At 59.5% G+C, this 115,343-nt stretch carries 90 protein-coding genes (1 of these 90 running past the window's edge); 48 read left to right on the forward strand and 42 right to left on the reverse strand.

Annotated features, from left to right (window positions below; all coding sequences use genetic code 11):
* Positions 1-119: 119 nt before the first annotated feature.
* Positions 120-3,233 (forward strand): hypothetical protein, encoded by a 3,114-nt coding sequence (locus HDF16_RS19995; RefSeq protein ID WP_184220904.1) that lies wholly within the window; start codon positions 120-122, stop codon positions 3,231-3,233.
* 32 nt (positions 3,234-3,265) lie between these two features.
* A complete protein-coding gene (locus tag HDF16_RS20000; protein ID WP_184220907.1) occupies positions 3,266-3,523 on the forward strand; it encodes a hypothetical protein in 258 nt (85 codons plus the stop codon).
* 375 nt (positions 3,524-3,898) lie between these two features.
* On the opposite strand, the gene HDF16_RS20005 is transcribed toward HDF16_RS20000, so the two are convergent.
* The 6 genes from HDF16_RS20005 to HDF16_RS20030 all read right to left on the reverse strand — a co-directional run bounded on the left by HDF16_RS20005 (position 3,899) and on the right by HDF16_RS20030 (position 11,857).
* Entirely contained in the window at positions 3,899-5,176 is a 1,278-nt protein-coding gene (locus HDF16_RS20005) for an MFS transporter (RefSeq protein WP_184220910.1), read from the reverse strand.
* Complete coding sequence (locus tag HDF16_RS20010) at positions 5,169-5,822, reverse strand: carboxymuconolactone decarboxylase family protein (protein ID WP_184220913.1); 654 nt, start codon at positions 5,820-5,822, stop codon at positions 5,169-5,171. The genes HDF16_RS20005 and HDF16_RS20010 overlap by 8 nt, the downstream gene beginning before the upstream one ends.
* Before the next feature lie 117 nt (positions 5,823-5,939).
* The gene (locus HDF16_RS20015) at positions 5,940-9,086 is read right to left on the reverse strand and encodes a TonB-dependent receptor (RefSeq protein WP_246409458.1); all 3,147 of its coding nucleotides are present in this window, start codon (positions 9,084-9,086) and stop codon (positions 5,940-5,942) included.
* Positions 9,087-9,398: 312 nt separating this feature from the next.
* Positions 9,399-9,953 carry a carboxymuconolactone decarboxylase family protein gene (locus HDF16_RS20020; protein ID WP_184220919.1) on the reverse strand — a complete coding sequence of 185 codons (555 nt, stop codon included), beginning with the start codon at positions 9,951-9,953 and terminating at the stop codon, positions 9,399-9,401.
* Between the two features lies 1 nt (position 9,954).
* Entirely contained in the window at positions 9,955-10,536 is a 582-nt protein-coding gene (locus tag HDF16_RS20025; RefSeq protein ID WP_184220922.1) for a carboxymuconolactone decarboxylase family protein, read from the reverse strand.
* Positions 10,537-10,579: 43 nt separating this feature from the next.
* A complete protein-coding gene (locus tag HDF16_RS20030) occupies positions 10,580-11,857 on the reverse strand; it encodes an MFS transporter (protein ID WP_184220925.1) in 1,278 nt (425 codons plus the stop codon).
* Positions 11,858-12,204: 347 nt separating this feature from the next.
* Between HDF16_RS20030 and HDF16_RS20035 the strand changes: the two genes are divergently transcribed.
* Entirely contained in the window at positions 12,205-13,194 is a 990-nt protein-coding gene (locus tag HDF16_RS20035; RefSeq protein ID WP_184220928.1) for a 4Fe-4S dicluster domain-containing protein, read from the forward strand.
* Positions 13,195-13,198: 4 nt separating this feature from the next.
* Here the strand turns inward: HDF16_RS20035 and HDF16_RS20040 are convergent, their stop codons facing one another.
* The 4 genes from HDF16_RS20040 to HDF16_RS20055 all read right to left on the reverse strand — a co-directional run bounded on the left by HDF16_RS20040 (position 13,199) and on the right by HDF16_RS20055 (position 18,441).
* The gene (locus HDF16_RS20040) at positions 13,199-15,727 is read right to left on the reverse strand and encodes an ABC transporter permease (protein WP_184220931.1); all 2,529 of its coding nucleotides are present in this window, start codon (positions 15,725-15,727) and stop codon (positions 13,199-13,201) included.
* 14 nt (positions 15,728-15,741) lie between these two features.
* Positions 15,742-16,068: a PadR family transcriptional regulator gene (locus tag HDF16_RS20045; protein WP_184221434.1), complete on the reverse strand. Its 327-nt coding sequence runs from the start codon at positions 16,066-16,068 to the stop codon at positions 15,742-15,744.
* A gap of 292 nt (positions 16,069-16,360) precedes the next feature.
* Positions 16,361-17,770, reverse strand: coding sequence for a sensor histidine kinase (locus tag HDF16_RS20050; protein WP_184220934.1), 1,410 nt, complete (start codon positions 17,768-17,770; stop codon positions 16,361-16,363).
* Positions 17,767-18,441, reverse strand: coding sequence for a response regulator transcription factor (locus tag HDF16_RS20055; protein WP_184220937.1), 675 nt, complete (start codon positions 18,439-18,441; stop codon positions 17,767-17,769). The genes HDF16_RS20050 and HDF16_RS20055 overlap by 4 nt, the downstream gene beginning before the upstream one ends.
* Before the next feature lie 133 nt (positions 18,442-18,574).
* Here HDF16_RS20055 and HDF16_RS20060 point away from each other — a divergent pair, with 133 nt between their 5' ends.
* From HDF16_RS20060 to HDF16_RS20075, 4 genes are all read left to right on the forward strand, one after another.
* On the forward strand, positions 18,575-19,699 hold the full coding sequence (locus HDF16_RS20060) for a YncE family protein (protein WP_246409461.1): 1,125 nt from the start codon (positions 18,575-18,577) through the stop codon (positions 19,697-19,699).
* Positions 19,700-19,759: 60 nt separating this feature from the next.
* Positions 19,760-20,236 (forward strand): hypothetical protein, encoded by a 477-nt coding sequence (locus HDF16_RS20065; protein WP_184220941.1) that lies wholly within the window; start codon positions 19,760-19,762, stop codon positions 20,234-20,236.
* 31 nt (positions 20,237-20,267) lie between these two features.
* Positions 20,268-23,264: a TonB-dependent receptor gene (locus HDF16_RS20070; protein WP_184220944.1), complete on the forward strand. Its 2,997-nt coding sequence runs from the start codon at positions 20,268-20,270 to the stop codon at positions 23,262-23,264.
* Positions 23,265-23,368: 104 nt separating this feature from the next.
* On the forward strand, positions 23,369-24,367 hold the full coding sequence (locus tag HDF16_RS20075; RefSeq protein ID WP_184220946.1) for a hypothetical protein: 999 nt from the start codon (positions 23,369-23,371) through the stop codon (positions 24,365-24,367).
* Between the two features lie 74 nt (positions 24,368-24,441).
* Here the strand turns inward: HDF16_RS20075 and HDF16_RS20080 are convergent, their stop codons facing one another.
* Complete coding sequence (locus HDF16_RS20080) at positions 24,442-26,067, reverse strand: alkaline phosphatase family protein (RefSeq protein ID WP_184220948.1); 1,626 nt, start codon at positions 26,065-26,067, stop codon at positions 24,442-24,444.
* 261 nt (positions 26,068-26,328) lie between these two features.
* The gene (locus HDF16_RS20085; protein WP_184220950.1) at positions 26,329-28,923 is read right to left on the reverse strand and encodes a TonB-dependent receptor; all 2,595 of its coding nucleotides are present in this window, start codon (positions 28,921-28,923) and stop codon (positions 26,329-26,331) included.
* A gap of 549 nt (positions 28,924-29,472) precedes the next feature.
* Between HDF16_RS20085 and HDF16_RS20090 the strand changes: the two genes are divergently transcribed.
* Positions 29,473-30,072 (forward strand): flagellar basal body-associated protein FliL, encoded by a 600-nt coding sequence (locus HDF16_RS20090; protein WP_184220952.1) that lies wholly within the window; start codon positions 29,473-29,475, stop codon positions 30,070-30,072.
* Positions 30,073-30,113: 41 nt separating this feature from the next.
* Here HDF16_RS20090 and HDF16_RS20095 read toward each other — a convergent pair whose 3' ends face one another.
* The 4 genes from HDF16_RS20095 to HDF16_RS20110 form a co-directional block, all read right to left on the reverse strand.
* Positions 30,114-31,538 carry a sensor histidine kinase gene (locus tag HDF16_RS20095; RefSeq protein WP_246409464.1) on the reverse strand — a complete coding sequence of 475 codons (1,425 nt, stop codon included), beginning with the start codon at positions 31,536-31,538 and terminating at the stop codon, positions 30,114-30,116.
* A gap of 7 nt (positions 31,539-31,545) precedes the next feature.
* The gene (locus tag HDF16_RS20100) at positions 31,546-32,220 is read right to left on the reverse strand and encodes a response regulator transcription factor (RefSeq protein WP_184220956.1); all 675 of its coding nucleotides are present in this window, start codon (positions 32,218-32,220) and stop codon (positions 31,546-31,548) included.
* 146 nt (positions 32,221-32,366) lie between these two features.
* Positions 32,367-33,842, reverse strand: coding sequence for an ATP-binding protein (locus HDF16_RS20105; protein ID WP_184220958.1), 1,476 nt, complete (start codon positions 33,840-33,842; stop codon positions 32,367-32,369).
* Positions 33,823-34,500 carry a winged helix-turn-helix domain-containing protein gene (locus HDF16_RS20110; RefSeq protein WP_184220960.1) on the reverse strand — a complete coding sequence of 226 codons (678 nt, stop codon included), beginning with the start codon at positions 34,498-34,500 and terminating at the stop codon, positions 33,823-33,825. Before HDF16_RS20110 ends, HDF16_RS20105 begins: the two co-directional genes overlap by 20 nt.
* 303 nt (positions 34,501-34,803) lie before the next feature.
* Between HDF16_RS20110 and HDF16_RS20115 the strand changes: the two genes are divergently transcribed.
* The 3 genes from HDF16_RS20115 to HDF16_RS20125 are packed head-to-tail and all read left to right on the forward strand — an operon-like array spanning position 34,804 to position 37,197.
* On the forward strand, positions 34,804-35,853 hold the full coding sequence (locus tag HDF16_RS20115; RefSeq protein WP_184220962.1) for a type III polyketide synthase: 1,050 nt from the start codon (positions 34,804-34,806) through the stop codon (positions 35,851-35,853).
* On the forward strand, positions 35,843-36,556 hold the full coding sequence (locus HDF16_RS20120; protein ID WP_184220964.1) for a methyltransferase domain-containing protein: 714 nt from the start codon (positions 35,843-35,845) through the stop codon (positions 36,554-36,556). Before HDF16_RS20115 ends, HDF16_RS20120 begins: the two co-directional genes overlap by 11 nt.
* Complete coding sequence (locus HDF16_RS20125; protein WP_184220965.1) at positions 36,556-37,197, forward strand: DUF2306 domain-containing protein; 642 nt, start codon at positions 36,556-36,558, stop codon at positions 37,195-37,197. Before HDF16_RS20120 ends, HDF16_RS20125 begins: the two co-directional genes overlap by 1 nt.
* A gap of 48 nt (positions 37,198-37,245) precedes the next feature.
* On the opposite strand, the gene HDF16_RS20130 is transcribed toward HDF16_RS20125, so the two are convergent.
* Positions 37,246-38,025, reverse strand: coding sequence for a hypothetical protein (locus tag HDF16_RS20130; RefSeq protein WP_184220967.1), 780 nt, complete (start codon positions 38,023-38,025; stop codon positions 37,246-37,248).
* Positions 38,026-38,159: 134 nt separating this feature from the next.
* Here HDF16_RS20130 and HDF16_RS20135 point away from each other — a divergent pair, with 134 nt between their 5' ends.
* The 4 genes from HDF16_RS20135 (at position 38,160) to HDF16_RS20150 (ending at position 43,054) form a co-directional block, all read left to right on the forward strand.
* Positions 38,160-39,320, forward strand: coding sequence for an NAD(P)/FAD-dependent oxidoreductase (locus HDF16_RS20135; RefSeq protein WP_184220970.1), 1,161 nt, complete (start codon positions 38,160-38,162; stop codon positions 39,318-39,320).
* Between the two features lie 55 nt (positions 39,321-39,375).
* Entirely contained in the window at positions 39,376-39,939 is a 564-nt protein-coding gene (locus tag HDF16_RS20140; RefSeq protein WP_184220972.1) for a YceI family protein, read from the forward strand.
* A 344-nt stretch (positions 39,940-40,283) separates the two neighbouring features.
* Positions 40,284-41,345: a c-type cytochrome gene (locus tag HDF16_RS20145; RefSeq protein WP_246409542.1), complete on the forward strand. Its 1,062-nt coding sequence runs from the start codon at positions 40,284-40,286 to the stop codon at positions 41,343-41,345.
* Entirely contained in the window at positions 41,342-43,054 is a 1,713-nt protein-coding gene (locus HDF16_RS20150) for a hypothetical protein (protein ID WP_184220976.1), read from the forward strand. Before HDF16_RS20145 ends, HDF16_RS20150 begins: the two co-directional genes overlap by 4 nt.
* Before the next feature lie 198 nt (positions 43,055-43,252).
* Here HDF16_RS20150 and HDF16_RS20155 read toward each other — a convergent pair whose 3' ends face one another.
* Positions 43,253-44,080, reverse strand: a complete 828-nt coding sequence (locus tag HDF16_RS20155; RefSeq protein WP_221312963.1) for a class I SAM-dependent methyltransferase — start codon at positions 44,078-44,080, stop codon at positions 43,253-43,255.
* A 395-nt stretch (positions 44,081-44,475) separates the two neighbouring features.
* On the opposite strand from HDF16_RS20155, the gene HDF16_RS20160 reads away from it, so the two are divergent.
* A complete protein-coding gene (locus tag HDF16_RS20160; protein WP_184220980.1) occupies positions 44,476-45,045 on the forward strand; it encodes a c-type cytochrome in 570 nt (189 codons plus the stop codon).
* Positions 45,046-45,101: 56 nt separating this feature from the next.
* Here HDF16_RS20160 and HDF16_RS20165 read toward each other — a convergent pair whose 3' ends face one another.
* Entirely contained in the window at positions 45,102-45,446 is a 345-nt protein-coding gene (locus HDF16_RS20165) for a PadR family transcriptional regulator (protein WP_184220982.1), read from the reverse strand.
* Between the two features lie 98 nt (positions 45,447-45,544).
* Between HDF16_RS20165 and HDF16_RS20170 the strand changes: the two genes are divergently transcribed.
* Complete coding sequence (locus tag HDF16_RS20170; protein WP_184220984.1) at positions 45,545-46,426, forward strand: transporter; 882 nt, start codon at positions 45,545-45,547, stop codon at positions 46,424-46,426.
* Positions 46,427-46,619: 193 nt separating this feature from the next.
* Here HDF16_RS20170 and HDF16_RS20175 read toward each other — a convergent pair whose 3' ends face one another.
* Positions 46,620-47,030, reverse strand: coding sequence for an arsenate reductase ArsC (locus HDF16_RS20175; RefSeq protein ID WP_184220986.1), 411 nt, complete (start codon positions 47,028-47,030; stop codon positions 46,620-46,622).
* A 14-nt stretch (positions 47,031-47,044) separates the two neighbouring features.
* Positions 47,045-47,941, reverse strand: a complete 897-nt coding sequence (arsM, locus tag HDF16_RS20180) for an arsenite methyltransferase (RefSeq protein WP_184220988.1) — start codon at positions 47,939-47,941, stop codon at positions 47,045-47,047.
* Positions 47,942-48,012: 71 nt separating this feature from the next.
* Between arsM and HDF16_RS20185 the strand changes: the two genes are divergently transcribed.
* On the forward strand, positions 48,013-48,423 hold the full coding sequence (locus tag HDF16_RS20185) for an ArsR/SmtB family transcription factor (RefSeq protein ID WP_184220990.1): 411 nt from the start codon (positions 48,013-48,015) through the stop codon (positions 48,421-48,423).
* Positions 48,423-49,541 carry an ACR3 family arsenite efflux transporter gene (gene arsB, locus HDF16_RS20190; RefSeq protein WP_184220992.1) on the forward strand — a complete coding sequence of 373 codons (1,119 nt, stop codon included), beginning with the start codon at positions 48,423-48,425 and terminating at the stop codon, positions 49,539-49,541. The genes HDF16_RS20185 and arsB overlap by 1 nt, the downstream gene beginning before the upstream one ends.
* 161 nt (positions 49,542-49,702) lie before the next feature.
* Here arsB and HDF16_RS20195 read toward each other — a convergent pair whose 3' ends face one another.
* Positions 49,703-51,097, reverse strand: a complete 1,395-nt coding sequence (locus HDF16_RS20195; RefSeq protein ID WP_184220994.1) for a DUF1501 domain-containing protein — start codon at positions 51,095-51,097, stop codon at positions 49,703-49,705.
* A gap of 30 nt (positions 51,098-51,127) precedes the next feature.
* Entirely contained in the window at positions 51,128-54,244 is a 3,117-nt protein-coding gene (locus HDF16_RS20200; protein ID WP_184220996.1) for a PSD1 and planctomycete cytochrome C domain-containing protein, read from the reverse strand.
* Positions 54,245-55,156: 912 nt separating this feature from the next.
* On the opposite strand from HDF16_RS20200, the gene HDF16_RS20205 reads away from it, so the two are divergent.
* A complete protein-coding gene (locus tag HDF16_RS20205; protein ID WP_184220998.1) occupies positions 55,157-58,495 on the forward strand; it encodes a TonB-dependent receptor in 3,339 nt (1,112 codons plus the stop codon).
* 131 nt (positions 58,496-58,626) lie between these two features.
* On the opposite strand, the gene HDF16_RS20210 is transcribed toward HDF16_RS20205, so the two are convergent.
* The 5 genes from HDF16_RS20210 to HDF16_RS30285 form a co-directional block, all read right to left on the reverse strand.
* Positions 58,627-59,934, reverse strand: coding sequence for a DUF1501 domain-containing protein (locus HDF16_RS20210; RefSeq protein WP_184221000.1), 1,308 nt, complete (start codon positions 59,932-59,934; stop codon positions 58,627-58,629).
* An 86-nt stretch (positions 59,935-60,020) separates the two neighbouring features.
* Positions 60,021-62,225: an alpha-ketoacid dehydrogenase subunit alpha/beta gene (locus tag HDF16_RS20215; RefSeq protein ID WP_184221002.1), complete on the reverse strand. Its 2,205-nt coding sequence runs from the start codon at positions 62,223-62,225 to the stop codon at positions 60,021-60,023.
* Positions 62,226-62,422: 197 nt separating this feature from the next.
* Entirely contained in the window at positions 62,423-63,379 is a 957-nt protein-coding gene (locus HDF16_RS20220; RefSeq protein WP_184221004.1) for a hypothetical protein, read from the reverse strand.
* Positions 63,380-63,637: 258 nt separating this feature from the next.
* Positions 63,638-63,970: a hypothetical protein gene (locus HDF16_RS20225; RefSeq protein ID WP_184221006.1), complete on the reverse strand. Its 333-nt coding sequence runs from the start codon at positions 63,968-63,970 to the stop codon at positions 63,638-63,640.
* Positions 63,971-63,999: 29 nt separating this feature from the next.
* Positions 64,000-64,386, reverse strand: coding sequence for a hypothetical protein (locus HDF16_RS30285; RefSeq protein ID WP_221312964.1), 387 nt, complete (start codon positions 64,384-64,386; stop codon positions 64,000-64,002).
* Positions 64,387-64,556: 170 nt separating this feature from the next.
* Between HDF16_RS30285 and HDF16_RS20235 the strand changes: the two genes are divergently transcribed.
* Positions 64,557-65,519, forward strand: a complete 963-nt coding sequence (locus tag HDF16_RS20235) for a mechanosensitive ion channel family protein (RefSeq protein WP_246409467.1) — start codon at positions 64,557-64,559, stop codon at positions 65,517-65,519.
* Positions 65,520-65,528: 9 nt separating this feature from the next.
* Here the strand turns inward: HDF16_RS20235 and HDF16_RS20240 are convergent, their stop codons facing one another.
* Together HDF16_RS20240 and HDF16_RS20245 are read right to left on the reverse strand one after the other, a co-directional pair.
* Positions 65,529-67,646: a thioredoxin domain-containing protein gene (locus tag HDF16_RS20240; protein WP_184221009.1), complete on the reverse strand. Its 2,118-nt coding sequence runs from the start codon at positions 67,644-67,646 to the stop codon at positions 65,529-65,531.
* 84 nt (positions 67,647-67,730) lie between these two features.
* Positions 67,731-69,830 (reverse strand): TolC family protein, encoded by a 2,100-nt coding sequence (locus HDF16_RS20245; RefSeq protein WP_184221011.1) that lies wholly within the window; start codon positions 69,828-69,830, stop codon positions 67,731-67,733.
* 384 nt (positions 69,831-70,214) lie between these two features.
* On the opposite strand from HDF16_RS20245, the gene HDF16_RS20250 reads away from it, so the two are divergent.
* The 4 genes from HDF16_RS20250 to HDF16_RS20265 are packed head-to-tail and all read left to right on the forward strand — an operon-like array spanning position 70,215 to position 76,127.
* Complete coding sequence (locus HDF16_RS20250) at positions 70,215-72,245, forward strand: hypothetical protein (protein WP_221312965.1); 2,031 nt, start codon at positions 70,215-70,217, stop codon at positions 72,243-72,245.
* 12 nt (positions 72,246-72,257) lie between these two features.
* A complete protein-coding gene (gene truA, locus HDF16_RS20255; protein ID WP_184221015.1) occupies positions 72,258-73,070 on the forward strand; it encodes a tRNA pseudouridine(38-40) synthase TruA in 813 nt (270 codons plus the stop codon).
* Entirely contained in the window at positions 73,070-74,335 is a 1,266-nt protein-coding gene (locus HDF16_RS20260) for a M20/M25/M40 family metallo-hydrolase (protein WP_184221017.1), read from the forward strand. Before truA ends, HDF16_RS20260 begins: the two co-directional genes overlap by 1 nt.
* Before the next feature lie 13 nt (positions 74,336-74,348).
* Positions 74,349-76,127, forward strand: coding sequence for an amidohydrolase (locus HDF16_RS20265; RefSeq protein WP_348641368.1), 1,779 nt, complete (start codon positions 74,349-74,351; stop codon positions 76,125-76,127).
* A gap of 260 nt (positions 76,128-76,387) precedes the next feature.
* Here the strand turns inward: HDF16_RS20265 and HDF16_RS20270 are convergent, their stop codons facing one another.
* Complete coding sequence (locus tag HDF16_RS20270) at positions 76,388-78,262, reverse strand: hypothetical protein (protein ID WP_184221021.1); 1,875 nt, start codon at positions 78,260-78,262, stop codon at positions 76,388-76,390.
* A gap of 352 nt (positions 78,263-78,614) precedes the next feature.
* Here HDF16_RS20270 and HDF16_RS20275 point away from each other — a divergent pair, with 352 nt between their 5' ends.
* Positions 78,615-80,840 carry a glycoside hydrolase family 20 zincin-like fold domain-containing protein gene (locus tag HDF16_RS20275; RefSeq protein WP_184221023.1) on the forward strand — a complete coding sequence of 742 codons (2,226 nt, stop codon included), beginning with the start codon at positions 78,615-78,617 and terminating at the stop codon, positions 80,838-80,840.
* A 67-nt stretch (positions 80,841-80,907) separates the two neighbouring features.
* Complete coding sequence (gene nagA, locus HDF16_RS20280; protein WP_184221026.1) at positions 80,908-82,068, forward strand: N-acetylglucosamine-6-phosphate deacetylase; 1,161 nt, start codon at positions 80,908-80,910, stop codon at positions 82,066-82,068.
* A 48-nt stretch (positions 82,069-82,116) separates the two neighbouring features.
* Here the strand turns inward: nagA and HDF16_RS20285 are convergent, their stop codons facing one another.
* Positions 82,117-83,070, reverse strand: a complete 954-nt coding sequence (locus HDF16_RS20285) for an oxidoreductase (RefSeq protein ID WP_184221028.1) — start codon at positions 83,068-83,070, stop codon at positions 82,117-82,119.
* A gap of 75 nt (positions 83,071-83,145) precedes the next feature.
* On the opposite strand from HDF16_RS20285, the gene HDF16_RS20290 reads away from it, so the two are divergent.
* Complete coding sequence (locus tag HDF16_RS20290) at positions 83,146-83,568, forward strand: winged helix-turn-helix transcriptional regulator (RefSeq protein WP_184221030.1); 423 nt, start codon at positions 83,146-83,148, stop codon at positions 83,566-83,568.
* Between the two features lie 27 nt (positions 83,569-83,595).
* On the opposite strand, the gene HDF16_RS20295 is transcribed toward HDF16_RS20290, so the two are convergent.
* From HDF16_RS20295 to HDF16_RS20305, 3 genes are all read right to left on the reverse strand, one after another.
* Positions 83,596-85,179: a glycoside hydrolase family 43 protein gene (locus HDF16_RS20295; protein WP_221312966.1), complete on the reverse strand. Its 1,584-nt coding sequence runs from the start codon at positions 85,177-85,179 to the stop codon at positions 83,596-83,598.
* Positions 85,180-85,307: 128 nt separating this feature from the next.
* The gene (locus HDF16_RS20300) at positions 85,308-86,048 is read right to left on the reverse strand and encodes a DNA alkylation repair protein (protein WP_184221034.1); all 741 of its coding nucleotides are present in this window, start codon (positions 86,046-86,048) and stop codon (positions 85,308-85,310) included.
* A 71-nt stretch (positions 86,049-86,119) separates the two neighbouring features.
* Positions 86,120-86,944, reverse strand: coding sequence for a class I SAM-dependent methyltransferase (locus HDF16_RS20305; protein ID WP_184221036.1), 825 nt, complete (start codon positions 86,942-86,944; stop codon positions 86,120-86,122).
* Positions 86,945-87,087: 143 nt separating this feature from the next.
* Here HDF16_RS20305 and HDF16_RS20310 point away from each other — a divergent pair, with 143 nt between their 5' ends.
* From HDF16_RS20310 to HDF16_RS20335, 6 genes are all read left to right on the forward strand, one after another.
* On the forward strand, positions 87,088-88,170 hold the full coding sequence (locus HDF16_RS20310; RefSeq protein WP_348641369.1) for an acyltransferase family protein: 1,083 nt from the start codon (positions 87,088-87,090) through the stop codon (positions 88,168-88,170).
* A 68-nt stretch (positions 88,171-88,238) separates the two neighbouring features.
* Complete coding sequence (locus HDF16_RS20315) at positions 88,239-89,579, forward strand: Hsp70 family protein (protein WP_184221040.1); 1,341 nt, start codon at positions 88,239-88,241, stop codon at positions 89,577-89,579.
* Positions 89,580-89,673: 94 nt separating this feature from the next.
* Positions 89,674-90,195: an LptE family protein gene (gene lptE, locus HDF16_RS20320; RefSeq protein ID WP_184221042.1), complete on the forward strand. Its 522-nt coding sequence runs from the start codon at positions 89,674-89,676 to the stop codon at positions 90,193-90,195.
* Complete coding sequence (gene holA, locus HDF16_RS20325) at positions 90,195-91,361, forward strand: DNA polymerase III subunit delta (RefSeq protein WP_184221044.1); 1,167 nt, start codon at positions 90,195-90,197, stop codon at positions 91,359-91,361. Before lptE ends, holA begins: the two co-directional genes overlap by 1 nt.
* Positions 91,362-91,471: 110 nt before the next feature.
* Positions 91,472-91,762: a preprotein translocase subunit SecG gene (secG, locus tag HDF16_RS20330; protein WP_184221046.1), complete on the forward strand. Its 291-nt coding sequence runs from the start codon at positions 91,472-91,474 to the stop codon at positions 91,760-91,762.
* 58 nt (positions 91,763-91,820) lie between these two features.
* The gene (locus HDF16_RS20335) at positions 91,821-92,453 is read left to right on the forward strand and encodes an MBL fold metallo-hydrolase (RefSeq protein WP_184221048.1); all 633 of its coding nucleotides are present in this window, start codon (positions 91,821-91,823) and stop codon (positions 92,451-92,453) included.
* Between the two features lie 39 nt (positions 92,454-92,492).
* On the opposite strand, the gene HDF16_RS20340 is transcribed toward HDF16_RS20335, so the two are convergent.
* Positions 92,493-93,698 carry an aminotransferase class I/II-fold pyridoxal phosphate-dependent enzyme gene (locus HDF16_RS20340; RefSeq protein ID WP_184221050.1) on the reverse strand — a complete coding sequence of 402 codons (1,206 nt, stop codon included), beginning with the start codon at positions 93,696-93,698 and terminating at the stop codon, positions 92,493-92,495.
* Positions 93,699-93,791: 93 nt separating this feature from the next.
* On the opposite strand from HDF16_RS20340, the gene HDF16_RS20345 reads away from it, so the two are divergent.
* Positions 93,792-94,421: an HAD-IA family hydrolase gene (locus tag HDF16_RS20345; RefSeq protein WP_184221052.1), complete on the forward strand. Its 630-nt coding sequence runs from the start codon at positions 93,792-93,794 to the stop codon at positions 94,419-94,421.
* Positions 94,422-94,481: 60 nt separating this feature from the next.
* On the opposite strand, the gene ribB is transcribed toward HDF16_RS20345, so the two are convergent.
* Complete coding sequence (gene ribB, locus HDF16_RS20350; RefSeq protein WP_184221054.1) at positions 94,482-95,651, reverse strand: 3,4-dihydroxy-2-butanone-4-phosphate synthase; 1,170 nt, start codon at positions 95,649-95,651, stop codon at positions 94,482-94,484.
* A gap of 105 nt (positions 95,652-95,756) precedes the next feature.
* Complete coding sequence (locus HDF16_RS20355) at positions 95,757-95,984, reverse strand: hypothetical protein (protein ID WP_020713518.1); 228 nt, start codon at positions 95,982-95,984, stop codon at positions 95,757-95,759.
* Positions 95,985-96,185: 201 nt separating this feature from the next.
* On the opposite strand from HDF16_RS20355, the gene HDF16_RS20360 reads away from it, so the two are divergent.
* On the forward strand, positions 96,186-97,772 hold the full coding sequence (locus tag HDF16_RS20360; protein WP_184221056.1) for a tannase/feruloyl esterase family alpha/beta hydrolase: 1,587 nt from the start codon (positions 96,186-96,188) through the stop codon (positions 97,770-97,772).
* Between the two features lie 53 nt (positions 97,773-97,825).
* Here HDF16_RS20360 and HDF16_RS20365 read toward each other — a convergent pair whose 3' ends face one another.
* Positions 97,826-99,370, reverse strand: coding sequence for a sensor domain-containing diguanylate cyclase (locus HDF16_RS20365; RefSeq protein ID WP_348641380.1), 1,545 nt, complete (start codon positions 99,368-99,370; stop codon positions 97,826-97,828).
* Between the two features lie 201 nt (positions 99,371-99,571).
* On the opposite strand from HDF16_RS20365, the gene HDF16_RS20370 reads away from it, so the two are divergent.
* Together HDF16_RS20370 and HDF16_RS20375 are read left to right on the forward strand one after the other, a co-directional pair.
* A complete protein-coding gene (locus HDF16_RS20370; protein WP_184221058.1) occupies positions 99,572-102,025 on the forward strand; it encodes a RecQ family ATP-dependent DNA helicase in 2,454 nt (817 codons plus the stop codon).
* 20 nt (positions 102,026-102,045) lie between these two features.
* Positions 102,046-102,522, forward strand: a complete 477-nt coding sequence (locus HDF16_RS20375) for a PaaI family thioesterase (protein WP_348641381.1) — start codon at positions 102,046-102,048, stop codon at positions 102,520-102,522.
* A gap of 79 nt (positions 102,523-102,601) precedes the next feature.
* Here the strand turns inward: HDF16_RS20375 and HDF16_RS20380 are convergent, their stop codons facing one another.
* Positions 102,602-103,318 carry a glycosyltransferase gene (locus tag HDF16_RS20380; protein WP_184221059.1) on the reverse strand — a complete coding sequence of 239 codons (717 nt, stop codon included), beginning with the start codon at positions 103,316-103,318 and terminating at the stop codon, positions 102,602-102,604.
* Positions 103,319-103,543: 225 nt separating this feature from the next.
* Between HDF16_RS20380 and pdxS the strand changes: the two genes are divergently transcribed.
* The 8 genes from pdxS to HDF16_RS20420 all read left to right on the forward strand — a co-directional run bounded on the left by pdxS (position 103,544) and on the right by HDF16_RS20420 (position 111,805).
* A complete protein-coding gene (pdxS, locus tag HDF16_RS20385; protein WP_184221060.1) occupies positions 103,544-104,557 on the forward strand; it encodes a pyridoxal 5'-phosphate synthase lyase subunit PdxS in 1,014 nt (337 codons plus the stop codon).
* Positions 104,558-104,849: 292 nt separating this feature from the next.
* Positions 104,850-105,803, forward strand: a complete 954-nt coding sequence (locus HDF16_RS20390; RefSeq protein ID WP_184221061.1) for a transcriptional regulator — start codon at positions 104,850-104,852, stop codon at positions 105,801-105,803.
* Between the two features lie 122 nt (positions 105,804-105,925).
* Positions 105,926-106,855 (forward strand): metallophosphoesterase family protein, encoded by a 930-nt coding sequence (locus HDF16_RS20395; RefSeq protein ID WP_184221062.1) that lies wholly within the window; start codon positions 105,926-105,928, stop codon positions 106,853-106,855.
* Between the two features lie 46 nt (positions 106,856-106,901).
* Complete coding sequence (gene pdxT / locus HDF16_RS20400) at positions 106,902-107,489, forward strand: pyridoxal 5'-phosphate synthase glutaminase subunit PdxT (RefSeq protein WP_184221064.1); 588 nt, start codon at positions 106,902-106,904, stop codon at positions 107,487-107,489.
* Between the two features lie 362 nt (positions 107,490-107,851).
* Positions 107,852-108,331, forward strand: coding sequence for a DUF4440 domain-containing protein (locus HDF16_RS20405; protein ID WP_221312967.1), 480 nt, complete (start codon positions 107,852-107,854; stop codon positions 108,329-108,331).
* Between the two features lie 87 nt (positions 108,332-108,418).
* Positions 108,419-109,186, forward strand: a complete 768-nt coding sequence (locus tag HDF16_RS20410) for a cytochrome c oxidase subunit II (protein ID WP_348641370.1) — start codon at positions 108,419-108,421, stop codon at positions 109,184-109,186.
* Positions 109,150-110,976 carry a cytochrome c oxidase subunit I gene (locus HDF16_RS20415; protein ID WP_348641371.1) on the forward strand — a complete coding sequence of 609 codons (1,827 nt, stop codon included), beginning with the start codon at positions 109,150-109,152 and terminating at the stop codon, positions 110,974-110,976. Before HDF16_RS20410 ends, HDF16_RS20415 begins: the two co-directional genes overlap by 37 nt.
* A 34-nt stretch (positions 110,977-111,010) precedes the next feature.
* On the forward strand, positions 111,011-111,805 hold the full coding sequence (locus HDF16_RS20420) for a cytochrome c oxidase subunit 3 (RefSeq protein ID WP_184221068.1): 795 nt from the start codon (positions 111,011-111,013) through the stop codon (positions 111,803-111,805).
* Between the two features lie 277 nt (positions 111,806-112,082).
* Here HDF16_RS20420 and HDF16_RS20430 read toward each other — a convergent pair whose 3' ends face one another.
* Complete coding sequence (locus HDF16_RS20430) at positions 112,083-112,673, reverse strand: NADPH-dependent FMN reductase (RefSeq protein WP_184221072.1); 591 nt, start codon at positions 112,671-112,673, stop codon at positions 112,083-112,085.
* A gap of 94 nt (positions 112,674-112,767) precedes the next feature.
* On the reverse strand, positions 112,768-114,744 hold the full coding sequence (locus HDF16_RS20435) for a CCA tRNA nucleotidyltransferase (protein WP_184221074.1): 1,977 nt from the start codon (positions 114,742-114,744) through the stop codon (positions 112,768-112,770).
* A gap of 169 nt (positions 114,745-114,913) precedes the next feature.
* Here HDF16_RS20435 and HDF16_RS31285 point away from each other — a divergent pair, with 169 nt between their 5' ends.
* Together HDF16_RS31285 and HDF16_RS20440 are read left to right on the forward strand one after the other, a co-directional pair.
* Positions 114,914-115,039: a hypothetical protein gene (locus HDF16_RS31285; RefSeq protein WP_281383527.1), complete on the forward strand. Its 126-nt coding sequence runs from the start codon at positions 114,914-114,916 to the stop codon at positions 115,037-115,039.
* Positions 115,032-115,343, forward strand: the 5' portion of a protein-coding gene (locus HDF16_RS20440; protein ID WP_184221076.1) for a DUF6982 domain-containing protein. 267 nt of this gene lie beyond the right edge of the window; 312 of the gene's 579 nt are visible here — the first part of the coding sequence; its start codon is at positions 115,032-115,034; its stop codon lies beyond the right edge, outside the window. Before HDF16_RS31285 ends, HDF16_RS20440 begins: the two co-directional genes overlap by 8 nt.

Below are 115,343 nucleotides of genomic sequence, written 5' to 3' on the forward strand. Positions count from 1 at the left end.
GCAGAAAGACCATGACGTCTCTCTTGTCTCATACACACCACCTCTCAAGAAATGATCTAAATCAGATGGTGTTGCATCGACCGGTTGAGACCGCCACGGCTTATGGAAGGAACTCAATCATGGCATTGACTAACGGTAGTTTGACCGACATCGGTTTTGGACCAGGATTCACCACGAACTTTCAGGTGCAGTACGAGGCCACACTGCCCAATGTGGCTGCTGCGATCGCCAATGCGGATGCGCTGCTTGGAGTTCTGGAGAACGAGTTCAACGTGACGACGAGCTGGTTCGCCACGCCTGCGGGAAAGTTTGGCACCGGCAATCGCCAGGTTGTGGATCTGAATTTGAATGCCACTGCTACGAGCTTTCCAGGCGCCAATAACAGCGGCTATGGAAATCCCATCAATTGCGACGCGCAAAACGGCGTCGGCGTAGGTGCCTCGATCGCAGCGGGCCGGACCGAGATGGTCTTTATGAACGAATGGGTCGAGGTGCTAATGGGCGTAGCCGGCAACTGGAACGCCGGAGACAGTAACGGCGAGGGGCTCTCTCAATATTGCGGCATCGTTCGCTTTCAGGCAGGCCACTATAACTACTACACCTCATGGGTCGATCAGTGGTTGAATCAGAGCCCGCGCCCTGACTGGGTGAACCAGACCTTCACTGGAAACTCAACGACCAGGGGGGATGCGGACCCGATCAGCTTTGGCTGCGCGCTATGCTTCATCTACTACCTGAACGTGCAGCTTGGGTTCACCATCAACCAGATCATTGCGGCGCACGGATCGACGATGGCGGACACGTACCAGAAGCTCACCGGTGATTCGGGCGATCCGTTTCCGTTCTTTGCGGCGTTGATGGAGAAGAATTTCCCGACGGGCACACCGGCGACGATCCCAGGACCCGTCACCGATAACCCATTCCCTCTGGGACTGTTACAGTTCTGGGCGAATAAACCCACCTTTGGCAAGGACGAGGTCAAAGACCTGCTGAAGACAAAGGGCGGCGTGTGGACCAACGCCTTCTGGCTGATCGTGGATGGGTTCAGCAAGAACTCCTTCAACTCGCTGGGCGTTACGGCGTCCACTTTGACAGGAGCGTTCGCAAATCTGGCCGGAGTGACAATCACGCAAAATAGTGGAGGGATCATATTCCAGAACGCGGCGAACCCGGCGTCACCGCAGATGATCCGGATCCCTTATGACGTTCACTTCACGCAAGCTGCGGCTGACTCGGACTTTCCAGCAACGGGCAACCAAATGTATGACCTGAACGCTTTCCTCACGATTGGAGGCACCAAAGTTCCAGGATCGGACGCAGCAATCGAGTTCGAGCTGGTCGCTGGAGCGGACCCATACTTTTCGAATATCAATACCAATCCCGGCGATCCGACTGCGAACAACGACTTCTACCTGAGCCAGGATCTGCGCGTCTTCACCGCGATACCAGGGCTCATCAATCGCCCTGTCCTGGGCGGGCCGAGCTTCAGCAGCGACAGCGTGGCGGGGGCGTACAGCTATGTACAGAGCCTGCTGACCTTCTTGAACGATTCGAGCAATCACTTCACCGACGGCACACGCGATCCATTCTCTGATGGCACCATTCCGCAACAGGATGGCGCACTCGAGAACTTCTCTTCCGTTGCTCCGGAGACAGTCCAGATCTTCGGCTCTCCCTTTCCTGGGCCGCTAACAGTCAACACCTACAAAAACTATCCCTTCGCGATTGCCCGGGTGCGGCTGCAGGGCACCGCAGGCCCGTCCGGCGCGGCAGACGGCGTGAAGGTCTTCTTCCGCATCTGGTCTACCGAGACGGTGGATGCGGATTATCAACCTGGATCGACCTATCCGTTTCTTCCCGACGGCGCCGGTTTACCTGGTTCACCACTGGTGGGCAGCGATCACATCACCTTGCCAATGTTTGCCAGTGGCAACCTGAACGCAAACTCGGACTACGCGCCGGGCGGACCGAATACTCGGAACATGGTGATCCCCACGGCTCCTCCCGGAGAGGACCTGGTGTGGGCCTACTATGGCTGCTTCCTGAACATCTTCGACAGCGGAAACGTCATCGACGGCAAGTCAATTCAAGAGTGGTTGAACGGAACCCACCACTGCCTGGTGGCACAGATCGCTTATGACCAGGCACCCATCTTGATTGGCGCGACGCCCTCGGGCTCGGACAAGCTCGCGCAGCGCAACCTGCAGCTTACTTTAGTCGATAATCCGGGTCCGGCATCCGCGCATCGCGTGCCGCAGACGTTCGACATCCGGCCCAGCACCGGAGGCATTCACCTCGCAGAACCAGACGAGTTGATGATCGATTGGGGAGCGGTTCCGGTCGGCAGCGTCGCCTCGATCTACTGGCCGCAGGTGATGGCGTCAACCGTCATCGGCCTCGCTTCGTCAATCTACAGCAGCCACAGCCTCACAGCCGCGGACACGCACACCATTCAAACGAAGATCACAGGCGGCGTGACCTACGTGCCCATTCCCTCTGGGACTGGCGAGAACTTCGCAGGCCTCATCACTCTCGACGTCCCGATGGTCGTCAAGAAGGGACAGGAGTTCAATGTTGTGATTCGCAGGATCTCTACGCGTGAGATCAACCCTCCAGTCGTTATCAACGTGCGAACCCATTCCCTGCCATCGACCGTTGAGAAGAATGGCAAGGCGGGTCAAGTGGTCAAGTCCGCCGCCGTGGCGCACGATACTTCCAATCCTCCCCCCGTATCGAAGAAGACTTACCGCTACGTTGTGGGAACATTCACAATAAAGATTCCGGTCACCACTGGCGAGGTGATGCTTCGTCCGGAAGAAAACACGCTGGCAATCATGAAGTGGCGTCTCGAAAAGATGGCGCCGGCCAACCGCTGGTATCCAGTGCTCCAGCGCTACATCTCCTATATCGCAGGACGCGTGGATGGCCTAGGCGGCAACTCGAGCAGCATTCCTCCCAACGTAAATGGTGTGCCCGTGAAAAAACAGCTCCAGGAACCGGAACACCGCCACGAGTTCAAGGGGAAGGTGTGCGAGATAATCTATAACTGCTTCGGGGACTTCGAGGGGTTCGTTCTGAGCGAGTGCTGCTCGGGCAGCCGCACCTTCAAGACGTGCGAGCGCGGGTTCGAGGCGGTGGTCCTCCGCGCCTGCCGCGAGAGGCTGCTGCTTTCCGTCTTCGTCGAAGGCAAGCCGCAGGAGAGAATCTGCGAGCTCGTCGTCCGCTGCTCCTGATTACAGGAGCCAGAACAATACTCGCGATCGGCTTGACGCCTGCTCATGTCGACCTCCAGAGCGGCCATAGCTTTGTAGTCCATCTTCGTTACCTGAATGGCATGACGCCGGACACCATAAGAGATACGGTGGCCGGCGTTTCGGCAACTGGAGTCTTTCCTGGAGATATTGTGTCAGTGTCGGGCTCGAACGCCTATGTTGGCTTTACGGCTGGCACCGGTGGGACGACTGCCAGGCAGAACATCCTCAAGTGGACCTTCACCGGCGGCATGGGGCGCAGTCAAAACTAGGATGTTGCCCGATCAATTGATACCCTTCTGTGCACTTGTCCAGACCATTTATTTTGGTCCCCTTGGGAATACCGAAGCTATCGGAAGAAGACAGAATGCGGCGGCCAGGATACAGCGGTTGGAGTTCATAAAAAACTTGGCTAATCCTCTCACGCCTGAGCAGCGTGAAGTTGGCTGTAGCACAGAGCACAGAGCACAGAACACAGAACACAGAACACAGAACATTGCGTTGGATCATCTTCGCTGCGGAACGGAAGGTTAGAGAGCCCATACTCATCGGCCGATGAAGATGAATACACCGACTCGTAAAGTGAGGGCTACAGGTCGCCATCCCATCCGTCGTCCCCATACAAATCAGCTAGTTCTGCCTTCGATCTACGACGGCAGAACTTCGACCCCTTGTTTAAATTCCGTAGCCGCGCTCTTGGCTACGCTCTTTCTGCGTGGCAGCATCAGGCTTACGCCGGCAGCGGCGAAAGCGATCGATGCGAGAAGAGCGATAGAACTGGAGTGATAGGCTCCAGTGGCGTCGTACATGTGGCCAACGAACATAGGTCCAGTGGCTCCGCCGATGGCGTAAGCCGTCCACGTCAGCCCATAGAGGACGGAGAAATTCTTTCGACCGACATAGTGCGCAAGAAGGTAGGGTAGAACGTCTGCTTCGCTGCCCAGGCCGACACCAAGCAGGGTGGCCCCTAGTAACGAAACGGCAGGAGATCCGGCGAAGGCGAGAATCAAGGTCCCGACCGCTGCCAGTACGAGAATCATTGTTTGTATTCGTTGGGGCGAGAATCGATCAATGAGAAAGCCGACGCCCAGTCTTCCGAGAATGCCGGCGCCCCCTCGCACCGACAAGGCCAGTGCGGCGCTTTGCGGCGTGACACCATGATCCGTAAGAATGGCGGCGAGGTTTGTGACCAACCCGTTTTCACTGAAGGCGGATAGTACCGTGATGCCACAGAGGACCCAGAACGCCGTGCTCGCGAAAGCCCCCTTCACACTGACACCTGAGACAGCAGGTTCATCCTGGGGCAGGACCGCAGCCGGACGATTGCGGACGAGAAGGGCGGTCAGTGGCAGTCCGAGGAGTGCTATCCCACCTAGCAGGAGATACGCGCTACGCCAGCCGTGATGTGCAATCGTCCATTGCGTGGCGGGTGGAATCAGGATCGAGCCGACGCCACTGCCGGTCAAGATCAAAGCCAGCGCGAAACCGCGGCGTTTCTGAAACCAAGTAAGAATCGTGCGCGTGTAAGCGAACTGAGCGGTCCCGTTCGCAACCAATCCGAGCATGAAGAAAGTGAAGTAGAACTGGCTGATGCTTCCACTCAAGCGGCTAAGCGAAGCGAGAGCGAGGGCGAACACGAGTATGCACGGCAGGATGATGCGCCGGGGAGGAAAGCGGTCCAGCAGCATACCTATAAAGGGAGACACGAGTGCAACGGTGATGGCAGCGATCGCGAAGGTGCCATCGAGCGCCTCCCGCTTCCAGCCGAAGGCGGTATGCAAAGGATTCAGGAAGAGGCTGAAGGTGTACGGCACGATCGGAGAGAAGCTTGTCATGACGCCGGCAAACGCGGCGGTCGCCACACTCCAGCCGGGATAGTGGATCGTACTTTCATCGTTCGTCGTGGCAAGGCTCGTCTCAGGCATGGGAGTCACCGTTTACCTCCTGCTGTGGTCGCTCGAATTGCTTCAGCAACTCCTGCGAAGGCAAACCGAACGCATTCACAACGCGGTTGAACGTTGCGAAGAGAGCGGTCACGTGAATCGCTTCGGCAATCTGCAGATCGGTCCAACCAGCCAATCGCATCGCTTCCATATCCGAGGGAGCGATGGATTGCGATTCCTCCGTGATCTTCTTCACGAACTGAAGCAGCGTGCGCTCTTCCGCCGTGATCGAACGGGACTCGGGATCGCAGGCGAGCACAGCGTCGAGCGCGGGCGCGGAGCCGCCCTGCACGCGGAAGGAATAGGCGTGGCTATCTGTACAGTAGCTGCAGTTGTTGATTGCGGAGACAAAAGTGGAGATCATCTCCTTGTGTTGTCGGCCGAGAACGCCATCTACAAAGAGCATCGACTTCGCCAGACCCATCATGTGAACCAGCAGCGGCGGGTGCGTGGCAAAGCACTGCAGAATGCCAGGAACTTGAGGGCGGCCAAAGTCTTCGCGAAATTGCTGATACAGGCCCTTGATCTCAGGGGAGGCGTTCGCCTCATCTACGACGTCTAGATTCGCAGCTTGAACCAGGTGCGGTTCTTCGCGCGGTGCAGGTGCTTGGTCTTGAGAGATAGGCATAGTTGTTCGGACACGATGTGATTCGCGGACACGGAAATGCTACGCAGCCCGATTGGCAATGTCCTCAATCTTTAGGTGGACTCACGTTCGGAAAGCGAGAGTGAGGTAGCGGCGAAATCAAAACTTCAACTTGATCGAAAGCTGAAACTGCCGGGCCGCTCCCGCAAAAGTGGGCGAGCCGAAGGTTGGATTGGCTGGGCTGGTTACGCCGTCGCCGTAGCGCTTCGGAGTGGCACCGCCGAACTCTCCCGCGCCGTAAACCTGGTCGACGTCCTGCACGTTGACGCGGTTCAAGACATTCAACGCCTCGGCGCTGGCGTTCAGTTTGAAGCGCTCGCTGAATGAGAAGAGTCGCTGGAGGCGAAGATCGGTGTCATAGTACGGGGCACCCTGATACGTGTTTCGTCCGATGTTGCCGACACGGTCGTTGAAGGGGAAGCCGTCACCATTGATATCGGAGCCGGCAAGGATGCTGTAGGCCTGCGCGCTCTGCAATGTATTGAGCATGGAGAACTGGATGCCGCGTAAGGGCGCACTCCAGGTCTCGGGAGTCTCTGCGAGAGCTGTAACGACGAGGCGGTGGCGCACGTCGTTGTCGCTGACAGAGCGATCGAGCTGCGGCTGCAGGTAGTCCTGCGGCTCGTCCTGAAGTTGATTTTCAGTCGCGAGGTCGATCGATTTTCCATAGACATAATTGGTGAGCACGCTGAAGTGCTGGCTGAACTCCTTACGCAGCGTGACCGAGCCTCCGTGATAAATCGACCATCCCGACGGCGTGGCGTAGAGAACGAAACCAAAACGAGAGTCAGCCGGTGTGAACTTCTGGCGTCCGTCGGAGAGAAAGCCTGCGGGGGCACCATTGATGCTGTTTGAACTATTGAGATGGATGGCGTGTACATAGTGATATCCAAGCGTCAGAAACCACTTTCCGCCAAGTTCGTTTTCTACTTCGAGGTTCGCCTGTTCGGCGTAGCTTGAGGGAAACTTCCGCACCGTAAAGCCGAGGGGAAACTCCTTGAGGATGCCTGGCGCGGGATAGATGCCGTTGTGGGTGAAGTTGCGGAATGCCGCGCCTGCGAGAACCGGGCCAGCAGTTCCGACCATGCCCGCCGGCCCGAAACCGACCAGGTCCCGCGTTGGATTGGCAAAGGTTGGCAGCAGAGGTTGATTCATCGTGGTGAATGGCGATGCACCATGCCATCCGTTCACCAGGCTGCTGTATTCAAGCGAGCCAGTATAGAGTCCGAAGCTGGAACGGACAGCACCTTTTCCGTTACGGAATCCATACGCAAGGCCGACGCGAGGCTGGACATTGCCGTAGTTCGTCGGGTTGATGGCACCCACGATCTTGAGATCACTCGCCGACGGCAGGAGATCGACGTCGTAGCGCAGCCCGGCGGAGAGCACCAGGTTCTGTTTGACCTTCCACTGATCCTGCACGTAGAGACCTACAAGTTTGTGCCAGAAGGCTACCTGGTCTGCGGCTTGATGGGCCGGACCGTCCGGGCCGTCGAAGAAGCCATTCGTGAAGGGGAGATTTCGCTGCGGCACCTGCTGGCCAAAGTCAGCCTTGGTCTGCTGGAAGAGAAACTGGACGGCGGTTCCGGGACCGAAGGCTGCGAAGGGGCCAGTACCGAAGAAGCTCTGGGGACTGAAGATGCCGACACCTGGCGTGAAGTAGGGAGTCTCTGCACTGAACCAGCCAGGCTCCAACTCTGCGCCAAACTTAAGTGTGTGCTCACCGCGTGTATACGCCATCGCTTCTTTGGCCTGGAAGTGATGCTCGCTGTAATAGTCGACGCCCCCGAGGAAACCGCCACTGTAGAGCGTGTCCGCGACGTTAAGCGCTGGCTCGAATCCCGCCCCGACAGGGTTCATGTAGAAGATGCGGCGGCCGAAGTTCACCGAACTCTCGGAGGTCCAATGATTGCCGACGATGTGGAAGAAGTTTGCGTAGGCCGTCTGATCGTGGACGCGGTTGTCGCGATAGCTCGAGGGCAAGCCCTGGCCGGGTGAAGCGGCAGGGGTGTTGCCATTGTGAACGTCCGCGAAGAGATAACCGACGGACAGCGTGCTGCGCTGGTTCAGCACGTCGGTGAACTTTCCGAAGGCGTTGTTGTAGTCGCCGATCTGGAGGATGGAGCCGAGGTTCTCCGGCGAAAGACCGAGGCTGGTCTTGATCTGATTGATGCTTGGCGTGCCGGGTCCGAGGCAGCCTGCGATGTCGATGCACTTCAGAATGAAGCGAGAGTAGATCGGCGATTGTGCACGACGCTGGCCCTCGTAGCCGAGGAAGTAGAAGGCCTTGTCCTTGCGAAGCGGGCCGCCGACTGTGGCTCCGAACTGGTTGAAGCGGAGCGTGTCGAAGCCGGGGGCGGAGAGCAGGTTGTTGGCATTCGCGACGCTATTGCGGATGTATTCGTAGACCGATCCGTGGAGATCGTTGGTGCCGGATTTGGTTATCGTGTTGACTGCCGCGCCCAGGCTGAGACCTGAACCAGCCGCATCGGGCCCGTTGACGACGCGGAATTCCTGCACCCAATCGAGCGATGGGCTGACGCGCTGCACGCCGGAGACGAGGGTCGTATAGTCCACGCCGTCGAGCCCGTAAAAGACGCTATGGGTTTCGCGCAGGCCGGCAAAGCTAACCTCAAGCACTGTCTCTTGAAACGCCGATTGTGCGCCGGTGCTGGAGTTACGTCCGACTGTGGCGGTCGGAGTAAGCAGGACGAAGTCGATGAAGTCTCGGTCAGAGATAGGGAGGTCAGAGATCTGTTTCGGCTCGATGACCTGGCTGCCTTCGATCCGTTCCTGGTCCACACCCTGAGCTGTGTCCTGAACTTCAACCTGCTCGGTGTTCGTGCGGATGCGCAGCGACACCTGGAGATCAGCAACCTGCCCGAGAGTCAAAGTAAGCGGAGCTTGATACGACGCGAACGAGTCCGCATCGATGGTGACAGAGTATTGACCTGCGGAGAGGCCGGGGATCGAAACGGTCCCGTGCTGGTCTGAGGCTTCGTTGCGGACGACGCCCGTATCGGAGTTGCGAATAGTGACCTTTGCCTGCGCCACGGTGCTTCCCTGCGGATCGGCAACTGTAATACGTACAGTCGCGAACTGTTGAGCACATACGGATGCCAGGGATAAGAAGAAGAATGCCAAACCAGAAAAAACCGTGAGCAGCACTTTGTTGGAAAAAGGAATAGAAACTTGTTCCGTAATCGATAGGCGAAGGACACGAACAGAAGCAGAGAGCGAGGTCATACACGTTCCTTGGCAGAGTTGGATAAGAAGAATTGAGCTTCTTTTCGTAGGCCTGAATTATGCGGAACGAACGGATACTGCGCCTCAGCTATTCGGATGATGCAAAGTCAAACTCTTGATGGATATCGAGCCGCATAACCCAGCATCTCGCCGAGTTACTAAATTAAAGAGCCACCACCGCTTCCGTTGATTTTGCGGATGCGGCGATGGCAAATTTCACTGCCGAGCTATGTCGCTCCCGATTAGCAGCGGTAGCTCTATAAGCAACTCTATAAGTTACAGATCGATAGCTTACCTCATTACATCTTTGATTTAGTGCGTCGCAGGCTGACGATAGCCGTGCTCCGCGAGCTGCTTGCCCATCGCTTCATACATCTCCGGCTCGCGAGGCTGGAGGGTGGCGAGACCATCGACGTAGCGGTTGTACATGCAGAAGGCGGCGGCAATGAGAACCGTGTCATGAACTTCAAGGTCGGTTGCGCCTTCCGCACGAGCCGCTGCAATGTGTTCGGGACTGACTGTCTTCGGATCACCTTGCACGTGGGCCGCGATGATCAGCAGCGCCTTCAGCTTGTCAGAGACATCGGCTGTAGCGGGATCAGTACACACCGAGGCGACGAGCTCCGGACTGCCTCCAACGTGACTCGCAGCGGCAGCGCCATGGCTGGTCTTGCAGAAGAAGCAGTTGTTGCGCGAGGAGACATAGCTCGCAATCAACTCTCTGTCGCGCGAGCTGAGACTGCCATTCGCTCCCGGCTCAAAGAGGAGGATGTGAGCGAGATCGCGCATGGGCTTTGCGGTCTCAGGACGAAAGGCGAACGCTGCAGCGATGCCGGGAAGATGGCTGGGAAGATCGATATGCGGCATATTATCTGCTCACCAATTCTGCAGGCTCAGGCGCCACAACGTTGGTGAGGTTCGCGGCGACGTAGCCATTGCGCGCAACCATCTTGCCGCGCTCGCGATAGAGTGCGGGATCCTGAGGCTGGAAGGTAGCGAGACCATCGACGTAGCGGTTGTACATGCAGAAGGCAGCAGCGATCAGGACGGTGTCGTGGATCTCAATGTCCGTGGCGCCTTCATTGCGGGCGGCCTGAACATCCTCGGCGGTCACGTTCTTGCCATCCTGCTGCACCTTGCCTGCGATGTTCAGCAGAGCCTTAAGCTTGGGAGAGACGGATGCGGCGTGGAAGTCCTGCTTCACACTTTTCACGAGCTCTTCGTCATCATCGAGATGTGCCGCCGCAATGGCGCCATGGATCGACTGACAGTAGTGGCAATTGTTCTGCGAGGAGACATAGGTTGCGATGAGTTCCCGCTCGCCCTGGGTAAGGGAGTTGGGATGGCGCAGCAGGACTTCAACCAGCTCGTTGAGCGGCTTGGATGTCTCGGGGCGGAAGGCCATGGGGCCACGGATTCCTGGCAGGTTGGGAAGTTCGATGTGGGGCATGGTGTCTCCTTTGAGGATCGGTGAAATGGTGAGGGGAAGTCTTCTACATCGAAAGGTCGGTGGCGGCACCAGTTAGCAAAACCGAGGATGACGCGCGGGAATCCTCCGCGTATCTCGGAAGAAGGAGCTGAAGGAAAGCCGCCACGAACAAGGGTGCTGAAAGTAGAAGAACGGTGGATGGAACGTAGGATCCCGCGCGATCGAAGGCGCGTCCCATGAGCACAGGACCGAAGGCCGCACCGACTGCGTAGGCGGTCCAGCTGAGACCATACAGCGTTGAAAACCGCGATCTGCCGAAATACTTCGCGATAAGGTAAGGGACCACGTCGGCCTCGCTTCCAGCACCAAAGCCTATCAGGAACGCTCCGAGGATGCCCATCGGGGCAGACGTTGCATACGCGACGGTGACAATTCCCGCAGCCGCAATCAGCAAGACTGTCAGCGAGACCATGGGCGCAAAGACGCGGTCGAGCAGATGGCCGGTGATGAGGCGGCCAACGATGCCCGACAACCCAAGCATCGAAAGGGCCAGGGCCGCGCTGGCCGGCGTTACGGAGCGTCCGGTAAGGAGAGCGGCAAGATGCGCGATCGTACCGTTGAGACTGAGAGCGGACAGAAGCACAGGGATTGCAATCAACCAGAAGGTACTTGTCTTCAACACGCCGCTGATAGTGGTCAAGCTAGCTGACTCTGTAGCCACGGCTTCAGCGGCGGGATTATTGCGAACCAGCCACGCGGTCAGGGGAAGGCCGAGCAGGGCGACTACTCCCAGAACGAGATAGGCATCGTGCCAGCCATATGCCCCGATCACATGCTGTGCGAGCATGGGCAGCAGGATCGAGCCGGTTCCACTTCCCGCCAGAACAACGGCCAGCGCCAGGCCGCGCCGGCGGTCGAACCATGTCAGAACCGCGCGGGAGTAGGCCAGCTGAGCCGTTCCGTTGCCCACTACACCAAGGACTACATACGTGGCGTAGAACTGCCCGATGTGTCCTTTGAGCAGCGAGAGCGAGGCTATGCCAACGGCGAAGATCGCGATGCAGGGCAGAATGATCCGCCGTGGTGGCAAGCGATCCAGCAGCGACCCGAGGAACGGAGAACACGCTGCCACGGTCAATGCCGCAAGAGCAAAGCCCCGGGAGATGGCCTCGCGCTTCCATCCAAATGCGAGCTGCAACGGCGATAAAAAGAGGCTGAAGGTGTACGGCACAATGGCGGCAAAGCTGACCATAACACCGACGAAGGCGGCCATCGTGACACGCCAACCTGTATAGCTCAGCGAGCTTTCGTTCGCGATGGACGTGGGTGGGTGCGTGGGCATGGTCGCTCGGCGGTCACGGAAGAAGGACCAGCAGCAATCCAAAGAGCATCGAATGCTCTTCCTGGTTACGTGTCTGGTCTTCGCAGTGACAGCCAGAGCGTACGTGTTCGGTCAGGCGTTGACCTCAATACGAGGGAGGGTTTTGATCTCATGCTTTCGATGGAGCTATCGCGCTCGGCCAGAGAACTCTCTTAGTTCATTCGACAGGACGAAGGCGATGTACATACAACAAACTCCGGAGTTCCGCGGAATCGGTTGCCAGCTATATCAACCTTTCGGTCGATGCGAGGCTTGTTGCCTCTACCTAAAATGGGCTCGCTCCCGAACTCTTCACGCAGGTCAATTCAATGCCAGATCAGCCGAATCCACGACGTCCAAAACGAGGTACCTACAGCCCGAAACCCGAGACCCTGGAGCTACTGCGCGTCTCTGGAAATCCCATCAACGGGTTGGGCGAGAAGACGCCGCGTCGGCCGTCGCCTTTCTTCTGGCATCCTCCGGACCAACATCCCTATGGCGACCTTCAGGTCGTCGCCCGACAGAGTTCTCGGGCATGCCCTGATTCGGGCCCGGCCTTCATGGCCGCCTATAGTTATCCGGAACTGATCCCGGTCGCTGAGGAGCAGAATCCCGCATCCGCCGAACAGCTTTCGGCTGAGGCGACCGACTTTGCTCTTTCGCACGAAGCAGACGCGGTGGGCATCGCGGCAATGGACCCGCTCTATGTCTTTGAAGGCTACACCGTTGAGGAACCCTGGGTCATCGTGCTCGGACTGGCGCACAACTACGAGCGCTTGAAGGAAGTTCCTTCGGACGAAACGAACGGCGTTGGTGTGGTGGACATTGGCGATCAATATGCCAAGGGCACGCGGTCTTCCTATGCTCTGGCCAACTGGATTCGCTCGCAGGGATACACTGCCGATCCTTACCCCGGACCTTCAGCGAGTGCGCTGGTTCTTATCCCGCCGGCGATCGCTGCCGGTCTGGGCGAACTGGGCAAGCATGGGTCATTAATCAATTCGAAGTTTGGATCAGGCGTGCGTCTGGCGGGAGTTACTACCAACATGCCGCTGGTGGCCACCGGCCCAAGTCGCTTCGGCGCAGATGAGTTCTGCGCCACCTGCCAGGTATGCACGCGCGCGTGTCCGCCCGGTGCGATCTCGGAAGAGAAGCAGATGGTCCGCGGTGTGGAGCGCTGGTATGTGAACTTCGACAAGTGCATTCCCTACTTCGCCGAGACCGCATCGTGCGGAATCTGCATTGCGGAGTGTCCCTGGACTCGTCCGGATGTGCGGCCCAAGCTGCTTACCACGATGGCTCGCCGAATGGCGGTTTAGCTGGCTACTGGTCATGGTGAAGCGCTTTTGCGATGTCGAGACGAAGTGAGCGCCGTGCCGGGAGCACGGTCGCGATCATCACGATGAGCAGAAGGAGCAATGTGGCGGAAGCATAACTTGCGGGATCGAGGTTGCTGATTCCGTAGAGGGTGCTTCGCAGGGCGCTCGAAGCAGTAGCTGCGATGGCGACCCCGGCCAACAATCCCAGTGCCACCGGCCATGCGAACTGGCTAAGGATTGCACGCAGGACTTGTCTCCGGGTCGCTCCGAGAGCGAGTCGGATGGCAATCTCCTTTGCGCGCTGCGAGGCGGTGTAGGCTACCAGGCCGACGATGCCCACACCTGCGAGCAGAACGGCGATGAGACCAACCAGACTGACCGCGGCGGCAATTCGTTCCACATTCGCGACGTTCTCCTGAAACAGGCTTTCGAGCGGGCGGATCTCCGGGAAGACCCGAAGATCGAGGCTCTGCGAGATAGATTTGATTGCGGGATACATCGCGGAGGCGGTTCCGACAGCCTTGAGCACGATCGACATTTGCGGCATATCGTCGTTCTGAGCTGGCCAGTACTGCTCGGTCGCGTCGCTATCGCTGAGGGCGTTGACGCGTGCATTGCCGACGACGCCGACGACGATATCGCGCGGGGTGGAAGACGGTTCGTCCGACGGCACTGGCTTGCCTATGGGATCGGCTCCATGCCAGATGCGGTTGGCGAGCGACTCGCTGACGATGGTCACATGTTGTTCTCCGAAGTGAAAGGTCCGTCCGAGGAGAAACGGGATATTCATGGTCTGGAAGTAGGCCGGCTCGACGGAGTTGGGGAAGATGTTGACATGCTTTCCCTGAATCTCGGTACCGATACGTGCGACGCTATGCCCCATGGGCGGAAGCTTGACGAGTGCAACGGAAAGAACGCCAGGGCGCTCGCGGAGTCGTGACTCCATCTGCGCGAGGTAAGCTCGGGCGGCGGTTGGCGTGTACCCATGCTGCGCCAGTTGCGGGTCGATGGAGAGGACGCTCTGATAACCGAAGCCGGGTGAAGTATAGAGCGTATGGTGCATGGCACGGACGAGCAAACCCGCGACGATGAGCAGGACGCAACTAGCGGTCACCTGTGCCGCGATAAGAACCTGTCGGGCGATGGGCTTGCGATGCTTCTGACGTGCGATTTGAAGAGCGGGAGCGAAGCCGAAGAAGACTGCGGCGAGGACTGCGATGACGAAAGAGAAGCCGAAGACTCTCCAGTCAGGGGTGGCTGAGAGCCATGCGGGGGCGTCGGTGAACGTGAGCGTCACGCGCATCACGGCGATGCTGAGCACGAGGCCGACCAATGATCCAAGAGACGCCAACAGGAGGCTTTCGGTGAGAAGTTGCCGCAGGATGCGCTGTCTGCTGGCACCGATGGCAACACGGATTCCGATCTCATGCTCGCGGGTGACGCCGCGCGCGAGGAGAAGACCACCGAGATTGGCGCAGGTGACGGCGAGGATCAGGAGTGTGAGGACAGAGATCATCGCTACTACCTGATACATGTCCGGCTGCATGACCTGAAGGTGTCCGGCAGGAAAAGAGAGGAGGAACTCGTTCTCCCAAACGTTCTTGGGATCAAGCAAACGAAGCTGATTTGTGAGGCTGAGAAGTTCCTGTTCAGCGGCCTTCGCTTTGGTGCCGGGTGCGAGACGAGCCCACATGCGAACGGCGTCGGCTTCAGGGTCGGAGAGGAGCTTGCTGCCTTCGATGAGATAGGGCTGTTGCAGGATGGGTACCCATAGCTCAGCCCTATCCGCACCCAGGCTAGCGAAGGCGTCTGGCAATACGCCAGCGACGGTGACGGACTTGCCGTTCAAATGCAGGACGCGGCCAACAACGGCCGGATCCGCATTGAGTCGCTGCTGCCAGAACCTGTAACTGAGGACGGCGATGGGAGGAGCGGAGGAGTTGTCGTCGAGCACAGGATCGAAGAGTCTGCCGAGGGCGGGATGGGTGCCCAGTTCGGAGAAGTAGTTTGCGGACGCGAAGCTGAGATGGGCAGGCTGAATGTCCGTTTCCAGGGTGACGGGAGGAACCCCCATGATGGCCATCACGGCGCTTAGCGTGTGGGAGTGTTGGCGGTAGAAGTCGATGTGCGTGTAGGGCATCTCTCCGCCAATGCGGGTCGGGGAGCGGCGCTGCAGCATGATGAGCGAGGCAGGATCGCGCACGGGAAGTGGCTCGAGGGCGACCATGTTGAAGAGAGTGAAGGCGGTTATGTTGACCCCGATACCGAGCGACAACACGAGAACAGCGGTGAGCGCGAATCCAGGAGAGCGGCGAAGGATACGCGCGGCGTAGCTAAGGTCCTGGATGAGACGCTCGATCCATGTCCATCCCCAGGCCTCGCGGGCATCTTCGCGCAGCCGCGTGATGTTGCCGAAGTCACGTTTGTGATCGCTGCCCATCATCTCGCGGTGGAGGAGCATCTCCGCTTCGAGTTCGCGGTCGCGGTCCCTGCGGTGCAAAAGATAGTTCAGACGACGAAAGAGTTCACCCATGATGGATCTCACTTTCAAGCAGTACGGAGGATGGTCTGAATGGCTTCAGTGACGCGGTCGAAATCAGCCTGCTGTGCCTGCAGTTGCTTCCTTCCAGCGGTGGTGAGCGAGTAAAACCGGACCTTGCGATTGGTCTCGGAGACGCCCCACTCCGCTGTGACCCAACCCTTGAGCAACATCTTTTGCAGGGTCGGGTAAAGAACACCTTCTTCGACCTGGAGGGTCTCACTTGAAAGAACGTGGATGCGCTGGGCAACAGCATAACCATGCAGCGAGCCTGAACGGAGGACGCGCAGAATGAGCAGGATCAAAGCGCCGCTAGGCATGCTTAGCGTAGGCATAGATTTCATAGGGGTAATGATGCTAGGCCTTGCGGTAGATGTCAAGCGGAAACGGATTTGCATATCGCGACGGCGGCGCTTCCACGGCGCTGCAGCTCTCTAAGGGATCGTGTTTTCGATGGCTCCAGTCAGCCGTCACCGACCTCTACCGGACGCGTAGTCTTCACCAATTGAGAGCGGAGCGTGCATTCCTCTCACTGGGTCAAGCACCCTTAGTCATTTCGGATCGTCAACTTGAGCTAAGCAGAGTCACCCTGTGGATGCTTTCCAATCTCTAGCGAACCGAGCCTACTCATCCGTGCAGCGCGAGCGCGGCCGTTCGATCGAATGAGACGGTGAATGTACTTCCCTGCTTCGCGTTTGGCGTAACGGCGATCGCCGAGTGATGCGCTTCAGCAATCCACTTGGCAATCGCTAGCCCCAACCCGCTTCCACCCTGGTCGCGATTTCGCGATGCATCGGCGCGATAAAAGCGGTGGAAGATATTCGAAAGCTCTGTCGGCGGGATTCCGATCCCGGTATCGCGAACTTCGATAGCCACGCGATCTCCATCCGGTCTAAGCACCGCCGTGATCGCGCCCCCTTCGTCCGTATATTTCATCGCATTATCCAGAAGAATATTGATCAACCTGCGCAACAAGGAGGCGTCGCCGCGAATCTCCGCATGGCTGTCTATAGTCAGGGTGAGTTGTTGCCGCTTCATCTCCGCCCGAGCCTGCAGATGCCCACAACACTCAGCCAGCAGTATCGAAAGATCAACCTCGCCCCACTCGATCTTCTGCTTCGCGATATCCGATCGCGAAGCAGCGAGCAGATCGTCCAGCAGCGTCGCAGTGGACTGGCATTCGCTCAGGATCGTCTCCAGCGACTCGCGATACTCTGTGCTGCTTCGCTCTCGCCGCAATGCAAGCTGACTTGTGCTGAGCATCACCGTGATCGCTGTCCGCAGGTCATGGGAGATGTCGCTGGTGAACTGCGTCAGCCGCTGCACGGCCTCCTCCAGGCGTTCGAGCAAATCGTTCCATGTCTCTGCCAGCCGCTGCAGCTCGTCGCCAGTATGAGGAACTGGAAGACGATGGTTCAGGTCCCGAAGGCTGATCAGGTGGGCGGAACGAGTAATCCTGTCCACCGGCTCCAGCGCCCGATGACTGAGCATGAACCCGCCCGCAATGGAGGCCACGAACATCAAAGGCAGGAAGATTAGGTAAGACGTCTCCACCATGCGGAGGATGTCGTAGTGCTCGTCGACGGCTCCCGCCATGATGAGGCGGTACGGTCTTCCATGCAGCTTTACCACCTGCTGTAAAGTCCGGTACTGATGTTGCCGTAGAGGCACTATGCGAAACTGCGGGCGTTCGCTGTATTCCTCCGTAAACATAATGGGTGCCTCTTTGCCCAGTGCGGGATAGATAGCTCTCCCCTGCATATCCTGAACTTCGAGAATGTCCGTGTCTGAGTTCGCCTTCATGAAGTGGCCAAGCTCATACCCCAGCTCAACATGGGGGGCCGGTTCATCTTCGAGGTAATGCACCAGCCGCGCTTCGCGGCGTTCCATCGTGGTCTGACGTGAACTTGCCAGCGCATGCAGAAGGTACACATACGAGAAGCTGCCAAGCGCCGCCATCGAAACCATGCTCAGGAAGACGTACCACAGGCAAAGTCTCACGCGGAGTGAACGCAGGTTGATTCGCGGCGTCCTCATGATGCGGCGTGCAGCGCGTAACCCTGCGCGCGTACGGTCCGGATCAGGCTGCGTTGGCCCTGAACGTTTATCTTGCTGCGCAGACTATGCATGTAGAAGTCGATGCTGTTGTCGCTCACTTCAGCGTCGAAGCCCCACCCGGCTTCGATCAGTTCATTGCGTGAGACAACCTGCTGCGGGCGACGCATCAACAGCTCCAGAATCATGAACTCCTTACGGGTGAGAGGAATCTCGTCTTCTCCGCGAAGGAGACGCTTTTGCCCGCGATCCAATACCAGACCTCCGACCTTCAATTGATCAAGTAGTGGCACCTGGCCTCGTCGACCCATGGCACGCACGCGCGCCAGAAGCACTTCGAGTTGAAATGGTTTGGTCAGATAATCGTCTGCTCCAAGATCAAGGCCATGGACGATCTCCGGCATGCTGTCGCGTGCGGTCAACATCAGGATCGGCACGCTGCACTTGGCCTGGCGTGTCTGCTTCAGGATCTGGAAACCGTCGCAGCCAGGCAGCATCACGTCTAGCACGATCACCTCAAAATACTGACTCTGGATCAGCTCCAGCCCTTCGTCCCCGCGATGACACAGGAAAACATTGTGCCCGTCTTCGGTAAGCCCCTGCTCGAGAACGCGGGCGATTCGCTTGTCGTCTTCGATGACCAAAAGTTTCATGTCTATTCATATTCCAAAGCTCATGTGAATAGAGGAAATACACATCGTGAACAATTCGTGACTTAGCCCTCTTCCTCAGCTTGCTCTAAGGAATGACCGCTTCAATCGATTCATACCAAGGATTCGAGACGACATGGCGAGCCTCTCAGAGGCCTCTTACGGCTCGCCGCCGCAACATCAACCAACAGGATTGGGAGCAGAGATGCACATGAAGATGAAGAAGCTATTCGTGGCGGGTCAAGCCGCCGGTATCGCAACACTGCTGACATGCACGGCCGCCGCCTTCGCGCAGCAGGCCCCGATCACACTAACGCAGAACGTCAGTCTTCCAGGAATCGTCGGAGATTTTGATTTTCTTGCCGTCGATCTGAAGCGTGATCACTTGTTCGCCGCCGCAGAAGAGCATCACTCCCTTGAGCTCTTCGAGGCCAGCACCGGCAAGCACCTCCAGAGCATTCCCGGCGTAAAAACTCCGCACACGCTTGCGTATGTTGCCGATCGCGACGAGCTCTTCATCGCGGATGGAGGCGACTCCTCATGCATCATTCTCTCTGGCGCAGACTTCCACCAGATCGAGCGCATTCCGCTCATCGATGGGTCCGTTACCGGCAAGACCGACTCGCCCGATGCCGGCTACTACGACGCCAGGCGCCGCATCTTCTTCGTCGGCAACGGCGGCAAGTCAGCCGACCTCCCATACTCCGAAATCACGGAGATCAGCGTCGACACACACAAGATCGTCGGCAAGGTCCGCGTCGAAGCGAACAATATCGAAGCCATGATGGCTGACGATTCCCATGATCTTCTCTATGCCAACATGCGCGATCAGAAGAAGATCGCCGTCGTCGATCTGAAGAAGAACGAAGTGATCGATACCTGGACCACGCCCGACCTCAATCTCAACACCGCGCTGGCACTTGACGGCCCCAGCAACCGCCTCTTTATCGTGGGCCGCAAGCCTGGTCTCTTCTATGCATTCGACACCACGAACGGCAAGGTGGTCGCCCAGGTTCCAGTCACCGATATCGCGGACGGCATGACCTGGGACCCCAAGATGAAGCGGGTCTACATTCTGGCTTCGCAAGGACTGACAGTTCTTCACCAGGACGACAAGGACCACTACACCGTTCTCTCCAGGATTCCCACCAACGGAGGCAAGACTGGCCTTCTTGTGCCTCAGCTCAAGCAGCTCTTCGTCATCCATCCTCAGACCAAGATTGATGACGCTGGACTTCTCGTCTATCGCCTGAACCCCTAGCTCACTTGGAGCCTGAGGCCGCGCGCCTCAGGCTTCCAGCCCTGCCTTAAAGGAGAACTCATGTTCGCTACGCCTCTCATCGTCACCGCTCTTCTGTTTGCCGCTCAGACTCCGGCACTTCCAGCTAACTATATCCACGTCGATGCCCCAGCCGCGCAACGCATGATCGTTGCGGAGAAGAACAAGCACTCCGAGATCGGCAAGCTTGGCCTTCACGCTACACCGCCGGCTGCAACCGACAACGTCATCATTGCCAGCGACAATCCAACGAAGATCGGCAAGAAGTCTTCCGCGCCCGACATGGAACATCTCGCCACGGGCAAGCCCTTCGTCGTGCGCATTGAAAAGGAAAAGATCTTCGACCTACTCCTCCCCATCACCGACAGCAAGGGCGGCGATCTGAACGGCGGGTTCGTCGTGATGGAAGTGCCTTTCGATAAGGCGACCGATGAAGAGCAGGCACTCAAGATCGGCATCGCGATTCGCGACGAGCTGCAGAGTGAGATTTCCAGTAAAGCAGCCCTTTACCAACGCTAGCTCACCACACAGAACTACGAAGGATGATGAGATGAAAAAGTTATTACTCCCATTCGTTGGGACTATTATCTGCATGGCGTTGCTCGGCCTCACCACTCCGGTGCTGGCCCAGTCCGACAGCGGCACCGTCACAGGAACTGTCACCGATACGACAGGTGCCCGTGTCCCTTCCGTCGACATCACCATCGCCTCCAAAGCTACAGGAATCCTTCGCCACACCAAGAGCAATAACGAGGGCGTCTTTACTGTCAGCTCGCTTGCCACTGGCACCTACGATGCCAGCTTCAAAGCGACCAACTTCGCTCCGCTGGAGATTCACGACATCCGCTTAGACGTTGGGCAGACGTTCACGCTTCCTGTGCGTCTCGACATCACCAGCGTCCAGACCGAGGTCGAGGTCAACGCCGCAGACTCCGGACTCGACAGGGCATCCGCGGAGATCGGTGGCGTCGTCCATGGTTCGCAGGCGCAGGATCTCCCGCTGAACGGACGCAACTACGTAAGCCTGGTTGCGCTCGTTCCCGGAGCTATCGATTCTGGTACGGGGACTCAGGACCAGGTCCGTTTTGCCGGACTTTCCGCCGAGGACAATACCTGGCATCTGGACGGTGTCGATAACTCCGGGATCAACCATCAATACGAGAAGGTTGCAATCCGTCTTCAACCTTCGACCGAGGCGATCGCCGAGTTTCGCGCGAACAGCGCTGGCTACTCCGCAGACCAGGGCGGAACAGCAGGCGGACAGATCGAACTCGTGACCCGCTCCGGCACCAATAAGTTCCATGCCTCCGCGTGGGAGTTCCTCCGCAACACCTACTTTGACGCCACCCCGTGGGGTACTTCAGGCACTCTCCCCACACTTCGTCTCAACAACTTCGGCGCTAACTTCGGTGGCCCCGTCTTCCACGACCGGCTCTTCTTCTTCACCAACTGGGAGTCGCTCCGCCAGAACCAGAACCTCTCGGTCACCGGCACTGTTCCCAGCGCCAGCTTCCGCGCCGCGGCCCTTGCCAAATCGCCAGCGCTCGCGCCTATCCTTGCTCAGTATCCCATCGGCACCGTTGCCATCGCCGGAACGACGAACGCCCTCACCTGGTATGGCCACGCACCCTCGACCGACCGCGAAGACTCCGGCCTCGCGCGCCTCGACATGCACATCGACGGCCGTAACGATGCCTTCATTCGCTACAACACGGATCACTATGCCGTAGTCACTCCCGGCGACCTCACCGCGCTTGGCTACACAACACTCACCACTCCCAACATCGTCTTCGGCGTCAACACCGCCTTCAGCCCGGCGCTCACGAACAACGTCCGCTTCGGCTTCAACCGCGCCGCCTTCACCCAGGGCGCGACCAACACGCTACCTTATTCGGTGGTCGCCACCGGCAACTTCTCCACCCTCGACGACGCCACAGGCTCCGTCCGTTACGACAACTCCTTCACCCTCACCGACGACGCCACCTTCGTCCACGGACGCAGCACCTTCAAAGCCGGTGTCACTGTCCGTCGCATCCAGGAGAACAAGTCGTCACCGAGCACCGCCGACGAGGTTTACACCTACGCAACCTTAGCCAACTTCACCAACAACCTCATGGACTCCGATTCTTACGCCGGCGTCGTTCCCCTGACCGGCCAGCGCATGACCGAGTCCTTCGGTTACATCCTCGATCAGTTCCAGTTCACAAGAGAACTCACCTTCAACGTCGGCATGAGGTACGAGTATTTTGGCGTTGATCACGAAGTGCAAGGCCGTGGCATCATCGTCGATCCACTCAACTGCGCCAACGTCATCTGCCCAACAGGCAGCGAATGGTACAGCCCCAACCTCGCCAACTTTTCCCCGCGCCTCGCTGTTTCCTACGCACCTGAGCGGCTTCGCGGCAAGACTGTGCTTCGTGCCGGGTACGGCATCTATTACGGCAACGGACAGTTCGGCAACCTCGGCACCCCGATTGGAAACCTGACCGACAAGTACACCCTCAACCAGACGAATGCGCCTGGCCTCAGCTTCCCTGTTACCCCCTATCTAGGCTCCGTTGCCACTAGCTTTTCTCCGTCCGGCTCACCCATCAACCGTCGTGATACGGCCGTCGAAGAGTACACGCTCTCCGTACAAAGCGATATCGCGCCCCGCACCACCGCACAGATCGCCTACTTCGGCAACCACGCCTCTCACGTCTTCTCTGACGTCACCCTCAATGGCTACATCCTTGGCACCACCAAGCGGCCCTATACCGGATACTCCACCATCGACTACCGCGGCAGCTCCAACGACGCGAAGACCAATGCCCTGCAGGCAAGCATCCGCCGCGACTTCTCCACCGGCCTGCTGCTGTCGGCCAACTATGAGTTCTCCCACTCGCTGGATAACGGCGGGCTCGGCGGCGGTGAAGCCGACATCCCCCAAAATTACAACTGCCACATCTGCGAGTACGCCTCCGCCGACCAGGACATGCGCCACTACTTCAGCGCCAGCACCATCTGGAAGTTGCCCGTAGGCCGAGGCCACATGTTCCTCGGCGACTCCTCCCGTGTCACCGATCTCTTCCTCGGCGGCTGGCAGGTGAGCGGCATTGGCACTGCGCGCAGCGGTCTCCCCATCAACGTCACGATCAGCCGTAGTGCCAGCGCCCTGCCTGACAACCTCAACAAGAATCAGCGCCCCAACCTCAACCCCGGCGTCTCCATCTACGCCGCCAACAAGACCCCCACCAACTGGCTCAATGGCGCCGCCTTCTCGGCTCCGGCCGCCGGCACATGGGGCAACGCACCTCGTAACATCGCCCGCGCACCTGGCCTCTGGCAGCTCGACACCTCACTGCAGAAGCGCTTCCCGGTCACTGAACGCTTCGGCGTCACCTTTCGTGCCGAGGCCTTCAACCTGCTCAACGTAGCCCACTACGGTACTCCAGCTCACGTCTTTGCCGGCAGCGGCTTCGGCGTCATCACGTCATCTTTCTCCAGCGCGGCCACCGGAACAGGGACTCCACGTGAGCTCCAGTTCATGCTTCGCACTGATTTCTAAAACACGATGCTCTACCTTTTGCCCCAGAATCGGCGCCGTCTTCTTCGCCGAATCTGGGGCACCCCTTTTGCAAACGACACACGACATCTATAAGGAGTGATGCCTTGAATCTCGGACGACTCACCGCAGCGATGCTGCTTAGCAGCACTACCCTATTCGCCGCCTCCAAGCCTACAGTCGCACCGGGCGCGAGAACTGTAGTCATGGCCCACAACGCTTACCCGGATCACGGCAAGTACGCCGACCGTCTCGACCGCGCGATTGCATCCGGGGCTCCGTTCATGGTCGAAGAGGACCTCGCCTGGGTCAACGGCCGTTCGCTCATCTGCCACGGAGCCAAGAACTCCACGCCCAACGATCCCGACCTTGAGAGCTACTTCTTCCCCAAGGTGCAGCCAATGATGGAGCAGGCGCTGAAAGATGGGAACAAGGGCAACTGGCCTCTGGTTACGCTCTATCTCGACATCAAGAACGATCCACCGGAGCATCTTCAGTACATCAATCAACTACTCGACAAGTACAACGCGTGGCTGACAACCGCTGCCAAAACCGATGACATCTCCAAGCAGTCGAAGCTCAAGCCTGGCCCCATGATGATTCTGGTCGAAGACAAGAACAACGACATCAAGCAGAAGTTCTTCTACGACGACCTGCCTGTCAATGGCAATATCCGTGTCTTCGGCTCCTACACCAAACTGGTTGAGAACCCCACGCACCTTCCTAAGCTTGACTTCATCAACAGCCTCGTCGCCGTGCCCATGGAGCAGGTCACGACGCAGAAGGCCGACAACTACCATCGTTGGTGGGGCGTGGATTGGGCCTATGTCGAAAAGGGTGGAGAAGAGCACCATGGCGAGTGGGGCAAGGAGCAGACCGAACGCCTCAAGAACATCGTTCAGTACGGCCACAAACTTGGATATTTGATGGGCTTCTATTGCCTCGACGGCTTCACGGCTGCAGACAACCAGGGCTGGGAAGACGAGTACAACTTCGGCTCGATGGATCAGGTGGCTCCGCGCTGGAAGGCCGCGATGGCCGCGCACGCGGACATCATCTCCAGCGACCAGTATGAAGAGCTCGCGAAGACGATCCGCTCTCACTAAGAGCAATCGCCTGTAGCCACCTGCACATGAGAGGGAGACGATACCGTCTCCCTCTCAAACATTTCGCGTCAACCTTAGTGCTTGGCTTCGTTGCTTCCGGACCTCTGCTCAAGATAGGGTGCCGCGACGTCGCCCAGGATGTGTCCGACGTTCCCGCTTGGCGTCTCGACCTGGAGGATCGCCGCGAGCGTCGGGGCGACGTCGCTGATGCCCACGAGCTTGGTGGAGACTACATGCTTCACATTGCCACCCCAGAACAGCAGCGGAACGTGGCTGTCGTAGTCATACGGGGAGCCATGAGAAGTGCCGGACTTCCCGAAGAGATAATAGGGCTTCATGATCACGATGACATCGGGTCCACGCTCCGGATAGAACGACCGCGCAACGTACTCATCGATCTGTGACTGCATGGCGTCGTGGCGCAGCAATTGGGTCCGCGTGTAGGTGCGGGCGACGTACGGCATCTTCATCGCCGCAGCTGCTGCCTCATCTTCAACAGCACTCTCCTTCACCTTCTTCTGCGCTATCAGATCGCGATCGAAGTAGAAGCCAGACTCCTGTGTGGCGATGATCCACTTGCCTTCGCCGAACTTGGCTTCCAAGGCCGCTTCCACCTTTGCGAGGTAGTCGGCCTTGTCCATACGTCCTCCCGGCATCTTCCGTTGCATATTGACTTCGGGCACCGGCGAGACGCCGTGATCAGCCGTCAAGACGATCAGAACATTCTCTCGTCCACCCGCCTGCTTCACCGCAGCTGCCAGAAGTTTTCCGAGGACGCGATCGGTACGGACCGACATGTCTTCCACCTCGGGAGCGTCCGGCCCGACCGCATGGCCAAGATGATCGTTGGCGGAGAAGCTGATCGTCAGCAGATCGGTGCCGTTGCCTTGTCCCATGTGCTCGTCGTGCATCACACGTTCGGCAAGCTCCTCGAGCATGTCGTTTGCGTACGGGGTCTCCTCCCACTTCGACATGTAGGCCTTACCGGGTGCGGTGGGCAGCGTCATGAACGGTGTGCCAGACTTCTCTTGCCCAAGCGGATACCATGCCACACCGAGACTCTTGAGCGCTGTCTTCTCGTCGTTGAATGACCGTACGTATGCCGGCAACTGCTGTTGATACCAGGTGCTGCTTACGACCGCTCCCGACTCGCCATCGAGCCAGTAAGCCGCATCCGCCATGCGCCCCGAAGGCAGGATGGCTGCACGGTCTTTCATCGAGATGCCAATCACCTTCGAGGTGCCGCGATGAGACATCTTCATCTCATCGCCGAGCGTGCTCACTACCAGGTTGTGAGGCGACGATCCTTCTTTGTTGCCTTCGACACCAACCAGCGTGGTGGAAGCATCCTCCACCGAACTGATCGTCTTGCCCGATGCGCGGTCGTACCATTCGTTGCCGATGATGCCGCTGGTCGCGGGTACCGATCCAGTGAGAAAGGTCGCATGGCCGGTGGCCGTTACGGTCGGGAAGTGGTCCTGGTGCGCGTCGATAAAGACAGCGCCTTCGGACAACATGGCAGCCAGGCCACCGGTGTAGCGCTCGCGAAAGCGAGTCGTATAGTCATAACGAAACTGGTCCACGGCGATAGCGAGAATCAGCTTCGGCCGGCGTATAGGTTTCGTTGCCGGCGGCGCGGCGAGGGCGAAAAGGTTCGGGAACGTTACGGCAAACAAAACGGGAAGCGCACATCGTCTCATGAATTCTCCTGCGCCACCTCGACTCCGCTACGGATGTAAACAGATAACAACGCTTTGGTAGTCGGATACCGGTGGGCAATGTCGATTGAATAGTGGCCAGCTTAGGAGAAGCTGAGGGAAGAGTTCAGGTCTCGGAACATTAACATTCGCGCTCAGTTCGGCTGCGGAGACGCAGCATCTGAAAAAATTGCCTTCCCCGCTACACCAGGGAAGGCAATTTAGATCAAGCGTGCCGGTGTACAAAGGTCCGGCTTTATAGCATTAGCGCTCCCTCGGTTTGAAGCCGAACTGGAAGGTCGCCATCACACTGCGACCTGGAAGCAGCTGCAACTGGTCGCTGCCGGAAACAGCATAAGGAACTGCCGCCGTTGCACTGACACCGGGAGAGAGTCCGACGAGATCATGAAAGTCGAACAGGTTGTTGAAGCTCAGCTTGATCTTCGATCCGTCGAACATCGAGGTGTGTCGGAAAGAGTAGTTTAGGAAGAGGTTGTTCATCCAGAATGAGTTCAACTGCGTGGTCTGGTGAATGGCACCGTTATCGACCCAGCGCGGACCGATATCCTTGTTGAAGAAGCCAAAGTCCCAGTTCTTGTCCTGATAGGTGAAGCCTGCGCTGACGGTATAGTTCGGCGACGAGGCTACCCACTGAACCGGAGTGGCGGCCAGCACAGTGCCATTGCCGAGGGTTTGCGCTGCCGCTGCTTCGTACTTCGCTTCGCCGGCAGTTCCGCTGAAGTTGAAGCTGAGGCCATGGGCGACGAAGACGTTGCCTTCCGCTTCGAAGCCGGTCGTGTTCGATGGCGGCGTGGAGTAGAAGTAAGAGTCGCCGAAGTCAGGTCTCGTAGTATCGGTCACCGCATAGCTTGAATATGCGTTCTCATAGTGGATGTGGAAGACATCGGCATCGAAGCTGATGTGGTTGAGCTTCACCACTGTGCCGCCCTGATAGGTCGTGGCGACCGTCGGTTTCGGGGTGACGGCAACCTGGGCGCCAGTTACGTCAAAGACGCTGCTGGGCGGGATCTCGCTGCCGCGTCCGAACTGAGCGTATGCGGACCAGTTGCTGGCGATGCGGTAGTTGGCTGCCACCGAGGGGAGAAGGTTGTTGTAGTACGCGTTGTGCTTGGTTGATATCCCCGCACAACCAACAATCGTTGTGGCTTTGCAACCCAGGCTACCTACTGTGCTTCCGTCGGCCAATTGGCTCAGATCCATCGTGTAGAGCGCGCTCTTCAACCCGGCAGTGATCGTCAACTTGGGAATCGCAACAAGCTGGTACTCGATGTACGGCTGAACCGAGTTTGTCTTGAAGTACTCGTGAAACTTCAGGCTGCTGAGGAGGGGCGAGTCCAACCATGTGCTCGGGTTCGACTTTACCTGGAAGCGATGGGTGGTGGTGTACTCATACCAGCCACCGACGCGGAAGACGCCGTAGCGCGTTGCGTCACTCAGGGTAGTGATCTCGCCGCCACGGTTGTACTGGTTCAGCTTGTTCACAGCGCTGGTCGCATTTACTGGTTCGTAGATTGGCGTCGCTGCAAGCAGGTCCTGGTCCTGCTTCTTCTGCAGATGCTGGTGGTTCGAGTAGGAGTAGGTGTAGGGCTTTGCCTCGAGCTTCCAGCCCTTACCGAACTCCTTGCCAAAGGTGATGATCTCGAAGTTTGTAGGAACGTGATAGGTGAAGTTTTTGTAGTACAGCGAGTTCAGAAGGCCATCGTACTTTCCGCCAACGATGAACTTGTTGCCATCCATCACGTAGTTCAGCCCATGGTCAGCGATCTGCTGCCGGGTCGGGTCACTGTCCGGCGTATTGCTGTCGACGAGCACGACGGTTCCGACCGTGGTCAGGTACATCTTCTCCGAGAACTGATAGTTGAACTTCACGGTGCCGGCGGTGCGCTGCTGATCGTTGAAGGTCTGGTATCCATCGGAAGTGTTGTGGTGACCTTCGAACCAGATGTTTGCCTTGGGATTCTTGCCGCCGAAGAGGCCGGAGTTGAACTCGCCGAGGATCTGGTTGGTGTTGAAGGAACCATAAGACTCCGACATCTTGAAGGTCATCTGCTTGCCCATCTTGGGCGAGAACATGTGGACCGATCCGGCGAAGTTTGTCGGACCTACGTCCGAAGCCGTACCTGGGCTGCGATCGAAGTCTACATAGCTGATGGCGGGTGCCGGAACGTAAGCCCAGGAGTGGTGGGTCGGATCGTTGGAGTCCTGGAAAGGAACCCCGTCCCAGGTCATGGTGAACGCGCCATCTGCGAATCCGCGGAACCAGGTCTTGGACTGGCCGTTGCCAATGCCATTGGTCGAGTAGCTTACGGTGCCGGGAGCAGCCTGCAGGATATCGGCGAAGTCAGTCACCGGCGAAGTGTACTGGCGAATGTACATGCTGGTGATCTCGCTGCGCGGCGAGGCCATGTCGAGGAGTGCCTTCACGGGAGAAAGCTGGGATGCGATCGAGGTATCGGCATCGGATTCAACCGTCACTTCCTCCGACGCCGAGGCGAGCCGTAACGCGATGGGGAGATCGGCCGTGTTTCCCGAGGTGACGACCACATTTTGCCGTTCTTCCTGGGCAAAGCCAGCTGCGGAGACTTCTACCGTGTAGGTTCCGAGGGGAAGGCCGGTTACGACGAACCTACCCTCTCCGTTCGTTACTGCAGTGCGCGGGTCGTTCGACGGGCTGATGAGGGCGATCGCCGCACCTTTGACGGCTCTGCCGCTTTGATCGACCACGGCACCCTGGAGCGAACCGGTCGGGCCTGCCTGTGCCGACAATGACGTCAGGCCGAAGGTAATGAAGAGTGCGAGCGCAAGGGCTGTTCGCAATCGAAGGATGAGATCGTTCATGGTATTTCGTCTCCTGGCAATTTACATCTGGCAATTTGCAGGCAAGCTACGAAAGTGCGGCTCTTGCCTGGGACTTCCGCAATGACTTAAGGCTCACGATGGCGCTGTCGAAACCTCGACGCAAACGCATCGCGTATGAGTCTGCTAACTCACACGGTGCCCACAAGAAATTTCAAGTTGTGACTTCTGCAACTTAAGCGGCAAAGAATGAATAGTTGATTACAAGAGTCCTGAAGCTGGCTTTGCCGTCTCTCGCTACGATTCGCTGGCTTCTTGCCGGCAAGCACGCGAGGCTTGTGACTCCGCCGTACACGCTTGTTTTCTGCGGCTTATGCGAATTGGCCGCGCAGGGCCTGCAGCGGAGGTCAGCGGACATGCAAGTATGAGGAGTTCTTGCTTCTGAAAAGAGTCTTCAGATTAACTTCAGATTGCTTTCAGGTTTAGCGGGCCGCATTCAGGCGAAATGAGCGGACTTGCAAGAAAAATCGCAGATTATTAGCGAAGGATCGGTTTGTTTTCGCACCTGGCTATGCGACGCTTGAAGTCGCTATGACTTTCACTTCTTCGTTTACCCGGATACGCTGCCTCCTTCCCGCGATCTTGCTGACCGTCTGCGCTTCTCCGCTTCTGCCGGCGCAAGAGGCACCCAGCCACCTCGCCAATGCGACTGTCCTTGTCATTCGCCACGCTGAGAAACCAGCCAAAGGCGCGACCCTGACAGCAGAAGGCACGGCACGTGCTGAGAAGTATGCACACTACTTTTCGCCGTTCCTTGCCGATGGAACTTCTATCACCCTCAATGCGCTCTATGCAGGGGCGGATTCAGCCGAGAGTGTACGTCCCCGTCTCACGCTCGAACCTCTGAGCCGTGCCACTGGCCTTGTGTTGAACACGCAATTCTCTACCGGCGATCCCGAGAAACTTGCGCAAGCGCTTGTTGCGGAGCCACATGGCGATCATGTGTTGATCGCGTGGCGGCACAAAAAGATTCCGGCCCTCCTCAATGCTTTGGGCGCGGACTCCGCTCACCTGCTACCAGACGGAACGTGGCCGGATGCGGTCTACGATTGGGTGATTTTTCTGCACTTCAATGCGGCTGGGCGGGTGGATCAGCAAAGGCTCATTCATGAACCCACCCCGCTTCCCTAGATATTTCTTCAACAGGCCTTTGTCGTTCGTGCCCGCCTAGACTAAGCTCCCGCCGTGGCGTGAGCCGGCAAGGAACTATGAGCTTCCAAGGGCATCGGAAAGCTGATCTTGAATGACGATCCCTCTGCGGGGGCGCTGGTCAGCGTGATCCTTGCTCGATGGGCATCGGCGATCCAGCGCGCAATCGAAAGTCCGAGGCCGTGGCCTGCCTGTGTCTTTCGCTCGCGCAGGTCCGCCTGATAGAAGCGTTCGAAGATCTGCTCTTGCGCGACTTCCGCGATGCCGCTGCCGGTGTCGCGTACGATGATGCCCACCTCCTGATCCACGGAAAATACCTCGGCCCATATCTCGCCACTCTCCGGCGTGTACTTGATCGCGTTATCGAGGAGGATACCCAGCAACCGGCTCACCAGCAGTTCATTTCCATCGATAAAAACTGGCTCCGAGGGAAGGTCCCAATCGAGCAGAATCCCGTTCGTCTCCGCCAGATCTTCTACGCGGCGGCAACCGCTCAAAACGAGTTCGCAGAGATCGATCCTCCGCAGAGTCACTTCGTGGCTGAAGTTCTTGCTCTGCTCCAGCGAAAGCAGAGCATCGAGCAGAGTCGCGGCCATACGGCATTCGGTCACGATTCGATCGAGATCGCCGCGATGTTCTTGGTCTGACTGGTCGCGAGTCAAGGCTAGCTGGGCAGTAGCAAGGATGATGGTGATCGATGTGCGCAGATCGTGTGAGACATCGGCGGAGAATTGACTCAACCGGCCGACTGCCTCCTCGAGGCGGCCAAGTAGCTGATTCCAAGCCTCGGCCAGCTGTTGGACCTCGTCATGCACAGCCGGCACCGGGACACGTGCCGAAAGATCTCCCACCCCGATGCCGAGAGCCGCCTTCCTGAGACGGTCCACCGGCCCCATCGCGCGCCGACTGAGGAAGTAGCCCAGGAACGAGGAGAGCAAAAGTAGACCGGGCAGAAGGAACAAGAGGGCGTTGCGATAGATGCGCAGGATATCCAGTTCTTCGTTGAGAGAGCCACCCTGGAACAGGCGAACCGGAATGCCGCTCAACGCAATCTCGTGGCACATCACCATCGCCGGAGCTCCACGAAATGGAACTACCTGGAAGCTCCGTTCGCGGCAGCTCGACCCATCTACGTGAGACCAGTCCGCATCAGGAGAAGCGGGAGGAAACAACTGAGACCCATCCAACCTGCGAATCTGAAACATGTTTCCTTCGTGGGTAACAAGCGCGTAGTCCCTAAGCTGTTCATCAAGAGGTGTAAGGACTCGCTGAGCATGGTTCTCTTCCAGCATGTGGATGAGGCGTTCTTCGCGACCGACCAGATGAGTCTGCTTCTCCCGCAGCAGGGCATAGTGCAAGACGCTGTAGGAGACGATGCCAAACACCACCATTCCGGTGAATGTGGCCAGAAGGTACCAGAGTGTCAGCTTCGCGCGAATCGAGAGCATTCGGGGATCATTCACTGGCGAGAATATAGCCCGTTCCATGAACCGTTCGAATCAACGGCTGGCTTCCTGAGTAGTCTTTCAACTTGCTGCGGAGGCTATGGATGTAGACATCCAGCGTATTGGCCTTGACCGCTTCGGTCACGCCCCAGCCCGCTTCGATCAGTTCCTCCCGGGAGGTGACCAGGCCGCGGCGACACATCAATACTTCAAGGAGGGCAGACTGTTTACGGGTCAACGCGATGCACTGACCATCCCGCGTCGCGACACGCTGCGAGCAGTCGAGAGTGAGCCCTCCTGCTCGAAGAAGAGAAGGCCCTGCATTCTTGCTTCGGCGCGTAACCGCCTTAACTCGAGCCAGAAGAATCTCAAGCAGAAAAGGCTTTACCAGGTAATCATCTGCGCCAAGATCGAAGGCTTCAACTACTTTCGGAACGGAGTCGACCGCCGTCAGCATTAGGATCGGCGTCATACACCGCCGCGACCGGACCTTCTCTAACACCGACAATCCCGTCATCCCGGGCAGAAGCAAATCCAGGAGAGCTACGTCGTAGGGACGCTCCAGGAGCATATCGGCGCCTTCGCTGCCGTTGTACGAGATCTCAACAGAATGTCCATCTCCTTTAAGACCCCGCTCCAGCAGTCCAGCGATGCGTCTGTCGTCTTCGACGAGAAGGATATTCATGTGAGCTCATCGAGGAGCGTATCAACTAGATGTTTCGGATACGTTAATAGGCCGTAAATGTGTACGAATGACAGACGCTGAGTCCGATATCATGCAAGTCATGGCTCAGCATGAGAGCAGCCTTATTGTTCCCTCCCGTCAGAGCGCTACCCATTCGTCAGCGCGAGAGCGTGCTTACTCTCTTCATTCTGAGCCTGACACAGGGGAAGCGCGAGCGTTAGCTGAGCCCCGCCCAAAGCACGATTTGCCGCTTTGACCGTTCCCCCATGAACCCGAACGACCGCCTCAACAAAGGCAAGTCCGAGTCCATGCCCGCGCGATGTGCGTCCCTTGATTCTTCGCTCGAAGAGCTGATGACGAATCTCCTCATCGAAGCCAGGACCGTTATCTTCGACGGTCAGAACGCCCATCTCGTTTGCCGTTTGAAGCGACAGCGAAACAGTACAAGAAGCAGGTAGATGCTTCAATTCGTTGTCGAGCAGATTGGCAATTACGCGATGAAGAAGCGAGGGATCTGCAAGTACCCTAACTGCGCCGGCGCTGCGAATGTGTACCGCAAGGCCTTTGTCGCTCATGGAAGGTTCGTAGAGGTCGATCATGCTTCTAACAACTTCGTCGAGATCCACTTCTTTCCGGTTTAGCCGGAGAGCATCTGCGTTCGCTTCCGCCACGTCGAGCGATGTGTTCAGGAACTCCGTCAGGCGATCCAGTTCGTCGATTGCTGAGACGATTGGTTCAGCGTGATCCACTCGCATGTCATCCGATAGCACCGTCTCCAACTTGCCACGAATTGCGGTGAGGGGACTTCTGAGGTCATGTGCGAGGGAGTCCGTGATCGTATGTAGCTGGTGAACGGAGTTTTCGATGCGGTCGAGCATGTGATTGAGAGTGCGCGCAAGGTGTCCGATCTCATCGTTGCTCTCAGTATTCGGGACTCGGCTACTGAGATCGGATTGCCCGATACGCGAAGCCGCTTCAGTGATCTCTCGGACATGGCCAAGCATCCTGCGCGTCGCATAAAACACAATGACGAAGCCCAGAAGAACAATTGCCAGCCAAAGGGTAAGAAATCTTATCCGCAGATTGTGCAGGACGTGGAGTTCATCGCGTTCGGACAATCCGAGATAGATACTGCTTCCGTCAGGGATGCGAACGGAGGCGACGCGAAACGGGACGCCAATTCCCTTTACCTGTACATCGAAAGGGGTGTCCTGCAGGGCATTGGTCGAGCGAATCGCGGAGAGTGTGGCTGCTCCGTCTCCTGAACCCACCCAGAGCTGCGCGTTGCCCTGGTCGGACGCCTGCAGGAAGAACACCGAGTCATCCTCATTCCCGTCTGTGCTCGCTCGCTGCCTGTTCGGAACTTCCCTGCTGGCTAGCTCCGCGATCTCTCCGACCACGCGGCTGTAGAGCGTATTCTTCGGTGTCCGTTCGGCTACATCGCTCAAAACCTCGACTTCACCGGATAACCACGCATCGCTCCTCCGCTGGATGTCATTGGCAACAAATCGGTGGAGCATGGCAAAGACGAGCATGGTCCCGATGGCGAAGGCAAGGGTGGCCCAAAGGGAGATTCGCCATGCGGCACTTCGCAGGATCGGGTTAGCTGGCTTTGAGAACATATCCGATACCTCGCAACGTCTTAATAAGCGGCTCCCGCCCCTCGGTGTCGATCTTGCCGCGAAGACGGTAGATGTGGACATCGACCACGTTCGTATCAGGTTGGATGCGAATACCCCAAACCTCAGCCAGCAACATGGACCTCGTTACTACTCTGCCGGCGTGGCGACAGAGATACTCGAGCAGACCGAACTCCTGCGGGCTAAGGTTCAGCACCTCGCCAGCCCTCGTCGCCCTGCGTTTGAGCACATCCAATTCCAGGTCGCAGACACGGAGGCGCGTGGCGTCTTCACCCTGCATCGAATTGCGGCGCAAAAGATTCCGCATCCTGGCGAGCAGCTCCGCAACGGCAAACGGCTTTGTCAGGTAATCGTCTCCCCCGAGTTCAAGCCCTCTGACGCGGTCATCGACCGAACGTCGGGCTGAAAGGATGAGAACGGGACTACTCATCCCCGAACGTCGCAATTGCAGGATGAGATCGATGCCATCCTGGTCGGGGAGACCGAGATCCACGATGAGGCCATGGTACGCGTGTTTGGCCGCCAACTGAGACGCTGTCGCTGCGTCCCGGGCGGTATCCACTTCGTACCCTGCATCCATCAAGGATTGCCTGACGAAGTTCTGAATTTCTATCTCATCTTCGACCAGCAGAAGGCGCATACTCCATCCTATTGCCTGGTCAAACATTCGACTGAAAGCTGCTGGATGACGTTTCTGTCATCTTCCACCCAGCGAATCTCGGACCTCCGCACCCATGAACAAATCGTCATCATGACCCGTCCCTGCGAAGTGCTATCAAAAGAGTACAGGTCTCGTCTCATCGAGTAGCTGTTGTATTGATAATTCGGAGCCGGCTCTCTCAAGTGCCTGGTTGTATCCAGATCGTCGCCTTTTCATAGTCCCGGTTCCTCAAGGACAAACGCAACAAGTAAGCCCTATATTTGGGGTGAGGGCCTCTTCCGCTTGACTACGGCTTACCTGAACCGCATTGCAACAGCCGTACCGGAGCAGGATGTGCATGACCCGTTCGTCCTGTTCGCGGAGCAGATGCTTCTTGACCCGCGCCTGCGCATGGTCTTTCGCCGCATGGCGAGCCGCTCCGGCATCGCGCATCGCTATTCGTTTCTCGACCCCCACCAAGGTGCGCCCAACGACGCGCATGAGTTTTATCGATTGGGCAGCTTTCCCAACACGGCGCGGCGTATGGGACTGTTTGAACAGAGCGCTCCGGTTTTGATGCGGAAGGCTGTGGACCGGCTGGAGCTGAACGAGGCGGAACGCGCTGGTATTACGCACGTACTTGTCACCTGCTGCACGGGTCTCTATGCTCCAGGCCTGGACTTCGAGATCGTTGAACATCTTGGGCTTTCGCCCGGCGTTGAACGCACGGTGATCGGATTTATGGGATGTTATGCCGCCATCAATGCGCTGAAGCTGGCGCGCCACATTGTGCGATCGGAGCCGGATGCGGGCGTGCTTATGTTGAATCTTGAGCTTTGTACGCTGCACTTCCAGGAGACACAGGAGCTGGAGCAGGTACTCTCGTTCCTGGTCTTTGCCGATGGCGCGGCGGCGAGTCTGATTTCCGCGCGCGCACAGGGCCTCGCGCTGGACAGCTTCAAGGCAGTAATGGTGCCGGATACGCGGGGGCTGATTACGTGGAAGATTGGCGGGTTAGGTTTCGACATGCTGCTCTCCGGACAGGTGCCAGCGGAGCTGGGTCGCGCGTTACACGGGGGCGAACTGATGGCTGAGCGTGACGACATTGACCTGTGGGCGGTGCATCCCGGCGGGAGATCGGTCCTGGATGCAGTAGAGAGCGCCCTGGAGCTACCCCCTGATGCGTTAGCGGCGTCTCGCGAGGTGCTGTCGCGCTTCGGCAACATGTCGTCGGCGACCATAATGTTTGTGTTGCAACGGATCATGCAGGATGCGCGACCGGGGCAACGCGGATGTGCGATGTCGTTTGGGCCGGGACTTACAGCGGAGACGATGCGATTCCATGTGGTCTAGTGCACAGATCGACTTCAGCCAACGTGTCTCTCCGCGTGACTTGCCGGAGTTGATGGATGGCAACGTGAGTTACGAGGACTTCCGCGACTGCCTGCGCAGTCTGGAGACCGTCAACCGCTGGCTCCTGGGCTATCGACCAACGCTGGCTTGGCTGGATCAAGTGGTGCCCACATCGAGCGATCCTGTACACATCGTCGATGTGGGCTGTGGCGGTGGGGATATGCTGCGGCAGATTGCGGGCTGGGCGCGGAGGCGGGGTATCGCGGTGCAGCTCACGGGGATCGACTTGAATCCTTTTGCCGCACGTGCAGCGGCAGAGTCTACACCGAAGGAGCTCGGTATTACGTGGGTCACCGGCGATGCGATGTTGTATCGGCCGGAGAAGCCGGTGGACATCGTGATTAGTTCGCTGATGGCACATCATCTGGAGAACGACGAGATCGTCGCCCTGCTGGGGTGGATGGAAGCGACTGTGCAGGTGGGGTGGTTCGTCAACGATCTGGAGCGGTCGAAGCGGAGTAGCCGGATGTTTGGGTGGGTAAGGTGGCACTGGCTTGTGCGGCATGATGGACCTGTGTCGTTCCGGCGGGCCTTCCGCGAGGAAGATTGGGTCAGGCTGCTGGCTGCGGCTGAGGTGCCGCAAGCGTCGGTGACGGTGGAGAAGTGGCGACCGGGACGGTTGTGCGTAGGGCGGTGGAAGTGATGCCGGTAACTTCCGCTGAGTTGGCCCCCACCTCCGTCTCTGCTTCCAGATACAAGACTCTCCTCTGGGTATCGCTTGGTCTGACCGTAGTCTTCGTCTTCGTTACCTCGGAGCTCCTGCTAGTCACCGACTATCCGATGTACCACGCCTACCGCCTGCAGGTCATTGCTGATCGGCACCTGCTCATCCCGCATACGCTCGCCGGAACCCTTGCTCTCTTGATAGGGCCCATCAACTTCTCCTCGCGGATTCGGCAGCGTCATCTCCAACTCCATCGCATTCTGGGCCGCGTCTACGTGGTCTCGGTGTTTGTCGGTTCCTTTACGGGGATCGCTCTTGCAGCCGGACGTCCGGGGCTTCCGGGAACTTCCATGCAGGCCGCAGCGTGGATGGTTTGCACGACAGCAGCCGTCATCACCGCGCGTAATCGTCAGATCACACAACATCGCCAATGGATGTCACGCTCCTATGCAGTAACTTTCACCTTCGTCTCCAGCCGCGTTCTCAACCTGTGGCCGCGTTACTGGAGCCACCTGGGCGATGTCTTATCTGCGGTGGGCGTGATTGCCTTCACGCTTGCCTCACTGCTGATCGTCGATCTCGGCCTCAACTGGCGGGAGCTGACTACACGGCGGAACTGATTGTCGGCCAGTGGGTATAAAGACATACGATGTGGGCTTGCAAAACACCTATTTCACGAAGCTGGTTCCGACGAGGTCCGAGCTGACCACCGGCCCGTAGCCTCCGAGCTGTCCGACGATCACCGCCACCGCAGGCTCCTCACCCTCCAATACCCACACCCTCACATCTTTCGGCTCAAGGCGGAGCAGCCGCGCAATGAATCTGACGACGCCACCCAGCTCCGGGTGAATGCGGAAGACGGTCGCCTTGAGGCTTCGCCCTTCGAGCACAACCGTCTGCTCGCTCTCGGGTGAGATCAGGAGTTGAACCAAGCGCCCCCCGCCGACTGGTGCCAGCATCCCCGCCCGAAACGGTGCCGTATCGTGCGGCACATTCAACAGCAATGTCCCGACGAAGCCATTGGCCAGATCGGGCGGCAGGTCCATGTGCTTGCTCTCGACGTGTATGTTGCCTTCACTGTCGGATATGCGGCTGGTCGCTATGCCGGTGGCGGCTTCTACCGAAAAGTCGATGGGCTTTGTGAAGAACGGCCCTTTCTGTATGTGGTGGTTGCGCACTAACCGAAATGTTCTCTGCTGCCTGTACGTGGTCGTCTCATCGTCGATTGAGCCATCCACAAACTTATAAGTCATGCGCATCGTCACTTCATCGCCCTGCACGGACTGCAAAAACTCTCCACTGGCAATGGTCTTTCCATCCTCGGAGCGGGCCACCATGAACCTGTGCATTGGCCTTTGGATGTGTCTTACTGAAATCGGTTCAGCCAGAGCTGCGGTGTTCAACGCGATCGCAAAGAAAGCCGACAGCAGCGAGTGGTTTCGACTCATCAAATACCTCGTACTATCCCCTTAGACGCTCCATCGGGCCTGCCGCCTCCAGAGTCGAAGATGACGATTTGTACAGAATGATGTGCCGAACGGTTTCGTGGACGTCTACTAGAGATGGGTCCGCTATAAGCTGATTGAATTTCCAGAGACTCGGAGAGAACGCCTTGCAAGATGAAGTTCTGGTCGTTGGTGGCGGAGTGGCGGGCTGTGCAGCCTCCATCGCGCTCGCTCGAAAGGGACAAAGCGTCACGCTGATCGAACGCGAGCTCACGCCGCGCCATAAGGTCTGCGGGGAGTTCCTCAGCGGCGAGGCCCTAGAAGACCTGCATGCACTAGGTATCGACGTGGCCTCGCTTGGCGCCGTGCCGCTCAATCACGTTCGCCTCGCAGCATCCAGGCACGCCGCGGAGGCTCCGCTTCCCTTCCCTGCGGCTTCGCTCACGCGCAAGGCGCTTGATACGGCGCTCATCGCCGCAGCCGTCGCAGCGGGAGTACGCGTAGAGCTTGGGCGCAGTGTTCAGTCTCTCTGCCGCACAGCCAACGCGCTCTGGCAGGCGACGCTCGCGGATGGGAGCACCTATGAAGCTCCAACTGCATTTCTCTCCACGGGAAAGCACGATCTCCGCGGCCACAGTCGCCCGAAGGATCCTGATCAATGGGTCGCCTTCAAGATGTACTACCGGCTGTCTGCCGCTCAAACCGCTGATCTGGCGGACGCCTCGGAGTTGACGCTCTATGCCGGAGGATACGGAGGTATCCAACCGGTGGAAGACGGCATTGCGAACTTCTGCTGCGTGGTGCAGCGGCGGTACTTTGCGCGAGCCGGTCTTCGATGGGAGGGCCTGCTTGCGAAGATGCAGCAAGACTGTCCGCACCTCGCGATGAGGCTTGATGGTGCCATGCCGATGCTCGACAAACCAATCACCATCACTCATATCCCCTACGGCTACCTGCGTCGCGATACCGAAGATGGCCTCTACTGTATTGGCGATCAGGCGGCGGTGATCCCCTCGTTCACCGGCGACGGAATATCTATCGCCCTGCATACTGCACGCCGGGGCGCGGCTGCCTATCTTGCCGGGGAACCTGCACCCGTCTTCCAGCCGAAGCTGCGCTCTGCCATGCTGCCGCAGATGCACCTTGCCGAGATCGCCGCCAATGGCTTGAACAACCCCGTTGCCCGCGCAGTATTGCCGTTCTGCTTGAGGGTCTGGCCCGGAGCGATGCGCGTCACGGCAAGGCTCACCCGGGTGACCCAGCCTGCCGCCATTGCGCCACAGGCAGTCGCCGGCTGAATTGGAGACAGTCCCAAGCCACTCGCGCTCGTCAACATTCCCAAGGAGAGATGCAATGAAAACCTTCGCCGCCCTGGCACTTGCCGTCTTCCTTGTTCCCGCGGCACTCGCCCAGCATGAGACGTTCGTTGTTAGTCCCGATGCGAGCGAGGTAAAGATGGCGCTGAAGACAACCCACGAGCTTGTGAATGGCACATTTCACCTCCAGTCGGGAGCGATTGATTTTGACCGCAGCACCTCAAAGATATCGGGCAACATTGTCGTCGCGGCAGGCAGCGGTAAAACGGGAAACGGCAGCCGCGATAAGAAGATGAACAATGACATTCTGAAGGTTGACGAGTACACAACCGTCTCGTTTGCTCCGAAGACTTATATGGGAACGATTGCACCGTCGGGCGATTCGACCATCCAGGCAAGCGGCGTCTTCACGCTGCTCGGCACCGGACACGATATAACGATTCCGATGCAGATCCACATTGACGGTTCGAAGGCGACCGTAAAAGCGCAGTTCGTCATTCCCTATGTGCAGTGGGGCCTCAAGAATCCCAGCTTTCTCTTCTGGAAGGCCGAGAATGATGTCGCAATTAGTCTGTCGCTAAGCGGTCAGATCTCGAAGTAGATGACTGCCACTCGGTGAAACTTTGAGATCGCCCATTTACGCTGGAACTACCTTTGGCGTGCTCTGCTCATCTGTTCTCCAGTGTCATCGAATTTGCGGGACGCCTTCATTCTGAATGAAATGTCATCTTGAACGCTGAGCTTTCAGGAAGTCGACTAGCCTCCTGACTGCATCTGAAGAAGCATCCGGCGTGTTCGTGGAAGGGATTGATCGTGCTGAAAGAAGGACATGCAGCTTTGGCGCAAAGACCGAGGAAGATGCCCCGATATGCAGCGCTGTTTTTCATAGGATTGTGCGAGGTCCTTTTGCTTGCGGGCACTCTGGCAAGTGCGTCCGGCCAGAGGATGACCGTGAGCCCGGCGCACCCGAATCTAAAGAACGGCAAAACCGTATGGAACAACGGCTGCATCGCGTGCCATGGGGCGGATGGTAAGGGAGCTCCCGAGAGTTCGACCGTGTTTACGCGTCCCGACACCTGGCCCGATATGAGCCGCTGTGACCAGACGACGCCCGAGCCCGATTCCGCCTACAAGGCCGTTATCCTGCACGGCGGCAGGGGCCTGGGCTTTTCGCAGATCATGCCTGCGTTTGGAGACCTTCTGACCGATGAACAGGTTGACGATGTCATCGCCTACCTGCGCACGTTTTGCAAGAACGACAAGCATTTTCCATTGGGAGTGCTGAACCTGCCGCGTGCAATTGTGACAGAGAAGGCGTTTCCAGAAGATGAGTTGGTGATTTCGACTGCCGCGAATGTGAGTGGACCGGGGTCGTGGACGACGGATGTCATTCACGAGCAGACCTTCGCTGGAAAGAATCAGCTGGAAGTGGACGTGCCCGTAAACTACGCACGGATCAACGGCGACTGGACGAGCGGCGTCGGTGACATCACGATCGGGATGAAGCGCGAGATATTTTCAAGCGAGCGTGCGGGTTCCATCTTGAGCTTGCAGGGCGGAATCCTCTTGCCAACCGGGGACAGCCATCGGGGCTTCGGTGCCGGGACGACGCAATTTGAGCCGTTTGCGGCTTACGACCAATTGATCACCAATCGCACCTTCGCGCAGTTCGAACTGGGCGCAGACCTTCCAGTAGACAGCAGCATCTCCCCGCGAAGCTTGTTCTTCAGGTCGGCATTCGGAGGATCGTTCGCGCCGGATCACGGCCTGGGGCGGCTTTACTCTCCGATGATCGAGTTCGTCGCGAAGAGGGACTATATGACCGGCGCCAGCACGCAATGGGATGTCCTGCCCGAGATGCAGGTCACCGTGAGCCGGCGGCAGCACATCCGAGCCGCGGCTGGGTATCGCAAACCATTTACGGATGTAAGCGGTCGAGCGCCACAGGTTGAGTTTTACGTTTTGTGGGATTGGGCCGAAGGTCACTTCTGGGATGGTTGGCGATGAGGATCGTTGCGAGTGCGTTGGTGTCGGTGAGTATGGCTTTTTTCGGGCCGCTGTTGATGCAGGATCAGGTGCCCGCGCCCGCGACGCCGTCGATCTCCTCTCAGGTCGCCGCACATCAGGAGACACCCACCCAGGAGCGGCCTCGGGTCGCCTACAAAAAAGGCGTTCCGACAGCCTTTCGAACCTCCGATCGCTGCATTGCCTGCCATGTCGGCATGACAACCAGCGCGGGTGAGAAATACTCTATTGGCTTCGACTGGAGAGCGAGCCTGATGGCCAACTCGTCTCGCGACCCTTACTGGCAAGGCAGCATACGCCGAGAGACGATCGACCATCCGGAGGCGAAGCAGCATATTGAGAACGAGTGTTCGTTCTGCCATATGGTGGGCGTTCGTTTGCAGGACCGAGACGCGAAGCGCGATACGGACGTGTTCGCTCGCTTCCCTTTTCAATCAATCAACGACAAGACGAAGCCATTGCAGCGTCTCGCGCAGGATGGGGTGACGTGCTCTGTCTGCCACCAGATTGAGAGTAAGGGGCTGGGTACCGACGCAACATTCAACGGAAACGTAGTCGTGTCCGAGGCAGTGCGCGAGGATGAGCGACCAGAGTATGGGCCTTATGATCCAGACCACGGACACCAGACACTCATGCATTCGTCGACTGCCGGGTATTTGCCAGTTCATAGCGACCACATACGCGACTCCGCGCTTTGCGGAAGCTGCCATACGCTGTATACCAACCCGATTGTAGCCAGTGGCGAGAAGCTCCCACGGTTTCCGGAGCAGATGCCTTATCAGGAGTGGCAGCACAGCGACTTCGAAAAGAAGCAGACCTGTCAGCAATGCCATATGCCGGAGGTCAAGGGGCAGACACCAGTGACCGCTCTCTATGGTCCGCTTAGGGAGGGCGCGAGGCGGCATGTATTCGTGGGTGCCAACTTTGTGATAGCCGGGATGTTGAGCGACCATCGCGAAGATCTCGCCGTGGAGGCTCTACCCGAGGAGTTGACTGCCGCCAAAGAGAGGACAAAAGAATTTCTGCAGACGCAGTCGGCTAAGGTGACGATCCAAAGCGTCGATTCTAAGTCGGGCACAATCGCAATCGAAGTTCTGGCGCAAAATCTCTCCGGACACAAGCTGCCGACCGCGTTTCCTTCTCGAAGGGCATGGCTGCATCTGCTGGTGAAGGATGAGTCCGGAAGAGTTATCTTCGAGTCGGGAAAGCTTCGGGATGACGGATCGATCGTGGGAAACGCAAACGATGAAGACGCGACAACGTTTGAACCACACTACCGTGAGATCACGAGACCTGACCAGGTAGAGATCTATGAACCGATTCTTGCCGATGCGCAAGGTAAGGTGACGACGGGAATCCTCAGCGCCGCGCGGTATGCGAAGGACAATCGCCTGCTCCCCGCAGGCTTCGATAAGGCCACGGCTAGCGAGGATATTAAGGTTGTGGGTGAGGCGTTGGGGGACCCCGGATTCACGGAACGCGGAAGCCGCGTTCGGTATGTTGTGCCCACCGGGGGCGGAACGGGGAGACTTACCATTCTGGCCGAACTCTGGTATCAACCCATCGGATATCGGTGGGCACACAATCTAGCCTCCTACCAGGCCAGCGAGCCGCAGCGCATGGTGAAGTATTTCGAGGCCGCCGCTCAAACAAGTGCAATCGTTTTGGCCAAGGCTGAAGTAACTCGCTAGCTAAGGCTGGCGTCTGCTCCTCCCCCCTTGGGTTGGACTCATTTGGTTTGTGGAATAGAACATGTATATAGACGATAAGACTTCGCTGACCAGGGCACCTGACATTAACGCTCTGGAACTTGGGTGATGAAGAGACTCTACTGAAACCTCCTGAGATTGACGCGCGATGTGGCCAGGTTACGCATTTCACTCTGAGGTTCAGCACAGTTTCTCAGCGGTCAGATACACGTTGGTGTTTTGGCCGGTCAGTCGCCCGCTCTCCACATCTGCCCGCATGCCGCTTTCCAGAAGGGCAACCTCTGCCGCGGTGAAGTGGTGCTCGAAGATCTCGCGGAGGCAGGGAACTCCAGGCTGCGGAGCTATCTCGATGAAGGTGCTCCATGGCATCGCCGGCCCTGATTTGACGTCCATGTGGAGCTCCATATGGACGTTCGCGAAGCCAGCATCACGGAAGAGTTGAACGAGGTCCCGCTCGGAGAAGTTGGTTAAGGGATTCGAGCGAATCTCGGCAGAGGTCGATGGCATCTGCAGCCCCCTCCAGCGCTGAAGGAGCGAGAGGTAAGGAGTTTTAGAATTTTCAGGCTCAGATCGCAACACTCTTGTCAGCGCGGTTAGTTGAACAGCCGCGTCCTGATGGATTGGCTCGCCGAGAGACAACCTTCCGCCCGGCTTGAGGACACGGAGGAAGCTGCGGATAGCTGAAGGCTTGTCCTCCACGTAGGCCAGCATGGCACGCGAGGTGACTACATCGACGGATTCGTCTGCGATGGCCGCAAGCGTCTGCGCCGGGGTCTGAATGAACGAGCAGTGGGCGCGAAGCCCAAGGTCGGTGGCGAGGTGTTCGGCACGTTTCAAGAGAGGAGCAGAGACGTCTGACAGGATCACAGAAAAGGGCTGCTCTACTCGCCGCAGCGCTTCGAATGAAAGTAGCCCATCACCGGCACCCACATCGAGCAGCGTCATACCTGAGATCAATTTGGCACCGTCGAGTACTCGGTCCCGAATCTTCGCAACCGCAGCGAGCATGATCGGCTCGTAGTCTAGATCGCGCCCGTGTCTGCCGTGGAGAAGCCAGTCGGACCAAACATCCGCTTCAACCTCAGGTTCACCAAGATCTCTCATGAGTAAGTTCAAGGATACGACCGTAGGCATAGCTTAACGCAGCGTGGAACATGACTTTACTGTCATGTTTGATAAGAAGCCTCGGCTAGGACCGCACCGTTCATCTCAACTCTGATGCGACTCCAACGAGTCGAACAGTTATATGACCGAAACGTCATTTTGTATTGTGGAGCGCTGCATCTTAATTGTCTTAGTCTTTTATTCGGAACAGACACTCGCATCAACTGAGCTTGTACGATCTGTTCTGAACAGTAATATGCAATCCATCTCTTCGTGGCCTTGGCAGGAGGTAGCACTCTATGGAAGATAGTAAGAACGCGAAACCTACGCCTCGCAACTTTGCCACCGGTGCGGTATCGGTTCTCTGTTTTGTGGCGGGCATCACCGTCGTTCCGATTTTGGCCCTAGCGTATCTAGATTTCGGCAAGCCCCCTGTGTCTGTTACCGATCCTGCTTTCCCGATGGAAGCGGCGATCGTCCACACCCCGTTAGCCAAGCGCATCGATCATGAGATGCCGGTGAGTCACCCGGATGCGAGCACGCCACAGGATCTGATTGCTGGAGCAGCGGTCTACAAGAGGGAGTGTGCCTTTTGTCATGGGCTTCCGCAGAAGCCCTCTGCGATCGGAAAGCACATGTATCCAAGCGTCCCACAGCTCTGGCAGACACATCGCAACGACGTGGTTGGGGTGAGCGATGATCCTGTCGGCGAGACCTACTGGAAGGTCAAGAACGGCATTCGACTGACGGGAATGCCCGCTTACTCCGCTCTGCTTTCCGAACAGGAGATGTGGCAGGTTTCATTCCTGCTTTCGACCGCGAATAAACCTCTCCCGGCGGAAGCGCAGACCCAACTCACCGCTCAGTAGTTTTCAAGCGAGTGACAAAAGCAGTGGCGGAGTTACTCTGTCGCAGCTAGCCAGGATCAGAGCGGCTCTAATAGCTTCGTGATCTGTCTCGGCTGGACTTCGTGAAGTTCATGGTGCAGCTCATCAACCTTGGCCTTCGCACTTTCGAGAGCTTTCCTTCCGACAGCAGTCAGTCGGTACGTACGGCGTTTGCGCCGCTGAACCATCCTCAACCTGGACCGTAGAAGGCCAGCGCGTTCCATTCCATGCAGCAGCGAATAGAGTGTGCCCGGGCCGATGCGATATCCGTGGTGTCGAAGCTCTTCCATCATCGCAAGGCCGAAGATGTCCTTGTGAGACGCATGAACGAGGACGTGGATTCGAATCAGACCAGCAAAGAGTTCCCGTTGATGCTTGAGCAAATCATGAATATACCGTCAGGAACGTTCATCTTCATTGCCTTATATCGAAGTTCGATCTAAGATTCGCGGGTGTCCTGAGTCTATCGTCGAGGCTGTCCGTGATTTATGCCTGGAATAAGGTGTCATCGAAGGCCAACACCATACTCCTGGGCTGGGCGGTGCTCCTGCTGATTACATCATTCAGCTCCAAGGCCTGGGCCCAAGCGGGCCCTCCGTTCCAGACGGACGATCCAACGCCCGTGGACCTTGGACACTACGAGGCCTATGTCTTCGGGACAGCCGACGCAACGCCAGTCGAGATAGATACGGTCAGCCCAGGATTCGAGTTCAACTGGGGCGCGATACCCAATATCCAACTGCATGTGATTCTGCCGCTCGGAGAGGTGATTCCATCAAACAAACCCGTCTATGCGCCCGGGGGCATCGGTCCGAGCGCTTTTGGCGTGCAGGATATGGAGTTGGGGGTGAAGTACGGCTTTATCAAACAGACCAAGCATCGCCCGCAGATTGGCTCGTTCACCATGTTCGAGATACCGACTGGCAGCTATTCCAAAGGGCTTGGCGTCGGTAGGGTTTGGTACAAGCTACCGATTTGGGTTGAGAAGGAGTTTGGCCCGTGGAGCCTTGTAGGCGGTGTGGGATACGCCGTTGTTCCACAGACCCAATACAAGAACTACCTATACGGCGGATATCTGGTTAAGCGAACTCTGAGCACGAAGCTGGAACTATCAACCGAGGTTTTCTCTCACGCGGGTGAAGGTTCTGCAGCCGCGCAGACGCAGGCGTCGACGCTGATTGATGCAGGTGGTTACTACCACTTCAAGCAGCCGGGCCTGCAGCTACTGTTCGCCTACGGGCACTCTATTGCGGGGCAGACGGAGAACTACGCCTACCTCGGGCTGTATAAGACCTGGGGCAAAGATAAAGGCTCTGACAAGCAGGAGAGCGCCGACCCGATGCGGTCGGGCCAGCCGCACTGAGATCAAAGAGGAACTATGGAAATTAGGCTGCGACGTTTCTGGACGTTAGTACCCGGGATGAGATTCAGCGCGCTCCTAGAGTTCTACTGGTTCATGACTTCGTCCGCGTCGCCACGCGAAACAGGGTCTGCGGTGTTAGAGGGTGCGATTAAATCAATATGGAGGCATGGCCCTTCCTGCGACCCTAAAGAGGTTATTGCGATAGCGAGAGAAGTGATTCCTCGATCAATAGCGCGCGCACGCGATCACGGATCTCGCCTCGGATCAATTTAACTTCCTCCAGCGGTAGCCCTTTGGGGTCTCGCAGAGGCCAATCATCACGACGCAGCCCTGGAACGTAAGGGCACTTATCTCCGCAACCCATCGTGATGAGAAGTTGGGCATCACGGGCCAGTTCTTCGGTGAGCTTTTGAGGCTTCGCCGCGCTCAGGTCAAGCCCGGCTTCGTGCATCACTTCGAGGACTTCTGAATGAACGCGAAGGCCCGGCTCAGTTCCTGCCGAGATGGCCTCCGCTCGTTGCGGGTCGGCCAATTGGTTGAAGAACGCTGCGGCCATTTGAGAGCGACCTGCGTTGTGAACGCAAGCGAAGATTACTCTGAGCATCGTTCCTCCTCGGCCTAGGCGCAGCAACCAGGGGCGCAGCAGCTCCCCGCAGCCGGCTTCAAGGCATAAATCTTGACGCTGGCTGCACCCTGATTGACGTCGTACTTTGTGAGGATGTCTTTCAGTTCCTCATGCAGAGTCGGCGATGAAGACGCGCAGCAAGCAGCGGCTGTTGGATGGTCTGTTTCCATAGCGGGAGAGCAGCACCCGGACTGGTTCTCGACCTTGGCATAGGCGTTCAGATCGGCACCGCTATCGACAATCTGAATGTGCTCGAGCCCGGCCTGCGCGAGGCCGTTGCGATATTCCTCAATCAAAATCGCGCCCGCGATGCAGCCCACATAGGCGGCCATGCTCTTCGCGATTGCCTCTGGCAACTCGGCTTTGAGAGCGATGTCACTGATCGCTACACGGCCGCCCGGCTTAAGCACACGAGCGATTTCGCGAAAGACGGCTGCCTTGTCCGGCGCGAGATTGATAACGCAGTTGCTGATGATGCAATCGACTGAGGAATCGGGCAACGGAATCTGATCGATCGTTGACTGATAAAACTCCACGTTGGTGTAGCCGCCAGAGACCGCATTTGCGCGAGAACGTTCGATCATCGATGGTGTCATGTCGATTCCGATCGAGCGACCCGTCGGACCGACCATACTGGCTGCAAGAAACACGTCGAGCCCACCGCCAGAGCCAAGATCGACCACGACTTCTCCCGGCCTGAGATGCGCGGTAGCTGTGGGATTTCCGCATGAAAGACCCATATTGGCCTCGGCGGGAATCGAGGTGAGCTCGGCCGCACTATAGCCGAAGGCTTCCGCGACCGCCTGCACTCCAGCGTGGTCATTCGATAAAGTGCTTCCCGCCACTGCTCCGTACTTCAACTTTACCGACTCCAGGAGCTGCTTTGACATATCGCCTCCACACATCTGCTTAGGCGACTATATGTCTTGCCATCGTATCCGTCAAGGCGTATACATTAGGCATGGCAAAACGAACATTCGATGTCGAGAGATTCTTTCAGGCTCTTGGGGACAACACGCGGTTACGCCTCCTAAACCTGATGGGCGAACAGGAAGTTTGTGTCTGCTATTTCGTGGAGATCCTCGGAGGACCGCAGCCCAAAATCTCAAGGCACCTGGCGTACCTCCGAAGTGCAGGGATCGTTGCGGCGCGGCGCGAAGGAAAGTGGATGCACTATCGGATAGTGATGCCTCCCCACATTGGGGCGGCACAGATCCTCAAACAAACTCTAGGCTGGCTGAAGGACGAGAAGGCAATGCAGACGGACCGAGCGCTTCTCACGAAGGCCTGTTGCGCTCCGTCGAAGTACGCATCGCTCAACGGCGCTCCGGTACCGGCAAGAGTTCAAGAAGCATCCTGCGAGGCTTGCTAATGTCCGCAGCTCCTATTACCCAAGGACAGATCTGCGTCCCCGCTGCCCGCAACAAGCTCTCCTTTGTCGATCGCTTCCTGACGCTGTGGATCTTCCTTGCGATGGCCATCGGCGTCGCCATCGGTCACTTCGTTCCGTCTTCAGCTAGCTTCGTCAATCGCTTTCAGACGGGCACGACGAACATCCCAATTGCGCTTGGACTCATCGTCATGATGTTCCCACCGCTGGCAAAGGTTCGCTACGATAAGCTGGGCGAGGTCTTCCGCAACACCCGTGTCCTCGGCCTGTCTCTCGTGCAGAACTGGATCATCGGCCCTCTCCTGATGTTCCTTCTTGCAATCGTCTTCCTGCGCGACGAACCAGCCTACATGCGGGGACTGATCCTTATCGGCATAGCCCGTTGTATCGCGATGGTGCTGGTATGGAACGAACTGGCGGAAGGCGACACGGACTATGTCGCCGGTCTCGTTGCCATCAACAGTGTCTTCCAGGTGGTCTTCTACAGTCTTTACGCCTGGGCGTTCCTGACAGTTATGCCGAAGTGGTTTGGGCTGGAGGGAAGCGTCGTTCCGATCGGCGTCGGCCAGATCGCCGAGAGCGTCGGTCTCTATCTCGGAGTGCCGTTCGTCGCTGGTTTTTTCACACGATTCTTCCTTATCCGCCTCAAGGGAGAGGAGTGGTACCGCACATCCTTCATCCCGCGCATCAGCCCGCTTACACTCGTCGCTCTTCTCTTCACCATCCTCGTAATGTTCTCGTTGAAGGGCGGCTTGATCGTCCGGCTACCATTTGACGTGGTGAAGATCGCGATTCCTTTGATCCTCTATTTCCTCATCATGTTTCTCGTGAGCTTCTGGATGGGCAAGCGCTTAGGAGCGAACTACGCTCAAGCCGCGACGCTCTCGTTCACGGCTGCGGGCAACAACTTCGAATTAGCGATTGCAGTAGCCGTGGCTGTATTCGGTCTGAACTCCGGAGATGCCTTCGTGGGCGTTGTCGGTCCACTGATCGAAGTGCCTGCGCTGATCGGTTTGGTCAACGTCTCTCTCTGGATACGGAATCGATATTTCGGATTGGCGATGAAGGACTCTAAAGCGGCCCCGGTCGAACGAGCATGATGATGCGAAGCGAAACAGCTACTCCCCAGGCTATAGGTCCCGCTGTTTCGCGTCGCAGATTATTCTTCATCGATCGACTTAGTTCGCCGCTCAGAGCACGTCAATAGGACAACTCGATACACTTACCTCCGGCGGAACCTCGGTTCACCCCGCATCGCTCCTCAAGCGAAGATGTCCTTCTGCACGATGCCTGCGACGTCGGTGAGGCGGAAGTCACGACCGGCGTAGCGGTAGGTAAGCTTCTCGTGGTCGATACCCATGATCGCGAGCAGTGTGGCGTGGAGATCGTTCATGTGCATGCGCCCATCGACGGCGTTGATGCCGAGTTCATCGGTGGAACCATAGTTGAAGCCCTTCTTCACGCCTGCTCCCGCGAGGAACATGGAGTAACCGGTGATGTTGTGATCGCGGCCATCGTCATTGAGCTGCGCAGCTGGCTGGCGGCCGAACTCCGAGCCGAAGATGACAAGCGTGTCGTCGAGCAGGCCGCGGTCGCCAAGGTCCTGTAGAAGCGCGGCGGTCGGCTTGTCGATCATGCCCGTCTGCTTGATCATGCCCTTGTGCAGGTTGGTGTGGTGGTCCCATCCGGGCTGACGAATCTCTACGAAGCGCACACCGGCTTCGCTCAAGCGCCGCGCTGTAAGGCACTGACGAGCGAAAGAGCCATCGGGGCCAGGCTTCACGCCATAGGCATCGAGCACATGTTGCGGCTCCTTCGTAATGTCGAGCAGATCGGGTACGTTGCCCTGCATCTTGAAGCCGAGCTCGTAGGACTTGATGACACCCTCGACTGCCTCCGGAGCGCCGTTGATGGCGGCGAGATCGTGGTTGCGCCTCTGAATCAGATCGAGCTGTTCGATCTCCAGCGCGTGGGGATTGGCGGCCTTTACGTTCGGCATGAAGCCTTCGTCGCTGATGCCTGTGCCCTGATAGTAAGCGGGAAGAAAGGCGCTGCCGTAATTGGCCGCACCGCCGAAGTTCGGCGTGGGGTTGATGACGATGTAGCCGGGGAGGTCCTGGTTCTCGCTGCCCAGGCCGTAGATAAGCCACGAGCCCATGCTGGGGCGAGTGAGCGCGGCGTTGGCGCTACCGGTGTGCAGTTGGACGACTGCTTGCGGGTGCGCGGGAGTGTCGGTGTGCAGACCACGCAGGAAGCAGAGTTCATCGGCATGCGTGGCGATGTTGGGCATGAGTTCAGAGAACCATTGACCACTTTTTCCGTATTGTTTGAACTTGAACTTCGAGGCGTTTAGCAGACCACCACCGGGGGATGACTTCTTATCGTTGTTCTGCAGGTCGGCCTTGTACTCGAAGGTATCGAGTGAGGACATCGCGCCTTCCATGTAGAGGAAGATGACGCGCTTGGCGCGAGGCTTGAAGTTCGGCTGCTTAGGAGCGAGCGGGCTCCTCGGATCGGCTGTGGCCGCGAAGGCCTGGGGCGTCGACTGACCAAGAAGACCGGCAAGCGCGACGTAGCCGAAGCCCGCGCCGGCGGAGCGTAGAAGCGAACGACGCGAGACAGGTGGCGTGTAGATGGGAAACGGATTCTTCGACATGATGAGTCTCTCCAGATGAGTCGGGGTTAGTTAGCGAAGGAACTGGAACTCAGCCGAGGCATAGAGGGTCTGCACCAACCCGGCAAGGGCGGCCTCCTGCGGCGACCTATACGTGATGACGGGATCGACAGGGACGACGTTGGTCTGGTCGACCTGGCAGGCGGGATCGATGACGACTTCTTTATCCTTGTCATCTTCCTTTTTGACTACGGACGTCTTTACTTCGACCGGTGGCGCGGGCACGTCCGTGGGCAACTTGCTATAGGTCTGCGCATACTCCGCAAGGAACTGCCTGTCCCGGACGATCTCCTGCTTGCTGGGCTCCCGGTCAAGTACGCGCAGGTACGCTTCTTCGATCTGTCGATCTGCCTTGCTCGAGTCTGCTAGAAGCTTCTGTGCGAGGTTCTGCGATTGCACCCGCACAAAGCTGGAGTTGAGCAGGAAGAGCGCCTGCGTGGGAACGATCGTGGTATCGCGTTGGCCTGTGACCAGCGTCTGCGATACGGGATCGAAGGCTGCCAGCGCACGTGGTGTAATGCCACGAAGCGCGGGCAGGTAGACGCTGCGGTCATTGCTGTTGTCCGCGCCTGCGTTGATCTCCTGTAGCTCCTTGCCGTTGTCCGCAAGCTCAATCATCTTCAGCTTTGCTGCTGGTGATTGCGGCAGAGGTGCGCCGGGGGGGAGCAGTTGCAGCCTGCCTGAAGAGGCGAGCACAGAGTCGCGAACCTCTTCCGCTTCAAGCCGGCGCGGCGAGTGACGCCAGATGAGATAGTTCGCCGGGTCGATGTCTTTGTAGCGTTCGGGGTAAGTCGAACCGAGCCTGTACGCGTGGGTCAACACGATGTTGCGAATCATGCGTTTCGTCGACCAACCTTCGCGGATATACTCCGCCGCCAGGTAGTCGAGCAGTTGCGGGTTCGAGGGAACATCGCCCTTGATGCCGAAGTTATCGACGGTAGAAACGATGCCCTGGCCGAAGAGATGCTGCCAGATGTGGTTTACAGCGACGCGCGCGGTGAGCGGGTTTTGTGGGCTTGCGATCCAATCGGCAAGTTCGAGGCGCCCACTTTGCTTCGGGTTCACGGGGTTGGCGCCGGGTACCTGGAAGGCAGTGAGGAAGCCACGCGGGACGGTGGGTCCGTGACGTTCCTCCACGCCGCGAACGCGAACGCTGGTGTCGGCGATGTCGCCCTCCCGGGCACCGTGAATGCCGTAGCCTCTTGTGCCGGGGTCAGTGAGGTCGAGCAACTCCTTGCGAAGCTCGAGCATTTTGAGGCCGAGGGTTAGTTGCTTCGGCTTCTTGTCCGGTCCAAGCACGAGGCCGTCGGGCGTGCCTTGGATCGCATCCAGTTGCTTCTTTGTGGAGGCAATATCAGCCTTAAGTTTCGCGACCTTATCCTCTTGCGCGGAAGGGGCAGTTGTAGCGCTCGAAAGCAGTAGAAGGTCCTTCGCGTTGTAGTACGCGAGGCCCGCGCCTCCCATCAAGCTGTTGACTCCCGCGGCGTCGTCGGTACTGGTAAAGATGCCTGCGAGAGCGTAGTAATCAGTCGCCGGGATGGGGTCGAACTTGTGATCGTGGCACCGGGCGCAGGAGACCGTCAGCGCCATGGTGGAACGCGTAACTGTATCGATCTGGTCGTCCACGTTGTCCATCAGGAAGCGCGCTTCAAAGCGCTGGTTTACGTCCTTCACCCCGATAGCGAGAAAGCCGGTGGCGATGAGCAGGCGATCGCGATCGGCGGGACTACCTTCGGGCAGAAGGTCACCGGCGATCTGCTCCTTCAGGAAGCGGTCATAGGGCACATCTTTGTTGACCGAGTCGATCACGTAGTCGCGGTAGCGCCACGCATGGGGATAGGGAATGTTGCGCGAAGGGCCCGTGGATTCGGCGTATCGCGCGACATCGAGCCAGTGGCGGCCCCAGCGTTCTCCGTACTGCTGCGACGCCAGCAGGTGGTCGACGAGCTCCTCGTATGCCTTCTCTGAGTGGTCCTTGCGGAAGGCTTTGACCTCCTCGGGAGTGGCGGGCAGGCCGGTGAGATCGTAGGTGACGCGGCGCAGCAGTGTGACGGGATCAGCGTCCGGAACAGGAGCAAGATCCTTGGTCTCAAGACCAGCAAGAAGGAAGCGATCGATATCGCCAGAGGCTGTGCCGCGCTTGTTCTGCGCTGGCCATTTTGTGTCTTTGACGTTAGGGACAGTGGGGTTCGATAGTGGCTTGAACGCCCAGTGTTCCGCCTTCAACTTCGTATAGGTGCGCTCCAACTTGGCCGAGAGTGGCGGCAGCTTCTCCGTCTCATCCGGCAGCGCTGCGCCGTTCTTGATCCACGTGGTGATCTTCGCAATCTCATCTGCGGTGAGCGGATCGCTGTCTTTAGGCATGCGGTGCTTCTTGTCGGTCTGCAACACGCGGACAAGGATGAGGCTCTTGTCGGGATCGCCGGGTAAGACCGAGCTGCCGGAGTTGCCGCCCGTCTCAATGCCGATTGTCGTATCAAGGCGAAGGCGGCCTGCGGGTTTGGTGTCTGCGGCGTGGCAGGCATAGCAGTGGCTCGCAAGGATCGGCTTGACGTTCTTCTCGAAGTAAGCGAGCTGGGCTTTCGGAGGATCGGGGTTGAACTTCGCGACGAGCTTTACCTTGGGCTTCGAATCGGCGGCCTTTGAATCGTCGACAGGCTTGGCATTTTTGCCCGGCTCAGCGGAGTCCGTCGACGCGGGCCAGTAGGCGCCTGCCTTGATCCATGTCGTGAGGTTGTCGATGTCAGACTTCTGCAGCGGATCGTCGCCCTTGGGCATGCGATGCTTCTCGTCATCGGTGAGAAGACGCTGAAGGAGCAGGCTGTTTTGCGGATCGCCGGGGACGATCGCGGGGCCGGACCTTCCGCCCTTCAGGAGTGCCTGCAGGTCGTCGACGCGAAGAGCTCCCGCCGACTTTGTGTTCGCGGCATGGCATGTATAGCAGTTGTTCGAGAGCACAGGACGCACGCTCTTCTCAAAAAACTCGGCCTGCGCGGGATTAAGCGCCGGAGCTTCCGAGGCAGCAGCTACCGTTGGACCACCGCCGCTTCGCGAGGTATATGCGAGCAGGAGCGCTACAGCAGGCAGCACGAGGCGCAGTGGCCTGGTGTGTCGAAAGAGGAGATTCATTCAGGGACCCTTCAAGTGAGTGCGGCGGTCTGTGCAGAACTACCCCACTGAGCTCACGAGGTGCGGACGCAGTCGTTCAAGGAACGAATGGGCGCAGATCAAGTTCAGGCCGTATACCGGCTTAGGAAGGGATAGCGTTCAGGGAGCAAGATGGAAGAGAGTCAACAACAATACCGGCGAGCATGCGACCGGCGGGGAGCCAGGTTCACGATGCTGGGCTTGACTGCGGCAGGTTGGACTTGCTTTTCCATGACTATGCTGATTTAGCCATAGCAACCAGATGGTGTCAAGCGGCACACCCGCGACTATAAGCGATCTCAACTCTGCCGAGTTGCAATGAAGATGCGGGCAAAACAAAGCATTGTGACGACTAAGTGACTTGAGAAAATAAAAATTATCAGGAAGCTTTGTTGACATACTGCGTCATCCGCTCTAGTCTTCGAAAAGTTACCCGATAATCTCTCGTAGGAAACTCTCTTGATGTTTCGTGCTACCCAATCCATGTATCTCCGCCGCACGGCCTGTTGTATCCGCCGCGCCGGAATATGTTGTGGGCACTGCATCTGAGCTTCTCTTCGATCGAGATAAACCCCAGAAAGCACACTGCCCACCCGTAGTTCCGGTGGGTTTTTTCTTGACCCGGCGCATGGGCAGGAATCCGAAGTGATGCCCTCTTCTCTGTTTTCGAACCCCGACTCTCGTACTGGAGTTCTGAGTGATTTACCCGCAATCCATGAATTGTTGTTTCAGGGCGACCAATAGGACGCGCTCAAGCGCAATCTCGTCTGAAACTATCGCCGCATTGTGTTGACCTCCATCTCAACATGAGCAGCTCTAGAGCCCACGAGAACAATCTCGTGGGCTTTTTTCTTTCTCTTGGAACAACGTACGACCTATCAGGAGCCAGTTGTGATGAAGACGCTATTTCTAAATAAAATCGGCCTCGTGCGACTTGCCTTAGCGGCCGCCCTTGCTCTCGGGGCCGTTCGAGCAGACGCGCAGAACAGCGCGGCGATCTCCGGCTCCGTGCAGGACAGCCAGAAGGCACAGATCGGCGGCGCCACCGTAACCGCAACCCGCGCCGAGACCGGTGATGTCCATGAGACCAGGTCCGACGACTCCGGCTTCTTCTCCTTCCCCGTACTAATCCCGGGAAAATATGAGATTAAGGTCGAGAAGGCAGGCTTCGGCACCCAAACACAAACAGGAGTACAACTCTTGACTGGCCAGACAACACCGGTCGAGTTTGTCGTCACGCCAGGCCAGGTGGAGCAGTCGATCGACGTGCAGACGGATGCAGCGTTGCTACAGACTGCAGCCTCTTCGGTGACCAACGTGATCGAGAACAAGACCATCACCAACTTTCCGCTAATCGATCGGCGCGCGACACAATTGCAGCGGCTCAATGGTTTTGTAGTTGGAGGCGGCACGGGCTCTGGCGCATATTTCGCGATTGCCGGTGGCCGTGGCGGAAACGCAAACTACACGGTCGATGGCGGAACGACACAGAACCTGCTGCAGGGCGTACCCACACAGATGTTCGACCTGCCCATCGACTCGTTGCAGGAGTTCAGCCTCAGTGTGAGCGACTACACGGCTGAGCTTGGCCGCTCCGGCGGCGGCGTCATCCAGATGACGACTAAGTCCGGCACGAATAACTATCACGGGAGCGGATACATCTACTACCGCAACCAGGACCTTCAGGCCGTTCCGCTCTTTACGACAAAGAATCCGCCCTTGAAGTACAAACTCTTCGGCGGAAGTATCGGCGGTCCCATCAAGAAGGACAAGACCTTCTTCTTCTTTACCTACGAAGGAAAGCTTCAGACGTCGACGAACGTACTACTTCTGAGCGTACCTACGGCGGCCGAACGCGCTGGCGACTTCAGTGCGATCGCAACCCCGATCATCGATCCTAAGACTGGCAAACAAGTCATTGGAGACGACGGGACCCTGAATAAAATCCCCGTGTCGGAGCTTGACCCATACGGAGTTAAATTGGCGTCGTATTATCCGCTGCCAAACGTCGCGGGGGCCTCGATCAACAGCAACAACTACAGCAGCAATAATCCCGCACCCGCGGTCTTCAATGACTATGTTGTACGGCTCGATCACACCTTCGGCCAGAAGGATTCTATCTACGGACGCTTCCTCGCTCAGCCGGATCATACCGACACTCAGGATGTCTTCCCTACTCCCGGAACAGACAGCTACGGCGTGCTCTCGCATAACTACTACTACAATCCTTCCGCGACCTGGAATCATATCTTCAACGCGAAGCTGCTCAACGAAGCTCGCGTGACATTCACCAGACGCCAGTCACTCTCGATCAGCCATGGAGTGAAGTCGACGGCGGCTACGGATTTAGGTCTACCCGGAACCAATCCAACGTTTTTCCCCGGAGTTACGGTCAACGGCCTGAATGCAATCGGAAATACATCCCAACAGCAGCGACTGCAGACTCCTATTGTCAGCAATGAATACACCGATAACTTTTCCTGGCAGCGCAACAGTCATCAGTTCAAGTTTGGTGTGGATTATCGCACCGCCGCGGATGGCGATCTTTATTCACCCTCGGGTGGTGGATTTTTCACCTTCAACAACACGGGTGTCAGTACGAACACTGCTGCGGGAAGCTTGGCAAACCTGCTCTGGGGCCGCGTCGCTTCAGCCAGCCGGCAGGAGACCTTATACCTCCACTCACTTGCATGGAGTGTAGGTCTCTATGCTCAGGACAACTGGCACGTGAACGATCGTCTTACACTGAACTACGGTCTTCGCTGGGACGTGGACTCGCCCCGCTACCTCAGCGATAACCGCCAGAACTCCTTCGACACAACGCAGAGTAACCCCGTCTCAAATACGCCGGGCGTCATCACCTTTGCTGGCATCAATGGGCAGAGTAAGTATGCCAATAACTTCGACGACGCCCTCTTCGGGCCGCGGTTCGGATTCGCCTATACGCCGCGCGAGCATAGCGTGGTTCGCGGAGGCTTCTCGGTGCTTTACCCTGGCGAGTACGATCAGGCGACACCGATCGTCTTGAACACCGGCTTCTCGAATGCAGTCACCGTATCCTCTTCAAATCCCGGCTCGGGCACGCCGGCGTTCCTGCTGAAAGACAATGCAACCGCAGGCACGGGACTTGCCGCTGTCCCGACGCTCGATCAATTGACGTCTGGGTACGGTGCCGTCGCAGTGGGACAGAGGCCCTACATCGCTCCACAGTTCATCGCACCGCATCGTCTGACTGGCTACATCTATCAGGCGAACTTCAACGTGCAGCATGAGTTCGCAGGGAGTCTCCTGTTTGAGGCTGGATATCTAGGGACCTTTGGGCACCATCTTCCTAGCCCATCCGCCGAAGCGATCGACCAGATAACTCCCCAGAACCTCGCACTGATTGCCGCCAATCCCTCAGCCTATCCCAATACGCAGATTCTCCGTCCCTTCCCGCAGTTCAACAATGTGCAGAATCTCTATCCGGATATTGGCGCGTCAAAGTACAACGGCGTGAATGTAGGACTGCAAAAGCGCTACAGCCATGGCTTCCAGTATCAGGTGAACTACACCTACTCGAAGTTCCTCGATAACCAGACGTCGCGCAGCGAGTTGGCAAGCTACCCCGGAACCAACACTTACACCGACTACTACAACCCGCAGGATCGCTGGGGCCTGTCTGGCAACGATGTACGCAACCGGCTCATCGCCAATGGCGTATTTGAGTTGCCGGTTGGCCGCGGCAAACTTGTCGACGTGCAGTCACGTTGGCTCAGCCAGACGGTTGGCGGATGGTCCGTCAGCGGCCTTGCTGAGATTCACTCGGGCACTGCGCTTAGCGTGATCGACGCGACGAACAACACGGGCAGTTACTCCGATGGAGTTCGTCCGAACCTTACCGGCGATCCGAACAGCCTCTCTTCATCAAGAGCCAGGGCGCAGAAGATTAACCAGTGGTTCAATACGGGGGCCTTTACGCAAAATGCTGCATACACCTTCGGGAACGCGCCCCGCACCTTTGGACGCGGACCAAGCCTGATTACGGCAGACTTTACCTTGCTGAAGCGAGTTGCGCTTCATGACAACCACGGTGTCGAGTTCCGTCTCGAAGCCTTCAACGCCTTCAACCACGCGAACCTTGGCAATCCAAACACAACGTTCGGCAGCGCCAGCTTCGGCAAGATCAGCACGCTGCAATCCGGAACTACTCCATCGCGGACATTGCAGCTGGCTGCGCACTACACCTTCTAACCAATCGCGTCCTCGCAGAGCGAGCGGCTTCCTCCTTACACGGGGCGGCCGCTGCTCCGGCTCCAACGTTAGAAGGAGAGAGCAGCTTGGAATATGCCGAAAGGCTCTGCTCAACCGTCGACCTTCGTCTTCTAGGCGAACCCTAGAAAATCCCCCGGCACCACTCGCGCTCCGGGGAAGACTCGTTCCATGTCTTTCGATCCGAGGGTTTTATACACTGCCTCGCCCAGAACGCGGCGGAAGTCCGTAGTCACGGCAAGATCGCGGCCCTCGTTCAGCTGGCCATCACTCAAGCCCGGCCATTTGCCGTAGACTTTGCCGCCCTTCACCTGCCCGCCCAGCACGAACATCACGTTCGCGTGACCGTGATCAGTACCACCGGTACCATTCTGCCGGGCGGTACGGCCAAACTCCGACATGGTCACCAGCGTGATGTTTTCAGCCTCTGCTCCCATGTCCCTCCAGAACGCTGAGATCGCCTCGGAGAACTCCTTCAAACGTCCCGCAAGCTGCCCGGTTGCCGCTCCCTGGTTCTGGTGCGTGTCCCATCCACCAATGTCGGAGAACGCCGCTTCCACTCCGAGGTTCGCCTTCATCAACTGCGCGATCTGCTTCATGCTGTTGCCGAAGCCGCCCTTGGGATACGCCACGCCTGCTGCAGGCTGATACTTAGCGGGGTCAGCAGACTTGAGCATCTTCACCGCTTCGAAGGTTTCCTGTCCCGTGCCGTGAAGCACTGCGTCCGTACTCTCGTCGTACATCGCCTGAAACGCATTCGATAAGGCACTGGTCTGCTGGCCTTTACCGGCGACCGAAAAGTCTGCGACATTGGCCACCGCCACCGCTGGCACCCTGCCTGCAAGCGTGCGCGGAACCTGCGTCCCCAGCGCGACGGCACGGAATGGCGAGAGCTTCCCGGAGGTCTTCTCGTCTGCGAGGGCTCTGTTCAGCCAGCCGTCCTCGGTCGACTTGATTCCAGGGGTGCCGCTCTCCATAAAGTCCTGGGCGTCGAAGTGCGACCGTGACGAATCCGTCGATCCCGCCGCATGAATCACGGCCAGGTGTCCTTGTTCGTAGAGCGGCTTGAAACTTGCCAACGCTGGATGCAGGCCAAAGAACCCGTCCAGGTCCAGAACCTCATTCGGTTTGATCGCGATCGAGGGCCGCATCGAGTAGTAGTTCTTCTCGCGATAGGGGACGACAACGTTTAACCCATCTGCGGCCCCACGCTGGAAAAGCACCACCAGCTTCTTCTTGTTTGCTGCGGCGGTCGTCATCTCCGCCATGACGCTGCGATGCAAAAAGGCGGGAATCACGGAGGTCCCGATGAGGGCGAGCGCGCCGTTCTTCATAAACCCGCGCCGCGAAACCGCGCGCCGCGCCAAGTCTCGCCCGTGCAGGTCACAGCCCCAATCGCTCGAATCTTTCAAAATCGCCATGGCAGACTCCACATCGCAGCAGGCTTGGAACGAGCGCCCGCAGCAGCTCTACCCAGTCAAACGCCGATCTGCGGGTTAAGTTGCCCTTAAAACGCTGCGAGTTCCGCAATCGCTTTGTAGACATCATCCGCCTGCGGCAGGATCACGTCCTCCAGCGCCGGCTGATAGGCCACAAAGGTGTCCATCGCAGCAACTCGGCGCACGGGGGCGTCGAGATCGTGGAAGAGTTCGTCACCGATCCGGGCGGCGATCTCTGCGCCATAGCCCCAGCTCTGCATATCTTCGTGGGCCACAATGACGCGGTTCGTCTTGCGCACGGACTCGGCGATCGTCTCCCAGTCGTAGGGGCTGAGGGTTCGGAGGTCGATCAACTCGACGCTAATGCCCAGCTCGCGCTCGATCTTCATGGCAGCCTGCAGAGCTCTGGGCACAACCGCTCCGTAGGTCACCACCGTGACGTCTGTGCCAGCCTTCACGATCTTGGCTTTGCCGAACGGGATTGCGTACTCCGGCCCCGGATACATCGCGCGGCCAAATGTTTCGCGGTACAGGCGCTTGTGTTCGAGGAACAGCACCGGATCATCGCAGCGGATCGCTGTTCGCAGCAGGCCGACGGCGTCGAGGGCGTTCGACGGCATCACCACGCGGATTCCGGGCGTATGCGTGAAGATGCTCTCGCCCGACTGCGAGTGATAGATCGAGCCGCCAGTAAGATAGCCGCCAATCGGCACACGGATCACGACCGGGCAGCTGTACTCTCCGTTTGAGCGCCACCGGATCACGGAGAGTTCGTTCCGCATCTGGTGGACGGCGGGCCAGATGTAGTCGAAGAACTGGATCTCGACAACGGGCTTCATGCCGCGCACGGCCATGCCCACCGCGCGGCCCACGATGTTGGCTTCGGCGAGCGGGGAGTTCCAGCAGCGGTCGTTGCCGAACTCATTTTGCAGACCGGAGGTGAGCTTGAAGACGCCGCCCTTGCCTTTGATCTTCCCTGCCCGGAGCGCGGTGTCGCGGGTGGCGTCGGCTACGTCCTCGCCGAAGACGACGATGCGCTCGTCGCGGCGCATCTCGTCCTTCAGGCAGGCATTGATAAGGTCTGCCATGGTGCGTTCGGCGTCGTCCGGGGTGCGCTGCGGCTCGGTGGAGAATCGGGGATCGGTGACGCTCAGGTCTTCGGAATAAACATGCTTGAGAATCGCCTCCCGCGTTGCAACCGGCAGAGGGCCACGCACCGCGCGGTCGGCTGCGCGCTGCACTTCTTCGTCCACCTGGCGTTCGAGGCGGTCGATCTCGGCTTCGTTGAGGATACCCTCGCGCAGCAGGTACATCTGCATCCTGGCGATGGGGTCCTTCAGCGAGTCCGCTTCGACTTCTTCGGCGGAGCGATACTGGCGTTCGTCGTCTGAGAGCGAGTGCGAGTAAGGCCGCACCACGTGGCCGTGCACCAGCGCCGGACCATGGCCTGCGCGGCAGTAGGCGACTGCTTCCACCATGGCTTTGTAGCTGGCGATGGCGTCGGTTCCGTCAATTTCCGCAAAGTGGAAGTTGGGGAAGTTTGCCACCAGCTTCGAGATGTTTCCGCCGGGTGTGTTTGCCTCGACCGGGGTGGAGATCGCGTAGCCGTTATCTTCGACCACGAAGACGATCGGCAGCTTGGCATTCGAAGCGGTGTTCAGCGACTCCCAGAACTCGCCCTGGCTGGTCGAGCCTTCGCCGATGGAGACATAGACGACTTCGTCGGCTTCGAACTTCACATCCTTATACTGCCGGTAGTCGATGCCTGAGGAGAGGGCTGGCTTGGCTGAGGCTTCGGGATGGTTGCGGAAGTACCGCCCAGCCTCTGCGCAGCCTACCGCGTGCAGGCACTGGGTCGCCGTGGCGGAGGACTGGGTGACGATGTTCAGCTTCTTGATACCCCAGTGCGAGGGCATCTGGCGGCCACCGCTCGCGGGGTCGTCGGCCGCGCCGACAGCCTGCAGTAGCTGCTCTTCGACCGTGTTGCCGAGCGTCAGGCAGATTGCGCGGTCGCGATAGTACGGGAAGAACCAGTCGTAGCCGGGACGCATCGCCATTCCAGCGGCGACCAGAAGCGCCTCGTGTCCGGCGCAGGATATCTGGAAGAAGATCTTCTGCTGCCGCTTGAGGACGATCTCGCGGTCGTCCGTTCGGCGCGACAGGTACATCAGCCGGTAGAACTCAATCAATTGTTCGCGATCTAACAGGGTATCGTCCGCTTCCTGCACGGACGTAGACGAGCCGTTAAGGCTCGGTAAAGTTTTGCGACCCATGCCATTTTCCTCGACGCGATTGACGATCCGAACCACTACCGATTGTACCGATTTCTCGGAGGATTCACACTTTGCCACACGGCTGTGACGGTAGGCAAATCGCAGCCGCCGAAGACCGGCGAGGCTCTCAGCAAAGGAAAAAGGATGGCCGCGAAGACTTCGCGGCCATCCCTTTGAAGCTACTCAATCGAGGGCGCTTATCCGTGACGGAGTTTGTGGGCGACCTTGAGTCCGAAGCGCACCGGAACGATCGCGCGCGCTTTGAGTCCATCCAACTGCGGGTTTTTCGTCGGCGCAGCAGGATGTAAACCGACCTTCCGCTCGAAGTAGTTGAAAGCACGGGTGAGACCGATCTGCTTGTCCAGCGCGGTCTCGTAGACCAGGCTGTAGGAGATCGAACGGACCGCCCGCGTCTGCACCCAGTGGGGCGAGTTCTGCGGCTGGTGGAATCCGACTCCGGCCTTCAGGGGGAAGAAGTGGTCCTGGTCCGGATTCAGCTTTGACATGTCCAACTGTCCGATGCTGACTCGGCCGCGCGAGTAGAACGTCTCCAACTCCTCCTCGGTCACCTGATCAGGCGGATAAGCGTGGTAGTCCTTGTCACCTTCGATCTGGGTGAAGAAGGCGACCTCGGGATCGAAGTGGAGAGCCGTCGTCGCAGCGGCGGAGGTAATGAAGATGCTCGACTGGATCCGGCGGATTGGCTGGTTGCCCAGGCCGCCAGGCAAGGCGCGAAGTTGTTGAATCAAGCCATTCATCAGATCGCGAAAGCGTACGTCGTAGTTCTCCGGCCGCTTCAGCAGGATGCGAGTGGGCTTCTCATCCAGCTTGCGGATCGCTTCAACTGGCTTCAAGACGATCTGCTCGGTGTCGAAGAAGGCGGCATCTGCTTTCGGGCTGGATCCGGTGACGAAGTAGTCGTTCGGCGAAGCGCCGGTGTAGCGGTCTGCCAGGTCGCAGATGGATTCGAACTGGAAGAGATCAAGCTTATGCAGATTGTGCTGGAAGCTGAACGGGGTGTTGTTGTACAGGGCCGAGTACGAAGCTGGATCAATCTCCAGGCGAGCATCTTTCGATGTGAGAGTCTCTACCGTGGGCAGAGCGGATGTCAGCGGAGAGGGCTGAGAAAGTTCGGATATGACGTGTGCGGCCAAGACAACCTCCGGCAAGCGCGGATGCAAATTTATTCAATATGGTTGCAAGTTAGCAGACGACGCTCGCCAGATCACCCAATAAGGCCTTGGACATCGGACGAGAGTAACCGAATTAGAAGGTTACGGTAATCGCGAAGTTCTCTCCATTTCCAGGGCCCGAACGGCCTTAGCTAATGAAACAAAACCAAAGTTTGCGTCTTCGGAACGAGTAGACACCGGGAACTCCGCTCTGCAAAAAAGCACGTAGCAGCCCGACCTCTATTTCTTCCCCTGATCTTTCATCTTGTGCGCAAGAGACTCAATCTCTTCAGCTTTCCTTACTACGTCCATCGAAAGGATATTCTTGTTCGTCTTGTCGACCGCCGTCTTCAGTTCGGTCGCCATGGTTACCAAACGTTGGGCCTGGTCATCCAGAAGTTTCTGTTTCGACGTGCGAGTCGCTTCCTTAGCTGGGTCAGCCTCAGCGGCAGCCTGAGGCTGGGACTGGGTTGGAGCGGGAATCTGAATTGGCGCAATGCTCCGCTGCTGCGTCCACCCGAAGGTGTTCGCGAGGAGTATCACCGCCGCAACCGCTAACCAAAGTCTCCGCATCGCAACTTCCCCAGCAGACGTTCGTCCTATTAGTTCCGCATCTTGTTCTTCACGCTTCGAGCTAGCTTTTCAATCTCGTCCATCTGCCGCAGCATGTCTGGAGTCAGCGCCTCACCTCCGGAGCTCGCGATGGACGCCTTCAACTGGCTCGTCAGGTTGAGCAGACGCTCGGTATCGCTTACCAGGCGTTTCTGTCGCTCTGTGTTCTGCATTCTTGCGTAGGATTCAGGCAGATTTTGATGGGGGTCCATATCGTCATCGAGCGAATGCCTCCCGGTCCTGCCAGTTCCTGTGCCCATCGTCGAGGCACCGCTACCAGTCTGCATCTGGGCCAATCCCAAAGGCCGTGCAGGACACTGGAGTGCCAGCACCGCTACGGACACCAGAATTGCTCGAAGTTGACGCCTTCCGTTCACGGCCTGCTCCAATCCTGCTTCTCTTACTCATTCGATGGAACACGCATCTCAATAGACTTGGGTGATGCCCCGCAGATGCGAGTCCATACGGCTTTCAAGTGGTCCGCATCCGTATTCCTTCATTCGCGCCGCACCGACGGCGAATAACTACAGAAAGAGTTAGGGAAATCATGCTCCCAGCAATCATTCTTATGCAAGCGGCTTCTACAGCGAGCACGGCGGTCCGGGAAGAGCGCACTCTTGAAGGGGTGGAACGGGGATGGCACAACGAGATTATCGACTTCGTCCAGCTCGATCTCCCACGCCTCGCTGTCGTGCTGCTCATCGCTTTCGCCCTTACGCAGTTGGTCAAGTTCTTCGTCAACCGGATGCTGCGGTTGGCTGACCGCCAGGTCGGCAACACGCAGCGCGCTTCGCAGCTTCGCACCATGGCCGCCGTCCTGCGGGCGACATCCTACAGCATCATTGGATTCATTGTCCTGCTGCATGTGCTGTCAGTGTTCAACATCAACCTGACACCTCTGCTGGCCTCGGCTGGAGTGTTGGGAGTGGGTATCGGTCTTGGAGCGCAGTCCATCTTTAAGGACATGATCAATGGCATCCTGATTCTGGTCGAAGACCAGTTCAATGTGGGCGATGTCGTGAAGATCGCCTCGCTTACTGGGACGGTGGAGGATATGAGCCTGCGCCGCACCTCTCTCCGCGATGGCGACGGTACACTGCACATCATTCCCAACAGCCAGATCGCTACTGTCTCAAATCAATCGAGGGACTTCTCCGTGGGTGCGATCAATTTGAATGTCGACGCGAGTGCGGACCCGGACAAGGTCCTGCGGCTGTTGAAAGCTGTTGCGATGGAGGTGCGTAATGACGTGGCGTTCAAGCAGGTCGTGATCGCGGACCCCGACGTTCCGGGGCTCGACCAGATCAAGGGGCGCGAGGTGGTCTACCCCATCACGATCAAATGCCGGGCCAACCAGCAGTGGGGTGTGCTGCGCGAGATTCGCAGACGGATCATCAAGACCTTCGAGAGCGAGGGGATTCCGCTGGGGACGGACCCGGCCAACATGCTGGTGATGCAGCACGCCGATCCTACGGCTCCACCGGCGCAGCAGCCGCTGATTGGGACGTAGAGGCGCGGGCTAGATCGCGGTGGCGAGCGCCGCGATCAGCCCCTCTGCATCACTCACTGGCGGGAGGCAGCTTCTTCCCGTGCAGACTAAAGCGATGCTGGTTGCGGTGGAGGGAAGATTCGGGATCGTCTCCGCGAGTGCCGGCGGAAGCGAGCCGAGCTGATCGCGACGGAGACGGATCACCGATTTGTTTACGACGAAGCGTGCCAGCGCGATGCCTTCGAGTTCATCGGCCAGCGCGTCTTCGCCGACTACGCAGATTTGTACGGGCGGTTGAATCATTCTTTGCAGCGCGAGCGCGTAGCCTGCGGCGTAGAGTCCGAGATGCTCGACCATGCCGGCAAAGTTCTCCAGCGTGAGCTTCGCCTTCTCTGAGTAATCTTCGCTGCCATTGAGCGCAGCGACTCGCAAAAGGAGAGATGCCGCGACGGGATTGCCTGCTGGCGTGGGGGAATCCTGCAGCGGCTTGCGACGGGTGCCGAGAACGCCGGGGCGTTGCTCTCCTTCGGGCAGAGATTCCGTATCGAAGAAGCCGTTGCCCTGGGTGTCGTAGAAGCGAGTGACGGTGCTGGCGGCGATCTGTTCGGCGGCGGTGTAGTACTTCAACTCGCCGGTGGTCTCCCAGGCATCGAGCGCGGCGTGGCCGATGAAGACGTAGTCTTCGAGGCCGCCAGCCACGCGTGAGGCGCGAGCGAGACCGTCGGCGTAGGCGACGACGTGCGCCATCGATGCATCGCTGCTCCAGGCGGAATCGAGCACTCGGTCGAGCGACTTCAGCGCGAACGCCCGCGCCTCCGGGATGCGCAACACGCGCGAGGTTTCGAGGTATGCCGAGATGCACATGCCGTTCCACGCCGTGTAGAGAGTCTTATCGATGAAGGGCGTCGGCCGCGCGAGACGTGCCGCGTAGAGCTTGCGTTTGGCACTTGCCAGCAACGCTGTGGCATCGTCCTCGGTGACTCGTGCGGACTTCGCGACAGCCGCCAGCGGCTGCAGGATGTGCAGCACGTTCTTCTGCGGATTGTGGTGCATGTCGCCGAGTTCGCCGATATCGAACCACGGGCCGGCGATGGCAAGCTCTTCCCTGCTCAACGCGGCAGCCGCTTCGGCGCGGGTCCAGGTGAAGTAGTCGCCGTCGTCTTCGAGCGAGAAGTCAGCATCCTGCGAGGCGTAGAAACCACCGCGGTCCTGGTCGCTCAGCCACTCGTCGATCCACTGCATCGTCTCGAAGGCAACGCGGGCGCACTCTTGCGCTCCGAAGCTCTGGTAGGCGTGGACGTAGTTCTTCAGCAGCTCGCTGTTGTCGTAGGCCATCTTCTCGAAGTGAGGAACGACCCAGCGCTCATCGACGCTGTAGCGATGGAAGCCTCCGGCGAGATGATCGTAGACGCCGCCCTTCGCCATCTTTTCGAGCGTGATCAGCGCGGCGTCTCGTGTTCCGGCTATGGCGTTGGTGCGTGATGCGGCGTCGAGCAGCATATCAATCGCGCCGGGGTGCGGGAACTTTGGCTGGCCGCCGAAGCCGCCGTTGCGGGCGTCGAACTGCTTCAGCGTCGCGGCGATCAGCTTCGCGTGAAGTTCAGCGCCTGGATTCGACGCCGTCTCGTTGAATGTCTCGTTCTCCTCGATGGCTGCGAGGACGCTTTCCGCGGACTCATCTACCTCGCCTCGGCGCTTCTGGAATGCCTCGGCCATGGTCAGCAGAACGCGCTGCATCGATGGGCGGCCGTGCTGGTCCTTCGGGGGAAAGTAGGTGCCGCCGAAGTAGGGCAGACCTGCTGGCGTGAGAAATGCCGTGAGCGGCCAGCCGCCCTGTCCGCTTATCGATGCGACTGCGGCTTGATAACGGGTGTCCACATCGGGCCGCTCGTCGCGGTCGACCTTCACCGCGATGTAGTGGTCGTTGATGATCTGTGCGGTCAGCGGATCTTCATAGCTCTCGCGGTCCATCACATGGCACCAGTGACACCACACCGCCCCGATGTCGAGCAGGATCGGCTTGTCTTCGGCCTGCGCCTTGGCGAATGCTTCGGGGCCCCACTCCTGCCAGTCCACTGGCTGATGCATCGCGGACCTTAGATACGCCGAGGCCGCCTTGGCCAGCCCGTTCACTTGCTCACTGCTCATTCCATCTCCACTTCTCTTCTATGCTACGACGCGACGAAGGCCCGGACCGAAGTCCGGGCCTTCTCGTTGCGGTCTTGTGATGGCCTACTGCGGAGGCGGAGGCGGCGTGGAGGAGATCGGCTTCGGAGCTTCGGGGGCCTTCGGTGCAGTCAGCCCCGGGATCACCGGAGCCTTGGCGATATCGCCGGTCGCCGCGGACTCGATGCTGATGCTGTAGTGATCGAGCGTCGTGGAGAGCAACTGCTGCAGCGCGGCGCGGTCCTTTGCGTAGGCCGCAGTAGCGGAGAGCAGATTGTTCTCGCTGGTGGCCAGGTTACGTCCCTGCTGCAGGACGTTGGCCGTCGTCGAAGCTCCGAGCTTGTACTTCTTCTGCTCTGCATCGAGGCTCTGGTTGGCGAAGTCGTGCGCGGCCTGCGCCGCCATCACCTGGGCGCGGTCGTTCGTCAAAGCGAACTGCGCGTTGATGACCTGGATGCGGATCTGCGTGTAGATCTGCTGCAAGCGCATCTGTGACTGGCGGTACTCCATCTGCGAGCGGGCCTGATCAGCCTGCGCGGTGCGGTTGCGAAGAGGGATCGTAATGTTTACACCAACGCCTTTATCGGGAGCGCTGCTGTTGAACAGATCCTTGAGGACGGTGCCGTAACCGATCGATGGGAACGTGCCCGGGTCATAGGGCTTACCGGTGTTGAAGTTCAGAGCGTTCGCACTCTGCGCTCCGCCAAGAGCACTGGCACCGTAGAAGGCATACGCATCGACCGTGGGCAGAAGTCCGTTCTTCTCCGCTTTGATGGTGATCTCGTTGTTCTTCATGTTGAGGATCGCCTGCTCGATCTGCGGATTGTTCACATAGGCCTGGCGGACGAGGTCTTCAACCGGGGTGTCTTCTTCCGGTAGACGATCGAGGCCGACGCGGTCGGTCGGAATAACCGGCGCTGCCGAGAGTGCTGGATCGTTCAACGTCCGGGCGATGGCCTGCTTCATGATGAGCTGCTGATACTCGAGGTTCGTCTGCGAGACGATCAGCGCCTGCTTGTCTGTCGCCACCGTGCTGTCGGAGTTGACGACGTCGAGCGGAGCCAGGGTGCCGATCTCAAGCTGCTTGCGATTGTCGGAGGTCAACTGGGTCGACTGGCCGAGCGCCCGCTCCTTGGCCTGCACATCTTCATAGGCGCTGACGAGGCCCCAGTAGATGTTCTCCACCTGGTTGACCGTGTAGAGCACCTGCTGACGGAAGGACGAATCGGTGATGCGACGGTCGTTCTTCGCCTGGAGGATGAAGCGACCGTTCACTCCCCAGCCGAAGCCTTGCAGCAGGTGCTGGGTCGCCGTGGCACGGAAGCTGGAGGTGATGTCCGGGCTGTAGTTCGAGAACGGGTTGTTTGTCGTAACGCGGGAGTTATTGAAGGTCACCGCGAGCTGGGTTCCGGTAATGAAGCCCTGCGTGTAGCCGAAGTTATATGTCGAGGTGTTGGTGTTCAACACCGTCAGGCCGCCGCTGAAGAGCGTGTTCGCCTGCTTCTGGCTGGTGGGCTCGTACTCAAGCTGCGAGGTCAGCGTCGGATCGAGATTCTCTGGCAGAGGGCCACCGCCGTTCGTGCTAAGCACGAGGCCCGAAGCTCCGGTACCACCGCCGCCGGCGGAGCTGGACGTGCCGCCCGGGCCACCACCGCCGGTGATGGTCGAAGTAGTGCCGCCAAGCGTATTCGCTACGATACCGGTCGAGACGCCGCGCAGCGTGGAGCCGGCGCGGGCGCGGAGCAGATCGGTGTCCGCAATGTCGAGGTTAATCCGCGCGATGGCGATGTCGTAGTTATTCTCTAGCGCGAGCGCGATGGCGTCCGACAGACTTAGGTAGATCTTGCCGTCGCGCAGCAGAGAGTCGAGCTGGGAAGAGTTTGCAAGTCGCGGCATGGGAACCGAGATGGCCGTATAGGGCGCGATCGGGTTCGTGAAGTGGCTCTTCGGCTTGGTGTAGTCGCGTGCCGTACTGCGCAGAAAGAGCGGCTCAGTGAGTTTAGGCTCCGGGGCCTGGGGCAGACCATCCGCCGTAAGCCCGGCGGAGGAACTGCTCGCTGGCGGGGTAGCCGGCGGAGTCGCCTGCTGGGTGAAACCCTGCTGCGGTGTCGAACCTATCAACACCAGACCGATCGTCGCTGCCGCCTTCAAATCAATACGTTTCAATTGCGCTCTCCAACTTTCTTTCGCCGAACAAATTCGCCCGGAACCCGCGGCGGTAACGACTCAAACTAGAAGCCTGCGGCTCAGAGAGCCAGTTCCGTGCATCGGTCCTAAACTGTAACTCTAGACAAAGATCAATCCCGCGACGGCTCTGGTCATGATCCGCCTTCGCGGCCGGGCGTGTCCTCATTGCAAAGTTAAGCAGTGTTCTGTAGATGCTCGGCCGCGTATCCGCGACTCCAAAATAGAGATGTTTGACTAGCCTGCTGACAGTACGCAAGGCAATCCGGCTTCGTTCCGTCAGGGAAGATTCTTTCCACTTTTCTGGGATTTGCCTTGCGAGGAAGTATACCAAGCGCCATCCGTAAAAGGTTCGGAGTGAAGGGCATGCCGCTGGAAACCGCTGAGCGCCGACCGGCCGAAGGGTACACTGCTGGGATGGTGAAGCGTCCTCCCCTCGCCGTTCTTACCGTGCTTGCTGGCCTGTATTTCGCTCTCGGATCTACCGGTCCAGCGGCGGCACAGGTCGCGCCGGACACGCAAAGGACGATTCCACCGGCGGAGAATCTTCCCGCGCTGGGATTGAATGCGGCGGCGTTGCGGGGAGGCGACCGGTACTCCAACTGCATCAATACACCGGTGAATGAGGCTGCCTGTCACCTCGACACCGTGGTCTTCGACCAGCCTGCCGGAGCGAATGGAAAGACCTCACAGGCCGCGCACCGCATCGACGTCAGCGCCTTCGGGCCGGGATTGAGCCTGGGCAACATGGGCGGATGGAGGGTGAACAAGGTCGATGTGGAGTTCCTGAATGTGGCCAACCGCGGAATCTCGCAGGCCCACAGCCTCTTCCTGTACAAACACGCCGCAGGCGACACCATGGGCAGTTATAACTATGTCTACTCCGACGGTGGATCGACGGCACTTTCCGACGAGAGCATCAAGGGCGACGCTCTGGATATGGGCGAGACGACCGGCTACTTTCACGGATCGATCGCTGCGACAGCCGGGACTGGAGATACGGTGCCCGCCCTGAAATTCGTATCCGGGAATGACTGGACTACCGACGGAGCGCCGCTGCTAGACATCACGCAGGGGAAGATCTCCGGCCGTATCATGGGTGCCGGATCGTCGGTGGCCGGAATTACGTTGGGCGTCATGAAGGTGGATAACGAGCTGCCGCTCAGCACCGCCTGGGGCGTCTGCGAGAACGAGATTCCTAACAACAATCTGGTCCAGAAGATTGCACCGTTTACCTGCAACGTCAGGCTGCGAGCAGGAAGCTTTACCGCAGGAGGTACAGTCTGCGTGAGCGGACCGAACTATCCTGAGCAGGCGCGGATCACTGCGGCTTCGGTCGCCAGCGGAGATCATCAGAAGATCACGATCGAGGTCCGTAATCCGAATAGCGCGGGCGCGAACATCTTCCAGGGCGGCGTCTGTGGGCAGTACATCAGCTTCGACGCGAACCTTGCCGTCACCGGTTACAGGTCGTCTTACTACGCGTTCGGAGCAGTCGATCCGCATCAGCTGATCTACGGGTACAACTTCAAGGGGCAGGTGATCGCCGACCTGCCGATGGCGAGCGAGGCGGAGCGCTTCGGCGTGGAGGGACGTAACGGATATCACCTCTATCCCGGTTGCGAGGTGATCACGAATCGTTCACTGAAGGACGACCCGGTCTGCGAGGTAAACGAGGTTCCATGGGCTGTGGGCGATCTGGTGGAAGCACCGCACAACGTGGTCGTGAATACGGTCGGCCACTTTACTGATCTGACCCAGAACTCCCCGTCGAATGGATCGCTCAGTTCGGTGGACCTGGTCGAGTTTCATGGCATGGGAGCGGTGGGGAACAACTTCATCGCTCACCGGACGGTAAACCTGAACGACTACAAGATCTTCGATCGGTTCGGAGGGATGCTGGGCGCACCGGAGATGCACAGGGTGGAAGGCTATTTCAGCACAGGGTTCTCTTTTGGCGATGCTCCGGGAGCCTTGATTCGTATCTACGGCAATCCCGATCACTCGAATGATCCGATGACGCTCTTCGCCCTGCCCGGAGGCGAGATCACCTGGAACCCAGCGACGTCCACTTTACGCGTGCCGCGGATTGAGGCACGAAACCTTGGCGGTAGTTCAGCCAGCGCCTCTGCCGCGCTGCGTGGAAGGAGCGACGTGATTGGCGGATCGCCACTGGCGCTCGGCTCCTGCGCCACTGGCGTCGTCAGCATTCCCGGAGCCACGCGGAGCATGGTCCCCGTGTCGGCAGCCGAGACAAACGGGGCTCCCGGATTCAGCGCGCAGGGCGGATTCCAGGTGAGCGCGCAGGTAACCGCGCCGGATAGAGTGACGGTCAGCGTCTGCGCAGTGATTGCGGGCACACCTAGACCCTCTCAATACATAGTTGCACTGGAATAGGCATTGGAATCAATGACACTCTGGAAACTTACTCTCAGCTATGACGGCACGCCTTACAGCGGCTGGCAGGTGCAGCCTACTCTACCGACGGTGCAGGGACGTCTCGCAGCGGCCATTCAGCATGTCACGGGCGAAGTGGTCCTGCCGCAGGGTTCCGGGCGGACGGATGCAGGGGTTCACGCGCTGGGGCAGGTTACAAGCTTCTCTCTGGAAGTGCCCATACCGGCCGAGAACCTGCACCGAGCCTTGAACCGCGCACTGCCGCCGAGCATCCGCGTGCTCGTGGTCGAAGAGGCCCCGCCGGAGTTTCACGCCCGGCACAGCGCCGTTCGCAAGACGTATGAATATCGGATCTTCCCCCGCATCGCGCGCGCCGCCGGAGGAGTGGATCGGATCTGTTCGCCTATGCTCGCTCCGTTTGTGTGGGATTGTCCATGGCCTCTCGACCTTGGCCTTCTGCAAAGCTCGGCCGGAGACGTGATGGGAGACCATGACTTCACCAGCTTCGCTGCGAGCGACCCGGATCTGGCGACCCGGAACCTGGCCGACGCCGAATCGTTGGAGCTGCCGTCGGAGCAGCGATCGAACGTTCGGCGCATCGAGCGCTCCAGATGGGACGAACGCGACGGGCTCTACGTTTATACCGTCAGGGGTTCTGGCTTCCTGCACCATATGGTGCGGAATCTGGTTGGAACGTTCGTGGACATCGGAGCGGAGCGACTTCCCATCGACGCGATGGCAGGCATTCTCTCCGCGCATGATCGTTCAGCGGCCGGCCCTACCGCGCCCGCACGCGGGCTTTTTCTGGTAGAGGTTGAGTACTGATGCGCCTCTTCGCGTCCAACCTAGCTCCGGCCTCGGCGAACCAGCGCATCGCGCGGCTTGCGACGCTCACCGCTGTCCATCGGGCGTTCCATTGGCTGCATTTACACCAGCCGCAGCTTCGGATGTGGCAATTGGAGATGTTGGCGATTCCCGCGCCTACCTTTGACGAGGCTGCACGGGCGGCCTGGTTTGAGGAGCGCTTTCGGGCACTTGGACTGGGCAACGTGCATCTTGACGGGGCCGGTAACGTTTTAGGTGAGATTGCGGCTGCTGAGACAAGTTCGGGACCCTGCGTCCTACTGTCCGCGCACCTCGACACCGTCTTTCCAGCGGAGCTTGTAGGTAAGGACTATGCGGCGCTGCTGATCGAAGATGGCTCGCGGATATTTTGTCCGGGCGTGTGCGACAACGCGGCCGGGCTGACCGGACTGCTGGCCATCGCTGCAGCTCTACGCTATGCGAATATCGCGCCGCCAGTCCCTCTCATCTTCGCAGCCAACGTAGGAGAAGAGGGCGAGGGCGATCTGCTGGGGATGCGCCATATCTTTCACCAGGGGGCATATCGTGGCCGGATCGCCGCGGCGATTGCCCTGGAGGGCGCGGGCTCGAACTCTGTGGTCACGAAGGCGCTTGCTAGCCGGAGGTTTCGGGTGACGATACATGGCCCGGGTGGGCACTCGTGGACAGATGCAGGTCGGCCGAATCCGATCTCTGTTATGAGCCGAGCGCTCTCTCGTATCGACGATCTGATCCTTCCAGCGACTCCGCGAACGACGGTGAATGTGGGTCACATCACGGGCGGGACTTCGGTGAACTCGATACCGGAGAGTGCGACGGCGCTGATCGATCTTCGTTCGACGAGTGCGGAACAACTGCGGGAGACGGAGGCGGCGATCCGGGCGGCTTTTGAAGAGACCGTCATGGAAAATTGCCCCAAAGACCTTCGACTGCAGATTGAAGTCATCGGCGATCGTCCCGGCGGAGCGCTCAGCGACAACGATCCCCTCCTGGGCACGATTCGCGCTGTAGACCGCCACCTCACGCTGAGGACCGAGCAGCGACTCGGCTCGACCGACGCGAATATCCCACTCTCGATGGAGATTCCGGCGGTGGCGATTGGAGCCGGCGGCAAGGGTGGGGGCATTCATACGCTGCAGGAGTGGTATGACCCAACAGGCCGCGAGACCGCACTGCGGCGAGTGCTGCTGACAGTGCTGGACACACTTGACCTGGCTTCGACGCAGGATGCCTCTGCATCCGCTTGATACACTCACCTGCGTGAAGACCATCCTTTCTGCCTGCGTCGCTTCCCTGCTTCTGCCGCTCACAGCATTTACGCAAAGCTCGCATCAGCCGCCCGTCGAGACGATCTTTGTTCACGGCGACATCCTGACCGGAGCGCACCTGAAGAAGTCTGATAGCTCGGTGACACCGGGTCGGGTGACGGCGCTGGCGATTGCGGGCGGCCGGATCGTGGCTGTGGGATCGGACGATCAGGTGCTGAAGCTCAAGGGCGAATCGACCAAGGTGATCGACCTGAACGGGGCGTTCGCGATGCCGGGGTTCAACGACGCGCATACGCATATCGCGGGAGCAGGACAGCAGCATCTGACGGTTGATCTGACCGGCTCGAAGTCGCTGGCGGAGATGCTCGACCGAATCAAGGCCTACGCGGCTGATCCGGCAGTGGCAGCGAATCCGGCAAGCTGGATCAAGGGCGGCGGATGGGACCACACGCTTTGGCCGGGCAAAGTGCTGCCGACGAAGACAGATCTGGATGCTGTAACGGGAAAACATCCGGCGGTGCTGGAGCGCGTTGACGGACATATTCTGGTGGCGAATTCGGCTGCCTTGGAGGCTGCTGGGATTACGGCGGCGACGAAGGCACCGACGGGGGCGGCGATCGATCATGACGCGACGGGCGAACCAACGGGGATCCTGCGTGAGGACGCGGCGATGGAACTGGTGGACAGGAAGATTCCGCCGCCTTCGAGCGACGTGCGGCGGCGGGCGCTGCAATACTCCATCGATGAGGCGCTGGCACATGGCGTCACCAGCGTTCAGGACCTGTCAGAGTATGAGGACTTCCTCGTGCTCGAGAGTATGGAGCGGCAGCATGCGCTGAAGCTGCGGGTGAGCGAGTGGATGGCCTTCGACACGCCAGTGGAGGTGTTGAAGCAGCGCCGGGCGGCGCACGATGCGAACGACCCGCTGCTGCACCTGGGAATGCTGAAGGGGTTCATGGATGGGTCTTTGGGATCGCGGACGGCGGCGATGGAAGATCCGTATGCGGACGATACCGGCAATACCGGCCTGTTGCGTTACTCCGATCAGGCGAAGCTGAATGCAATGGCTACGGCTCGGGCGGCGGCGGGATTTCAGCTTGGGTTCCACGCCATTGGTGACCGCGCGAATGAGGTCGCACTCGATGCGTTCCAGGCGGCGGAGCAGGTGGCCGTTCTCCCGGGACAACGGCCTGCGCCGGTTGATCCGGATGCAGCGATCGTGGCCCATGTGGATGCTGCTCCGGGTGCTTCACAACTGCGATACCGCATCGAGCATGCACAGGTGGTGGAGGCGGAGGACTTCGACCGGTTTGCGAAGCTCGGCGTGATTGCGTCGATGCAGCCGTCGCATCTGCTCACGGACATGAACTGGGCGGGCGCGAGACTTGGGCCGGACCGGGTGGCGCTCTCGTATACCTGGAAGTCGTTTCTGGACCACGGGGTGACACTGGCGTTCGGGACGGATTATCCGGTGGAGTCGATCGGTCCTTTTCGGGGGCTGTATGCGGCGGTGACTCGGATGAACGAGGCTGGGACTCAGACGTATCAGCCGCAGGAGAAGGTGACGATCGAAGAGGCGCTGTACGCGTATACGCAGGGGTCGGCGTTTGCGGAGTTTCGGGAGGGTGAGAAGGGGCGGCTGGAGCCGGGGTATCTTGCGGACCTGGTGGTGCTGGATCGGGACGTGACGAAGGTGTCGCCGCAGGAGCTGCTAGGGACGAAGGTGCTTCGGACGGTGGTGGGTGGAGAGACTGTGTTTGGGGGTAAGTAGTTCTTGTCGTGATGGGTTGAAAGGTTCGGGATGCGGTGGTGATGTGAGCAGTGTGGCGGGTCCTTCGCTGCGCTCAGGATGACGGCAGGAACAAACAACTACAAGGACAAACAACTGCAGCGGCGACGACAGTGACAACAGCAACGGTAAACGCAGATCCCCGCTTCGCGAGGATGGCAAATTCAATGGTTAAACTCTATGGCTGATAGTAAAAAGGCGCTCCCGGAGGAGCGCCTTTTCAATTGAGCGATGCGTTCCGACTACGGGATGTAGTAGCGGAAGCTGGAGAAGACCATGTTGTTGGTGGCCTTCGGGTTTACCGCTGCGGTGCCGGCGGTGTTCAGGCCGGTCCAGGCTTCGCGGGTGAGGTAGCTGTAGGTCATCGAGTACTGAATGCGACCCTTTGTCGGCGAGCTGTAGAGACGGTAGGTGAAGCCAGCCGTTCCTTCGAGAACCGCACGAGTGTGGCCGGAGCAGGAGCTCGCTCCGGGGGCGTAGCCAGAGGCTGCGGTCGGAGGAATCTCGGTGTTGCAGGCTCCGTCCTTCTCGCCCTGGATGGGAGCGTAGCCGACGTAAACCGGGGTCGTCGGAGCGGCTGCCGTGAAGGCGGTGTAGACAGTGCGCTGCAGGTACTCGCCACCGGCGTAGCCGAAGATGTCGAGCTTCTTGGCGGGGTGGGTTTCGACGGAGACGAGGCCAGCCGAGTTACGCAGCGGCTCGAGGGTTCCGTTCGGCTTGACGGTTACGTCGCCGAGGTTCGAGGTGCCGTAACGACCGGTACCATCGCCTTGCAGGACGTGAACGCCGATCTCCGCGTACTTCTTGACGGGGACGCGAGCGTTGGCGAAGAAGCCTCCACCGGTGACGGTGTAGTTGGTGCCCTTCGTAGCGGTCGTGACGACCGTGGTGGTGTATCCCAGGCTGGGGTAGTAACGGTCGCGGAAGAAGCGGGCGATGCCACCGACTTCGTAGTGACCGAACTTGGTGTCCGCGGAGTACTTCACAATGATGTCAGGAGCGACGTTGTTGGAGTAGTTCTGCGCGGTGCTGCCGTTGCCGGTGCTGTTGTACAGACCACCGGTGTTGCCGGCGCTGCCGAAGAAGAAGTTCGTCGGAGCGTTGGTGGTTCCGGCGAGAACCGTCTGCGACTCTTCGATAGCGATGGCGATGTTGTGGATCTTCGCGAAGTTGTAGGCGAAGCGGGCACCGTACTGGCGCTCGAAGGTGAAGCCTACGTGGTACTGGGCGTCGATGGTCTGGGGCAGGTTCTCAGCTCCCGGAGCTTCGTTGATTCCCTTCTTCACTTCGGTAGCGAGTGACCACATCTGGCCACCGGTAAAGGTGAAGCCGTTGTTGACCGCTGCCTGGACCCAGGCCTCGCGCTGACGAACGACGTAGCTGTTGGTCTGGTTGTCGTTCGAGGTGGTGCCGGCACCGAGGAAGTCCATCTCGTAGTAGCCGCCCATCTTGCCCCACGGGGTGGGAGCGGTGAGGAGAACGGCGAGACGCGACTGACGGCCCGATGCGTTGAACTCACTGGTGAATGCCTGGGCGGTGTTCATGTACGGGGTGGAGTTGAACGGGGTGTTGACATCCGAGTTCAACGAGCGCGAACGGTAAACGGTTTCGGCCGCGATGAAGCCACCCGGCTGAATCAGAATGCCCTTGTAGTGGAGTGCGGTGGGCGACTCGATCTTCTCGGTCAGGTCCTTCTTGGTGTCGCTGATGGTGAGGGCGAGACCGGTGTTCGAGTTCTTGAGATCGGTGACGGTGCCCTGGAGGCTGGCGACGGCATCGGCGTTAGCCTGGACGGAAGCGCCTACGCTCTGGGCCTGGGTGGTGGCAGCGGCAGCGGTGGCCTGGGCAGCGGTGGCAGCCTGCTGTGCCGCGGCGAGCTCTGCATCCTTGGCGGCGGTCTGCGCCTTCAGGTTGTCGATCTCTGCCTGCTGGTTCTGCATCTGCTCACGGAGTTCGCGGATCTGGCGTTCGGTCGCGGTCTCCTTGGGCGCCTTCGCCACGGCCTTCTTCTTCTTGGCTGTGGTCGTGGTGTGGGCCGGGGTTGTGGTCTGCGCCGGAACGCGTATGGCGGAAAGCACCATCAACGCTGCCAGTGTCACCTGTAATTGCTTGGTCATGGAACCTCTCATAATCATGTTCAGAAGATGGCCCACAGGTACGGTCGAACCACCTTGGGGGTCTGGTCATCGCTGTTTTCGCAATGTTCTGTGCATTCATCATCCCAAGGTTGCGTTACAGGACTGAGAATTTTGCCCGCATTCGGGATGAATTGGCGCGAGGTGGCCGATCTTCGGTAACCTCGCGGCGGCATTACCGCTTACCCGTGATCAGGGGATGCAAGAGGGTGATCTTGCGACCGCTGTCCAAGAATGAGGCGATTGATTTACCGTTCTTGTCATGCCAAGGATGACCGCCGCGAGCCCAAAGGGGCTTTTCTCTTCAACACTTATCGCCCTCGCAAATCGACAGATGACGCTACTGGGCTTGCTGGCTCTGGCGGGAATTTCGCCCGCCTGGTCGCAAGGGACAGGGCTGCATCTGATCCCGATGCCGGTGTCGGTGTCGAACATCTCGTCCCAGCCACTGACCGGAGGGGTGCAGATCACGTGCTCCGCGCCGTGTGCGGCGGAGGACGAGTTCGCGATTGCGGACCTGAAGACCACTCTCTCGGCGAAGGGTGTGGATGTAAGCAGCACTGCCGGCGTGACCGTGCTGGTGACCCGGTATGGGTCGGCGATCTCGCAGTCGATCTACCGCGACTCTTTGCCGGTCGACAGCCCGGAACGGACGGCGAATGCGGGATTTCCCGAGGCGATGAAGCCAGAGGGGTATGTCATCATCCCCGACGGCAAGGGACTGGCGGTGACGGCGGCCTCCGCTGAAGGCATCTTCTATGCTCTGCAGACGGTGAAGCAGTTGGTCGATGCTGGTGCTGGGCGAGCGGCGGTGCTGCACACGGCGACGATCCGCGACTGGCCTGCGATGAAGTATCGCGGGCTGGACGATGACCTCTCGCGCGGGCCGGTCACAACGCTGGAGTTTCAGAAGAAGCTGATCAGAACGCTGGCCGCGTATAAGGTGAATCTGTATTCACCCTATTTTGAGCACACGGCGGGATATGCAGCGAATCCGCTGTGGGGGCCTCCGGGAGGAACGGTCACAGCGGCGGACGCGGCGGCACTGGTGGCGTACGCCAAGCCCTACCACGTGATGATCGTGCCGGAGCAGGAAGCGTTTGGGCATCTTCACCATAACCTGACCTGGGAGCAGTATCAGACGCTGGCGGAGACGCCGCATGGGGCGGTACTTGCGCCCGGGCAGGCAGGGTCGCTGGCGCTGACGACGCAGATGCTGACCGAGCTTGCCGGGCAATATCCCGGCCCTTTTCTCCACATCGGAGCGGACGAGACGGTCGACCTGGGGCTGGGACAGACCAAGGCGGAGGTGGACTCGCGAGGGCTTGCTCCGGTGTATCTCGACTTCATGCAACGGATTGCGACGTCGGTAGAGCCGTTGCATCGGCGGCTCCTGTTCTGGGGAGATATCGCACAGGATGCTCCGGATCTCCTGAAGCAGCTTCCCGATAAGTTCAAGCAGCAGACGATTGCCATCGCCTGGGTATATAGCCCGGAGCCGAAGGGATATGACCGGTTTCTGAATCCTTTCAGGAACGCGGGCTTTGAGACGTGGGTCGCGCCGAGCGTCAACAACTTCCGCAAGGTGTATCCGAACAACAATCTGGCGCTGCTGAATATCCAGGAGTTCGCGCGGGATGGGCAGCGACTGGGGTCGACGGGCCTGCTGAATACGATTTGGAACGACGATGGCGAGGGACTGTTCAACCAGGACTGGTACGGGATTCTGTTTGGCGCGGCGGCTGGCTGGCAGAAGGGTGAGTCCTCGATACCGCAGTTTCAGCAAAGCTACGCGCAGGTCTTCCATAACGATGCGACCGGCAAGCTGAACCAGGCGCAGAAGGAACTCATGGCAGCGCACGCCGTACTGAAAGATCAGGCCAAGGTGGGGGATGCCAGCAACAGCATCTTCTGGGTTGATCCGCTGTCAAAGGACGGGTTGAAGATTGGGGCGCAGGTGAGGCCGTATACGCATGAACTTCGCATCCACGCTGAAGCGGCGCTGACGCTGATTGCCGAAGCGCGGGCCGCGGCTGGAGCGAAGGCGGTGGTGGAGCACGCCGCGCCGACGACAGCAATCTACGAGTCGGAGATTTACGGTGCGGCAAGTTCGAATCTTGAGGAGCCGGATGCGGTAGACGCGATGGAGCTGGGAGCGCGACGGATGGACCTGATCGGGCTGAACTTCCAGCTAGCCGACGAGCTTGTGGAGGGATATCAACGGGCATACGCGTCGCAGGGCTCGATGGACAAGAAGGTCCGGGCGGCGGTGGGACGGGAGCTCTCGGACATTAACGGTGTGAACGGGCGGATTGAGGATATGCGAGACCGGTACTCGCTGCTGCGGGACATGTTCGCGGCGGAATGGCTGCGGTCGAACCGGCCCTATGCGCTGCGTCCGGTGCTGGAGCACTACGACTATACGGTGGGGATCCTGCTGGCGCGGAGCGACCGGTTCCGGAGCGCTCTACGCCAATGGAACGATAGTCATACGCTGCCACCTGCCGCAGAATTGGGGATTCCGTCTGTACTAGTTACGGCACCCGCCGGAACAAAGTAACTTCAGTATGCGTTGTACCGCGAAAGACGCATTACACTTGTTGCGGACTACTCTAGAATGTTCATTTATGGCTAAAACGATCACTGCAAGGGCGCTTCATACGCCGGATGGCGTCATTGACTATCCCCAGATACGAATTGGGGAGGATGGTATTGTCCTCTCCGTCGAGGCGGGCGAGGCAAATACCGACGAGACGGTGCTTACCTCGAGTTTCCTGGACGTCCACATCCACGGAGCGGTCAGTCACGATGTAATGGAGACCTCTGCCAGCGGGTTTTGCGAGATGGAGCGATTTCTGGCGACGCGGGGCGTGGGACATTACCTGCCGACGACGGTGACCGCGCCGATCGACGAGATACTGCGGTCAATGGAGCGGATCGCGGAGCATATCGAGTCTGCGGATGAACGCGGCGGAGAGGGCCGAGCTACTCCGATTGGGATCCATCTGGAGGGGCCGTTTCTCTCGCACACCAAACGTGGCGTCCATAATGCCCCAGACCTGTTGAAGCCGGACATTGGACTCTTCGATCGGTTCCAGGATGCGGCTCGGGGACATATCCGTCTGATGACGGTTGCACCTGAGGTTCCGGGAGCGCTGGAGTTGATTGCTCATGCGACGTCGCGGGGTGTGCGGCTGAGCATGGGACACACCAACGCGACGGCAGCCGAGGCCCATGCAGGAATTGCGGCGGGAGCTTCAAGCGCGACGCATACCTTCAACGCGATGCGGGCGATGGACCATCGCGAGCCGGGCGTGGTGAGCGTTGTGCTGACCGACGAGGAAACGTTTGCGGAGCTGATCTGCGACGGGATCCATGTGGCTCCCGAGATGGTGAAGTTGTTTGCGCGGTGCAAGAGCGCAGACAAGGTGATCCTGGTGACGGACGGCATGTCGGCTGCGGGAATGCCGGATGGGACGTTCCGGCTGGGCAACTTTGATGTCCAGGTGAAGGATGGTCATGCGACGGCGCGCGGAGTGCTGGCGGGATCGGTGATTACGCTGGACCGGGCGGTGGCGAACTTCGCGAAGTTTACGGGGAGATCCGTGGCGACGGTCGCGCGCGCCGCTTCGCACAACCCGGCGAAGATGCTGGGGCTCGAAGAGCGGTTTGCGGTGGGAGTGGGCAGGCCCGCGAACTTCAACCGGTTCGCGCCGGATGGGTTGCTCGTAGAGACGATGCTTTGCGGGAAGAGTGTAACGGCGCGCGAGGTGGTTGGAAGGGTTTAGCTTCCGAGGCTCGGGCCGCCTTTTGGCGGGGATGCTGTTGCGACTTCTCTAGGGCGTGAACTGTACCCCGACGAGGCGTTCTGTCTCGGACCAGAGGCGTTTTGCGAGAGCGAGATCTTTGGCCAGGGGAGCGATCTTGGCCGGGACGGGATAGCCTTTGAGTTCCTGGAAGCCGCTGGGACCGTAGTAGCCACCTGGAGTGACATCGGGCGAAACCGCGGCGTAGAGGGTGGGGAACGCGCCGTGAGCGGCATCCTGCGACGCGAGTGGCTTAAGAATCGTAGAGATGATCCGGAAACCAATCGGCATGACTCCGGCCGGGCCGCTGGTCTGCAGATTCGTGATGGCATAGCCGGGATGCGCACCGGTGCTGAGAATCGGCGACCCGGAGGCGTTGAGGCGGCGCTGGAGTTCCTGCTGGAAGATGAGGTCTGCCAGTTTGGACTGCGAGTAAGCCCCGAACATGGGGCTGTAGGCTCGCTCCGACTGCAGATTGTCGAACTCGATTTTGCCCTGGTTGCTAACGCCGCTGGAGACGGTGACGATCCGCGTGCCCGACTGAGGCTTCAGGTGCGGATAGAGCAGGGCTGTGAGCAGGAATGGTCCGAGGTAGTTGGTGGCGAACTGGCGTTCGTAGCCATCGACGGTGAGTTCACGCTGCGGAACGGCCATGACGCCCGCGTTGTTGATGAGCAGATCGAGGGATTCGCCGGGGAATTCGAAAGAAATGCGGGCGGCGAACGCACGGATGCTGGCGAGGGAGGCGAGGTCGAGGATGGCGGGCGTGATCTTTGCTCCGGGCACCTGTTGGCGGATGCGGGAGATGGCGTCGTTCGCTTTGTCGAGTGAGCGGGCGGGGAAGATGATCTCCGCGCCTTTGCGGGCAAGTTCAAGGGCGGCTTCGTAGCCGATGCCGGAGTTTGCGCCGGTGATGAGGACGCGGCGTTCGCGCTGTGAGGGGACGTCGTTTGCGGTGAATTTCGTGGTCGATTTGGTAGCCATGTAGGCAGTATGCTTCCATTAGTATCCAATGGCAATAAGGCACCTTTTTGGCTTGTACTTACCTGGAGGTAACTAATGAAAAAGAGCATCGACTGGGCGGAGGCGAATGCGGCTTGCGAGGCGTTGACCGAGCAGCAGGACTCGCTGACGCGGGACATTGTGACGCGGCTGGCGGAAAAGTGGACACTTTGGGCGCTGGCTGAGCTGGCGGAGGCGGATGCTCCCCTGCGGTTTTCGCGGTTGATGGAGCGGGTCGAAGGAGTGAGCCAGAAGTCATTGACGAAGGTGCTCCGGCAGTTGGAGCGCGATGGCCTGGTGACGCGCGCAGTGTTTGCCGAGGTGCCTCCGCGCGTCGAGTACGCGATCACGGATCTGGCGCTGGAGATGCTGGAGTTGGTGCATCCGCTATGGCAGTGGACGACGGTGAACATCGCGAAGTTCGAGGCGGCGCATGCAACCTACGACCACGAGGTCCCGGCTCGCGTGAAGCGCGCCTGAACTCCATCGAGCCTACTGGAGAAGCGGCTACGGCGCGGCCACAGTGAACGACGACACGGTAACCGCTCCTCCCAGCGATTGGGTGGCGTAGTTGAAGAGTGCGTATCGGTAGCCCATGAAGAAGTGCCAGTCTTTGGTGAAGCTGAAGGGCGTGCCGAGCGACTGGAAGGTCTTGCCATCGAGGCTGTAGGCGAAGGTTCCGGTGCGGTCCGGGCCGGACTTGAAGTTCGCCATGGTATCGGCTGAAGCGCGAAGCCAGATCTTGCGAGTCGAGATGGGGGCGCTGGCGACCTCGGTTCCCGTGGCGGTGGTCTTCCAGTGCTCATCCATCGTGAGATTGTTCTCCATGACGACCCGGAGAGACCCCCTGTCACGGGCGACACCGATCCACGCGGAGCTGTCACGGAAGAGGGCGAGGCCGGCGCGGTCGCCATCCTTCATGTGGGCCAGGTCGAGCTCGATGGTGGCGTTGGAGACGGGCCCGAGGATGCGGTGAGTCAGAGTGTTGCGAGCGGCATAGATGTCGTTGCCGACGGTCGCGGTTTCGAGCTTCAGGCCCTTGTGCAGCGACCACTTTGTGTTGTCGGGGTTGTGATTCCACTCCCACTGCGGGTCGAGCGATGCGCCGAGGAAGTGGTCGGTGCCGGTATGAGAGACCTTGCCTTGTGGCGAAAGCGGATAGGGCACCGTCTGCGGCCAAATGTTATCGACGAGGTTGAGGGAGGGCCAGCCATCGGCGTTCCATGTGAGCGGGGCGAGGACGGGCACGCGGCCATTGGGGTAGGCGTCGACGAAGGCCATATAGTACCAGTCGCCCTTCTGCGTCTGAACGATTCCGCCCTGGTGGGGGCCACCTCCGTTTGCGATAGGAGATTTGGCGCTCACGACGAGCTTCTGCAGGGTGTAAGGACCGAAGGGGCCAGTAGTGGATTTGAGGACGTACTCGTCGTTGGGCGGACGGGTGGTGAAGATGTAGTAGTTGCCGTTGATCTTGTAGAAGCGTGAGCCTTCTATGTAGTCCACGCCGGCGGGAGCGGTGAAGACCTCCTGCGACTTGACCTCGTGGGTGCCGTCGGGCGAGAGCTGAGCGACGTGAAGGGTCTTGGCTCCGTAGGCGACGTACATGGTGTCGTCGTCATCGACGAGCAGCCCGGCGTCGTAGTAGCACTGGTCGAGGACAGCGTGTTTCTTCCATGGGCCAGCTACGTCGGTCGCAGTGTAGATGTGGGTCTTCTTGTTCTCGATGCAACCTCCCCAGTAGAAGGTCTTGTTGCTCTTGCGGTAGTTGAGGAAGGAGGCCCAGCTGCCTTTGACGTAGGCGTTGCCGCCGTTGAGATCGTAGGCAGGGGAGAAGTCCAAGACAGGGATGGAGTGACCCACGTACTTCCAGTTGACGAGGTCTTTGGAGCTGAGGATGGGCGCTCCAGGCGAGTATTGCATGTTCGAGGCAGAGTAGTAGAAGGTATCGCCGACACGGAGAATGTCTAGGTCGGCGAGGTCTTCCCAGAGGACGGGATTCTGAAAGGTGGGGACGTGCGCCTGGGAACGCGCGGTGCCCGAGACGCTGGCGATCATCGACAGGAAGAGAATGAAGAAACAAGGCTTGATCATCAGTGGCCCAATCATTTCGCAGAATTGTGCGTCGGCTTCTTATCTTGCCATGCGTGGGCACCCGGCTAAGTGGCTATCGGTAGAGATAACACTTCTTCTCGGCGAGGCTATGGAGCTATGGCTTCGCGTCAACAGCGAATGGTCTTCTTCTTCTGGCCTTGCCTGCCGGAAGATTCCATCTTTTCGATGTAGGCAGTGGCGAGTGGGACTTTGCAGGCGGTGTCGCCCATCTCCACCGAGACCTCGCCAATCCGAGCGGCGGTGGCCTTAGCTTTGTCGGCTAGAGGCATGACGTAGCCGCCGACGGCGATGACGAAGCCGTTCATGGTGTAGCGGTGGCGGCCTTCGACGGTGAGTATCTTCTTTTCGACGACGGTAAGGAGGCGCTCGATCTCGGCAAGGTCCAGGGCGCTGTCGGGCGTGGTGGCGATCACCCCGGACCAGGTGCACCAGCCGGAGGAGGCGATGAAGTCGCGCTTCGAGTTGATCCACTCGGTGGCCATGTGGCGGGCGTGGGGGCTTTCGACGGCGACCCAGGGGACGGTGTGCTCAGCGACGATGGACATGGCGTGGGAGTTTTCGGCCCAGCGCTGGAGTTCGCGCCGGGACATAACAGCGCCGTCGGCGAGGATGCCAGCGAGGTACATGGCATCCATGTTGCCGGTGTCGTACAGAGCGAGGGCGAGCGCCTGGAGTTCGCCGGGCTCCTTCTTCAAGGCCTTGGTGATGGATTTGGCGAGGGTCTTCAGGTGGGCGTTGCTGACGCCATAGGTGCGATCCAGCGGGATGCCATGGCGGGCGTAGGTCTTGCGGTAGGTCTCGGAGCCGAGGGACTTTAGATCGTCGAGTACGGCTTGTGGAGTGGGCATGGGTGTCTCGCAAAAGGGAGATTGCAGCGCCGAACGGCAGCGGATCCTTCGCGTCCCGAAGGATGACTAGGTTAATTGCGGATGGCAGTGATCTGTAAGTATTCGTTTTTGACCAGGGTGTGAGCGTCGGGGTCCGGCGCTATGTTGGCGCTCGACCAGAGGGCGGTGAGGTCAGCGGCCAGAGCGGCCTGACCGGCGGCATCGAGGCGGGCGAACGCCATCTGGGTGGGGCCGAAGTACTTGCGGAAGAAGTCTACGGCACCGGCAGGGCTCACGGGCATGTCGAAGTCGATAGAGATAAGCTGCGTCTCGACGTTGGAGAAGAAGGGGGCAAGCCGTCCGCGAACAGTGGCCTCGTCTCCCCAAAGTGCGGGAGGAGGAATTCCGGGCGGCGCAGGAACGTGGTCGCTGCCGACCCTGAACATCTGTCCGGTGAAGCTGGCGGGGTTCCAATTCGCCATGGCGAGCAGGGCGCCGGGTTTGAGCACGCGGGCGCACTCCGAGGCGACCAGCGCCGGGCGCGGGGCGAACATGGCTCCGAACATAGTGGTGACGGCGTCGAAGCTGGCATCGGCGTAAGGGAGAGCCTCCGCGTCACCCTCGTCGAAGGTGATCTTGAGGCCTTCAGCGGTAGCGCGCTCGCGGGCCTGTTCGAGGAGGTTCGTGGCGATGTCGACGCCGGTGACGATCGCTCCCGCACGGGCGAGTGGGATCGCTGAGTTGCCGGTACCGCAGGCGATGTCGAGAACCCTGCTGCCGGGAGCGATGGCGAGGCGGGCGATGAACTCCTCCGCGGAGCCTGAGATCGTCTTCGCGACGACGCCGAAGTCGCCGGCCATCCAGGTGGCGCGCATCGCGTTCTTGATGGTGCTGATGTCAGGGGGAGCGGTGACCATGACTCTTCTCCGAAGATTGCAGGATGGGAGAAGGGTGCTTGATCGGAGGCGGAACGTCAAGTGAATCTCGAGTGAGATGGGGTTTATGGAGAGTGACCCGAGGGACGGGCCGAGATGCGGCTTGCGCCTGTAGTATGGGACGCGTGGGGAACCTTGAAGCAGCAGGGCATCGGCCAAAAGCCGGCGGGCAAAAGCCGCACTTCGTTGTGCTCGACGGCTTGCGCGGCGTGGCTGCGATCTGTGTGGTGATCTTTCACTTCTCGGAGATGGTGATCTGGGATTACAGCAAGTTGTGGATCGGTCACGGCTACCTTGCGGTCGATTTCTTCTTCTGTCTCTCCGGCTTCGTGATTGGCTATGCCTACGACGACCGCATCGCAACCATGGGTCTCGGCAGCTTTTTCAAGGCGCGACTGATTCGGCTTCACCCGCTGGTTGTCTTCGGTTCTGTCCTTGGACTGATCGCCTTCTACGCCAACCCCTTCGGCGTCCCGCCAGGATATGGTCCCGGCAAGATGGCTCTTGTGTTCGCCGCTTCAGTTCTCATGGTTCCTTATGGCGCCATCCACGACGGAGGCCGAAGCCTCTTCGGCCTCAACGCACCCTCCTGGTCGCTCTTCTGGGAGTATGTCGCGAACTTCATCTTCGCGATCGCGCTGTATCGCATCCGGCGCGGCGCGCTCATCGTGCTTACCCTGGTCATGGCCGCGGTGCTGTGCTGGGCCAGTCATCGCGCAGGCAATCTCTATGGCGGATGGAGTTTGCGCAGCTTCTGGGACGGAGGAGTGCGGATCGCGTTCGCCTTCCCCGCAGGTCTGCTGGTGTACCGCATGGGATGGCGGTTGCGGAGCCGGCTGGGATTCGCTGGACTGAGCATTCTGCTGGTGTTGATCCTGGCGATGCCCTATGCGCAAGGGGCCTGGATACGCGAAGCGGTGGTGATCATCGTGGGCTTTCCCCTGCTTGTCGCACTGGGTGCGGGAACGACGGTCACGCCCAAGATGGAGCGGCTTTGCCGGATCTCCGGCGACTTGTCGTATCCGCTCTACATGACCCACTATGCCGTGATCTGGATCTGGGGCGACTATGCAGGGAAGCATCACTTCGTGAATGGTAGCTTGTGGGCAGCAGTAGCGCTCGGGGTTTGCATCATGCTTGCATTTGCCTGGGCCGTCTTCAAACTCTACGACGAGCCGGTGCGTCGCTATCTGCGAGCGAAGTCTTAGACATCAGCAGTGTTGGCAGCAAGGTTCCCTCGGCCATCCTCAGTCAGAACGGGTAATCTATACGACTGATGTCTGACGCAAACAAGAATCACGGGCCCTATGCTGGGGCAAGGATCGGGATCGACTTTGGGACGACGAACAGCTCTGTCGCGATTTATAAGAGCGACGGGTCGACGGAGCTTGTCTCATTCCCCACGTTGAAGGGGCTGACCGAGAGCTACCGATCAGTGCTGTACCTCGAACAGGTAAAGCAGGCCGGGCGAACGCAATTGAAGGGCTTCACCGGGCCGCAGGCCATCGAGCATTACCTCCATGCGGAGTCGCCAGGACGGCTGATCCAGTCGCTGAAGAGCTATCTGCCCAGCAAGTCGCTGACGGGGACGGAGGTCTTTGGGCGGCGGTACACGCTGGAGGAGTTGATTGCGCGGATTCTGACTGACCTGCGGCTAGCGACCGAGCGGCACGTGGGTGGGCCGGTGCGTCATGCGACCGTCGGACGGCCGGTGCGGTTTGTCGCGGCGGAGACGGCGGAGGACGATGCGTTTGCGACGACGCGGCTGGAGACAGCGTTCAAGGCGGCGGGATTCGAGTCTGTCGAGTTTGAGTACGAGCCGGTGGCGGCGGCTTATGCGTATGAGTCTTCGCTGACGGACGATGAGCTGATTCTGATCGGGGACTTTGGCGGCGGGACGAGCGACTTTTCTCTGCTGCATGTTGGGCCGGGAGTGCGTGCTCGCGGGCGGAGCAAGGACGACCTGCTGGGGAACGCGGGGCTGGGGCTGGCGGGCGACGCGTTCGACGCGAGGATTGTGAGGAAGCTGGTGTCGCCGGCGTTGGGATCGGACTCGTTTGAGAAGACTTTCTCTCATGCCGCGGATCGGCCTGCGCCGATTATTCCGGCGGTTCCGGCGTGGATCTACGCGAATTTGGAGCGTTGGCACTATCTCTCGTTTCTGAAAACGCGGAACGTGACCGAGATGCTGAAGGCGGCCCGGGCTCGGGCGCAGGAGCCGGAGAAGGTAGCGGCACTGATTACACTGATCGACGAAGATCTCGGCTATCAACTGCATCAGGCGGTGCAGCGGTTGAAGGTGGATCTTTCTTCGGCAGAGAATGCGGAGTTCCGCTTTCGCGATGGGAGCCTGGAGATCGTCGATCAGGTCTCACGAGCGGATTTTGAGGGCTGGATCAGGGACGACCTGGCGGCGATTGAATCGACGGTGGATGGGCTGATGAACGACACGGGCATCGCACGGGAGAAGGTGAATCGCGTGTTTCTGACAGGCGGGACAAGCTTTGTGCCGGCAGTGCGTGGGATCTTCGACAGGCGGTTCGGGAGGGATCGGGTGCGAACCGGGAACGAGTTTACTTCGGTGGCGATGGGGCTCGCGCTTAGCGCGGCACAGTGAGCCAGGAGTTGTAGACCCACAGGGTTCCTCACAGCTTATGCACTGGGTTTCGCCTTTTCGCCGTCTGGGCCGATGCGACAATAAAGATGCCTGCATGAAGCGTCCCTTTGCACAGATTCTCTTCGCGTCTTCGCTCCTCCTGTCCGGTTGTGGATACCACACGGCGGGGTCGGCGACGCACCTTCCGGCGGGGACGCGGACCATCGATGTGCCGATCTTCGCAACGCGAGTGCAGAACTTTTCGACCGAGGTTGACTTCACCAAGGCCGTGATCCGGGAGCTCGATACGCGGACGAAGTACAAGGTGCTGACCGGGACGGACGCCGATGCCGACGCGCATTTGAGCGGGACGATTCTTACGCAGTCGATTGCGCCGCTGACGTATGACTCTTCGAGCGGACAGACGGCGAGCTACCTGGTGACGATCACGGCGAAGGTCGTTTTGACGGCGCGGGATGGGCGAATTCTGTATCAGAACGATGCGCTTCCCTTCCGCGAACAGTACCAGTCGACGCAGGATTTGAATGGGTTTATCCAGGAGGATGGGCCGGCGGTACGGCGGCTCTCCCAGGACTTTGCACGAACAATCGTGAGCAATATGCTGGAGTCGTTCTAATGGCGGGGATGAAGAGCTTCGCGTCGGTCGAGCGCTTCCTGGCGGAGATTGCGACGCCGTCTCTGCGTCCCGGGTATGTGCTGGCGGGCGACGAGATCTTTCTCTACGACCGTTGCCGCAAGGGTGTCCTGGAAGCTCTGGTGCCGGGCGATATGCGGGACTTCTGCCTGCACGATCTCGATCTGGCGGAGATCTCGATCTTCGAGATACTGGATCGGGCGCAGACGCCTTCGTTGATGGCCCCGTTCCAGGTGATCTTCGTTCGCGGGTTAAAGAATCTGTATACGCGGGGAGCGAAGAAGGACGAGTTTGCTTCAATTGACGCGTACTTCCGGTCACCCAACCCGCAGGCAGTGGTGATCTTTGTCGCCGACCATCTCAGGATTCCGACCGACCTACGCAAGATGGACATGCAGGATAAGGACCGCTTTGAACGCATCCGCGAGACGCTGGGCGACTGGTGCGGTATGGTCGAACTCGCCCGCGTCGAAGAGTCGGATGCGATTCGTTGGGTGACGGAGTCGGCGATTGCGCGCGGGGTGAAGTTCGATGCGGACGCAGCGCGACAACTGGTGGACGCGCTGGGCGCGGACATGATGCTGATCGCGAGCGAGTTTGAGAAGCTGCTGCTTTATGTGTCGGCTCCGGCTGGACAGGAAGATCAGATCGCGCGGAACCATGTGACGCTGGGCGATGTGGAGACGATGGTTCTGGCCGCGAAGCAGCGGTCGCTGTATGAGTTGACCGACGCGATCTCGCAGCACGACCGGACACGTGCGCTTGCACTGCTGCATGGGCTGCTGAATGCTTCCGATGGTGGAGAGGATGCGGCGATTGGGCATCTGTACATGCTGGCGCGGACCTTCCGGCAGATGCTGATTATCTCGGAGAAGAACGTAAGGGACTCGCGGGCGATCTGGCAGGTGCTGTGGCAGGGCTTCCGGATGCCACCGTTCGCCGCGGAGGACCTGATCAGGCAGGCGCGGCGGTACAAGTCGCGGCGGGAGCTGACGCGGGCGATTCGGCTGGTGGCGAAGGCGGATCTGGAGCTGAGGAGTTCGCCGGCGAACAAGCTGCTGGTGCTGGAACGGCTGGTGCTGGATCTGGCTACGGAGCCGGTCGCGATGCACGAGTCGATCAGTCAGCAGTTTGCTATGGAGCTGTAGGCGTCAACTGAGCCTGCCGGGCTGGATGATACAGTTAAGAAGCATACGTAGCGCGTGATCCGATCTGGCAGGCGCTCGATTTAGAAGTTGAAAAGGTAACGATTTATTCCATGGTCTACTTTCTCGTTTTCATTCACATCGTCGTTTGCCTCTTTCTAATTGGCGTGGTTCTTCTGCAGCAGGGCAAGTCCGCTGATCTGGCTGGCGCGTTCGGCGGCCAGGGCTCGCAGACGGCCTTCGGTCCTCGTGGCGCGGCTAACCTGCTGACCAAGCTGACGACCTACGCGGCGATCCTTTTCATGCTGCTCTCGATCGCGCTGACGATCCTGCTGTCGCGCGCGAGCGGTGACCACTCCGTGCTCTCGGGCACGTCGACCACGCAGAGCGCTCCCAAGAAGTAGTTCGGCCCGGCGCAACTGGATGACCTAGCTGGCGTAGTGGCTAAGTTGGGATTGATTCATGATTCACGAGATACTCGCTGTCGGCCAGCTGCAATGCAACTGCTCCGTGCTTGGGGATGAGGTGTCACGGGAGGCGATCGTCGTCGATCCCGGCGCCGATATTCCTGTCATTCTCAAGGTGCTGGAGCGGCATCAGTTGACGGTCAAACAGATCGTCGTGACGCACGCTCACATCGACCACATTGCCGGCGCGCTGGAGTTGAAGCGACTGACCGGCGCCCCGATTCTCTACAATCAGCTCGATCTTCCGCTTGTCGCAATGATGAGCGTGCAGGCCGGATGGCTTGGGGTAGCAACGCCCGAAGTTGCAGAGCCGGATGACAGCCCCACGGATGGCGACGTGGTCTCGGTGGATGGGCTGGCGGCCAAGGTGATTCTGACTCCGGGACACACCGAGGGAAGCCTTTGCCTGTATCTGCCCGAGGAGAAACTGCTGATCGCCGGGGACACGCTGTTCGCTGGCTCAGTGGGACGGACTGACCTGCCGGGTGGAAATACGCGGCAGTTGCTGGACTCGATCCGCGACCGTTTGCTGCCGCTGCCGGATGCGACCAGGGTTATTCCGGGTCATGGTCAGTCAACGACCATCGGGTGGGAGCGAAAGTCTAATCCCTTCCTGCAAGACCTTTAGTTTGAGCCGCTTCCTGTCTCCCCTCAAGTAAGACTTTAGCTATTCGACCAAATGTTTACTGGCATGGTTCCACTGCACCGCCGATGGTGCAAAGGCCTCTCTCAGGCGGCTGACGCCTGTGGCGAAGTCGCGTTCCATCGTGAGCAGGCTGACGACGACCAGCCGGGGATCGACCATGCCGTAGAAACCTCCGGGGTGAGCGAGGACTCCATGATCTTCGAGGAGACCGAGCGCGGGATCAGCCTTCCCGAGCTTGAGGACGGCCGCCCAGCCGGCTTCGAGATGCAGGGTTTCGAGGCCGCAGGCTGACAGGGCGACGAGGTTGGTGGCGACTCGTTCGCGGATCTGGCTCTGAATATCGTGGCGCGCGGCCAGCCAGACGGGTAGGGCGTGCTGGGCGGGGGTGTTCATGGAGAGGAAGGTGTCGGAGATGACTTCGAGTCGCGCGAGAGCTTCGGCCTTGAGGTGATCGGGGCCGAAGGTGGCCAGCCAGGCGACCTTCATCTGGGGGAGAGCGGCGATCTTGCTGATGCCGCTAAGGACGAAGGTGAGAGCCGGGTGCGGGCCGTTGGCGAAGGTCTTTGCTGGTTCGGCTGGCGGGATTGCGTAGTCAGATATTGGGTAATCGAGAAAGACTTCGTCGACGATAAGGGCCAGGTTGCGGCACGCGCAGAGGGCTTCCAGTCGTTCGCGCTCGGCGTGATGGGTCCAGTGGCCGGTGGGGTTGTTGGGATGGACGAGGAGGATGGCTCTGGTGCGCGGAGAGATGCGACGCTCGAGTTCGGCGAAGTCGATCCACCAGCCGTAGTCGTAGAAGAGGGGGTACGGGATGAGGCGGACGTCGTCGAGGGTGGCGAGGAAGTCGAAGAGCGGGTAGCTGGGCTGGGCTACGAGGACCTCATCGCCGGGATCGCAGAGGAGGCGGAAGAGGAAGGAGTAGGCCTCGCTGGTGCTGGTGGTGAGGAGAATGGCGTCGGGGTCGACGGGCGCGCCGTGGTCGGCGTAGTAGCTGGAGACGGACTCGCGGGCGGAACGGAGGCCTCGAGGGTCGGGATCGTAATTGAGGGCGAACGGGTTGGCGAGAGGTGCGAGGATGGCTTCGGAGTCATACGCAAAACCACAGGCGGTGGGATTCGAGAGCGTGAGGTCGAGGAGTTCCCCGCCCTGCCGTTTTACAGACGCGATGGCGGTGGAGAGATCGCTGGAGGCAAGGTCCCAGGCGGTTCGGCGGGAGAAGTTCTGCACGTTCTCATGCTAAACGGGGATTCTTGGGAAGTAGATTGAACGAAGGTTTCCGGGCGGAAGATTCAGGCGGGTGGCTTGTAGAATCGGGGTCATATGACTCAGATAGAAGCGGTACTTTTCGATTATGGGATGGTGATCTCTGCGCCTCCGACTGCAAGCGCGTGGGAGCGGATGAAGGCAATCACCGGGCTTGACGAGGCGGGACTTCATGCCGGGTACTGGAAGTATCGCCACGAGTACGACCGCGGCACCCATACCGGGGAAGAATTTTGGCGGCTGGCGGTCGGGCACTCTGGTGGGAAGGCTGACGAGGAGCAAGTGGCGAAACTGCTTGCTGCCGATGTCGATTTGTGGGGCGATCTGAATCAGCCGATGGTGGATTGGATCTGGCGTCTCCAGAAGGCGGGGATCAAGACGGGGATTCTGTCGAACATGGGTGATGCGATGGAGGCGGGTCTGTCGGCGAAGTATGGGTGGTTGGATCAATTTCACCACAAAGTCTGGTCATACAAACTGAAGCTCGCTAAGCCGGAGGCGGAGATCTATCGTCATGCGGTTGAGGGGCTTGGGGTCGAGGCCGGTCACGTTCTTTTTGTGGATGACAAGGCGGAGAATATTGCGGCAGCGGAGGCGGCGGGGCTGCAGGGGATCGTTTACGGCGATCATGCCGTGTTTGAGCAGGAGATGAAGGAGCGTGGCTGGGCGGAGTTGCTGGAAGTTTGAAGCTTGTACGTCCCACCGTCGCCTGAAGCTGCGATGGATGGGGTACCCGGGCCTTATTTGCTAAGCGGTGACGGTAGTTGGGCAGACCGGGATTTGTTCGACGATCTCTATCCCAAAGCCCTGAAGTGCCGGGACGTGGGTAGGGGTATTGGTCAGGAGTTGGATGCGGTGGATGCCCAGGTCTGAGAGGATCTGGCCGCCCAGACCTACCTGGCGGAGCGTCCGGTGGCTCTTGTCGTCGCCGCGTTCGCGGGTGGGTGTGGAGCGGTGGAGGCAGATGCGTGGCGCGGGCGTGGTGCGGTCGATAGTGAAGCCCTTGGTGCCGTTGTGCAGGTAGACGAGAGCGCCGCGGCCAGCTTCGACGATCATGCGGAGTGAGGCGTCGATGACGGAGCGGCAGTCGCAGGTCGTTGCGCCGAAGACGTCGCCCGAGAGGCAGTGGCTATGGACACGTACGGGGATGATGGCGTCCTTGACTGCTTCGCCGGTCACGTCTCCGTAGACAAGCGCGACATGGGACTCGCCGCCGTCGACTTCGTTCTCATAGGCGATCATGCGGAAGTCTCCGTGGGCAGTGGGCATAACTCCCTCGGCAACGCGGTGGATGTAGCGTTCGTGCTGCAGGCGGTAGCGGATAAGCTCTGCAACCGTGAGCATCTTGAGGTTGTGGAGTTCGCAGAACTTGATGAGGTCGGGGACGCGGGCCATGGTGCCGTCGTCGTTCATGATCTCGCAGATGACACCGGCGGTGACGAGGCCGGCCATGCGGGCGAGGTCGACGGAGGCCTCGGTCTGGCCGGCGCGGACGAGGACGCCGCCTTTGCGGGCGCGCAGCGGGAAGACGTGTCCGGGGCGGGCGAGGTCAGCGGCGGTGGAGCCGGGGCTGATGGCCACCGCGATCGTATGCGCCCGGTCGGCAGCCGAGATACCTGTAGACACGCCCTCGCGAGCCTCGATGCTCTCGGTGAAAGCGGTGCCGAAGCGGGAGGTGTTCTCGGAGGTCATAGGGCCGAGGCGGAGGTAGTCGGCGCGTTCTTCCGTTAAGGTGAGGCAAATGAGCCCACGGCCAAACTTGGCCATGAAGTTGACGGCGTCGGGGGTGCAGAACTCGGCGGCGATGGTGAGGTCGCCCTCGTTTTCGCGATCTTCGTCGTCGACGACGACGACCATGCGACCGGCCTTGATATCTTCGACTGCCTCTTCCACTGTGGCGAACATTGGCTCTCCCATTCCCAATCTTATGCTTCGACAGCAGTTTGATTCGAGGGAGCGTTTACCGGACGCAAAAACGCCGCCTCAAAGGGCGGCGTCTCACTCAAACTGAGTACTTCGAAATTATAGGGTCGACTCGATCTCGAATCCCCATGCCTCGAGGAGCGCCTCGGGGATGTACTTGGAGTTCTTGTTTCTCCGGGCCCATTCACGAAGACGCGTCGACCGGATGTACTGGTCGGGGGTGAGTTTGAACTCTTTGACTACCTGTTCAAACGAAGTGACGGTGGGAACAACGGGCCCAATCGGCTCCGGTTTGCCCCAGTTCGGATTTCCACGACGCTTTGCCATCTTTTCTCTTTTCCTCACAAGCGGGAGGAGCACAAAAGCTGCTTCAGGACGTAATCCCGCTATCATCATTCTAGGGCACTTAGGCGGAAATTGCAACTGTGAAAGTCACGATTGGCACGCTTTCGCGGGACGGAAAGCGAGTCAGTCAAGGGGCATGCTCTAATGGGTGCAAAATGTGCGTTCACAACACAGGAGATCCCGATGCGTCGACTGGCAGTTGCGGTTCTAGTGGCAGGTTCCATGGCAGCACGGGCGCAGGGGCCATCGGCGGCGGCCTGTTCAGGCTTGAAGACAGCGCACTTCGCCGACACGACCATCACCTCAGCCGACCTGGTTCCGGCGGGCCAGTTTCCGGTACCGCCTGAGGCTCAGGAGGCAATGAAGCAGGGAGCGAAGCTTCTGCCAACGCTCTGTCGGGTTGTGGCGGAGATCAAGCCGACGCCCGACTCCGATATCAAGATGGAGTTATGGATGCCGAATCAGTGGAACGGCCGGTTCCATGGCGAGGGCAACGGTGGTTTCGCAGGGGAGATTTACTACCAGAACATGTCCGCCTCGGTGAAGAGTGGCTACGCGAGCGCGGGGACGGATACCGGCCATGCGGCGAACTTCCTCGATGCCAGTTGGGCGAAGGGGCACCCGGAGAAGATTGCGGACTTTGGCTACCGGGCAATCCACCTGATGACGGAGCGGTCGAAGGAGCTGGTTGCGGCGTACTACGGGAAGCCGGCGAAGAAGTCCTACTTTGCGGCGTGTTCGGATGGCGGTCGCGAGGCGCTGATGGAGGCGCAGCGCTTCCCTGCCGACTACGACGGGATTCTGGCTGGTGCTCCGGCCTACAACTGGACGGCGCTGGTGACCACGGGACTGAAGAACTCGCAGGCGCTGCTGGCGAAGCCGGAGAGCTATATTCCAGCGTCGAAGCTCAGGGCGATCAGCGCGGCTGCGCTGGCGGCTTGTGATGGGAAGAGCGGCGACGGAGTTTCGGACGGCATTCTGGCGGAGCCGGACAAATGCAAGTTCAAGCCGGAGACGCTGCTGTGCAAAGCGGGAGATTCGGATAGCTGCCTGACCGCACCGCAACTGAAGGCGCTGGAGACTATCTACGCGGGAACAGTGACGAAGGACGGGACGGAGATCTATCCGGGATACGTGATGGGGGGCGAGGCGGACGCAGGTGGCTGGGCACCTTGGATCGTAGGGGCCAAGCCAGGGCAGAGCCTGATGTATGGCTTCGCGACTGGATACTTTGGGGACATGGTCTATCCGGGACGGGCCTTCGATTTTAAGACCGCTTCCATCGATCAATCGTATGCGGATGCGCAGCAGGTGACCGCAAAGAATCTAAATGCGACCGATCCGAATCTGAAGCCGTTCTTCGCGCGAGGTGGCAAGCTGGTGCTTTATCACGGTTGGAGCGACGCCGCGATCACACCGCTCGGGACGATCGATTACTACAAGAAGGTGGTGGCGGCGACCGGGTCGGACTCGGTGAAGCTTTACATGGTGCCCGGGATGGACCACTGCTCAGGCGGGCCGGGAGCGGACAGCTTTGTGTGGCCAAATCACGGGTCGGATGATCCCAAGAAGGATGCTTATTTGGCGTTACAGAATTGGGTCGAGGGCGGAAGCGCTCCGAGGGAGATCGTCGCAACGAAGTATGCGGGTGGGCCGGAGAGCAGCGACGTGGAGATGACGCGGCCAATCTGTCCTTACCCCGAGGTCGCGAAGTACAAGGGGACGGGCGATACGAAGGTGGCGGAGAGCTTTGCTTGTTCTGCGAAGTAAGTTGCGGGGCAAGGTGTTTGACGGGCGGTTTTGTTTGATGGCCTACAGTGCGGCTAAGCCAGGGTGACCGCGTCCAGATTGGCGTTGACGCCTTCTACACGGTTTTTGCCGTTTTCGCGGGCCTGGCGCAGCGCGGTTTCGGCGGCGGCGATGAGGGCGTCAGGGCGAGAATGTTCGGTGGGAACCATGGCGGCCCAGCCTACTGAGACCGTAACGCGCTCGAAGGGGCTCAACTCGTGCGGCCACTCCTGGGCTGCTATCTCGGCGCGGAACTCTTCGGCGATGCGCTCGACGGCTTCGCCGGATGCGCCGGGGAGCAGAACCGTGAACCTGCCACCGTCATAGCGGGAGATCAGGTCGTAAGCGCGGTGGGGCTGGTCGGACATGCGGGCAGCGACCAGGCGAAGGCATTCGTCGCCAGCCTGGGGGCCATAGTGCTGATTGAAGAGATCGAAGTCGTCGACATCGACCATAAGCAGAGCGACGTGCTTGGGGTCGCGGGTGGCGCGCTGCCACTCGCGGTCGAGCACCAGGTCGAAGCGCTTGCGGTTGGGCACGCCGGTGAGGCGGTCAAGCGATTTGAGCTTATCGAGTTCACCGTGGGCGTCGGCGAGGCGGTCCTCCACGTAATGCTTGCCCGCGAGGGTGACACTCAGGGGAAGGATGACGAGGATAGCCAAGGCGAAGTACGTCTGGGGGGCAGCAGCGGGACCATGAAACTGAAGGGTCCACAGTGCGGCAGCTACGGTGCTGAGAGCTGTAGACAGGACGGCAGCGCGGAGTCCGAGCCGGAAGGCGATGATAACGAGGATCGCAACCGGAACCAGGAGCAGGAGCGGTGAGGCGCCAGCCTGGAAGACGAGCCAGGTGCTGCTGCCGGAGATGGCGAAGAGAGCGAGTGTCTGCGGCAGCGCACGGAGACGGAAGAGCCTATAGGTCTCGCTGTTGAGCAGGACGAGTACAAGCGAGGTCGCGAGCGCGATGCCGAGGGCTTCGGCCAGAGCGACGATACGGACCCGGGCCCAGAAGTTTAGCGAGGCTTCAGCGACGCTGCCGGCAGTTCCCGGAACTTGACGAGCAACGGTGAGGGCCATCAACAGCGGCCCGCCGATCATGGCGTAGAAGAGGAAGGCGGGGAGAAGGCGTCGCTCCTGCAGCCACTGTTTGAGGTTGCGGAAGGGCGGCAGGGTGAAGGCGGCGATGCCGACTTCCGCGAGGTTGCCGAGGATCTCAAGAGAGGTAAAGTGCGGTCCGCCGGAAAACGCCTTCGCTCCTTGCGAGAGAGCGACGGCGTAGCCAAGCACGATCCAGGGCCAGAGCTTGCGACGCGTCATCAGCAGCAAGGCAAGGACGACACCATTCTGCGGCGTGCAGATGGCCCATCCATTGACGGAGGGCATGGCGAAGGTGTTGAAGGCGGCGATAATGGTGATGAGAACAGCGGTCGCTACGGCCAGACAGAATCCACCGGTGACCGGATGCCAATCAAAGTAGTTGCGGGTGCGCAGGGCGAGGCTCGCCAGACCGGTGCCACGCGCTTTGCGCGAGGTCCGGCCTACCTGGTTGGGCTGTACCGAGATGTGCTCAGACGTAGCGATGGTGTGGTTCCCCCGGACTCTCCAGCTCGACCAGGGTGCTCTGGGGGTCGTAGCTCTTGGGTGCCAGCTAGCAGCAGGCTAAGTTCGCTCCCCTGAACGGGCAATGCCCCGATAGGGGTATGCGTTCATGATGCTGGAACTTTGCAACCCGACTGAACACCTTACACGATACGAAGAGCATGCGAAACTGGATGCTGCCCCATGGACCTGGAAAGACTGCTGCACGTTACCTTCGGATTCCCTGCCTTCCGCGCCAACCAGGAAGCGGTGTGCCGCTCCGCGACAGAGGGCCGGGACGTGCTGCTTGTAATGCCCACGGGTGCCGGGAAGTCGCTTTGCTATCAGCTTCCGGCTATTGCGCGCGGTGGGACGGCGCTGGTGATCTCGCCGCTGATTGCGCTGATGGACGATCAGGCCTCGAAGCTGACTGCGGCGGGGCTGAAGGTGGCGCGCATTCACTCCGGGCTCGATCGGGAACAGTCCCGGCAGGCTTGCCGGGATTATCTGGATGGGACGCTGCAGTTTCTGTTTATCGCGCCGGAGCGGATGCGGGTGCCAGGATTCCCGGAGATGCTGGCGAAACGCAAGCCCGCGCTGATTGCGATCGATGAGGCGCACTGTATCTCAGCATGGGGCCACGATTTTCGGCCGGATTACCGAACGCTGGGAGACTATCTACCTTCGCTACGGCCAGCGCCGATCATTGCTCTGACCGCTACTGCGACACCCACCGTCCAGAAGGACATTGTGGCGCAGCTTCAGTTGCGACAGCCGGAGCTCTTCATTCATGGATTCCGTCGCAACAACCTGCACGTAGAAGTTGTGGAGATGTCGAAGCCGCGGCGGAGCGAGTTCACGGTAAAGATGCTCTCGAAGCCGGAGAACCGGCCTGCGATTGTGTATGCGCCGTCGCGGAAGGCCGCCGACGAGCTTGCCGGGATGCTGGGTGGAAAGGCGGCGGCGTATCACGCGGGGCTCGAGGCAAGCGTGCGGGAGCGAGTGCAGAGGCACTTCCAGTCGGGAAAGCTGGAGGTGGTAGTCGCGACGATTGCGTTCGGCATGGGGATCGACAAGGCAGACGTGAGAACCGTCGTCCATATCGCACTGCCAGCGTCGGTGGAGGCTTATTACCAGGAGATTGGACGCGCGGGACGAGATGGACAGCCGAGCCGGACGGTGCTGCTTCACTCTTTTGTAGACCGCAAGATTCATGACGGGTTTCTGGAGCGCGACTATCCGCCGGTAACGGACCTGGCGCGAGTTGCGAAGGTATTGACGAATGAGTTCGAGATGCCGGACGTTCTGTGCGGAAAGCTGCGGATGAGCCGGGACATCTTTGCGAAGTGCGTCGAGAAACTCGTCGGGCAGGGTGCAGCACAGATCGATATGGCCGGGAATGTGCGGTACTCGCCCGCATCACCCGAGCCGGCGGCATGGATGACCGGGTATGCGAGGCAAGTGGAGTTTCGCCAGTCGCAGATTGACCGGATGGCGCAGTTCGCGGATACGCAGCAGTGCCGGATGTCGGCCCTGGTACGGCACTTTGGCGACACTGCCGACGGAATGAAGCCCTGCGGGTACTGCGACTTCTGCGCTCCCGAAATGGCGACAGCACAGACCTTTCGAGAGCCTGACGCGGGAGAAGAGCGACATCTTCGGGCAATTCTGCAGGCGCTGGCGAGCGGCCAGCCGAAGGCTACAGGGCGGCTACACACGGATCTTGCCCTGGGCCCGGATCGGCGGGTCTTCGATGGGTATCTCGATGCGCTTTCGCGGGCGGGGCTGGTTTCGATCTCGCAAGACACATTCACAAACGCGGAAGGCACGGTCATCAACTACAAGCGCGCGACGCTGACCGGCGAGGGCCGCGAGCATACTGGCGGCGCTCGCATACCGCTGCAGGTGATGTTGAAGGATGCGGAGACTCCCTCAGCAGGTTCAGGCAGGGCGAAGAAGAATGGTGGAGCTTCGCGGAGCAGCGGCGCGAAGGCGAGTGGCAAGGCCGAGCGTGATGAGGCTGCGGCCTCGTATTCTCCGGGACAGAAGGCGGTTGAGGCAAAGCTGCGGGAGTGGCGTAAGTCCGAGGCCGCGAAGACGGGCAAGCCGAGCTTCATCATCTTCTCCGACAGCGTGCTTCATGCGCTGGTGGTGGCGCAGCCGAGGAGCATCGGTGGATTGCTGACGGTGAGCGGGATTGGGCCGGAGAAGGCAGACCGGTATGGCGCGGCGATCGTCGCGCTGATGACCGGAGCGGAGGTGCCGGGTGACTTCGGGGAGCCGGTCAAGGCTTCGAAGGCCAGGCCGGCAAAGGCGAAGTCTGCGTCGACTTTGTTTACATCCGCGCGGGAGCCCCGGGCAGTCGAATCAAGGCCGGTTGAAGTTGGCGTGCAGCGTAAGCGTGCGGCCGAGGCGGAGCCAGCGGAGTCACTGACAGCAGAGCAGCAGGCGCTAGACCATCGCCTGCGGGAGTGGCGGAAGGTGGAGTCGGAGAGGCTGGGGTTGCCGCAGTTCTTCGTGCTGGGGTCGTCGGCGCTGAGGAGTATCGTTCTGGAACGTCCGCGAAATCTGGGCCAACTGGAGAAAATTGAAGGCATGGGGCGCGAGAAGATAGAGAAGTACGGCGTGGGTATTCTGGAAGTCTGTTCCACGCAGTGAAGAGGGGACATTTGAGCGAAGTGCAGACCAATCCGTTGCCCGGCCAGCCTGAGCATCCACCCACGATCGATGAACAGGCGGGGCATTGCTTTGGCTGCGGGCCGGGGAATCCGCAGGGGTTGCAGCTAACGTTCATCCTGGACAATGAGGCGCATACAGCGACAGCTCAGGTGAACCTGACTCGGCTGCATGAGGGAGCGCCGGGGTACATCCACGGCGGAATTATCGCAACGTTGATGGATGAGGCGATGAGCAAGCTGAACCGGCCGTTCGGGGTGCTGGCGATGACGCGGCATCTTGAGGTCGATTATCTGCGGCCTTCGCCAGTTGGGCAGGATCTGATTTTGACCGGGCGGCATCTACGGCGGGACGGGCGGAAGTTCTTTCACCAGGCGGAGCTTGCGATGCCCGATGGGACGGTATTGGCGACTGGGAAAGGCCTGTTTATTGCACTCGATCCAAAGCTGGTGGAGAGGGCATTGCGTTCCGTGGACTGAGTGAGGCGGAAGAGGTTCGGGTCAAGAGCGTTTTCGGTTCACCGCACACAGGCTTGACGCCACTCCCAACACCCTGCCCTCAGCTCTTCTCCCAATACCCCTGGTCTTCGAGAAAGTACTCTTCATCCCAGGTGTGAAGCATGGTCTTGAAGAACATCCAGCACATCTTCGCGTGGCCCAGCTTGCGGAAGCGGCGGTTGGTGGTCAATACCCGGCCACGGACGATGCGGAAGCGATTGCGCTTGACGCGCTTCGAGAGCAGGTAGTCTTCGGCGAAGAGGGCGTGCTCATTGAAGCCGCCGAGCCGCCAGAAGGCCTCGCGCTCGAAGAGCATGAACATGCCTGTAGCGAAGGGCTTCCAGCGTGCGCCGATGTACTGCATGACATTGCTGCCGGCGTAGAGAAGATCGTCGAAGAAACCTCCCTGGCGGCAGCCGATGCTGACGGTGGAGAGATGCAGATCGCGGCGGCGCATGGTGCCCATGGCGCGACGGAGGAGGGTGACGTCAGCGAGTTCAACGTCCGCGTCGAGGAAGAGGACGTACCTGGTGCAAGCGAGCTTGGCTCCAGCGTTGCGTCCGACGGACGGCAGCCCGCCGGGAACGACTTCGACCCGGAGGCGGTCGCGGAAGGACAGCGCGGCGGCGATGGTGCCGTCGGTCGATCCGGCGTCGGCGACCAGGATGCGGGTCTCGGAGATGCCTTCATAATCCTGCCGAGCAAGCGAGGCGAGGAGCTTGGGAAGCATGGTGACTTCGTTCTTCGCCGGGATGACGATCGTCAGTTCAGGGTTCAAGCACACCTCGCGTCGGACATAGGCCCGCTAACGTAAGTCTGCTCTGCGCCCAGCATTTGGTGCATAAACAGGTGTTGAATTTTTGTTGTGACCGGAAGGCTGGACATAGAAGAGTAACGAGCCAGCGTTTTCGGGATTTGCAGGGGATAAAACTGCTACTCTTAACGCTCAGGATTTGACTGCGCATTGGCCCGACATCGCCAGCGCACCGTAAGGAGAAACACCATGGCAGAACCCACCAACAACGGCAGCTTTTCTACTCCATCCCTTCGCTTGAAGACCGGCCTGGCCGAGATGCTGAAGGGCGGTGTGATCATGGACGTGATGAACGTCGAGCAGGCGCGGATCGCCGAAGAGGCAGGAGCGGTGGCGGTAATGGCGCTCGAGCGCGTTCCGGCGATGATTCGCGCGGAAGGCGGCGTGGCCCGCATGGCGTCGCCGAAGCTGATCAAGCAGATCATGGCCGCGGTGACCGTCCCGGTCATGGCAAAGGCGCGTATCGGCCACTTCGCCGAGGCCCAGGTTCTGCAGCACCTGGGAGTCGACTTTATCGACGAGTCCGAAGTGCTGACCCCCGCCGATGAGACCCACCATATCGACAAGCACGCGTTTACGACGCCGTTCGTATGCGGGGCGAAAGACCTGGGCGAGGCGCTGCGCCGGATCGCAGAGGGCGCTGCCATGATTCGGACCAAGGGCGAGCCCGGGACGGGCGACGTCGTTCACGCGGTGCGGCACATGCGGCAGATCATCAAGGAGATCAAGGGCCTCACCGTTCTGGACGAGCAGGAGCTTTACGCCGCTGCCAAGGAGCTGCGCGCTCCGTATGAGCTGGTGCGGATGGTGGCGAAGACCGGCAAACTGCCGGTGCCGAACTTCTCGGCCGGCGGCATTGCGACGCCTTCGGATGCGGCATTGATGATGCAGCTGGGCGCGGAGACGGTGTTTGTGGGCTCGGGCATCTTTATGAAGGGCCGTGCGACCCCGCTCGAAGTCGATCTCTGGACCGCCGAGGATGCGCATGTTGGCCTTTGCACTTCGAAGCAGGTCGGCGAGGCGCGGAACCCCGAGGACCGCGAGGAGGCTGTCTCCCGTGCGAAGGCGATCGTGCTGGCGGCGACACACTTTGCCGATCCGGCAATTGTTTCAGAGGCTTCAGAAGCGGTGCTGGGATCCATGAAGGGCCTTGCGGTTTCGAGCATTCCGGCGGAGGAAATGATGCAGGACCGCGGCTGGTAGAGCGCTAGTCTTTAGACAAAATAGCGATGCCCGGCACCAGTCGCGGATGAATGCGACGGGGCCGGGTTTTCTTTTTACTTTCGAGCGGTTTGTCGAATTCCGCAAAACGGTGGTTACTATCGAAAACTTCCGTGTATCGTGCAACCTTTCTCTCGTTGATCGACAACAACGGTGATGCTATACAAGTGACACTCGGCGGACATGTGCGAAATTGCGCTACCTCGCACGATGCAGATACTTCGAAGTTCGTCCCGGCCCAGGATTCGAGAATACCTCCAGGAGCTTTCTTTTGATGTCTACGCAGACGATCGACCACTCCCCAATTCAGGCGGCTTCGCCGTCCGTCTCGACCTTAGCAACTCACATCGTCCCCTCCCCAACCTTCAAGAAAGAGTTCAATCAGCACCCGTTTCTGTTCCAGCACAACCTGGCGAACCATCCCTTGTTCACGATGGATCGGCTGCTGACTCTGGCGCTCGAGACGCGTGAGAAGCGGCCTCAGGAGCTGTACTACGACGCCGGCCACAACGTGCCGATTGGCGCACGCTGGAATGAGATGGGCGACCGTCCGCCGCTCGAAGAGGCCTTTGAGCGCATCCAGGACACGGGCTCGTGGATCACGATCCACCAGGCACAGCGCGATCCTGCATACGCCCAGGTCTTCTACGATTGCATGCGTGAGTTCGAGGCGCAGACGGGTAAAGACTTCAAAAAGATGATGCGGGTGGAAGACGCGCTGATCTTCATCACCTCACCCAACCGTACGACGACGTACCATATCGATCGCGAGTGCAACTTCCTGTTGCAGATCGCCGGATCGAAGACGATCCACATGTTCGACCAGCGCGATAAGGACGTAGTTCCTGAGACGGAGCTCGAGAAGTTCTGGGCGGTGGATAAGAACGCCGGACAGTACAAGCCGCAGCTTCAGGATCGGGCGACTCCGTACCGCCTGGTTCCGGGCAATGGCATCCATATTCCGATCAACGATCCGCACTGGCTCCAGAACGATAACAACGTCTCAATCTCGCTGAGCGTGAACTTCACGCTGAAGGACTCTGAGCGGGCGAACATCTATCGCGCGAACTACTTCATGCGGAAGGCCGGCATGCACCCTGCGCCTCCGTTTACCTCGCCCCTGAAGGATGGCCTCAAGAACGCCATGATGTCGGCCTCCTATGTGCCTGCGCGTTCGGCGATCCGTACCCTCCGCAAGCTGCGTGGGCAGGAGACTCGCACCAGCTAAGCGCATTCAACCTGGAACGCAAAGAAGCGTGAGCCGCGGCTCACGCTTCTTTGCGTTTCAAGCATCCGCGTTTTTCACGTCATTTTTCCCTGTCGCTTCGACCGATCCCTTAATCTTGTTGCATGAAGACATGGAATCGCAGAGACTTTCTCGCGCTGTCGGCGGCAACCGGGGCGGCGAGCGCTCTCCCGCTAAAGCTGCACGCGGCCGCAAGGCCGGTGGAAGACTTCACCTTCCTCTTTATCACCGACTGCCATCTTCAGCCCGAGTTGAACGCGGCTGGAGGCTGCCACCAGGCTTTCACCAAGGCGCGGAAGATCTCCGCCGACTTCGTCGTGCAAGGGGGCGATCATGTCTTCGATGCGCTGGGCGTGAACCGCGACCGGGCCACGAGCCTGATCGATCTATACACAAAGACCGAGCAGGACCTCGGCATGAAAGTGCATCACACTATCGGCAACCACGACCTGTTCGGGGTGTACCCGGCTAGCGGCGCGGAGCCGACCGATCCGCTCTACGGCAAGAAGTTCTTTGAAGACCAATTCGGCAAGCTCTACTATTCATTCGACCACAAGGGCGTTCACTTCATCGTTCTCGATTCGATCGGCATCACCGCCGACCGCGGCTACGAGGGCCGCATCGATGCAGACCAACTCACATGGCTCGCCACCGATTTGAAGTCGATCTCGGCCGCGACGCCGGTGATTGTCTCCGTCCATATTCCGCTGGTCACGGCGTTTGACGCCTACACTGCCCCGCTGCCGACACCGCCCGCGCACCATGGTCTCAGCGTCGCAAATGCCTACGAGGTGCTTCCGCTGTTCGAAGGGCACAACGTTCTCGGCGTGCTGCAGGGCCATACGCACATCAATGAGACGGTGATCTGGCGCGGCGTTCCTTACATGACCAGCGGCGCAGTCAGCGGCAACTGGTGGCACGGAACGCGGATGGGAACTCCGGAAGGGTTCACCGTGGTTGAGGTCAAGGCTGGCAAGCTGAAAACCCGGTACGAGACTTACGGCTTCCAGAGTGTCGATCCGAAGAATACCTAGTGGTGGCGCAGGGCTGAGTCGGCGAAGCGATCTCTATAATGAGGGGATGCCTCTCACGATTGGCGTTCTGGCGCTTCAGGGCGCGTTTGAAGCTCACGCTCGTGTCCTCCAGAATCTGGGTGCTACGCCGAAGCTGGTGCGCACACCGGAGCAGCTTGAGGGGCTCGATGGCCTGATTATGCCGGGTGGCGAGTCAACGACGATGCTGAAGTCTCTGGAGCGTGGCGGCTTCTTCGAGGCGCTGGCGGCGTTTGTCGCCGAGAAACCCACCTTCGGCACCTGCGCCGGAGCGATTCTGCTGGCGACAGACGTGGCGCACTCGACCCAGAAGTGCCTGGGAGCGCTGGATATTTCGGTGGAACGGAATGCGTACGGGCGCCAGAATGAGTCGGCAATCCTTAGCTCCGAGACGAGCATGCCGGGTGCGCCGCTGGAGATGGTCTTCATTCGAGCTCCGAGGATCTCGCGGGTTGGACCCGGAGTGGAGACGCTGGCGAAGCGTGGGGACGACCCAGTCCTGGTGAGGTCCGGAAGTCTGCTTGCGGCGACCTTCCACCCGGAGCTCTCGGGCGACGAACGCGTCCATCGGCTCTTTCTGGATATGGTGGAAGATAGTCAGCGGAGCTATCGGTAGGGCTACGAGACCGCTTCGAATCTGCAACTTACGTGTTAAGCCACTAAAAATACTCTATGCAGGCATGGGGAAGGCCGATAAACTCTGAGAGTTGAGACAGCCGACGGCGCAAGCCAGACGAGTTTCGGCTCCTGGTATTGAACGACTGTCCCCCAGGAAACCTGCCTTGAAAAATACGACCGTTCCCAATTTAGCCGGGGAGGCATTTGACCCGGCAACCGATCAACTTTCAGAGGCTGGTCGGAGTCATAATGAAGCTAAACCTGCAGGAGATCCATCGGGTGCGTCGGTCAGACCGTTCGCATACCGGGTGCCAACTGGCCCACTTGATTCAGATAACCTGCATCCTATGAGAAGGCGCAGTGACTTCCCGCCAGAAGAAAGGTGACCTCCCCTTGGCTACTCACGCTTACGACTTCCAGCCCTCCGCCGCATTTATTGAACCAATCCGCCGCAGCGAGCTGTCAGATCATCTGCTCGATTTGGAGACGATGCTGTTCGATCCTTCCGTTCGTCGGGACATCAATACCGTGGCCGATTTGTTGACGGATGACTTCCGCGAGTTTGGAAGCTCCGGCAGAGTGTACACCAAGCTGGATATCCTGGCGGAGTTGAGCACCGAGCAGCCGGCGATGATTACGCTCAGCGACTTCACCTGCGACCTCGTCTCCCCTACTGTGGCTTTGGTGACGTACAAATCTTTTGCTACGCTGGACAGTCGCTCTGGTTCGCAGGCCCTGCGTAGTTCTCTCTGGGTCTTGAAGCCAGGCGATACCCGCTATGGAATCGGCCCGCGCGAAGGTACCTGGCAGATGCAGTTTCACCAGGGGACCCGGATCTAGGTAGCCTCGGTCTTTCGTACGGTTTCGCTCAGCCCCGGTGACGGGGCTGAAGCATTTAACGGTGATCACAGAAGGTATGCTGCTTGTGTGACCTTCGCTTCGATCAGCGGACTTTCTCTGTCTCCGCAACTGTCTCCGGGATGGTTTCTGCCCATGGACGCGTCGTCCCATGGGCCGGCACTTGACCGGCATCTCCTGCTGAACCTGTGGATTGCGGGCGGTCTCCTTGCGCTGGTCCATCTGGTGTTGCTGGTGGGGTTACTCGCCCGCCGAAAGGGTCTCGGCAAACGTTCTGCGCGGGCGGCTGAGATTCTGCCGCTCGGATTCCTGGTGCTGCTGTTCGTTGGGCTGACCGTCCAGGCGGAGATCCTTTGGGCGGCTGCGCGATATACCGGTCCCGATCCCGCAGCACTGCAGGTTGAGGTTACAGGGATGCAGTTCGCTTGGTACTTCCGCTATCCGGGCGAAGATGCGCGTTTCGGGAGAACAGAACCCAAGCTGGTCGCACCGGCTGAAGGAAATCCGGTGGGGCTCGACCGGGGCGACGAGGCCGGTCGCGACGATCTAGTGGCGGCGGAGTTGGTGCTGCCGGAGGGACGACCGGTCGATCTGAGGCTGCGCGCTGTGGATGTGATCCACGGATTTGCTGTCCCGGAGATGCGGTTGAAGCAGAATGCTGTCCCGGGGCAGACGATTCATCTGCACTTCACCCCGACGGTTGCCGGGACGTACGCCATTCTCTGCACGCAGTTATGCGGCAGCGGGCACTACCGGATGCAGGCGAATCTGCGTGTGGTCTCGCCTGATGACTTCGAGAAGTGGCTGGCTTCGAAGCGAAGCGGGGCGGCACAGTGAGCGCGAATCCCACCCCAAATCCTGCACAGTCGAGGAGTTCCGCGACGCAAAAACCCCGCTCTCTCTTTTCGGCCGATCACAGGACGATTGGACGGCAGTACCTGCTGCTGGCGCTGGTGGCCGTGGCGGTAGGGACAGTTTTGTCGTTATTGATGCGCCTGCACCTGACGTGGCCGGATCGAGTGCTTCCATTTCATGGGCCGATTCTTCCCGAGGACTATCTCGCCCTGGTCACGTTTCACGGCACGCTGATGGTGTTCTTTGTGCTGACGACGGCGCCCCAGAACGGCTTTGGGAACCTGATTCTGCCGAGCCAGATCGGGGCGCGCGGCATGGCGTTTCCGCGATTGAACTGCGCTTCGTTCTGGCTGACGACACTGTCGATGATGGTTCTGCTGTCGGCGACGTTCGCGCCGGGCGGCGGACCAATCTCCGGATGGACGGCATATCCGCCACTGAGCGCCGTGGCCAGCGCCGGGCCGGGCCAGGGGATGGGGATGGACCTGTGGCTGGCAAGCCTGACGCTGTTCTCCTTGGCGACGACAATGGCATCGGTGAACACGCTGACCACGGTAGTCCGGATGCGCTGCGATGGGATGACCTGGAATCGGCTGCCGCTAACCGTGTGGGGATGGTTTACGGCGGCACTCCTTTCGCTGCTGGCGTTTTCCGTGCTACTGGCGGCGCTGGTGCTGCTGTTCTGCGACCGCCATGCCGGGACCAGCTTCTTTGTACCGATGGGCGATGTTGTAAATGGCGTGCTGCAGGACGCGAAGCATGGCTCAGGGAATGGGTCGCCCCTGCTATGGCTGCACCTTTTCTGGTTCTTCGGGCACCCGGAGGTATACATCGCCATCCTGCCGGGGATGGGGCTGACGTCGATGGTGCTGGCAAACTTCGCGCGGCGCAGGATCTTCAACTACAACCTGATGATCGCGACGACGCTGCTGATCGGCTTCCTGGGCATCCTGGTGTGGGGTCACCATATGTTCGTGGCCGGACTGAATCCGTTTGCCGGGACGGCGTTCTCGATCTCGACGATGGCCATTGCGATCCCCTCTTCCGCGAAAGTGCTGAGCTGGCTGGCGACGATCTGGAGGTCGCGACCGGAGTATAGAACGGCGATGCTCTTTGCGCTGGGGTTCGTCTCGCTCTTCGTGACCGGCGGTCTGACCGGCCCAATTCTCGCGCAGCCGATTCTCGATCAATATCTGCACAACACCTTCTTTGTGGTGGCGCACTTCCACCTCATCATGGCCATGGCCGGGGCGTTTGGTCTGTTCTCTGCGACGTACTATTGGTTCCCGCAGATCACGGCAACGGCGGCGCGACCGGGCAGGCTGATGTCCGAAGGGCTTGGGCGAGTGCATTTCTGGGGCACGATCCTTGGGGCCTATGCGACTTTTCTGCCAATGCACATTACCGGGCTAGAAGGCGAGCCGAGGCACTATGCTCAGCTAACCGGGATCCCGGGACAGGCGGGGCATCTGATGGCAAAGCCGATGCTGATGCAGACGCACATCACCTACGGCGCTATTTTTCTGGTGTTGGCGCAGATCCCATTCCTGGTGAACCTGGTCTGGAGCTTCAGGAACGGAAGGCTTGCAGGCGAGAATCCATGGGCCGCGACGACGATGGAGTGGAAGCCGGGGCTGTTCCTTGCGGACCTTGCAGACGAAACTTCACCAGAGGAAACAATCTCGGTGTATCGCGGGCCGTGTGACTACCGCGACGGGAATAATCCAGCGACTTTTCATCCGCAATGGGTATCTGAGTCAGTAGCGGAGTAATCTCTTCTCAGCGCGCTTCCTTCGGAGCTTCCACATGCCAGGTATCCTTACACCGACCGAGACAGAACGACGGCCTGAGCGGCGGCCGCAGCGTCGTACGGACGACCCGGACCACGGCGACCATGGCAACGGGCGACGTCCGCCAACCGACAAGCGCACGGGCGGCGGAGGCGATGGCGATAACTGGAACGACCGTCCCCAGGGCAGCCGCGGGCCTCGCGAGAAGCTGAAGCGCTATCGTCTCGGCGTATTCTTTGCGCTGGCTGGCGACCTGATGTTCTTCGTCGCGATCGTAAGTGCCTTCTTCGTCTCGCAGGCGAGCGGGCGCTTCGATGCGTACAACAACTACATCAATCCCTGGCTGCCGACGGCGATTCCGCCCGTGCTCTGGCTCAACACGGCTGTGCTGATCATTAGCTCGGTGACGGCCGAGATTGCCCGCAGGAAGATGTTTCACCAGTTCGACGTCATGGAAGAGTGGTTCGGGCTGGGCAAGCCGACCTCGCGCCGGGCGATGCCATGGCTGGCGGCGACAGCATTCCTTGGCCTTGTCTTTCTGGCCGGACAGTGGCTAGCGTGGCAGCAGTTGAACGTGCAGGGCGTCTTCATGCGCTCGAATGTGAGCAGCCATTTCTTCTTCCTGATTACCGGCGTCCACGGCATCCATCTGGTGCTTGGGGTCGGAGCGCTGGTGGGAGCTCTTCTTAGCCTGCGCTACTCGCAGCAGGTCGAGAACCGGCAGATCATCGTGGATTGTTCGGTCTGGTACTGGCACTCCATGGGAGTGTTCTGGATCTTCCTGTTCGCTCTGCTGGCGTTCTTCCAATAACGATGCGACGATTTTTCTTGCTCGGTTTACTGCTGGCTGGATCGCTTTCCGCTTACGGACAAGGCTGCAGTCAGTGTAGGGACAATGCCGCAGCTATGCCGCTTCAGACTCAGGCAGCTTATCGCAAGGCTATTGTTCTGCTGGTGACGGTGGCGGGTGGAGTGTTTGTGGGGGCAGTGATGATGGTGAGGCGATCCGGGTAGCGAGCTGCGACCGCAGTCCATTCATTCGGCATGAAACAGCGAAGGAATGGACCACAGAGCTGAAAGAAACAGAGTTAGTAAGGAACGCCTTTTTCCCGTTCCGCTTTCATCGCCCGCATGTACCAGTCGAACTCATCGAAGAACTTGCCGGACTTCTCGGCGAGATCCTGGGTCAGCGCAACTCCCTGCGCGCTGAGAGAGCTTCCGATGCTCGGAATCGGCTGAAGGGAGGGGATAGTGGGGAGACCGACCTCCGGAAGCAGAGCACGGAGCTGCATTGCGGCGCGAACGCCACCATAGGGACCAGCCGAGTAGCAGACGATAGCCGAAGGTCGAAAAGCGTACTCCTCGAGGAAGTAGTCGATGAGGTTCGTAAGCGCGGGCGGAATGCTGTGGTTATACTCCCCACTGACTACGACGTAACCGTCGGCGCGAGCATACAGTTCGGCGATCTGCGCTAGCTTCATGCGGAGCGACGCAGAGTCGATGGAGCCATCGGTCTTGACTTCCTTCCACATCTTGTCGAGGAGAGGTAGATCGAGAGCTGCCGCGTCCACGACGACGGCCTCGTGGCCGCGCTTCTGCAGCTGTGAGACGACCCACTTTGCCGCGCGGTCACCCATGCGCTCGGTACGAACTGATCCCTGCAAAACCGCGACAACCATTAAAAGACCCTCCAGACCGCTAGGATGCAGTTTTCTGGAGGGTCGTTAGTGTGCCCGGGGTTCTATAGAGACTGGCCATTCAGGGAATGAAAGATCAGCGACGCTTCTTTGCCGCTGCAGTCTTCTTGGCAGCGGGGACCGTCTTCTTCGCAGCTGGCTTGGCCACTACCTTGGCGCCCTTTGCGACAGGCTTAGGGGCGGGTTTGGCCGCTGCCTTCAGAGGAGCCTTAACAGGAACCTTTGCCGCCACCTTCTTGAGCGCTGCTTTGGCGACGGGCTTGGGCGCGGGCTTTGCGGCCTGCTTCTTCGCGGGAGCCTTTTGCGCCGATGCCTTTGAGGACTTTGCGGGAGCGACCTTCGATGGAGCGGACTTCTTTGCGGGCACTGCCTTCGCAACCGTCTTCTTGGCAGCCTTCGCCGGCACTACTTTGGCGGGCACGGCCTTCTTGGCGACCTTGGCTGGCGCGGCCTTTAAGGGCGTGGCCTTCGCCGCTGGAGCAGAGGCGGCTATGGACTTCACCGCCTTCGCCGGAGCTGTTTTGGCGGCAACCGGCTGAACGACGGCTACCTTGGCAGGAGCGGCCTTGGCCGGGATTGCCTTCTTCGCTACGGGCGGAGCAGGAGCAGCGACGGGCGCGGATGAGGAAGCGATCTCGGCTGCTGCCTCGTCTGAATTCGTTGCGGCCTGGTCTGACGGCTCTCCGCTCTCGTCTGCGGCCTGCTTCTTGGCGCGGCCCTTGGGCTTGGCGTCCTTCTTCGGCGCGCGTGGGCGACGGAGGTGAACGGGCGGCGGCGGCGCGGGAGGCGAGAACGGCTCCAGGAATGCCTTGAGATGATCGGGGTCGGTCAGCTTGCCGTCCATGAGTTCGAAGACCAGCGATTCGACGAAGGCGTCGTAGCCAGCCAGTTCCGGAACGATCCGCATCTCCTGCATCAGGGCGTAGGGGACCTTCTGCTTCGCCTGCGGCCACTCGGTGAAGAAGCTCTTGAACTTAGCCTGGATGGCGGAGCTCTTCGAGGAGAAGGCGATCTGGAGGACGGCCTCGGGCTTGGCGGAGTAGAGCAGCTTCCAGGCCTGCGAAGGCAGAGCGGCCGTCTTTGCAGTGAGCTGGGCGGCGAGATCCTTGGCCTCGGTCTCGAGGTTCTCGATCTCGCGGACGAAGCCGACGCGCGGGAAGGTCGCCTTGAAGTCGGCAATCTCCTTCGCGGACATCTTCGCGGTGAGCAGGGGGAAGTTGGCGGCGGCGGGCGAGGGATGGATACCCTGCATCTGGAGCTGGGTCTGGCTTTCGCGGAGGCGCTCGAGTTCAGCCTCGTTGGCCTTGGCGGCGGTCCAGAAGGGAGCGATCTCCTTGAGCCAGCCTTCGGATTCAAGGCGCTTCAGGACGCGGATCGGGTCTTCTTCGTGGACGACCTCTTCGGCCTCGTATCCGCGGCTGAAGGCGGAGGCGGCGGAGATGTATCCCTCCTGCTTGCCGGTCTCATAACGGGACTGCGTCTTCTCGTCCATGCCCCAGCCGAGCCGGGCCATGAGGCGGGCGGCGCGGACCATGCGGATGGGATCCTCGATGAACCCGTAGTTGCTGACGAGGCGGAGCTCCCGATTTTCGATGTCGGCGACGCCATTCAGTGGATCCATCAGAAGGCCGAAGGAGCCGGCGTTCAGGGAGAGAGCCATGGCGTTCGCGGTGAAGTCGCGGCGGCGCAGGTCGTCGAGGATGCCCGCGGGCTTGGACACAGGCTTACCCGGCTTGGGGTAAGTCGTCGTGAGCGTGCTTCCGAATTCGAGGCGAACGCTGCCAGGAAAGCGGACGAAGAGGGCCTGCCCAGCATCCGACTCGCCGGAGATGATGCCACCGGCTTTCTCTATATCTTTCTTGAGCTTGAGGGCATTTCCCTGCACCACTACGTCGAGGTCGCGGACAGGCGAACCGCTGGTCAGATCGCGGACCGCGCCGCCGACGAGAAAGATGGTAAGACCGCGCTCGCGGGCGATCTCGCGCAGAACGTTCAGGGCATGCTGCTGGTCTTTCGAGAGTCTGCTTTCAAGCAGGTAGATGTAGTCGGCCATAACTTTCCGGGAACACTCCAGGGTGAGGCAATAGCGGTGCGTCTTGCTTCGCGAGGTTCCTTAGAACCTTCCGGAGGTTCCCAGCGCGGCTCTAAACCACTGCGAATCAGCCTCTTAGCGGGATGCAAGAGACGGACGCAAAGCCCAACTTTACCATAATGGAGGCGTATTGACCACCGTTTCTGCACCTTTTTTGTGGCGATCCGTCCCGCAGGCGGTCGAGTTGTGCGACAATCCGCCAGTTGCCTGCACGCCGAACTTCCACGGCGAGGGCAGCGGTGACCGGTATGGCTAGCTCGAAGAAGAAGGTGATCCTGCGGCGAGTGACGGGCGAAATTCTGCCCGGATACCTTCCCTTGTCAGGATTTACGCGGGGTGCGGGCAGTTCCAGGGTCGTCGAGTTGCTCGATCTCTCGGGGCGGCTGATCGAGATTCCCCTAGGCGAGGTGCGGATGATCAGCTACGTTCGCGACTTCAACCTGGCGGACACGACGAACCCGGAACGGCTCACGCGGAGATCGTTCCTGGCGCGCCCACGCAACGAGGGCGTATGGGTCAGGATGACCTTCAAAGCATCGGAGAGGTCGCTGGAACGCACG

It is taken from the genome of Granulicella aggregans (genome assembly GCF_014203275.1).
Taxonomy (GTDB): domain Bacteria; phylum Acidobacteriota; class Terriglobia; order Terriglobales; family Acidobacteriaceae; genus Edaphobacter.

Coding starts and splice junctions, on each gene's coding strand:
- HDF16_RS20035 (WP_184220928.1), top strand. CDS start 12,205: ATGCCAGATCAGCCGAATCCACGACGTCCAAAACGAGGTACCTACAGC.
- HDF16_RS20390 (WP_184221061.1), top strand. CDS start 104,850: ATGTCTACGCAGACGATCGACCACTCCCCAATTCAGGCGGCTTCGCCG.
- HDF16_RS20130 (WP_184220967.1), bottom strand. CDS start 38,025: ATGAGTCGAAACCACTCGCTGCTGTCGGCTTTCTTTGCGATCGCGTTG.
- arsM (WP_184220988.1), bottom strand. CDS start 47,941: ATGTCAAAGCAGCTCCTGGAGTCGGTAAAGTTGAAGTACGGAGCAGTG.
- ribB (WP_184221054.1), bottom strand. CDS start 95,651: ATGGGAGAGCCAATGTTCGCCACAGTGGAAGAGGCAGTCGAAGATATC.
- HDF16_RS20155 (WP_221312963.1), bottom strand. CDS start 44,080: ATGCTCGCTGCGGTTGCGAAGATTCGGGACCGAGTACTCGACGGTGCC.
- HDF16_RS20045 (WP_184221434.1), bottom strand. CDS start 16,068: ATGCCTACGCTAAGCATGCCTAGCGGCGCTTTGATCCTGCTCATTCTG.
- HDF16_RS20295 (WP_221312966.1), bottom strand. CDS start 85,179: ATGATCAAGCCTTGTTTCTTCATTCTCTTCCTGTCGATGATCGCCAGC.
- HDF16_RS20070 (WP_184220944.1), top strand. CDS start 20,268: ATGAAAAAGTTATTACTCCCATTCGTTGGGACTATTATCTGCATGGCG.
- HDF16_RS20240 (WP_184221009.1), bottom strand. CDS start 67,646: ATGAGCAGTGAGCAAGTGAACGGGCTGGCCAAGGCGGCCTCGGCGTAT.
- HDF16_RS20140 (WP_184220972.1), top strand. CDS start 39,376: ATGAAAACCTTCGCCGCCCTGGCACTTGCCGTCTTCCTTGTTCCCGCG.
- HDF16_RS20250 (WP_221312965.1), top strand. CDS start 70,215: ATGCCGCTGGAAACCGCTGAGCGCCGACCGGCCGAAGGGTACACTGCT.
- HDF16_RS20200 (WP_184220996.1), bottom strand. CDS start 54,244: ATGAATCTCCTCTTTCGACACACCAGGCCACTGCGCCTCGTGCTGCCT.
- HDF16_RS20195 (WP_184220994.1), bottom strand. CDS start 51,097: ATGTCGAAGAATCCGTTTCCCATCTACACGCCACCTGTCTCGCGTCGT.
- HDF16_RS20105 (WP_184220958.1), bottom strand. CDS start 33,842: ATGTTCTCAAAGCCAGCTAACCCGATCCTGCGAAGTGCCGCATGGCGA.
- HDF16_RS20005 (WP_184220910.1), bottom strand. CDS start 5,176: ATGCCTGAGACGAGCCTTGCCACGACGAACGATGAAAGTACGATCCAC.
- HDF16_RS20270 (WP_184221021.1), bottom strand. CDS start 78,262: ATGACCAAGCAATTACAGGTGACACTGGCAGCGTTGATGGTGCTTTCC.
- HDF16_RS20040 (WP_184220931.1), bottom strand. CDS start 15,727: ATGGGTGAACTCTTTCGTCGTCTGAACTATCTTTTGCACCGCAGGGAC.
- HDF16_RS20395 (WP_184221062.1), top strand. CDS start 105,926: ATGAAGACATGGAATCGCAGAGACTTTCTCGCGCTGTCGGCGGCAACC.
- HDF16_RS20095 (WP_246409464.1), bottom strand. CDS start 31,538: ATGCTCTCGATTCGCGCGAAGCTGACACTCTGGTACCTTCTGGCCACA.
- HDF16_RS20110 (WP_184220960.1), bottom strand. CDS start 34,500: ATGCGCCTTCTGCTGGTCGAAGATGAGATAGAAATTCAGAACTTCGTC.
- HDF16_RS20355 (WP_020713518.1), bottom strand. CDS start 95,984: ATGGCAAAGCGTCGTGGAAATCCGAACTGGGGCAAACCGGAGCCGATT.
- pdxT (WP_184221064.1), top strand. CDS start 106,902: ATGCCTCTCACGATTGGCGTTCTGGCGCTTCAGGGCGCGTTTGAAGCT.
- HDF16_RS20275 (WP_184221023.1), top strand. CDS start 78,615: ATGACGCTACTGGGCTTGCTGGCTCTGGCGGGAATTTCGCCCGCCTGG.
- HDF16_RS20315 (WP_184221040.1), top strand. CDS start 88,239: ATGTCTGACGCAAACAAGAATCACGGGCCCTATGCTGGGGCAAGGATC.
- HDF16_RS20025 (WP_184220922.1), bottom strand. CDS start 10,536: ATGCCCCACATCGAACTTCCCAACCTGCCAGGAATCCGTGGCCCCATG.
- truA (WP_184221015.1), top strand. CDS start 72,258: ATGACACTCTGGAAACTTACTCTCAGCTATGACGGCACGCCTTACAGC.
- arsB (WP_184220992.1), top strand. CDS start 48,423: ATGTCCGCAGCTCCTATTACCCAAGGACAGATCTGCGTCCCCGCTGCC.
- pdxS (WP_184221060.1), top strand. CDS start 103,544: ATGGCAGAACCCACCAACAACGGCAGCTTTTCTACTCCATCCCTTCGC.
- HDF16_RS20420 (WP_184221068.1), top strand. CDS start 111,011: ATGCCAGGTATCCTTACACCGACCGAGACAGAACGACGGCCTGAGCGG.
- nagA (WP_184221026.1), top strand. CDS start 80,908: ATGGCTAAAACGATCACTGCAAGGGCGCTTCATACGCCGGATGGCGTC.
- HDF16_RS20260 (WP_184221017.1), top strand. CDS start 73,070: ATGCGCCTCTTCGCGTCCAACCTAGCTCCGGCCTCGGCGAACCAGCGC.
- HDF16_RS20060 (WP_246409461.1), top strand. CDS start 18,575: ATGGCGAGCCTCTCAGAGGCCTCTTACGGCTCGCCGCCGCAACATCAA.
- HDF16_RS20055 (WP_184220937.1), bottom strand. CDS start 18,441: ATGAAACTTTTGGTCATCGAAGACGACAAGCGAATCGCCCGCGTTCTC.
- HDF16_RS20185 (WP_184220990.1), top strand. CDS start 48,013: ATGGCAAAACGAACATTCGATGTCGAGAGATTCTTTCAGGCTCTTGGG.
- HDF16_RS20290 (WP_184221030.1), top strand. CDS start 83,146: ATGAAAAAGAGCATCGACTGGGCGGAGGCGAATGCGGCTTGCGAGGCG.
- HDF16_RS20360 (WP_184221056.1), top strand. CDS start 96,186: ATGCGTCGACTGGCAGTTGCGGTTCTAGTGGCAGGTTCCATGGCAGCA.
- HDF16_RS20030 (WP_184220925.1), bottom strand. CDS start 11,857: ATGCCCACGCACCCACCCACGTCCATCGCGAACGAAAGCTCGCTGAGC.
- HDF16_RS20080 (WP_184220948.1), bottom strand. CDS start 26,067: ATGAGACGATGTGCGCTTCCCGTTTTGTTTGCCGTAACGTTCCCGAAC.
- HDF16_RS20175 (WP_184220986.1), bottom strand. CDS start 47,030: ATGCTCAGAGTAATCTTCGCTTGCGTTCACAACGCAGGTCGCTCTCAA.
- HDF16_RS20335 (WP_184221048.1), top strand. CDS start 91,821: ATGATTCACGAGATACTCGCTGTCGGCCAGCTGCAATGCAACTGCTCC.
- HDF16_RS20090 (WP_184220952.1), top strand. CDS start 29,473: ATGACTTTCACTTCTTCGTTTACCCGGATACGCTGCCTCCTTCCCGCG.
- HDF16_RS19995 (WP_184220904.1), top strand. CDS start 120: ATGGCATTGACTAACGGTAGTTTGACCGACATCGGTTTTGGACCAGGA.
- HDF16_RS20160 (WP_184220980.1), top strand. CDS start 44,476: ATGGAAGATAGTAAGAACGCGAAACCTACGCCTCGCAACTTTGCCACC.
- HDF16_RS20215 (WP_184221002.1), bottom strand. CDS start 62,225: ATGGGTCGCAAAACTTTACCGAGCCTTAACGGCTCGTCTACGTCCGTG.
- HDF16_RS20235 (WP_246409467.1), top strand. CDS start 64,557: ATGCTCCCAGCAATCATTCTTATGCAAGCGGCTTCTACAGCGAGCACG.
- HDF16_RS20065 (WP_184220941.1), top strand. CDS start 19,760: ATGTTCGCTACGCCTCTCATCGTCACCGCTCTTCTGTTTGCCGCTCAG.
- HDF16_RS20435 (WP_184221074.1), bottom strand. CDS start 114,744: ATGGCCGACTACATCTACCTGCTTGAAAGCAGACTCTCGAAAGACCAG.
- HDF16_RS20050 (WP_184220934.1), bottom strand. CDS start 17,770: ATGAGGACGCCGCGAATCAACCTGCGTTCACTCCGCGTGAGACTTTGC.
- HDF16_RS20010 (WP_184220913.1), bottom strand. CDS start 5,822: ATGCCTATCTCTCAAGACCAAGCACCTGCACCGCGCGAAGAACCGCAC.
- HDF16_RS20125 (WP_184220965.1), top strand. CDS start 36,556: ATGCCGGTAACTTCCGCTGAGTTGGCCCCCACCTCCGTCTCTGCTTCC.
- HDF16_RS20205 (WP_184220998.1), top strand. CDS start 55,157: ATGAAGACGCTATTTCTAAATAAAATCGGCCTCGTGCGACTTGCCTTA.
- HDF16_RS20430 (WP_184221072.1), bottom strand. CDS start 112,673: ATGGTTGTCGCGGTTTTGCAGGGATCAGTTCGTACCGAGCGCATGGGT.
- HDF16_RS20345 (WP_184221052.1), top strand. CDS start 93,792: ATGACTCAGATAGAAGCGGTACTTTTCGATTATGGGATGGTGATCTCT.
- HDF16_RS20300 (WP_184221034.1), bottom strand. CDS start 86,048: ATGCCCACTCCACAAGCCGTACTCGACGATCTAAAGTCCCTCGGCTCC.
- HDF16_RS20370 (WP_184221058.1), top strand. CDS start 99,572: ATGGACCTGGAAAGACTGCTGCACGTTACCTTCGGATTCCCTGCCTTC.
- HDF16_RS20285 (WP_184221028.1), bottom strand. CDS start 83,070: ATGGCTACCAAATCGACCACGAAATTCACCGCAAACGACGTCCCCTCA.
- HDF16_RS20020 (WP_184220919.1), bottom strand. CDS start 9,953: ATGCCGCATATCGATCTTCCCAGCCATCTTCCCGGCATCGCTGCAGCG.
- HDF16_RS20085 (WP_184220950.1), bottom strand. CDS start 28,923: ATGAACGATCTCATCCTTCGATTGCGAACAGCCCTTGCGCTCGCACTC.
- HDF16_RS20305 (WP_184221036.1), bottom strand. CDS start 86,944: ATGGTCACCGCTCCCCCTGACATCAGCACCATCAAGAACGCGATGCGC.
- HDF16_RS20015 (WP_246409458.1), bottom strand. CDS start 9,086: ATGACCTCGCTCTCTGCTTCTGTTCGTGTCCTTCGCCTATCGATTACG.
- secG (WP_184221046.1), top strand. CDS start 91,472: ATGGTCTACTTTCTCGTTTTCATTCACATCGTCGTTTGCCTCTTTCTA.
- HDF16_RS20150 (WP_184220976.1), top strand. CDS start 41,342: ATGAGGATCGTTGCGAGTGCGTTGGTGTCGGTGAGTATGGCTTTTTTC.
- HDF16_RS20145 (WP_246409542.1), top strand. CDS start 40,284: ATGACCGTGAGCCCGGCGCACCCGAATCTAAAGAACGGCAAAACCGTA.
- HDF16_RS20210 (WP_184221000.1), bottom strand. CDS start 59,934: ATGGCGATTTTGAAAGATTCGAGCGATTGGGGCTGTGACCTGCACGGG.
- HDF16_RS20100 (WP_184220956.1), bottom strand. CDS start 32,220: ATGAATATCCTTCTCGTCGAAGACGACAGACGCATCGCTGGACTGCTG.
- HDF16_RS20225 (WP_184221006.1), bottom strand. CDS start 63,970: ATGCGGAGACTTTGGTTAGCGGTTGCGGCGGTGATACTCCTCGCGAAC.
- lptE (WP_184221042.1), top strand. CDS start 89,674: ATGAAGCGTCCCTTTGCACAGATTCTCTTCGCGTCTTCGCTCCTCCTG.
- HDF16_RS20120 (WP_184220964.1), top strand. CDS start 35,843: ATGTGGTCTAGTGCACAGATCGACTTCAGCCAACGTGTCTCTCCGCGT.
- holA (WP_184221044.1), top strand. CDS start 90,195: ATGGCGGGGATGAAGAGCTTCGCGTCGGTCGAGCGCTTCCTGGCGGAG.